Origin of the sequence: Flavobacterium sp. NKUCC04_CG (genome assembly GCF_019345525.1) — a bacterium.
Taxonomy (GTDB): Bacteria; Bacteroidota; Bacteroidia; order Flavobacteriales; family Flavobacteriaceae; genus Flavobacterium.
In genome coordinates this window covers 115,343-230,685 of record NZ_JAHKRA010000002.1, presented here as the reverse complement: position 1 = coordinate 230,685, position 115,343 = coordinate 115,343, and the positions used below count along the sequence as shown (strand labels likewise).

88 protein-coding genes and 1 tRNA gene (2 of these 89 running past the window's edge) are annotated in these 115,343 nt (G+C 35.6%); 42 read left to right on the top strand and 47 right to left on the bottom strand.

Going from position 1 to position 115,343, the window contains the following annotated elements:
* Together KO524_RS02565 and KO524_RS02560 are read left to right on the top strand one after the other, a co-directional pair.
* A protein-coding gene (locus KO524_RS02565; protein ID WP_219289392.1) for a tetratricopeptide repeat protein crosses the window boundary here: on the top strand, window positions 1-1,311 show its 3' portion. The gene continues 234 nt to the left of window position 1, outside the view; 1,311 of the gene's 1,545 nt are visible here — the last part of the coding sequence; the start codon falls outside the window, past its left edge; its stop codon occupies window positions 1,309-1,311.
* 96 nt (window positions 1,312-1,407) lie between these two features.
* Window positions 1,408-2,616 carry a hypothetical protein gene (locus KO524_RS02560; protein WP_219289389.1) on the top strand — a complete coding sequence of 403 codons (1,209 nt, stop codon included), beginning with the start codon at window positions 1,408-1,410 and terminating at the stop codon, window positions 2,614-2,616.
* 378 nt (window positions 2,617-2,994) lie between these two features.
* Here KO524_RS02560 and KO524_RS02555 read toward each other — a convergent pair whose 3' ends face one another.
* The 3 genes from KO524_RS02555 to KO524_RS02545 form a co-directional block, all read right to left on the bottom strand.
* On the bottom strand, window positions 2,995-5,640 hold the full coding sequence (locus KO524_RS02555; protein WP_219289386.1) for a carboxypeptidase-like regulatory domain-containing protein: 2,646 nt from the start codon (window positions 5,638-5,640) through the stop codon (window positions 2,995-2,997).
* Complete coding sequence (locus KO524_RS02550; RefSeq protein ID WP_219289383.1) at window positions 5,633-6,463, bottom strand: GLPGLI family protein; 831 nt, start codon at window positions 6,461-6,463, stop codon at window positions 5,633-5,635. Before KO524_RS02550 ends, KO524_RS02555 begins: the two co-directional genes overlap by 8 nt.
* A gap of 70 nt (window positions 6,464-6,533) precedes the next feature.
* Window positions 6,534-6,773 (bottom strand): hypothetical protein, encoded by a 240-nt coding sequence (locus KO524_RS02545; protein ID WP_219289380.1) that lies wholly within the window; start codon window positions 6,771-6,773, stop codon window positions 6,534-6,536.
* Window positions 6,774-7,330: 557 nt separating this feature from the next.
* Between KO524_RS02545 and KO524_RS02540 the strand changes: the two genes are divergently transcribed.
* A complete protein-coding gene (locus KO524_RS02540) occupies window positions 7,331-7,513 on the top strand; it encodes a hypothetical protein (RefSeq protein ID WP_219289377.1) in 183 nt (60 codons plus the stop codon).
* 718 nt (window positions 7,514-8,231) lie between these two features.
* Here the strand turns inward: KO524_RS02540 and KO524_RS02535 are convergent.
* Together KO524_RS02535 and KO524_RS02530 are read right to left on the bottom strand one after the other, a co-directional pair.
* The gene (locus tag KO524_RS02535; RefSeq protein ID WP_219289359.1) at window positions 8,232-8,804 is read right to left on the bottom strand and encodes a hypothetical protein; all 573 of its coding nucleotides are present in this window, start codon (window positions 8,802-8,804) and stop codon (window positions 8,232-8,234) included.
* A 2,023-nt stretch (window positions 8,805-10,827) separates the two neighbouring features.
* A tRNA-Ser gene (locus tag KO524_RS02530) sits at window positions 10,828-10,912 on the bottom strand.
* Between the two features lie 395 nt (window positions 10,913-11,307).
* On the opposite strand from KO524_RS02530, the gene KO524_RS02525 reads away from it, so the two are divergent.
* Window positions 11,308-12,087: an SDR family NAD(P)-dependent oxidoreductase gene (locus KO524_RS02525; protein WP_219289356.1), complete on the top strand. Its 780-nt coding sequence runs from the start codon at window positions 11,308-11,310 to the stop codon at window positions 12,085-12,087.
* Window positions 12,088-12,154: 67 nt separating this feature from the next.
* Here KO524_RS02525 and rplT read toward each other — a convergent pair whose 3' ends face one another.
* The 4 genes from rplT to thrS form a co-directional block, all read right to left on the bottom strand.
* Window positions 12,155-12,499 carry a 50S ribosomal protein L20 gene (gene rplT, locus KO524_RS02520; protein WP_219289353.1) on the bottom strand — a complete coding sequence of 115 codons (345 nt, stop codon included), beginning with the start codon at window positions 12,497-12,499 and terminating at the stop codon, window positions 12,155-12,157.
* Window positions 12,500-12,601: 102 nt separating this feature from the next.
* On the bottom strand, window positions 12,602-12,799 hold the full coding sequence (gene rpmI / locus KO524_RS02515; protein ID WP_219289350.1) for a 50S ribosomal protein L35: 198 nt from the start codon (window positions 12,797-12,799) through the stop codon (window positions 12,602-12,604).
* Window positions 12,800-12,860: 61 nt separating this feature from the next.
* Window positions 12,861-13,391, bottom strand: coding sequence for a translation initiation factor IF-3 (gene infC / locus KO524_RS02510; RefSeq protein ID WP_219289348.1), 531 nt, complete (start codon window positions 13,389-13,391; stop codon window positions 12,861-12,863).
* A gap of 70 nt (window positions 13,392-13,461) precedes the next feature.
* A complete protein-coding gene (thrS, locus tag KO524_RS02505) occupies window positions 13,462-15,408 on the bottom strand; it encodes a threonine--tRNA ligase (RefSeq protein ID WP_219289344.1) in 1,947 nt (648 codons plus the stop codon).
* Between the two features lie 221 nt (window positions 15,409-15,629).
* On the opposite strand from thrS, the gene KO524_RS02500 reads away from it, so the two are divergent.
* The 9 genes from KO524_RS02500 to KO524_RS02460 all read left to right on the top strand — a co-directional run bounded on the left by KO524_RS02500 (window position 15,630) and on the right by KO524_RS02460 (window position 26,158).
* A complete protein-coding gene (locus KO524_RS02500) occupies window positions 15,630-16,574 on the top strand; it encodes a FemAB family protein (protein ID WP_219289342.1) in 945 nt (314 codons plus the stop codon).
* The gene (locus tag KO524_RS02495) at window positions 16,574-17,671 is read left to right on the top strand and encodes a DegT/DnrJ/EryC1/StrS aminotransferase family protein (protein ID WP_219289641.1); all 1,098 of its coding nucleotides are present in this window, start codon (window positions 16,574-16,576) and stop codon (window positions 17,669-17,671) included. Before KO524_RS02500 ends, KO524_RS02495 begins: the two co-directional genes overlap by 1 nt.
* A 69-nt stretch (window positions 17,672-17,740) precedes the next feature.
* Window positions 17,741-18,946 carry an O-antigen translocase gene (locus tag KO524_RS02490; RefSeq protein WP_219289339.1) on the top strand — a complete coding sequence of 402 codons (1,206 nt, stop codon included), beginning with the start codon at window positions 17,741-17,743 and terminating at the stop codon, window positions 18,944-18,946.
* A gap of 86 nt (window positions 18,947-19,032) precedes the next feature.
* A complete protein-coding gene (locus KO524_RS02485) occupies window positions 19,033-19,431 on the top strand; it encodes an FdtA/QdtA family cupin domain-containing protein (protein ID WP_219289320.1) in 399 nt (132 codons plus the stop codon).
* Between the two features lie 155 nt (window positions 19,432-19,586).
* Window positions 19,587-20,690, top strand: a complete 1,104-nt coding sequence (locus KO524_RS02480) for a Glu/Leu/Phe/Val dehydrogenase (protein WP_219289319.1) — start codon at window positions 19,587-19,589, stop codon at window positions 20,688-20,690.
* A 194-nt stretch (window positions 20,691-20,884) separates the two neighbouring features.
* The gene (locus tag KO524_RS02475; protein WP_219289316.1) at window positions 20,885-21,850 is read left to right on the top strand and encodes a hypothetical protein; all 966 of its coding nucleotides are present in this window, start codon (window positions 20,885-20,887) and stop codon (window positions 21,848-21,850) included.
* 2 nt (window positions 21,851-21,852) lie between these two features.
* Complete coding sequence (locus tag KO524_RS02470) at window positions 21,853-23,715, top strand: zinc-dependent metalloprotease (RefSeq protein ID WP_219289312.1); 1,863 nt, start codon at window positions 21,853-21,855, stop codon at window positions 23,713-23,715.
* Window positions 23,716-23,910: 195 nt separating this feature from the next.
* Entirely contained in the window at window positions 23,911-24,840 is a 930-nt protein-coding gene (locus KO524_RS02465) for a glycosyltransferase family 2 protein (RefSeq protein ID WP_219289309.1), read from the top strand.
* Window positions 24,824-26,158 (top strand): hypothetical protein, encoded by a 1,335-nt coding sequence (locus KO524_RS02460; RefSeq protein WP_219289306.1) that lies wholly within the window; start codon window positions 24,824-24,826, stop codon window positions 26,156-26,158. The genes KO524_RS02465 and KO524_RS02460 overlap by 17 nt, the downstream gene beginning before the upstream one ends.
* Here the strand turns inward: KO524_RS02460 and KO524_RS02455 are convergent.
* The gene (locus KO524_RS02455; protein ID WP_219289303.1) at window positions 26,155-27,051 is read right to left on the bottom strand and encodes a glycosyltransferase; all 897 of its coding nucleotides are present in this window, start codon (window positions 27,049-27,051) and stop codon (window positions 26,155-26,157) included. The two genes, KO524_RS02460 and KO524_RS02455, sit on opposite strands and share 4 nt — an antisense overlap.
* Window positions 27,052-27,085: 34 nt before the next feature.
* Between KO524_RS02455 and KO524_RS02450 the strand changes: the two genes are divergently transcribed.
* Together KO524_RS02450 and KO524_RS02445 are read left to right on the top strand one after the other, a co-directional pair.
* The gene (locus KO524_RS02450; RefSeq protein ID WP_219289300.1) at window positions 27,086-28,180 is read left to right on the top strand and encodes a glycosyltransferase; all 1,095 of its coding nucleotides are present in this window, start codon (window positions 27,086-27,088) and stop codon (window positions 28,178-28,180) included.
* An 81-nt stretch (window positions 28,181-28,261) separates the two neighbouring features.
* Window positions 28,262-29,335 (top strand): glycosyltransferase, encoded by a 1,074-nt coding sequence (locus tag KO524_RS02445; RefSeq protein WP_219289297.1) that lies wholly within the window; start codon window positions 28,262-28,264, stop codon window positions 29,333-29,335.
* Here the strand turns inward: KO524_RS02445 and KO524_RS02440 are convergent.
* Window positions 29,318-30,208 (bottom strand): glycosyltransferase, encoded by an 891-nt coding sequence (locus KO524_RS02440; protein ID WP_219289294.1) that lies wholly within the window; start codon window positions 30,206-30,208, stop codon window positions 29,318-29,320. The two genes, KO524_RS02445 and KO524_RS02440, sit on opposite strands and share 18 nt — an antisense overlap.
* Before the next feature lie 5 nt (window positions 30,209-30,213).
* Window positions 30,214-30,897, bottom strand: coding sequence for a cell division ATP-binding protein FtsE (locus KO524_RS02435; RefSeq protein WP_219289291.1), 684 nt, complete (start codon window positions 30,895-30,897; stop codon window positions 30,214-30,216).
* A 519-nt stretch (window positions 30,898-31,416) separates the two neighbouring features.
* On the opposite strand from KO524_RS02435, the gene KO524_RS02430 reads away from it, so the two are divergent.
* The 7 genes from KO524_RS02430 to KO524_RS02400 all read left to right on the top strand — a co-directional run bounded on the left by KO524_RS02430 (window position 31,417) and on the right by KO524_RS02400 (window position 45,727).
* Window positions 31,417-34,437 carry a tetratricopeptide repeat protein gene (locus tag KO524_RS02430; protein WP_219289288.1) on the top strand — a complete coding sequence of 1,007 codons (3,021 nt, stop codon included), beginning with the start codon at window positions 31,417-31,419 and terminating at the stop codon, window positions 34,435-34,437.
* Between the two features lie 24 nt (window positions 34,438-34,461).
* Window positions 34,462-36,225, top strand: a complete 1,764-nt coding sequence (locus KO524_RS02425; protein WP_219289284.1) for a TonB-dependent receptor — start codon at window positions 34,462-34,464, stop codon at window positions 36,223-36,225.
* Window positions 36,226-36,885: 660 nt separating this feature from the next.
* Window positions 36,886-37,335 (top strand): GreA/GreB family elongation factor, encoded by a 450-nt coding sequence (locus KO524_RS02420; protein WP_219289281.1) that lies wholly within the window; start codon window positions 36,886-36,888, stop codon window positions 37,333-37,335.
* 549 nt (window positions 37,336-37,884) lie between these two features.
* Entirely contained in the window at window positions 37,885-39,825 is a 1,941-nt protein-coding gene (gyrB, locus tag KO524_RS02415; RefSeq protein ID WP_219289278.1) for a DNA topoisomerase (ATP-hydrolyzing) subunit B, read from the top strand.
* Between the two features lie 85 nt (window positions 39,826-39,910).
* Window positions 39,911-40,846: a malate dehydrogenase gene (locus tag KO524_RS02410; RefSeq protein WP_219289265.1), complete on the top strand. Its 936-nt coding sequence runs from the start codon at window positions 39,911-39,913 to the stop codon at window positions 40,844-40,846.
* Window positions 40,847-40,986: 140 nt separating this feature from the next.
* A complete protein-coding gene (gene secDF / locus KO524_RS02405) occupies window positions 40,987-43,962 on the top strand; it encodes a protein translocase subunit SecDF (protein ID WP_219289263.1) in 2,976 nt (991 codons plus the stop codon).
* Window positions 43,963-44,329: 367 nt separating this feature from the next.
* Window positions 44,330-45,727, top strand: coding sequence for a hemolysin family protein (locus KO524_RS02400; protein ID WP_219289245.1), 1,398 nt, complete (start codon window positions 44,330-44,332; stop codon window positions 45,725-45,727).
* A 305-nt stretch (window positions 45,728-46,032) separates the two neighbouring features.
* Here the strand turns inward: KO524_RS02400 and metK are convergent, their stop codons facing one another.
* A complete protein-coding gene (gene metK, locus KO524_RS02395; RefSeq protein ID WP_219289242.1) occupies window positions 46,033-47,316 on the bottom strand; it encodes a methionine adenosyltransferase in 1,284 nt (427 codons plus the stop codon).
* A 391-nt stretch (window positions 47,317-47,707) separates the two neighbouring features.
* Here metK and KO524_RS02390 point away from each other — a divergent pair, with 391 nt between their 5' ends.
* Window positions 47,708-48,346, top strand: coding sequence for a carbonic anhydrase family protein (locus tag KO524_RS02390; RefSeq protein WP_219289239.1), 639 nt, complete (start codon window positions 47,708-47,710; stop codon window positions 48,344-48,346).
* Between the two features lie 16 nt (window positions 48,347-48,362).
* A complete protein-coding gene (gene can / locus KO524_RS02385; protein ID WP_219289235.1) occupies window positions 48,363-49,010 on the top strand; it encodes a carbonate dehydratase in 648 nt (215 codons plus the stop codon).
* 2 nt (window positions 49,011-49,012) lie between these two features.
* Here the strand turns inward: can and KO524_RS02380 are convergent, their stop codons facing one another.
* On the bottom strand, window positions 49,013-50,197 hold the full coding sequence (locus KO524_RS02380; protein ID WP_219289232.1) for an LETM1-related biofilm-associated protein: 1,185 nt from the start codon (window positions 50,195-50,197) through the stop codon (window positions 49,013-49,015).
* A gap of 205 nt (window positions 50,198-50,402) precedes the next feature.
* On the opposite strand from KO524_RS02380, the gene KO524_RS02375 reads away from it, so the two are divergent.
* Entirely contained in the window at window positions 50,403-50,984 is a 582-nt protein-coding gene (locus tag KO524_RS02375; protein ID WP_219289229.1) for a DUF4142 domain-containing protein, read from the top strand.
* A gap of 82 nt (window positions 50,985-51,066) precedes the next feature.
* Here the strand turns inward: KO524_RS02375 and rimK are convergent, their stop codons facing one another.
* Complete coding sequence (gene rimK, locus KO524_RS02370) at window positions 51,067-52,431, bottom strand: 30S ribosomal protein S6--L-glutamate ligase (protein WP_219289226.1); 1,365 nt, start codon at window positions 52,429-52,431, stop codon at window positions 51,067-51,069.
* 74 nt (window positions 52,432-52,505) lie between these two features.
* Window positions 52,506-55,049, bottom strand: coding sequence for an ATP-dependent Clp protease ATP-binding subunit (locus tag KO524_RS02365; RefSeq protein WP_219289223.1), 2,544 nt, complete (start codon window positions 55,047-55,049; stop codon window positions 52,506-52,508).
* A gap of 256 nt (window positions 55,050-55,305) precedes the next feature.
* On the opposite strand from KO524_RS02365, the gene gyrA reads away from it, so the two are divergent.
* Window positions 55,306-57,855 (top strand): DNA gyrase subunit A, encoded by a 2,550-nt coding sequence (gene gyrA / locus KO524_RS02360; RefSeq protein WP_219289220.1) that lies wholly within the window; start codon window positions 55,306-55,308, stop codon window positions 57,853-57,855.
* A gap of 28 nt (window positions 57,856-57,883) precedes the next feature.
* Window positions 57,884-59,152, top strand: a complete 1,269-nt coding sequence (locus KO524_RS02355; RefSeq protein ID WP_219289217.1) for a lipopolysaccharide assembly protein LapB — start codon at window positions 57,884-57,886, stop codon at window positions 59,150-59,152.
* 242 nt (window positions 59,153-59,394) lie between these two features.
* On the opposite strand, the gene KO524_RS02350 is transcribed toward KO524_RS02355, so the two are convergent.
* The 17 genes from KO524_RS02350 to KO524_RS02270 all read right to left on the bottom strand — a co-directional run bounded on the left by KO524_RS02350 (window position 59,395) and on the right by KO524_RS02270 (window position 80,437).
* Complete coding sequence (locus KO524_RS02350; protein ID WP_219289639.1) at window positions 59,395-61,275, bottom strand: DUF349 domain-containing protein; 1,881 nt, start codon at window positions 61,273-61,275, stop codon at window positions 59,395-59,397.
* Window positions 61,276-61,406: 131 nt separating this feature from the next.
* The gene (locus KO524_RS02345; protein ID WP_219289214.1) at window positions 61,407-62,162 is read right to left on the bottom strand and encodes a shikimate dehydrogenase; all 756 of its coding nucleotides are present in this window, start codon (window positions 62,160-62,162) and stop codon (window positions 61,407-61,409) included.
* Between the two features lie 229 nt (window positions 62,163-62,391).
* Window positions 62,392-63,792 carry a tetratricopeptide repeat protein gene (locus tag KO524_RS02340; protein ID WP_219289211.1) on the bottom strand — a complete coding sequence of 467 codons (1,401 nt, stop codon included), beginning with the start codon at window positions 63,790-63,792 and terminating at the stop codon, window positions 62,392-62,394.
* A gap of 107 nt (window positions 63,793-63,899) precedes the next feature.
* On the bottom strand, window positions 63,900-65,093 hold the full coding sequence (locus KO524_RS02335) for an aspartate aminotransferase family protein (RefSeq protein ID WP_219289208.1): 1,194 nt from the start codon (window positions 65,091-65,093) through the stop codon (window positions 63,900-63,902).
* Between the two features lie 11 nt (window positions 65,094-65,104).
* Window positions 65,105-66,745, bottom strand: a complete 1,641-nt coding sequence (locus KO524_RS02330; protein WP_219289205.1) for an OstA-like protein — start codon at window positions 66,743-66,745, stop codon at window positions 65,105-65,107.
* Between the two features lie 104 nt (window positions 66,746-66,849).
* Window positions 66,850-68,121, bottom strand: coding sequence for an adenylosuccinate synthase (locus tag KO524_RS02325; protein ID WP_219289202.1), 1,272 nt, complete (start codon window positions 68,119-68,121; stop codon window positions 66,850-66,852).
* A 33-nt stretch (window positions 68,122-68,154) separates the two neighbouring features.
* Window positions 68,155-68,604 (bottom strand): Fur family transcriptional regulator, encoded by a 450-nt coding sequence (locus KO524_RS02320; protein ID WP_219289199.1) that lies wholly within the window; start codon window positions 68,602-68,604, stop codon window positions 68,155-68,157.
* A 110-nt stretch (window positions 68,605-68,714) separates the two neighbouring features.
* The gene (locus KO524_RS02315) at window positions 68,715-70,931 is read right to left on the bottom strand and encodes a bifunctional (p)ppGpp synthetase/guanosine-3',5'-bis(diphosphate) 3'-pyrophosphohydrolase (RefSeq protein ID WP_219289196.1); all 2,217 of its coding nucleotides are present in this window, start codon (window positions 70,929-70,931) and stop codon (window positions 68,715-68,717) included.
* Window positions 70,932-71,066: 135 nt separating this feature from the next.
* Entirely contained in the window at window positions 71,067-71,705 is a 639-nt protein-coding gene (locus KO524_RS02310) for an outer membrane beta-barrel protein (protein ID WP_219289193.1), read from the bottom strand.
* 178 nt (window positions 71,706-71,883) lie between these two features.
* Window positions 71,884-73,428 (bottom strand): serine hydrolase, encoded by a 1,545-nt coding sequence (locus KO524_RS02305; RefSeq protein ID WP_219289190.1) that lies wholly within the window; start codon window positions 73,426-73,428, stop codon window positions 71,884-71,886.
* A gap of 9 nt (window positions 73,429-73,437) precedes the next feature.
* Window positions 73,438-74,226 (bottom strand): RNA methyltransferase, encoded by a 789-nt coding sequence (locus KO524_RS02300; protein ID WP_219289187.1) that lies wholly within the window; start codon window positions 74,224-74,226, stop codon window positions 73,438-73,440.
* Window positions 74,227-74,235: 9 nt separating this feature from the next.
* Window positions 74,236-75,564: a DUF58 domain-containing protein gene (locus tag KO524_RS02295; protein WP_219289184.1), complete on the bottom strand. Its 1,329-nt coding sequence runs from the start codon at window positions 75,562-75,564 to the stop codon at window positions 74,236-74,238.
* 12 nt (window positions 75,565-75,576) lie between these two features.
* Window positions 75,577-76,566 (bottom strand): AAA family ATPase, encoded by a 990-nt coding sequence (locus KO524_RS02290; RefSeq protein WP_370629712.1) that lies wholly within the window; start codon window positions 76,564-76,566, stop codon window positions 75,577-75,579.
* An 18-nt stretch (window positions 76,567-76,584) separates the two neighbouring features.
* Window positions 76,585-77,781, bottom strand: a complete 1,197-nt coding sequence (locus KO524_RS02285) for a DUF4350 domain-containing protein (protein WP_219289178.1) — start codon at window positions 77,779-77,781, stop codon at window positions 76,585-76,587.
* Entirely contained in the window at window positions 77,774-78,532 is a 759-nt protein-coding gene (locus KO524_RS02280) for a DUF4129 domain-containing protein (protein WP_219289175.1), read from the bottom strand. The genes KO524_RS02285 and KO524_RS02280 overlap by 8 nt, the downstream gene beginning before the upstream one ends.
* Window positions 78,525-79,463, bottom strand: a complete 939-nt coding sequence (locus KO524_RS02275; RefSeq protein ID WP_219289172.1) for a hypothetical protein — start codon at window positions 79,461-79,463, stop codon at window positions 78,525-78,527. Before KO524_RS02275 ends, KO524_RS02280 begins: the two co-directional genes overlap by 8 nt.
* An 11-nt stretch (window positions 79,464-79,474) precedes the next feature.
* Entirely contained in the window at window positions 79,475-80,437 is a 963-nt protein-coding gene (locus tag KO524_RS02270) for a stage II sporulation protein M (RefSeq protein ID WP_219289171.1), read from the bottom strand.
* Window positions 80,438-80,458: 21 nt separating this feature from the next.
* On the opposite strand from KO524_RS02270, the gene KO524_RS02265 reads away from it, so the two are divergent.
* Together KO524_RS02265 and KO524_RS02260 are read left to right on the top strand one after the other, a co-directional pair.
* A complete protein-coding gene (locus KO524_RS02265) occupies window positions 80,459-81,199 on the top strand; it encodes an RDD family protein (protein WP_219289167.1) in 741 nt (246 codons plus the stop codon).
* Between the two features lie 18 nt (window positions 81,200-81,217).
* The gene (locus KO524_RS02260; RefSeq protein ID WP_219289164.1) at window positions 81,218-81,823 is read left to right on the top strand and encodes a trimeric intracellular cation channel family protein; all 606 of its coding nucleotides are present in this window, start codon (window positions 81,218-81,220) and stop codon (window positions 81,821-81,823) included.
* Here the strand turns inward: KO524_RS02260 and KO524_RS02255 are convergent.
* The 7 genes from KO524_RS02255 to KO524_RS02225 form a co-directional block, all read right to left on the bottom strand.
* Window positions 81,820-83,517 carry a sodium:solute symporter gene (locus tag KO524_RS02255; protein WP_219289148.1) on the bottom strand — a complete coding sequence of 566 codons (1,698 nt, stop codon included), beginning with the start codon at window positions 83,515-83,517 and terminating at the stop codon, window positions 81,820-81,822. The two genes, KO524_RS02260 and KO524_RS02255, sit on opposite strands and share 4 nt — an antisense overlap.
* A 228-nt stretch (window positions 83,518-83,745) precedes the next feature.
* Window positions 83,746-84,297 carry a mechanosensitive ion channel domain-containing protein gene (locus tag KO524_RS02250; protein ID WP_219289145.1) on the bottom strand — a complete coding sequence of 184 codons (552 nt, stop codon included), beginning with the start codon at window positions 84,295-84,297 and terminating at the stop codon, window positions 83,746-83,748.
* Window positions 84,298-84,300: 3 nt separating this feature from the next.
* Window positions 84,301-84,888 (bottom strand): Maf family nucleotide pyrophosphatase, encoded by a 588-nt coding sequence (locus tag KO524_RS02245; protein WP_219289142.1) that lies wholly within the window; start codon window positions 84,886-84,888, stop codon window positions 84,301-84,303.
* A complete protein-coding gene (locus KO524_RS02240; protein ID WP_219289139.1) occupies window positions 84,875-85,783 on the bottom strand; it encodes a hypothetical protein in 909 nt (302 codons plus the stop codon). The genes KO524_RS02245 and KO524_RS02240 overlap by 14 nt, the downstream gene beginning before the upstream one ends.
* A gap of 86 nt (window positions 85,784-85,869) precedes the next feature.
* The gene (locus tag KO524_RS02235) at window positions 85,870-86,397 is read right to left on the bottom strand and encodes an HAD family hydrolase (RefSeq protein ID WP_219289137.1); all 528 of its coding nucleotides are present in this window, start codon (window positions 86,395-86,397) and stop codon (window positions 85,870-85,872) included.
* Window positions 86,397-87,146, bottom strand: coding sequence for a Rossmann-like and DUF2520 domain-containing protein (locus tag KO524_RS02230; protein ID WP_219289133.1), 750 nt, complete (start codon window positions 87,144-87,146; stop codon window positions 86,397-86,399). The genes KO524_RS02235 and KO524_RS02230 overlap by 1 nt, the downstream gene beginning before the upstream one ends.
* A gap of 191 nt (window positions 87,147-87,337) precedes the next feature.
* A complete protein-coding gene (locus KO524_RS02225) occupies window positions 87,338-88,762 on the bottom strand; it encodes a hypothetical protein (RefSeq protein ID WP_219289130.1) in 1,425 nt (474 codons plus the stop codon).
* A gap of 167 nt (window positions 88,763-88,929) precedes the next feature.
* On the opposite strand from KO524_RS02225, the gene KO524_RS02220 reads away from it, so the two are divergent.
* Window positions 88,930-90,549, top strand: coding sequence for an ABC-F family ATP-binding cassette domain-containing protein (locus KO524_RS02220; RefSeq protein ID WP_219289127.1), 1,620 nt, complete (start codon window positions 88,930-88,932; stop codon window positions 90,547-90,549).
* 63 nt (window positions 90,550-90,612) lie between these two features.
* Here KO524_RS02220 and KO524_RS02215 read toward each other — a convergent pair whose 3' ends face one another.
* From KO524_RS02215 to tsaD, 5 genes are all read right to left on the bottom strand, one after another.
* Window positions 90,613-91,185 (bottom strand): hypothetical protein, encoded by a 573-nt coding sequence (locus tag KO524_RS02215; protein ID WP_219289123.1) that lies wholly within the window; start codon window positions 91,183-91,185, stop codon window positions 90,613-90,615.
* Complete coding sequence (locus KO524_RS02210) at window positions 91,182-92,372, bottom strand: class I SAM-dependent methyltransferase (protein ID WP_219289120.1); 1,191 nt, start codon at window positions 92,370-92,372, stop codon at window positions 91,182-91,184. Before KO524_RS02210 ends, KO524_RS02215 begins: the two co-directional genes overlap by 4 nt.
* A complete protein-coding gene (locus tag KO524_RS02205) occupies window positions 92,373-93,464 on the bottom strand; it encodes an AI-2E family transporter (protein ID WP_219289119.1) in 1,092 nt (363 codons plus the stop codon).
* A gap of 235 nt (window positions 93,465-93,699) precedes the next feature.
* Window positions 93,700-94,407 (bottom strand): 16S rRNA (uracil(1498)-N(3))-methyltransferase, encoded by a 708-nt coding sequence (locus KO524_RS02200; RefSeq protein WP_219289116.1) that lies wholly within the window; start codon window positions 94,405-94,407, stop codon window positions 93,700-93,702.
* 12 nt (window positions 94,408-94,419) lie between these two features.
* Window positions 94,420-95,442, bottom strand: a complete 1,023-nt coding sequence (tsaD, locus tag KO524_RS02195) for a tRNA (adenosine(37)-N6)-threonylcarbamoyltransferase complex transferase subunit TsaD (protein WP_219289113.1) — start codon at window positions 95,440-95,442, stop codon at window positions 94,420-94,422.
* A gap of 167 nt (window positions 95,443-95,609) precedes the next feature.
* On the opposite strand from tsaD, the gene KO524_RS02190 reads away from it, so the two are divergent.
* The 5 genes from KO524_RS02190 to KO524_RS02170 all read left to right on the top strand — a co-directional run bounded on the left by KO524_RS02190 (window position 95,610) and on the right by KO524_RS02170 (window position 103,412).
* Window positions 95,610-100,061, top strand: coding sequence for a translocation/assembly module TamB domain-containing protein (locus KO524_RS02190; protein ID WP_255555102.1), 4,452 nt, complete (start codon window positions 95,610-95,612; stop codon window positions 100,059-100,061).
* Between the two features lie 93 nt (window positions 100,062-100,154).
* Window positions 100,155-101,141, top strand: coding sequence for a 6-phosphofructokinase (pfkA, locus tag KO524_RS02185; protein WP_219289095.1), 987 nt, complete (start codon window positions 100,155-100,157; stop codon window positions 101,139-101,141).
* Between the two features lie 28 nt (window positions 101,142-101,169).
* The gene (gap, locus tag KO524_RS02180) at window positions 101,170-102,171 is read left to right on the top strand and encodes a type I glyceraldehyde-3-phosphate dehydrogenase (protein ID WP_219289091.1); all 1,002 of its coding nucleotides are present in this window, start codon (window positions 101,170-101,172) and stop codon (window positions 102,169-102,171) included.
* Window positions 102,172-102,180: 9 nt separating this feature from the next.
* Complete coding sequence (locus KO524_RS02175) at window positions 102,181-103,035, top strand: N-acetylglucosamine kinase (protein WP_219289088.1); 855 nt, start codon at window positions 102,181-102,183, stop codon at window positions 103,033-103,035.
* A 2-nt stretch (window positions 103,036-103,037) separates the two neighbouring features.
* Complete coding sequence (locus KO524_RS02170) at window positions 103,038-103,412, top strand: methylglyoxal synthase (protein WP_219289085.1); 375 nt, start codon at window positions 103,038-103,040, stop codon at window positions 103,410-103,412.
* Here KO524_RS02170 and KO524_RS02165 read toward each other — a convergent pair.
* Both KO524_RS02165 and KO524_RS02160 read right to left on the bottom strand, forming a co-directional pair.
* On the bottom strand, window positions 103,393-103,773 hold the full coding sequence (locus KO524_RS02165; protein ID WP_219289082.1) for a Rid family detoxifying hydrolase: 381 nt from the start codon (window positions 103,771-103,773) through the stop codon (window positions 103,393-103,395). The genes KO524_RS02170 and KO524_RS02165 overlap by 20 nt on opposite strands.
* Window positions 103,774-103,866: 93 nt before the next feature.
* A complete protein-coding gene (locus KO524_RS02160; protein ID WP_255555101.1) occupies window positions 103,867-106,548 on the bottom strand; it encodes a putative LPS assembly protein LptD in 2,682 nt (893 codons plus the stop codon).
* A gap of 118 nt (window positions 106,549-106,666) precedes the next feature.
* On the opposite strand from KO524_RS02160, the gene KO524_RS02155 reads away from it, so the two are divergent.
* From KO524_RS02155 to bshA, 7 genes are all read left to right on the top strand, one after another.
* Window positions 106,667-107,839: an N-acetylmuramoyl-L-alanine amidase gene (locus KO524_RS02155; RefSeq protein WP_219289079.1), complete on the top strand. Its 1,173-nt coding sequence runs from the start codon at window positions 106,667-106,669 to the stop codon at window positions 107,837-107,839.
* Window positions 107,840-107,892: 53 nt separating this feature from the next.
* Window positions 107,893-108,879: an MlaD family protein gene (locus KO524_RS02150; RefSeq protein ID WP_219289075.1), complete on the top strand. Its 987-nt coding sequence runs from the start codon at window positions 107,893-107,895 to the stop codon at window positions 108,877-108,879.
* An 85-nt stretch (window positions 108,880-108,964) separates the two neighbouring features.
* Window positions 108,965-110,287, top strand: coding sequence for a (Fe-S)-binding protein (locus KO524_RS02145; protein ID WP_219289072.1), 1,323 nt, complete (start codon window positions 108,965-108,967; stop codon window positions 110,285-110,287).
* A 52-nt stretch (window positions 110,288-110,339) separates the two neighbouring features.
* A complete protein-coding gene (locus tag KO524_RS02140) occupies window positions 110,340-111,131 on the top strand; it encodes a (Fe-S)-binding protein (protein ID WP_219289069.1) in 792 nt (263 codons plus the stop codon).
* A 2-nt stretch (window positions 111,132-111,133) separates the two neighbouring features.
* Window positions 111,134-111,616, top strand: coding sequence for an ABC transporter ATPase (locus tag KO524_RS02135; protein ID WP_219289066.1), 483 nt, complete (start codon window positions 111,134-111,136; stop codon window positions 111,614-111,616).
* 79 nt (window positions 111,617-111,695) lie between these two features.
* On the top strand, window positions 111,696-114,584 hold the full coding sequence (locus KO524_RS02130; RefSeq protein ID WP_219289063.1) for a glycoside hydrolase family 3 N-terminal domain-containing protein: 2,889 nt from the start codon (window positions 111,696-111,698) through the stop codon (window positions 114,582-114,584).
* 131 nt (window positions 114,585-114,715) lie between these two features.
* Window positions 114,716-115,343, top strand: partial view of an N-acetyl-alpha-D-glucosaminyl L-malate synthase BshA gene (bshA, locus tag KO524_RS02125; protein WP_219289060.1) — the 5' portion only. It continues 506 nt past the right edge of the window; the window shows 628 of its 1,134 coding nt (coding positions 1-628); its start codon is at window positions 114,716-114,718; its stop codon lies off the right edge, out of view.

The following is a 115,343-nucleotide window of genomic DNA, read 5'->3' as shown; positions in this document are numbered from 1 at the left end:
TCAGAAATTCCATACCAAGTTTTAGCAAAATTAAAATCCAGCATCCGAGTTAGTGGAATTTATAGTGACTTTTACCGTACTAGTACTTTTGTGAAAAAGATAAATATACCGACAACATTAAGTTGGGCAGAACTGGCAGCGGTATCAAATGAAGAAGGATACAAGCAATCCGTAAAAGATAAAGTGATTAATTTATATAACGTTGGTGCATTCTATACTCAAAATCCGACCATAACTAGTCTTAATTATTTTATCGATGATGAGTATAGAAAAACCATAGAGCAAGAAATCACTTCGACAGGAAAAACAAAGTCATCAAATCCTATAAACACATCTTCAAACACGGCAAGTACAGCACTTCTATTGACTACATCAGCAGGAGAATCTTCTGGGGCTACTTCAGAACTTGATCCACCATCGGAATATGTACCAGCCAGTAGTTATTATAATAGCCCAACTGAAACAGAAATTTATGTGCAGGCAGCAGCCACGGTACTGGGCGGTATATTAGATGAGGTCAATGCTAATTATGACAAGAAGATGGAAAGATGGGCGGCAGAATCAAAAGCAAACACTGAGGCCTTACGTAAAGGAACTAAAATAAAAAATGAAAAAGAATTTAGAGAAAAATATTTACCATTAATGGATATCGCAGTAAAGGGAGATGAAAAGGCTAAAATGACTTTATACTTCGCCAGTAAAAAGCTCGATTGTGAAGTATTGGTTCCAGATGGGGACTCTTGGTATGAAGCTGCCTTAAAACACAATAACTGCGACGCAATTTTAGCTCGTGCTACAAAATCATTTACCTATAGAATGGAAGACGTTCCCAAATTAGAACAGCTTGCATCATTGGGATGTATAGATGCTATGATGCATTTAGGGGATTTTTACGACCGCAAAAACGCCAAAATTTTCGGGTCGGTTTTTACTGGTGGAGAAAATGAACAAAAAGCTATCGAATGGTACACCAAGGCAGCAGAACACGGCAGCCCAAATGCGATGTATTGTTTGGGAATGATTTATAAATACGGTATCACTCAGAGCCCGAAAACAGAAAATATATACAAGCGAATGCGTATTAAATATTCTATTAAAAATGATGAAAATTTAGCTTTTCAATGGTTTACTAAAAGCTTAATACCCGATTATAATTCTTCAGATTTCGAAAAATTCGGCCGTCACTATTACAGTTGTTCAAAATTTGATACGGGTACCTATCTGGAATTGGCCAAGATCTACAATGCTGGTGAAGTGGTGGCAAAAGACAAAGCAAAAGCAAAAGAATTTAAGGAGAAGTTATCAAAGTAAAAATCAAAAAGAGCTAAAAGCTGGGCTTATCATGGCAAACCAAGTAGGCTTATTGTCCAAAAATAAATATTCACGCTTACTTAAATACTAGAAACTATGAAAGCAAAATTTATATTAACGGTTCTATTTCTTTTTTGCATGCTTAAGAGCAATGCCCAGACACCATCAATAAATGAAAGAAAAAGTACGATTGGCAGGAATGCCGACATAGAAACAATAGATAAAAAGTTAGTCAAAGCGCGTATTAAGGACTTGAAGCTTGAAAGAAGAACACTTAAAAAGGAGATAAAAACGGCTGCTCCTCTTGTAAAGGAAGTGAATAATAAAAAGATTGAATCGCTGAATAAGGAAATTAAACACTTAAGAAAAGACAAGCGATTTGAAGGTTATAACAATTATTATTCTAATCAAATTATAAAGAAAAATGACAGCATCACCACTTACTTTACGCTTATTCGAAACCATGATTTTACCAAAATAAAATTAGACTCGATCAACAAACTGATTGCTATAAAACAAGAGAAATTGTTGCTGTTGACTGTAGAAAGAGACGAAACTTTAGCTTCATTAGATAAATTTTCGTGGGTTTTACCAACTTGGAAGAAAGCGAATAGAAAAAAGTTTTTTCACGATATGTATAGCAATGATACAAACAGTCCTATTTTGTTAAATTCACTTGCTTTAAACACTAATAGTGATGCGACTTCCATTCAAAATGAAATCATTACGGATAATATGTGGGCAGTTAGATTAACTTTAGGGAGCGTCTTATCTATTGCATCTGGTCAAAATGATTCTAGCTTAACGCCAGAACAAGCGCAGCAACAAATTAAAAAAGAAACAGAAAAAGAAGCCTTAAGTAGGTTGATAAACGGTGGAGGAAATTTTTATTTGGAAGGCATATTTCCGCTTTTTACAACTAATCAGGATAATGGCGATCAAATTACCTCCTATACCTATGCCAATCTAAGAGGAGCTATGGATATCTCAAAAATCAGCCGTAATATTGATACATCAACAGGAAATGGAACTGTAGGAGTAAATTCTTATTTTGGAATCTCTTCAGATAATAGAAAGTTTAATTTTTTCTTTCAAGGAAATGTAAATTTCACCTTTGGAAGTACTCATTTTTATAATAATCTAGGACTTAATAATGAAAAAGCCTTTTTAAATGGGAAAATTATTGCGGGTATTACCATATTAAACCAATTTAGGTTTTTAGCGACTATAAATACTTTTGGAAGTGATGAAAAGCTAAGAAGTAATAACGTAGCGATTGGAATTCAAATACTCCCAGGCTTGTGATCCGACGTTAGGATTTAGGAGGGCGCGTTTGAGTTCATTGAGTTTCTGTCCGAATTCTCTGATGTAGCTTGTTTTAAGTGATTTATTAAAAGAAAAACATGCTTCTGTTCCACTCGCGTTACTAGAGGTGATAAAGCCATTTAGTAGCAGTAGCTTAACCTTTTTTTTAGTTTTCCCTATCATACTAATTCGTAAATCCTATCAGCGGTGTCCTAATATACAGACTTCAGGGGGTTGAGGAGAAGACAACAAGGGTAAAGGAAATACACTAGGGGAGGGAAGAATTAAATTAGGGACAATTGAGATTATAGTCCCAACGCTATTATCGTGACTTTTTTGTAATTGTTTTCCAGTAGATTCAAAGCTTACTCTGTCGGTTTAAAGGTTAAATTTCACTGCAACCATTGCTTGTTGTGGTCGTATATTGAAAGTGCTTTGGTAGAAATAGAAATCAGAAAACGATGAGTTTATATAATAGGCTTCATTTAATATATTGGAAATACGGACTTCCAAATCAATTTTTCTTTTGGTAATGCTGTATCGATACAGACAATCGAGATAAAAATTGTGGTTATTGGTGGATACAAAATCATTGTAGTAATGTTCTGTACTAAAACCTATATAGTGATTGGTGGTGGGATATAGGTGAAGCTTTAGAGCTTGAGACACTACCAGTGTATTTTGTTTTTGTATGATTTTGTTGGAATTAAAATGGGTTTCCACAGCGTAATCTACAGTAATGATATCGGAAAATCGGGTGTTGATTTTTAAATTGGGTTTCCAATTCTTATGTTTAGAAACCAGAACCACTTCATTGACTAATTGATCTGTTCGCAGTAATTTAAAATCGATGCCTAAGGACACGGTAGAATTTATATGTTTGAAATATTTAGATATTTTGGTATTTACACTGTGGTTGGTGGAGCTGTTATTTAATTCACTAGTGGTTAAAAAGTTGGTGCCGTTTTCTAGTATAAGATTGTGAAATAACAAGGGACTTTCAGTAAGCGTGAAAGTATAGGATGAACTAAAAAAAATGGATTTAAATGGGTTTCTATAATTTATTCGAGATATAATCGAATAATTGTCAGTTCGATAAATTGGAAAATCCATTTTTTGAAAACTTCGATAATTTTTCATTACAGTCCCGGGCAACAACGAGGCCGCAGTTTGAAATTCATTGTTGTAGCCGACGCTAGTATTCCATTGCCAATCTAAATTCCAGTCGTATTGAATTTGAAATTGTGGGTTTATTACTATTCCAGCAGCTTGAAGTGTTTTTTTATTAACTCGATCATTTACGGCTTCTTTTTGGTAATTGATCGGGAGTTTTACTCTTGTTTCCCATTTTTTAGACTTATGTGTGATGTCTGTCTGAAGGTAATATCTATGCGAATTAGAGAACTGTTTGTTTTGATTTTCCCAATCCCAGCTAAGCGATTCCGATTCATATAATTGGCTGTTTGTATAACGAGTTATTAAACTTAAACCGGCTCTGGTTTCTATAGTAAAGTTTTTAATTTTTTTAAGGTATTCGGTGTAATTATTCGTCTGTAACGTATTTCGAGTAATTTCTTGATTGGTTCGTATTTCATCTGTGCCATTTAATGGATGCATTAGTTGTTGGGAGGTCATGTAAAGGCTTTGTGGGGTATGTGTGAAATTGCTAAAAGAGTAGAAAGCCAAAAGCGATTGCCCAATTGGAATAATCCATTTAAATTGATTGCTTAGAGAAAAATTAGGGTTGCTTAAATTTTGATTGTTTTGTATGGCATTCATTTGTACTATACCATTTTGATTGTCCCAATGTAAATCAGTTTTAAAACTGTTCTTTAAAAAATTGTCTGCGGTATTTTTATGGTAAGTTAGATTTGTTTCTAAACTATTAGTGAAAATTTTATTATTCATAGCCTCCTCAATCAGCATATCACCCTGCGGTAAAAAATAGGTAGTCGTACTGCTTGCTAACTGTTTTTGGTAGTCATTTAAATAGGAAAGGTTAAATCGTATTTCAGATTGATTTTTGAGTTTTTTCAGTATGTTTCCAGTAAATAAATGGGTATTATTATCTAAATACCTTTTTTCGGAAATAGGAGGAATTGCTGGAGATACGAGTTGTACTAAATTATCGGGTTTTTCGGTATTGCTATTTATTTGTTCTTTTAAATCTTGAAGCGTTAGGGTTTTAAGTTGTCTTGCTAAATTATGACCCGTATTGTTAGCTTGATACGAAAAAAGGGATTGAAGGTTTTTTCTAAACAACATGGGAGTAATATTAGCTCCCCATAATAAGGGTTTTCCTCCCAGTTCAGCAATAGCAACTCCAGTAAGCGTAGTTTCTTTTTTCAGTCGGATATTAATTGATGCGCTATTACTATAAACTATATTGTCTAGAATTTTTATAGGTTGGTGGTTTTCTAAAATTTCAACACTCGTGACTACCTTGTGAGATAGGTTGTCATTGGCAAGATTATATTTGCCTTCGAGTAAATCCATTTCTTCGATATAGTACTTTTCTATAGGAGTTCCTTGATATAGTATTCTGCCATCTGTAAGTACTTCTATTCCGGGTAATTTAGCGATGACATCTCCAATGCTTCTGTCTTTTTGTTCTGAAAAGGATTCTACATTATAAATAAGGGTATTTTGGTCTCTTATAATCGGACGTTTATTTACTATAAGAAGTTCATCGAGTAGGGTAGATTCGTAAACTAAGCTTATTCGTATTTGTTGTGTTTTGTTATCTATTGGTTGAGAATATAAGGTATAGCCGAGTTTTCGAGCATTTATAAATAGATTACTGTAAGCAATATTGTCTAGTTGAATGGAGAAATCACCATGACTATCCGTGATTGCAAATCCTAGAATTTCCTTATGATGGTTTGTAATGGTGACATTTGTTCCGCTAAGGGGGGCTTTCTGGTCTTGTAAAACGACGGTCCCTTTAATATTTATTTGTGCAAGATTTATATTGGTACTTAATAGAAACAAAAAGCACAGATATAATGCTTTCGTTTTACTCATGACTTAATTCAATTGGATTGTTTCTGGTTTTGTTTCTTTCACGTCCCCTTCGATTGGTTATTTCATAAGCTTCGGGAGGCAATTGAATATTGGGATTCGCAAGCATTAAGGCGGGATTCTCTTTAATCTTATCTTGAAATTCGCGTAGTTCTTTATTGGATATTTTTTTATACTTTTTGTGGGAAGCTAAGTGATAATCGTAAGGTATAGGTAGTTTTTCTATAGAAACGGTTTCAAAGTGATAGTGTTTTTTAGTGTCATAGAGTTCTAATATCATCCCAGGAAGACCTTTAAATTTATAAGGTCCATCTGAAAAGGGAATCGACTCTGTGAAATAGGCGACATAATTGCGCCCTCTAAATGCGACGGTTGCTTCGATACAGCTATGTCCCAGTATGTCTTTGGAGGTGCTGTTTATTTTCCAGTTTAATGTTAGGGGTTCATCGGCTAGAATAAACTGGTGAGCTAGATAGTCATAGTAGGTCGTAGCTTCTTGCTTTTCTATTTTTTTTCCTATCCTATAGTTGAAACGTGTTTTGGGTATTTGTTGTCTAAGTCCAAGAAGACTCATGGGATTTTTTGAATTATTAATAGAATCTTTTAGATGCGTAGTTTCACTTCGAAAAACAGATTCTTTAGCTGAGAAATCAAGAAAAAAATATTCAGATTCGATTCTGTTGGAATCCGTTGAATCCGGTTGGTATTTTAGTTGGTATATCAATCTTTTATCGAGATTATTTGCGATTTGAGCTGTAGTGCTTAGAGTACATAGAAAAAAAACGAGTATAAAACCGTATTTTAGCTTGTTTGAATATAGTGTCATAATTTTTTTATTGTTAGATTAATAAATAGTAGCGTACGCAGCTGCGTACGCTAAATGGATAAAACTTCTTTTAACAGAAACCATCCCAGTCAAATAGGAAATCGGCTACTTGATCTAAAGTATATCCTTGATAACATACTTCCCAACTTCCACCACATGAATCATAAAAATCAAAACAGTGATATTTACTTGTTTTAAGACTTATGGATTCGTTTAATTTGGATACATCGCACTGATTATTAGTCGATGTATTGGCTTGAGCCAAAAAACCTATTAAGGCAAAAGCAACTGCAAACAAATTTTTTTTCATCTGTAAATAATTTAAAGGTTACTAATTACTCTTTTCAAAAATAAATATATTTTAGTTTTTACCAAATTAATTAAACAATAAATAATGTTAATTTGTTTTTTATAATTTATTATTTATGTATTATCGTTGCTTTTATTTGTGTGTTATGAGTATTTTGTTTAGACATAATGCGATTTATGGTTTATTTAATTTAGCTTGATTTGGAGGAAAAAAGGAAGTTTAAGGGTATACTGCTGTCGAATTTGTATGTAATTCTCAAAGAGGAGGAGAATAAAATAGGAAATACTCCTTTTGTGTAAGAGTAGGCCAAGGAAACGGGCTAATATTCATAAGTAAAATCACCTCAAACCGAGGGGGGGGGAAGTGCGGTCGCGGCTGATTTAGCCAATTAACGATATGGGCTATACAGCATTGATAAAACGAGATATATGACGATCATAGCACGAATAGTGAAGTAATGCGAGAACTGCTTTATCGTTACTCCTTCGGATATCCATTCCAATAGTGAATTATTTTTAAAAGGGAGCGTATTATACCCGTGACAAAAAACAACACAAATGAAATCATTCAAATTACTAGTTGTTTTTGTCGCTTTTGGTATTGTTTCTTGTGAATATGAATCCAGACAATTAGTGAATTATTATAAAAATGAAAATCATTCCGAAGGACTAAAGAGATGGTGGCGAAAAATTAACGGGGAAGACAATGATTATCCTGTTTACTATCATTTTTCAGATTAGATCACAACAACTCATACTTATAGCATTTATAATAACAGCTGTGGGCATGCAATAGTGATGTATTGGTATGATGATGAATCAAAGATTTAGTACCGAGCAGTTTTAAATCAAAGAATGTAGAATCTAGTTTTGATTTTGTACTAAACCCAACAAGGGAGACCTTTGTTATGCCCCCGCTAGCGTACGAATACAATACATATTCGATTGTGCTACCGCGCCAGTCTGCTTACGAGGCCTCTAGCAAATACAAGAATTTTTAATCAGGGTAGGCGTTTTTATCTTATGAAAGCTGCCTTTACGATTTTTTTTATGGCGACTAAAACAATCAGAATAAATAAAATAATTTATAATCATCCGTTGGCACCCACATTTTATTGGTGGGTATAAAGTGTCTTTTCGATTTTTAGAAAAGGTATATCTAGTGAGAAAGTGAGATGTTCGCTGCGTAGTTTAAAGTAAGTAGCTGTTTTGATGCCCTATACTAAGCTTTTAAAATATTTTAAGAGTTAAATAGTACATTTTTTTTATTAGTAATTTAAGCTAATCCAGCTTTTTTTTGTCTACTTTCTTTAATATTTCCTTCCGCTCTAATGAAAAATAATTAAAGATTTTATATCCAAATAGAAACTAAGAAGGCAATTTTTTATAGATTTATTCCACAATAGATAAAATAAATAAGCCCCGATAAATCAGGGCTTATTTTTCTTGTTTTCACTAGTTAGAGTCCTACATTTTCTCCTTGACTTAGAGCGCCTGGAATTTGACTCAATATTTCGTTATCCATTGTTATAATAACATAATCCATTCCTTTGTCCGAAAATTCCTTTAATACTTTAAAATAATCACCTATAACGTAATCTAATTTCTTTGAATAAACTAATACCGTGGTCATACTTTCATCGCCAAAGCTAAATTCTGTATTATCTTCAAGCTTTTTAAAGCGAATTTTAGAGTAATCATGTCCTTTTCTTAGATGTTTTTTCACATTCTCAACATCCAAATTATTCAAAGCTAGTCCACAAACTTTCTTATTCCATTTTCTTCTTCCGTCTAAAATTTCAGCACTTGTAGAAAGCTTACCCTCTACAAATGACAATACCGATTCATGAAAAACAGAGGCTAATTTAAAGATTGAGGTTTCATTTGAAATGTACACAATTTTATTACGATCTACTTCCCAAATAGTAACTAAATGATCAACATATTCTTTAGGGGTGTCTTTTATTTGCATTCCCTGTCCAAATAAAAAAACGGGAAATAGGCATATAATAATCTTCAAAATTTTATTCATAAAAAAAGTTAATAGTTATCTGTTACATAAGGATAATTCCCTTTACTATCGTATTGCAGAGGGTACTCTCCTGGTTTTAATATTACATTTTTTTCAACTTCCATATCTTCATAGTTAGTAAATTCAAAAACATCGGATTTACTAAGTACCTTAAAGAAGTTAATTTTTTGGGACATAGAAAATAACTTTTATGTTTTTATTGTCTATTTTATAAATTATAGCAATGTCCTCATTTGCTGATATTTTAAGTTTTATGGGAAATATAAACACTTTTTTGAGTATTGTTATTTAACTCTTCTTTATTTTTCATCACTACACTAAAAGAAAATAAACGATAAAAACACAAGTCCTGTTAAAAAATATATTGTTTTTTACAATATAAAATTTTAATTATTTAAGATTACTTCTTGCAATATAATAAAATATATAATACCAAATTAAAAACAAATATATATAGATAAACTTTATTCTGGATTGTTTTATTACAAATAGATCCATAAAAAATACGAAAATCTTAATACTTATAAATACAAAATAATTGAACTTCTTACTTTGATTGTTTTCCTCTGGCTTACGAATAACACAACGCTCAACTAGGCTACGCTACCGCGCAAGTCCACTCGAGCAGTCTATATTAAATACAAGAATTTTTAATCATGGTAGGTGTTTTTGTATTATGAGAGATGCCTTTATGATTTTTTTTATGGTGACTAAAACAATCAGAATAAATAAAATAATTTATAATCATCCGTTGGCACCCGCATTTATTGGTGGGTATAAGGTGTATTTTCTATATTTAGAAAAGGTATATCTAGTGAGAAAGTGAAGTGTTCGCTGCGTTGTTTAAAGTAAGTAGCTGTTTTAGCTGTAGTATTGAAAATCGGTAGCTATTGGAAAGGCTTGGCTCCGTTGAACTTGATTCCGGTAACGGTGAAATTAGTATAGTCAAACGAACCAGTTATTAGCTTAGCATGGCATTGAGAATATAAAGTATTATAAAAAATAACACTTATGATTACCAAAAAGGATTTCATACTTAAGGTTTTATGAATCAATATATAATGATTTTACAAGGGCACTTCTTTGAAATAATTACTTCAAAGCTATCAAATCACTACACTTAGCGCTTTTTAAACGGCGAGTGGCTTTTTATAAAATTTAGTTACTAAGTAAATTAGACTTCCGATTATAGGGAATGCTAATATCAGCAATAGATACAATACATAATTAAAACCTTGGATTTCTTTATTTCGTAAAAGATGAAAAATACTAAATGATAATAGAAATAAATATAAGGAGCTTATCATTAGTAAATCCCTAGGACCTACAACTCCAAGAAAAGCGATATTCATTATAGTTAAGATTATTCTAGCAAGTAACGATTAATTGTGTTAAAAAACAAACAAGAGTTTATTTAATTTTCGTGGAAGAGATGATTTAAAATATTCATTTAAAAAGAAGATGATTCATTTTACCTAGTCATGCTATAATAAAAGAAGTTTTTGAAGAATATAGGATAAGTTCAGTGGCACGGCCACAGCGAATTTGTATAAGACTTGAAAGAGGGGGGAAGATGGGATTACCTCCGCTTCGCTACGGTGTTCCCTTGTGAGGGAAGCGGTTCAGTGGCACGGCCACAGCGAATTTATATTGCATTTATGAGAGAAGGGTGTTTAGACAGGATTACCTCCGCTTCGCTGCGGTGTTCCCTTGTGAGGGGAGGCAGTTTATAAAAACGACACCGTTACTGCGTAACGTTGCTTTTCGTTTTCCACTTTTTGTGCTTACGAGCGAGCTCGACGCCAAAAAGATGTAAAACGAAAAAACCCGACCAAGGTCGGGTTTCATTTTTATGGCGGAGAAAGAGGGATTAATTCTTGAACCCTGAAGGGGAAGTGAGTTCAAAGAAAAACCACGGTCTTTGCCTTTGGTTTTTTTGTTTTCAGTACGCTTTTGAAAGTAAAACTTTCAACGCTTCCTTAAAACAAAAAAAACCGATAGTAAAACTATCGGTTTTTCTTTGCGGAGAAAGAGGGATTCGAACCCCCGGACCTGTTACAGTCAACAGTTTTCAAGACTGCCGCAATCGACCACTCTGCCATTTCTCCAGTGCAATTCATTACTGTATTGCGAGTGCAAATATAGAGCTTTTTATGGGCTTTGCAAATCTTAGATAGAAGTTTTTTGATGTTTTTTGGATGTTATTTACTAAGTTTTTAAGAATCAGTAGTCTAAAAAAATTTTTTTTTTAATGGGATTTGGAAAGGGTTTTTATTTTAAGGCCAGTATTAGAAGAGTTTTTCTGTTGTTGTAAGGAATGAACACCTTATGGTGTGATTTTTAATATCGATTGAGTAGACGAATTTGGGTTCAATTTGATATTGCCAACTTAAAAAAAATACAAAACAGAAGAAATATCATGATACCAATGAAATAGAACGTGTAAATTTATATTCTCTTTCTAGTGGTGCATGGTATTAACTGTAAACATAGATGTGAATATATGAAAAATTATAAAGAAAAGGTTATTTGGGTGATAGGGGCCTCTTCGGGTTTTGGAGAGGCAATGGCTTATCAATTCGCTAAACAGGGGGCAAATGTGATCTTATCGGCTCGAAGGGCTCAAGAGTTAAGCATGGTACAGTCTAAAATAAAAGACTCTCGTGTTTTGCTTTTGGATTTGTTAGAATCCTATAGTTTTGACGAAAAAGTAAAGGAGGCAATCAGCTTTTTTGGATGTATAGATATGGTTGTTCATTGTGGGGGTGTGGGGCAGAACGGCACCGCTCTCCAAACGTCGGAAGAGGTGGCGAGAACCGTTTTTGATACGAATTATTTTGGTGTAGTCGAATTGACAAGGCATTTGTTACCTCATTTTATAGAACGCCGTCAGGGGCATATTGTCGTGGTGTCGGGTGTATTGGCTAAGGTCGCTTTGCCGGGGCGCTCGTCGTATTGCGGCGCAAAAGCTGCGTTACACGGTTATTTCAATAGTTTAAGGGCTGAATTGGTCCGAATTCCAATAGATGTGACCATTTTGATTCCGAGTTTTCTACAGACGGCACTGACGAAAAAATCTTTAAATGAATACGGGCAAGCCTCAGGTAAAGAATCCGATGCAGCGGGTTGTAGGGTAGATAAAGCTGCGCTGCAGGCTGTTAAGGCAGTAGCCAAGCGGAAATATGAGCCTTATATAGGTAATTGGGATAAGGGAAAGCTGATGTTGCTGTTGAATCGGTGGTGTCCGAATTTGGTGTTTCGTTTGGTAAACAGGAATCAGTAAACGATAAAAAAAACCCGCACAAAGCGGGTTTCTATATTAAGTAAGATAAATCAGATTTGACAAACGTTTATTTTATTTTCGTGATGATAGCTGAAAAAGCTTCAGGGTGGTTCATAGCTAAATCGGCAAGAACTTTACGGTTCAATTCGATGTTGTTAGCTTTTACTTTCCCCATGAATTGTGAATAGCTTAAACCGTGAAGTCTAGCTCCAGCGTTTATACGCATAATCCACAATGCACGAAAGTTTCTCTTTTTTTGTTTTCTATCACGGTAAGCATAAACCATGGCTTTTTCAACCGCGTTTTTAGCTACTGTCCAAACGTTTTTACGTCTACCAAAGTATCCTTTGGCTTGCTTCAATATTCTTTTTCTTCGTGCTCTAGAAGCAACTGAATTTACTGATCTTGGCATATTTTAAAATGTATTTTTGTAGTGTGCGGTTCTTTCAAACACTTCTAAAGTTTTCTTTGCACCACTCCAGGGTTATTAAATGATGTTAACCGTAAACAACGATTAGATTAATCTCAATTGTTGTTTAATGCTTTTCATATCCGATTTGTGAACCAAACCAGAATGTGTTAAAGCTAATTTACGCTTTTTAGATTTTTTAGTCAAAATGTGACTTTTAAAAGCATGTTTTCTCTTAATCTTTCCAGAACCAGTCACTTGAAAGCGTTTCTTGGCACTAGATTTAGTTTTCATTTTAGGCATTTTGTTCCTAGGTATTTGTGTTTATCTTACTTAATTATTTTGAAAATCCCTTAGCGGAATTTTATTTTTTCTTTTTAGGAGCGATGAACATGGTCATTCTTTTTCCTTCCAGAACCGGCATGGATTCAACCTTACCAAATTCCTCCAAATCTTGTGCTAATCTCAGCAATAGAATTTGTCCTTGATCTTTATAGATGATTGAACGTCCTTTAAAGAATACAAATGCTTTTAGTTTAGATCCCTCTTTAAGGAATTTAACCGCATTTTTCTTCTTAAATTCATAATCATGTTCATCTGTCTGTGGTCCAAAACGAATTTCTTTTACCGTAATCTGTGTAGATTTGGCTTTAAGCATTTTGTCCCGTTTCTTTTGCTCATAAAGAAATTTTTTGTAATCTATAATCTTACAAACGGGAGGCGCTGCATTGGGTGAAATTTCAACCAAGTCCAATTCTTGTTGTTCAGCCATCTGTAATGCTTGAGACGTTTTGTAAACACCTAATTCAACATTATCTCCGACAAGTCGAACTTCAGGGACTCTAATTGCATTGTTAATACGATGCAAGTCTTTCTTTTCTACTCGGGGTTTCATCCCTCTATTATTTCTTATTGCTATGGCCTTATAATTTTAGTGCTTGTTTTTCAAGCTGGTTATACTTTATTTAAAACGGTTGAACAGAACGGTTTACTTCATCTTTTACAAGTTGAATAAATTCTTCTATTTTCATCGTCTGATTTGACTTTCCATCGTCTCCATGTCTACGCACGGAAACCGTTCCATTTCGCTCTTCTTCTTCTCCAACAATCAACATAAACGGGTACTTTTGAACTTCTGCCTCTCTGATCTTTCTACCAATCGTTTCGTTTCGGTGATCATTCAGGGCGCGAATTTCGTCATTTTCTAGCAAATCTAAAACTTTTTTCGCATATATTTCATATTTCTCACTCAAAGACAGTATGATAGCCTGATTTGGCATCAACCAAAGTGGGAAATTTCCTGCGGTATGCTCTAAAAGAATTGCGATAAAACGCTCCATCGATCCAAAAGGCGCTCTGTGAATCATCACCGGACGGTGCAACTCATTATCAGAACCTTTATAAGTCAGGTCAAAACGCTCTGGTAAATTGTAATCCACCTGAATGGTTCCCAATTGCCAGTTTCTTCCCAAGGCATCTTTGACCATAAAGTCTAATTTTGGACCATAAAACGCAGCTTCGCCCGTTTCAATCACATAATTTAAACCTTTGTCTTTTGCTGCATTGATAATCGCTTGTTCCGCTTTTTCCCAGTTTTCCAAAGAACCTATGTATTTATCTGGGGTGTTTAAATCCCGAACAGATACTTGAGCTGTAAAGTTTTCGAAGCCCAAAGAGCTGAAAACATATAAAACCAAGTCAATTACTTTTTTAAACTCCTCGTCCAATTGATCTGGTGTACAAAAGATATGTGCATCATCTTGGGTAAAACCTCGTACACGTGTTAAACCGTGTAGTTCTCCAGATTGTTCGTATCTATAAACGGTACCAAATTCAGCATATCTCTTTGGTAGGTCTTTATACGACCAAGGTTTGGTATTGTAAATCTCACAGTGGTGAGGACAGTTCATCGGTTTTAATAAAAACTCTTCTCCTTCTACAGGAGTATGTATCGGTTGGAAACTGTCTGCACCGTATTTGGCGTAATGGCCAGAGGTAACATACAATTCCTTTTGTCCGATATGTGGTGTTACTACTTGTTCGTAACCCGCTTTTTTCTGAGCCTTTCTTAAAAATTGTTCCAAACGATCGCGCAAAGCAGCTCCTTTAGGTAACCACAACGGTAAACCTTGACCTACTTTTTGAGAGAAAGCAAACAACTCCAATTCTTTGCCCAGTTTTCGGTGATCTCTTTTCTTAGCTTCTTCTAAAAGGGCTAGGTATTCCGTAAGGTCTTTTTGCTTAGGGAATGAAATACCGTAAACACGAGTTAACTGTTTGTTTTTTTCATCACCTCTCCAGTATGCTCCAGCAATGGAAAGTACTTTAAAAGCTTTGATGATTCCCGTGTTTGGAATATGACCTCCACGACATAAGTCGGTAAAAGTAGCATGGTCACAAAAGGTAATGGTACCGTCTGCTAAATTTTCTATCAATTCAACCTTATAGGGGTTTTCTTCTTTTTTATAAAAATCTAAAGCCTCTGCTTTAGTAGCAGAACGCATAGAGAATTCGTGTTTTCCTCGAGCGATTTCGAGTACTTTGTCTTCTATTTTTTTGAAATCGGCATCGGTTACTTTATTGTCTCCAAAATCTACATCATAGTAAAATCCGTTTTCAATGGCAGGTCCGATGGTCAATTTAATACCTGGATACAATTCTTGTAAGGCTTGTGCCATCACGTGAGAAGTAGAGTGCCAAAAGGCTTTTTTACCCTCAACATCATTCCAGCTAAATAAAACTAAACTACCATCGGTGGTCAGTGGTGTGGTCGTTTCGATGGTGGTACCATTGAAGTTTGCAGAAATGATATTTCTGGCTAAACCTTCGCTTATACTTAATGCAACATCAAAAGGAGTGCTTCCTGAAGAAAACTCCTTCACTGAACCGTCTGGTAATGTAATTTTTATCATAACTAACTTTAAAATAATATAAGGTGCAAATATACTGTTTTTACTCTATCTGTACAACTATATACAGCATCAAGATGGATGATTTGCAATCAAAATTACGTATTTTATCAGTTTGATAGAATTAAGTATTTGTTTTTCTAAACAGAAACTTAAAAAAATGGAAAATTTTGCCGCCAGTCTGTTTTTAAATTGTTATTTTACGCTCTAATTTTTTAAAAGCTTTGGATAATTTTTCTGTTGTAATTTATCAGGATTCCCGTGTTGAGGAATGGAATAGTTTTATTCAAAAGGCCGCAAATGCTACTTTTTTATTCGATAGAAATTTTATGGAGTATCATTGCGATCGGTTTGATGATTACTCGTTGATGATTTATAAAGAAAGCGAATTGTTGGCTGTTTTTCCAGCACATCGAATCGATGATCAAGTGTTTTCACATTCGGGACTTACTTATGGCGGATTGTGTTTGGGGAGGCATTCGGATGTTTTAAAACACCAAAGATGTTTGGAGGCTGCATTGCAGTTTTTTAGAAGCCAAGGTATAACCAAACTATCGGTAAAGGTTTTGCCAGAAATATACAGCGTAGAATTGGTGAATCAATTTAAGTATATCGCATTTCAATTGGGCGGTGTATTAAAGGGAAGTGAGATGAACATGAGTATTGATTACCGCAACTACAGTATTTCTAAAAGCAAGCTTAAGCACTTGCGCAAATACAGGGATTACGAAATTAAAATTGTGGAATCGGACGGTTTAGAGCCTTTTTGGCAATCTGTATTGGTGCCTTTGTTGGCTGAGCGATATCAGACCAAGCCGGTTCATTCTTTGGTAGAAATTTTAAAACTTCAAGCACGGTTTCCAGAAAAAATAAAGCAGTTTTCGGTTTATAGTGACGAAGAGTTAGTAGGAGGTATTACTGTTTTTGAATTTGACGAAGGAGTGAAATCACAGTATGGCGCTGCTACCACTTTGGGAAAGGAACAACGTGCTTTGGATCATTTGTTTGTTTATTTAATTAAGAAATATGAAGATGCCGGTATGAGATTTTTTGATATGGGTGTGGTAACTGATTCAACAGAATTGGGCTATAATCGGGGATTGTTACAGCAGAAGAAAGAGTTGGGGTGTACTACTTATTTACAAGATATAATTGAATTTGAGTTATGATGATACCGTTTTTGAACTTGCAAAAGATTAATCAGCCTTATGAAGTTGCTTTTTTAGAAAAAACAAAGCAGCTTTTTGACAAGGGATGGTTTGTATTGGGTGATGAAGTCATGAATTTTGAACACGATTTTGCGCGCTATTGTCGCGTTCCTTTTTGTGTGGGTGTTGGTAATGGTCTCGATGCATTAATGTTGATTTTCAGAGCTTATATCTTGCTTGGAAAATTGCATAAAGGCGATGAAGTGATTGTGCCAGCCAATACATATATAGCCAGTATATTGGCGGTGATGCACAACGATTTAGTGCCTATATTGGTAGAACCGGATTTAGACAGTTATAATTTGTCGTTGTCTTCTATAGAAGATAAAATCACAGATAAAACCAAAGCGATTTTGATGGTGCACCTTTATGGGCAAGTGTCAGAAGCTTCAGCTCTTGCTCGATTTGCAAAAGAGAATAACATATTATTGATTGAAGATGCTGCACAAGCACATGGTGCAGTTGATGAACAGCTGCATGCTGGGGCCATTGGAGATGCGGCTGGATTTAGTTTTTATCCCGGTAAAAACTTGGGAGCACTTGGCGATGCGGGAGCGGTGACTACCCATGACCCGCAATTGGCTGAAAAGATTCGAATTCTTCGGAATTACGGTTCTGAAATAAAATACCAGAATAAGGTTTTGGGGTTTAACTCGCGCTTAGATGAGATTCAGGCCGCTTTTTTAAATATTAAACTGCCTTATTTAAACGAAGACAATCACTTACGACAAATAATAGCACATCGATTTTTAACGGAAATCACGAATTTTAAAGTCATCTTGCCCAAAGTTGAAAATAGAGCGGCGCATGTGTTTCATTTGTTTGTGATTCGCGTATCTGATCGGAATGCTTTTCAGGCTTTTTTGTTGAAAAACGATATACAAACCCTGATTCATTATCCGATACCACCACATCATCAAAAAGCTTTGGCGGGATTTAGAAAAATGGAATTACCTATAACCGAGCTGATTCATCAAGAAGTGGTGAGTTTGCCGATGAGTCCGGTTTTGACCATGGAAGAAGTAACGCGAATTATTGAAGTAGTAAACAGCTATTGATTTTTGGAATTTATAAAAAAAATAATAGGGAATAGGCTTTTTCAAGTAAGCTTTTTAAATAACATAAGTATGCTGATACGCATGCTTACAGGTGTGGTTACGGCTAAATTAATCGCGATTTATATAGGTCCTGCAGGTATGGCTTTGATGGGGAATTTTAGAAATTTCTTGACTTCCTTGGAGTCTGTTTCTACCCTGGGTTTTCAAAACGGCATAGTCAAATATATAGCAGAATACCGAAACGATGAAAAAAAACAGTCGCAATTTGTGGCGGTATTGGTAGTGGTAATTGCGGTATTTGCGCTATTAATTAGTGTTCTTGCCTTGGTTTTTAGAACTGCCTTAAACAATTATATATTTGACGATAATTTTTCCTTTGCCTATTTGTTTACCGTTTTGGCCTTTATTTTTCCACTTCAAGCTTTTAATGTCGTTTTTATTTCGATTATCAATGGATTAGAGCGTTTTAAGCAATTGATGTTTATTCATATTTGCGGTAATCTCTTGGCTTTTACCGTGGGGGCTTTGTTGATGTATTATTGGACCTTAAATGGCGCTTTGCTGTCCTTGGTTGTTGGACCGGCTTTGGTGGGCTTATTATCTTTTTTTTCAATCCGAAAAGATTTGTTTGCCATGTTGAATTTGGGGCGAAAGTCCCTGGATTTTAAACTGCTAAGTCCCTTGTTTTCTTATTCGGTTATGGCTTTGTTTTCGGGTACTGTAGCGCCAGTGGTGTTTTTTTATATTCGAAATTATATTATGGATTTGCAAGGCATTACGGCTGCGGGCTATTGGGAAGCAGTTAACCGCATTTCGGGTTTTTATATGATGTTTATAACCACCTTAATCACCGTTTATTTTTTACCGAAGTTGTCTGCCACTAAAACCCGCTTAGAAATAAGGAGCGAAATCAAACCTTATATAAAATGGATATTGCCCATTTTTGGAGTTGGTTTATTGGTGGTTTATCAATGGCGGATTGTATTTATTCGCTTATTGTTGTCGGAATCTTTTGTGCCTATTTCAGAGATTTTATCTTGGCAGTTGTTAGGTGATTTTTTAAAAGCAGCTGCTTTGATATTGGGTATCTTGTTTTATGCCAAAAGAATAGTGGTTGCTTACCTGGTTACAGAAGGATTGTCGTTTCTAATCCTGTTTGTTTCTAGTATGTTTTTGATAAAGCAATTTGGAGTAGCGGGGGCAACCATGGCTCATGCATTCACTTACTTGCTTTATTTAGTTATATTGTTGTTTTATTTTAGAAAAAAAATATAGTTTACTCAAATCTGAATGTGTGTAAAATAATATCAAATTATTTATATAGTGCTTTGTATGAGAAATAACTAAAAATGAGAATGATTATGAAAATTAAAATTATAGATCTTCCTAAAATTGAAGATCCGCGTGGAAATCTTTCCGTCATTGAAAAAGATACGGTACCTTTTGCTATAAAAAGAGTTTATTATTTATATGATGTTCCATCTGGAGCAGAGCGAGGAGGACATGCCCATATTGTTCAATCTGCATTTTTAGTAGCTCTTTCCGGCAGTTTTGATGTAATTCTTAATGACGGTGTTGGTGAACAGGTTATTACATTAAATAGGCCTAATAAAGGTTTGTTGATTCCCGAAGGAGTATGGCGGGAATTAAAAAATTTTTCATCGGGTTCCGTTTGCTTAGTGGTTTCGTCAGGAGAATTTGACGAGACGGATTATATTCGCGATTTTGAGGATTTTGTAAAGACAAAATCGCTTTACTAAGCGATTTTTTGCTTTTTATAGAAAAGCAATACTAGGTCGTTTATTGATAATGAAATGATTATTAAAGCTGTTTTTATTGTAGAATTAGGAATTAAACCTTAAATTTGAAATAGAATTTTGAATAATCAAAAAAAAATTTAATTAAAACATTTGGTATGGCTACAGAATTAATTAAAGCAAAAGAACTTTACAAAATAGACCCTGTTTTTGGGCAATTGTCGTTCGATGATCACGAAGAAATTGTCTTTTGTTTCGATAAGGAGACCGGTTTAAAAGCGATTATCGGTGTTCATAATACGGTTTTGGGACCTGCTTTAGGAGGAACTAGAATTTGGAACTATGAAAACGAATGGGAAGCCTTAAACGATGTTTTGCGATTATCTCGCGGTATGACCTATAAGTCTGCTATTACAGGACTGAATTTAGGAGGTGGAAAGGCTGTAATCATCGGAGATTCTAAAAAGGACAAAACTCCTGAAATGATTAAAAAATTTGGAGAATACGTAAACTCGCTAGGGGGAAAATACATTACTGCCGAAGACGTAGGGTCAACCACTCAAGATATGGATATCATTCGCGATGTGACGCCTTATGTAACGGGAATTTCTGAATCTAGAGGTGGTTCTGGTAATCCATCGCCAGTAACGGCTTATGGGGTGTTTATGGGGCTAAAAGCCGCTGTAAAGCACCAATTTGGCTCCGATGCCCTTCAGGGAAAAAGAGTTCTAGTTCAGGGTATTGGACATGTAGGTGAAACCTTGGTTGATTATTTGACTAAAGAAGGAGCTATAGTTCAAATTACCGATATCAACGAACCGAAGTTAAAAGAGGTAAGCGATAAATACGGTGCTAAGATTTTTAGTGGCTCAGATTTATATAGTGCTGATGTAGATATCTATTCTCCTTGTGCCTTAGGAGCTACTATTAACGACGAGACCGTAAATAAAATAAAGGCTAAAGTCATTGCAGGTGCTGCAAACAACCAATTGGCAAACGATAAGGTACACGGTCAGATATTAAAAGAGCGCGGTATTTCGTATGCTCCAGACTTTTTGATTAACGCCGGAGGTATTATCAATGTTTATGGTGAAATTGTCGGTTACGGTAAGGAAGAAGCTATGAAGCGCACAGAAAATATTTATCATACTACTTTGGAAATATTTTTGAATGCGGAAAAGCACAACATAACCACCCAACAAGCGGCTATGAAAATGGCGCAAGATCGCATTGATGCGAAGAAAAAAGAGATCGCTAAGTAATAATAAAAACTTTTAAGTTTTATAGTTAACACCGTCAATTTGACGGTGTTTTTTTGTTATATATAGGGCTTTTTAGGTTTATTGTGTGTTAAATTTATTTTTTAAATTTATTAAACCATCGCTGTTTGTTAATTTTATGTTTTTTTTAAATCTTTTTTAATAAATTTAACTTTAATTTTTAAAACTTATATATTATGAAAAAAAGAAATTTATTAGGAATGTCGTTAGCCTTAATGGTTAGTTCTGTATCATTTGGTCAGATTGTTGGTCTCGCTCCCAATGTGTTTCCTGAAACGGGGAATGTCGGAATTGGGACTGATGCACCCGTTTCCAAATTAGATGTTGTAGGTACTATTAATGCGAGAAAAGGTGTTTTCACAAGAACCCCGACTTTTCTCAAACAAACTTATCAATCTTGGCAACAGCGAAATGACGCCAATGTTATATTGGCAGTTGGGAGTTCGATAGGTACTGGTGAAGGATATGTTAATACGCGTATGTTTAATTTTTTTGATTTCCCTAAATCGAATTTTGATCCTAAAGCAACGGTGTTTTTCGGAATAGAAGACCGTTTGGATAAAGCGCGTTATCGTTTTATAGCACAAGTAGAGGGAGAAACGCAGATGATTATATTAAATAAGAGTCAAGAAGAACTCGTAGCGGTATTTGAAGATGGCAATGATAATTTATATATGCACCTGCCTAAACCCAATTCCAGAATGATTATAGGAGGATTGGGAAGTTATTTGCCAGAACACAAGTTGGTTGTTCGAGGAAGCTCTAAAATTGAAGGTAATATATTGACAGATGCTAATGTTGGTATTGGTACGAGTAATTTTAATGACAATGGAACGAATTACAGACTATCAGTAAACGGAAAAATAAGAGCAACAGAAGTAAAGGTATATACCGGCTGGGCAGATTATGTTTTTAACGATTCCTATGCTTTGAAGCCGTTGGAAGAAGTAGCGCATTATATTGCAGAGCATGGACATCTTCCGAATGTTCCTTCGGGAGAAACTATCGAAAAAGAGGGGTTGAATTTAGGCGATATCGCAAGAATTCAACAAGAAAAAATCGAAGAGTTAACGCTGTATATCATTGATTTGAATAAAGAATTGAAAGCGTTGAAGCATGAAGTGCAATCTAAATTAAACTAGGTATGAAACAGAAATTACTAGTATTAGTATGCGTTTTTTTGTTAACTTTTCTAAGTGGATATGGGCAAACTCATTCCGTTTATAAAGAGTTACAGCATAGAAAATCATCGGTCGAAACACTAAATTTTACAGAACCATTCTTGCTTCCTTCAGATTCTAAAAAATTGGAAAATGATTTTAAGAAAGTACTTTTTGATGTAAATGATATTCAGTTGTTTGAATATAAAACTACCGACCTCTTTAACAAAGAAGTAAGAGGGGTTGTAAAGTTTAAAATTCCCTATGGAAAACAAGTATTTGATATAGAAGCCTTTGAATCTTCAGAAGGGCTGGAAGATCTTGTTGTTACCACTGGAAAAGGTTCTGAGGTAAAAGTTGATTTAAAGGTAAAGGTCTTTAAGGGGGTCTTGGCTAATGATGAAAAGAGTTTAGTTTCACTAACTTTTTTTAATGACGAAATTAGTGGATTTATTTCTTCTCCGTCTTTGGGGGATTATAATGTTGAAAAACTTTCTCAAAGTAACCTAATAGCCATTTACCCAACTGAAAATTTAAGTATAAAGAATAATTTTGTATGTGGTGTGGTTGATGATGAAAAAGAGCAAAATAAGGAAGTTTTTGTTCAGAGTAATTATGCTGCAGTACCAACTCTTAATAAGTGTGTTCGTTTATTTTTTGAAACGCGCTACGACATTTATGAGCAAAAGCATAGTGTTTTGGAAGTAATTAAGTTTGTAACGATACTTTATACACAAACAGAAACCATATATTATAATGAAGGTATACAGACTAAATTTTCGGGTTTAATAGTTTGGGATGTTCCTGATCCATATGGAATAAAGTATCAAGAAACGGAACCATTGTTGCCTAAATTCCGTTCATATAGAACTAGTTTTAATGGTGATTTAGGACAATTACTAACTTTTGAAACATCTGGTGGGCGTGCATATTTGGATAAACTTTGTAAATCAGGTGCTGTCGGAGTATCTGGTGTTCATAATTCAGTCGATAATATCTTTCCAAATTATAGTTGGAATGGGTCTGTGATTAGTCATGAATTTGGACATTCATTAGGATCGAATCATACCCATGGATGTTATTGGGGCCCCAATAGAAATACGGTCGTTGACGGATGTGGACAAACTGCTGATATTACGAAATACAACGAGAATTGTGGAAGTAGAGGGTATAATTTTATTAATTATGTACCTCCTTTACACGGTGGAACGATAATGAGCTACTGTCATCTGTTATCGAATGTTCAAATTTCTTTTAGCAATGGATTCGGTCCAGAACCCGGTGATTTAATTCGTTCTCGAGTAGCAAGAGCTTCGTGTTTACAAAGTTGCAATTATTGCCCAGAAGACTCTACAGTGATTCGTGAGGTAGGTGCTGGAACATATGAACGATTAAAAACGGTAAACAGTTTAATTGCTCAAAACATTATTCTTGGAAATGCGATATACACAGCGGGTAATGAAGTTGTGTTACAACCAGGATTCCACGCTAAAGAAGGCGCTTATTTTAATGCTTATATTGCCAATTGTGTTGGTGAGAATTATCTAATATCCACTACTGATTTAGCTGATAGTTCGAATAAACCACCAGTCGAGGAAGATAAAGCAACTAAAAAATTGACCATACATCCTAACCCTACTACTGGAACCTTTTATATTTCATATCCTTATAATGGTGTGAATACTTATTATGTCGAAATCTACGATATTAAAGGCAAAAAAGTTCTCGAACAAAAATTGACGAAAGAAAACAATAAAGTTTTCTTACAGCAATCGTATAAAGGAGTATATTCAATTCGTTTTTACGAGAATAATCAGGTTATCTTAGACAAGATTATTTTAAAATAATTTTTTTAAAATGCCGACTTACTAAGTCGGCATTTTTATAGCATATAGCTAATCCTTTTATTCTTTAGTGATTAACGATGTCCTTAAAACTTCTAAAACAATTATGTTTCTAATTTTTTATTTGTTTATTTTTGATGACTACTATACAAAGGAGATTAATGTTTGAGTGTTTATCTAAAAAAGGCAGGTTTTATTATGAATAGAAGAGTGGCGGTTTTGATACCTTGTTTTAATGAAGAAAAAACCATCGGAAAGGTAATTTGTGATTTTAAGAAGGCCGTTCCAGAGGCCAACATCTATGTATGTGATAATAATTCTAGCGACTTAACGGCTGCCATAGCAGAAAAATCAGGAGCCAAAGTTTTGTTTGAAGCACAGCAAGGTAAAGGACATGCGATGCTTAAACTTTTTAATTGTATAGAGGCTGATATTTATATTTTGGTAGATGGTGATGATACTTACCCAGCCGAAAGTGTAAGCCAAATGATTTCTTTATTGATTAAGACAAATGCCAATATGGTAGTGGGAGATCGATTAACTAACAATTCCTATAAGTCTCAAAACAAAAGAAAGTTTCATAATACCGGAAATTTATTGATGAATAAATTAATCAATACTTTTTTTAAATCAGACATAAAAGATATTCTAAGTGGATATAGGGTTTTTGATCTTGCTTTTGTTCAAAATTATGCCTCATTTGCAAAAGGTTTTGAAATTGAAACAGACCTTACCTTGTTTGCTTTAAATTATGAACTGACCGTTAAAGAAATTCCAATTGATTATCGAGATCGACCAGAAGGTAGTTTTTCGAAGTTAAATACTTTTACAGATGGATTTAAACTGATAATTACTTTTTTTAATTTATATAGGCTTTATAAACCTTTATCTTTTTTCACCTTATTGGCTTCTTTTCTCTTTTTGATAGCTTGTGTTTTAGGTAGTTTTCCCATCTATGAATATATAAAATTTCAATTTGTATATAAGGTTCCAACTGCAATTTTAGCTTTGGGAATGGTACTTATGGCGGCCCTGCTTTTTTGTTGTGGATTAATATTGGATTTAATTACGAATATTGATAGAAAAAACATGAAATTAAAAATGAAGCAATATGCGATTAAAATTTAAAAGTAACCTTTTTTTCTTAGTTGTCTTTTTATTGCTAACAAGCGTTTTTTATTCTAATTTTTTCGGACAGTTGGACGGTTCTTTTAAATATTTTCAGCGAGACTCGGAATCTTTAATTTTAGGGCGATTGGCTTTGTCTGAACGAGAAGGGGTTTTTTATCAGAGTGGATTGCCGGGCTGTTATGGAGATTATCTTACGGATCAATATAATATTTATCAAAATACGATAGAGGTAGATTCGAATTTTTTTAACACATACAATAGTCAGATTGGAGGACAGGGCATCTTTTTTTCGATATTAAGTAAAGTTTCTCCTTTTACAAACACTACAAATTTAATAGCTTTTTATATATTAACAGCGGCATTATTGGCTGCGGTTTTTAGCTTGTTTTTAGTTTGGGTCAAAAATAATTTTGGTTATTTTACAGCTATAGTAACCCTTTTATTGATGTTGTCGTCGTATTGGATTGTCATTTTTGGAAAAAACCTATGGTGGAGCCTTTGGTCGTTTTATATACCTTTTGTGTCTCTACTGTTCTTTTTAAATAGGGAAAAGTTTAAACAACGAATTTCAACTTGTTATAATGTGCAGATTTTTTGTGTATCCTTTATATTGATGTTTGTAAAATGTTTTTTTACGGGATATGAGTATATCACGACTACCCTAATTATGGGTGTAGTGCCTTATCTTTATTATGCTATAGTCGATCGATGGCCAATTATTGTTTTTGTAAAACGTGTGTTTGCGGCTTCACTAGGTTTGTGTACAGGTCTGGTAATGACTGTTTTTTTATTGATGTTTCAGCTAAATGGTAAGGAAAATCTGGAAGCAGAGAACGGTTGGGCCTATTTAAAAGCTACTTTTTTCAGAAGATCTTATAGTGATTCTTCTCGTTTTTCAGAACCGTATAAGGAATCGTTAGACAGTTCTTTTTGGGAAGTATTGAAAAAGTATTTGTCTGGAGATGCCTTTATATTTAAAACGGCGAATTATCATTTTGCAATAGACTTTAAAACCGTTATTTTAGTTTTAATAAGTTTTTCTATAATTTTTACTGGTTTGGCCTTGTTTCGTAAAATTAATAACAATCAAAAGAGTCGTGGTTTTGCATTGATGTATAGTTTGTGGTTCTCCATTTTGGCACCATTATCCTGGTTTCTGATTTTTAAAAGTCATTCGTACATTCATACACATATGAATTTTATAGTTTGGTATATGCCGTTTATGTTACTGGGATTTACCTGGATAGGTTATGTGATGTCTTGTCTATATAATAGTGTATGGATTAAATCAAAGCAGATTTCTGAGTTGGACTAACGCATAAAAAGCTGCAGGTGTAAACGGGTTTTTAAAATTAAGTATTTTGTAAAGAGACCGTATTCCTTTCTCTTAAAACTTTGACTCATTTCATAATGGATGCGCTGCAATAAGGCGTAATCTTCTTCTTTAGACTTATTAAGGCTATTGGATTTATTCAATATGTGGTAAGTAGATAGATTTATTTTTTTAGCAAAGGAATTCGACTTATTAAAATGAGTTCCAAGTGAATGTTCTAATTGCCGCTTTTTCACCCAAACTTGATCGCAAAAATAAATATTATATTGACGTGATGCTCTAATCCAATAATCTAAGTCTTCATAGGACAAGGTTTCATCATATCCGTTTAATTCTTCAAATATTTTTCGGTTGTAGAGCGCTGTAACGGAACACATACTCGTTCCGCCTGCTAAAATTTCGGTATATATATTACCCGACTTTCTTTCTTCTAAAACCTGTTCTTGTTCATTTACATCAAAGTAATACGATAGAAAAGCGCCATCTTTGTCAATATTTATAGCATTGCCATAAACAAATGCAGTACGGTCTATTGGGGTGTTTAAAATATGGTTTACTTGTGCGCTAACGGTGTTTTCTAATAAGACATCATCACAAGCCAAATCAATTAGAAATTGTCCGTTGGAAGCTTTTACAGCAGCATTAAAGCTCTTGGTGTTTCCCAAGTTACTACTATTCTTAATAAATAAGATATTTGAGTTTTTTATTAACCAATCTTCAATTACTTTTACAGAGTTATCAGTACTATAATCATCTACTATTATGATTTCTATATTTTCGTAGTTTTGAAATAAAACCGAATTGAGTGTTTCAACGACATACTCTTGATGATTGTAGCAAAGACAAATAACAGTAACCAAGGGTAGGTTTTGCATAAGAAAGGTATTTGGTCAAAAATATATAAAGTTAATGAAGTTACAAAATAAATATACGATTGCTCTAGTGGGGTTTCGCTTAAGTGGAGGTGGAGCCGAACGTGTGATGGCCAATCTTTCTGTATATTTTGACCAAATAGGGATTGAAGTGTATATTGTAACAGTTATCGATGAATTGGGATACGAATTTCGAGGAAAAGTGTTTTCAACAAGTGCTTCAAACTACGGTTATGGAATAACGGGAAGGTATAAAAGATTCTTGAAATTAAAACAATTTTTTAGTACCAATAAATTTGATTTTATTATTGATTTTCGATTTCGAACCAAAGGTATTCAAGAATGGGTTATTGCTAAATACATCTATAAAGCACCAACTGTTTTTACCATCCACAGTTCTAAGATACACGACTATATACCCACTCAAGATATTTTTTCCAAATGGATATATGGAAAGGCATATCAAATGGTTGCTATTACAGAGGAAATTAATCGAATGGTTACCGTTAATTCGCAACTAAGTAATGTGACTACGATTTATAATCCTGTAGATTTTGAATCTATTGATAGACTAAAAGTGGAAGCTATAGATTTGCAATTTGATTATATTATTGGTGTTGGACAATACGAAAACGGTGTTAAGCAATTCGATCATTTGATAGAAGCTTATTCAAAATCTAGCTTAAGACATCATCAGATTCACCTTGTTATTTGTGGGACTGGACGATTGATAGGGGAGCTAAAAGAGCAAGTAATTAGTTGTAAAATCGTTGATTTCGTTCATTTTATTGGGTTTCAAGATAATCCTTATAAATATATAAAGAATGCAAAATTTCTAACTTTAAGTAGTCAATTTGAAGGGTTACCCATGGTTCTGATTGAGAGTTTGGCTTGTGAAACTCCTGTTGTTTCCTACGATTGTTTATCCGGGCCTAAGGAGATTGTTATTCCTTATAAAAACGGCTTATTGGTTGAAGATCAAAACATTGATAAGTTGAAAGAAGCCTTAGATTTATTTATAGACAATGTGGACCTATACAACAGTTGTAAAGCCTATGCCAAGGAATCTATAGGTCAGTTTAGTTTGGAAATAGTAGGGCAAAAATGGGTTTCACTAATGAAAATGAGCTAAATTATGGAATGTTAGAGTTTTCTATAAGATAGGTCTTTGAGTCTATCCGCAAATTCACAAGGAATAAAAATAGAATGAAGCATGAAAATAGTTTATTTATCAACACAAATATCCAGTTCAGGTGGTGCCGCAAAGGTGACTGCTTCAAAAGTTAATTATTTTATTGAAAACTGGGGTTATGAAGTTTCGATAATTAGTAGTAATGATGAAATAGAAAAAACTTTTTTTGAATTTAATCCTCAGGTAAAGTTTTATTTTCTCAATCATAAAATGAAAAATCCTTTTTCCATTATTTCTTTTTACAAACAAGTCAATGTTCTTATTAAGATAATAAATCCGGATGTTATTCTAGTTAATGATAATGGGTTTAAAGCTTATTTCGCAAGTTTATTTATTAAGAAAAAAAACTTGTGGTTTGAAATACATGGTTCGCGAATATTTTTATTACAAGATAAAAGATCAACAATTGAGAATCGATTGATTTTAGGTGTGTCAAATCTATTGTATAAAAAATTTGATAAGATTATTTTGCTAAATGAAGAGAGTAAAACGGAATGGAATCACCGTGATATAGCAATAATTCCCAATTTTGTAGAACCGGTTTCTAAAATAGGTATCAATAAGATTCATTCTAATAGAATTATAGCTGTTGGCAGAATATCTGTTGAAAAAGGTTATGACCGTATGTTGACTGTTTTTGAAAAAGTGGTTGCAGATTTCCCAGATTGGAGTTTGCATATCTATGGCAAAATAGAAGATGTTGGTTTATATCATTCCCTCTTAGAGCGAAAAGTTCCGCAAGTTTTTTTTTATGGAGAAACACTATCGATAGAGGAAAAGATTATTGAATCGGAATTTTTGATTCATGCGGCCTATCATGAAGGTATGGGGATGGTTTTAGTAGAAGCTTTAAACTTAGGAAAGGTAGTTGTTGCTTTTGATGTGCCATTTGTGGTAAATGGGATTATTAAGGATAGCATTAATGGTTTTTTAGCAGAGGATAATAATCTACTACAATTCGAGGAAAAAATGAGATTGCTTATTGAGGACAAAGAATTGTTGAGCCGGATGGAAACGACAACAAAAAAGTCGATACCAACCTATCAATTAGAAGGTGTTGTCGGTCAATGGGAACGATTATTTAGAAGTTTGTAAACTGCAGAAGTACCCCAATTTGTAAAGGTCAAATAGGAGTACGGAAGGTTTTTCTGACAATAGATTTTTTAATAAAAAACCTTCTGTTTTTAAGAAAAGCCAAGTGGTAATTCTCTGTAAATAGAAAAAATTAATTAAATAAAATGTTTTCAATAAAGAAGTATCCCGTTTCACTATTACACCGCTTTTCCATAGTTTGTTTAAGTTTTCGATGGATATTTTAGTTTTATTTAAAAAGACCTGTGATAATTCTAGCTTGAGGTGATACACTGGGTTGTCCACATGAAAAACGTCGATTTGGTTTTTTTGTAAATCTTTATAAAAAACTAAATCTTCATAGCCATAATCTCGAATTTTGTTGTTAAAGCGAATATTATTTATGCTTTTTTTACTAAAACAAATATTGGAGCAAAGGGCATAACTGTAGGGATTTAGATTGCGGACCGATGCAGATATAGCTTCCCGCGATTTACCATATACCCAACGTAACATTTCGTTTTTTGGAATTCCATCTTGATGGTACTGCAGTCCTCCATTAATAAATGTTTTGTTTTGATTGACAAGTAGATCTAAGTAGTTTTTAATAAAATGAGGTTGCGCTGGTAGGGTATCGCTATCCAGCATAATAATACTATCGAATTGCGCTTTATTGATTAAAAAATTACGAGAAAGACTTCTGCCAATATTGATAGGTTGTATAAAATAATGACAATGTTCTAGTTGTTCTATGGATTCGTTTTTGTAATGATTGTTAGAATTATCGTCGGAACACAGAATCTCAAATTCCACTCCCAAAGAAACACATTCAATCTGTAATCTTTTAACTAGGGTATATAAACTGTAATTGTATGAAACTATTAAAATAGACAGCATATACTTTAAACCGTTCTTTGAACTACTTCAAATAGCTTACCGTCTTCGCATTTTATAGTTTTGGCTGGATATTTCAACAACAAGGCATAATCATGGGTAGCCATAATGATGGTACGTCCGTTTTTATTAATCTTTTGTAAGACTTCCATGACTTCAACACTGGTTTGAGGATCGAGGTTTCCCGTCGGTTCATCAGCTAAAATCAAATCGGGGTCGTTGAGTAATGCTCTGGCAATGGCGATGCGTTGTTGTTCACCTCCAGATATTTGATGCGGCATTTTTCGCGCATGAGATAACATACCCACTCGGTCCAATACCTCTTCAATTTGGCGGTGCATAGCCTCTTTCTCTGCCCAACCCGTTGCTTTTAAAACAAATAATAAGTTGTCGTAAACATTTCTATCGGGAAGCAGCTTAAAGTCTTGAAATACAATTCCCAATTTTCTTCTTAAAAAAGGAATATCGCTTTCACGTAATTTTTCCAAATCGTAATTAACTACGGTTCCGCTACCTTCTTTCAGTTTTAAATCGGCATAAATCGTTTTCATAAAACTACTTTTCCCAGCTCCTGTTTTTCCAATGAGGTATAGGAATTCGCCTTTTTGTACTTCCAAGTTAATTTGAGATAGTACGGCATATTCATCCTGATATATCGTGGCGTTTTGAAGTGATAAAACTGATGTAGACATAGGTTTGTTAATTAGTGTGGTAAATGTAGGGAGTTAAATCGTCTAAATCAAGGCTTGAAATAAAAAAACCGTGCTTGTTTTTGATTGACCTTAAAATTAGAGGTGCTCTTATGTAAGTTTATGTGTTTTTATTAACAATTTAATTCATTTACAGTTTATTACAGTCTTTTTTATAATTTTTTAACAGCTTGTAATTCGATTGCTATAGGATCTGGTTCGCTTGTTTATAAAGCTGTAATATATCTTTTTCCACTGAATAGATAACTGTGATTTTTGATCAAAAATCGGGTTTAATGTACTATCTAAATTATTTCAGTGTGGATAGTGAGTTATACTTTTTGTTAGAAAGCAGTGTAGAAATGGCTTGATGTGTTTTAGTAATGATAATTGTCGAATTTGCAAATTCGCGTATAGACAAATCAGCCTATATTTATACTTTAATAATCCTATAATATATTGGTATAAGCCATCGTTAATAGACTAAAATATGATATATTTGAATTTTAAAATAAAATAAAAATGCGAAAAATAAATAGGTTATTCTATTGGTCATTATCTCTGGGAAGTGTTGTGGCTAGTGCACAACAAAGTGCCGTTTATACCGGTGAACTTTCTGAATTTAATCATGCCGTAGCATTATTTAAAGAAGAGCAGTATTTAGCGGCCCAAATCTTGTTTGACAAGATTAAGCTGGCACAAAATAATCAAGAGAATGAGCTGGAAGCGGAATGTGCCTATTATATAGCTAATTGTGCTATTAGATTGGAACAACCCGGAGCTGAAGAAAAAATTGATTTATTTGTAAAGAACTATCCAACGAGTTCAAAGCAAAATCAAGCCTATGTAGAAGTGACTAAGTTTTATTTTGACCAAGGCGATTTTGCAAAATCGTTACGCTTTGCTCAGAAAGTAAAAGAAGATGCTATGAGTGAGCGCGATTTGGATCGTTTTTATTTTCAAAAAGCATACGGTAACTTCTCCGTTAAAAATAAAAAAGAGGCTCAAAAATATTTTACCAAGGTTAAAGAAAGCAAAGAATACGGCGAACAAGCGGTGTATTACTTGGGTTATATAGCTTATGATTCCGACAATTACGAAGATGCCAATCAGTTGTTTGAACAAGTGGAAAGCAAAGAGAAATACAAGGAGAAAATGGGGTATTTCCAAGCGGATATGAGTTTTAAATCCGGAAATTTTCAAAAGGCAATTGACCAAGGGTCGGCTCAAATGAGTAAGGCTACCGATGAAGAGAAATCGGAATTGTCTAAGATTATTGGAGAAAGCTATTTTAACTTGGGTCAATTTGATAAGGCGCTACCTTATTTGTTGGAATACAAAGGTAAAAAGGGAAGATGGAGTAATACCGATTTTTATCAATTGGGTTATGCCTATTATAAATCGAAGGATTATGATAAGTCCATAGAACAATTTAATAAAATTATCGGAGGAAATGATGGAGTAGCTCAAAATGCTTATTATCATTTGGGGGAAAGTTATTTGCATACCGACAAAAAACCACAAGCGCTAAATGCCTTTAAGAATGCTTCTGAAATGAGTTTTGATACCAAAATTCAGCAAGATGCTTATTTAAATTATGCTAAATTGAGTTATGAAATCGGAAATCCTTATCAAAGTGTACCTGGGGTTATAACAGCATTTTTAGCTAAATATCCCGCTTCGCCATATAAGGAGGAATTGGAGTCCTTGTTGATCGATTCCTATATCACTTCCAAAAACTATAAAGAAGCCTTGACGCTTTTGGAAAACAATAAAAGTATCCAAAACAAATTGGCTTACCAGAAAGTTACTTTTTACCGAGGTTTAGAGTTCTATTCGGAAAGTAAATACGACGAGGCCCTTTCGTTATTTAATAAGTCCCTTGCAGAAAAACAGGATGCTAAGTTTACTGCACGAGCACACTATTGGAAAGGCGAAACGGAATTTAACAGCCAGCAATTTGCAAAAGCTTTGGAATCGTACGGGGCTTTTTTATCGATTGCAGAAGCGACTAAAACGCCGGAATATCAAAATATAGAATACAGTAAGGCATATGCTTCTTTTAAGCTTAAGCAATATGAAGCAGCTGCTGCTGCATTTCAAAAATACGTCAATACAACTAAGGCAGATGCCTCTAGAAAAAATGATGCCTACGTAAGATTGGGTGATTGTAATTTTGTATTGGGTAAATATTGGCCAGCGATGGAGGCTTATAATAAAGTTATCGAAAGCAATACTGCCGATGTGGAATATGCTACTTTTCAAAAAGCGATGTCTTACGGTTTTGTCGATAGAAACGACCGTAAAATTGACGATTTGAATGCGTTTATTAAAAAATATCCCAAATCAAATTATGCAGATGATGCCTTGTTTGAGATTGGAAACACCTATATCACAACCAACCAAGCGCAAAAAGGCGTACAGGCATTGGATCAATTGATTAAGAGTTATCCGACCAGTACTTTTGTATCGCGAGCCATCCTTAGACAAGGATTGGTGTATTACAACAGTAATGAGAACGACAAGGCTTTGGTAAAATTCAAAAAAGTAGTATCGGACTATCCCAATACTGCAGAAGCTACAGAAGCCGTTTCCAACGCGCGATTGATTTATGTCGATAATGGACGCGTGGATGAATATGCAGCTTGGGTTAAGGATTTGGATTTTATAGAGGTTTCCAATTCGGATTTGGACAACGATACTTATGAAGCTGCTGAAAAACAGTATTTGCAAAACAACACGGCACAAGCCACCAAAGGCTTTGCTTCTTATTTGGCTAATTTCTCCAATGGAGCACATGCTTTAAAAGCGAATTTTTACTTGGGTGAAATATTTTATGCAGCCAAAGACATAACGACATCCATACCTCATTTTGAGTTTGTAGCATCCAAAGCGCGTAATGCATTTACAGAACCGGCCTTAGCTCGTTTAGGAGAAATTTATTTATCGCAAAAAGAGAATACGAAAGCTGTAGAGGTATTAAAGAAATTAGAGACCCAGTCGGATTATCAGCAAAATATACTCTTTGCTCAGTCAAATTTAATGAAGGTTTACTACGATCAAAAAAACGACGCTCAGGCGGTGGTTTATGCAGAAAAAGTATTGAGTAATCCGAAAGTAGATGCTAAGGTGAAAAGTGATGCGCAAATCATCGTGGCTCGTGCGGCATTTAATGCAAAAGATGAAGTTAAGGCGAAAGCAGCCTATATCAAAGTGGCTGAAATTGCCAAAGGAGAATTGGCGGCAGAAGCACTTTATTACGATGCTTATTTTAAAAATAAAGAAGGAAAATTTGAGTCGTCCAATGCCGCAGTGCAGAAGTTGGCGAAGGATTATTCAGGATACAAATATTTTGGAGCTAAGGGCTTGGTATTAATGGCTAAGAATTTTTACGCCTTAAAAGACAGTTATCAGGCGACGTATATATTGGAAAGCGTAGTTAAAAACTTTAGCGATTTCCCAGAGGTAGTTGCCGAAGCGCAAAATGAACTGAGTACGATTAAAAGAGAAGAGTCTAAGCGAAATTCTTCTGTTTCAAAATAATTCTTCACAACAAAAAATTGAACGATGAACAAATCATATTTATATAGTTTTTCTGCCTTAACCATACTTTTGTCTGGTGCGGTAGTGGCACAGGAAAAAAACAAAAAGGACGAAAATATAGGAACGGAAGTAGTTAATGTGGTACGTCCGTATGAGGCAACGATTTCCGATGCCTTTAAGGTTCGTGAAACACCAAATTTAAACGACGAAGACAACAGTCAGAAGAAAAAAATTAATTATTCTATAAATTCCTTTCCCGTAGCATCGACCTTTGTACCGGAAAAGGGGAAAGCGGCAGCCGTTGAAAAAGACGCGCGTATAGCGGCTTTTAATAACTATGTGTTGTTTGGAATAGGTAATTATTTAAATTTAAGAGGCGAGCTGTTTTTGACTCATAAAATCAGTGAAACCGATTATGTGGCAGGACTTGTAAAACACTTTTCCTCTCAAGGAGGAATTAAGGATCAGATTTTAGACGATTCTTTTGCAAAATCAGCGGTAGAATTAACCTATGGAAGTAAGAAAGAAAAATTCAACTGGAATATTGATGCGGGAGTGCGCAATCAAGTTGCCAATTGGTATGGACTTCCTATTAAAGAAGTTGATTTTAGCCCGATTAACACGGTAAATATCGATGAAGAACAGCAATATAGAACGGTTTATTTAGGAGGTAAGGTGGAGTTTAATAACAGTCCATTGGCTGCTATAGATGTGCAATACAAACGTTTTTGGGATGCCTTTGACGCTAAGGAGAATCGATTTTTTATTAAACCTAGAATTGAAACGGCCGTAGGTGAGCAAGAGGTAACGGTAAATTTAGTGGTGGATTATGTGGCTACTGATTATGAAATGTTTCAAAATCAATACAAAGAGAATAATCAACAATTGAATTTGGGAGTAGAACCGAGTATTTCCTTTCAAAATGAAGCCTATTCCTTACAATTGGGAGCGGGACTGTATTTTAATGATTCCAAGGTAAAAGGAGAAACTGACAATGCGTTTTACGTTTATCCACAGGTTAAGGCTTCGGTAAATTTGGTTGATAATATCTTGATTGCCTATACGGGAGCTGAGGGAGGATTAAAACAAAATTCTTATGCTGATTTTGTTGATCAAAACCCATTTATAAATCCTGGTAATGCCATATTGCCAACAAATGAGCAATACAATCTTTATGTGGGGTTAAAGGGTAAACTAGACAATACCATATCCTATAATATACGTGCTTCTTATAAGAGTGAAGACGATAAAGCTTTTTTTAGAAGCAGCGAGTACCAAGGCGGAATTGGGGCATTGGGTTATAATTACGGAAATTCATTCGATTTGATTTATAGCAATCTAAAAAGTTTGGGTTTTTATGGGGAATTGCGATTTGATTTCGAGAAGAATGTAAGTATGGGAATCAATGGGACTTTTAACCATTATACGACTGATTTACAAGAAGCGTGGAATATGCCAACTGCAAAAGTAGGAGCGGACATACAAATCGAAATCACTGATAAATGGTTTGCCGGTACGGAAGTTTATTTTGTAGGAGAGCGTAAAGATGTATTTGTCAACGGAGGTATAGTTGATCAAACAACCGCGGGTTCGGCTTCTAACCCTATTGTAAAAACTTTAGAGAGTTATGTAGATTGGAATTTAAAATTGGGATATAGACCTTCTAAAAATTGGACTGTATTTTTAAATGGAAACAATTTACTCAACAAAAATTATGAGAATTGGAACAATTTTAAGGTCCAAGGAATACAAATTATGGGAGGAGCTATGTACAAGTTTGATTTGTAAGTAACATAATATTTTTAATTAAGGGGTCGATATCTATCGATAACTAAAAAACATTATTAAAGCAGTAAAGGTGCGAAAGCCTTTTACTGCTTTTTTTTTTGGTCTATATTTTCCGGTTATACTTCGACTTGAGGAGTCTTTTTCTACAGCGTGTTACTGCTTCTTTTTTACGGCTATTACTATGGTGCTTTTTGTCAATAAAATCGGCTTAGGGTAATGTAAAAGGTGTCGGAGCGGCAATTATATCGCTTGCTCTAAAGTTTTTGAAGTATGTAAAAAAGCAAAGTCTTGTGGATCCTTTTTTTATTTTTAATAAAAACCGTGTTATTTAATTTTTTTTTCTAATAAATCAGCGAAATATTTAAAATAATTCGCGATATTAAATTTTAACAAAAAAAAGTCTCTTAATGCGATTTTATTAAATTTTTTATATCTTTCAATAAATTTTTTTTCAATTAGGACTTTAGCCGATTATGAGTAGTTTTGTAATAAAAAGCAAGCCTAAAATAAGGACGATGTAATCGTTGTTTTAGGTGTTTGTTGAAAACGACTATAAACGCTGTGCTTTAGTAGGACTTGTAGAATTATAATTCAGCAACAAAAAGCAACATAAAAATAAAAAATAGGTTCGTCAATCGAGTCTTGTTAAAATCAAACAAAATGAATATTAAAGAGAAACTCCTCCAAACGCATCTTGAAATCATCACCGATAAGATCGATGCCTTTCAAGAAATGATTTCCCAAATGTCATTAGATGCTCAGAATGATGCTAAAAGTTCTGCAGGTGACAAACACGAAACCGGTTTGTCAATGATGCATTTGGAGCAAGAGAAATTAAGTCAAAAGGTTAAGGAAGCTATTGAAACTAGGGAGGCTATCTCTAAAATTGATGGTTCGCGGTCTTCTGATACAGTTGGATTGGGTAGTTTTTTAAGAATCAATTCCATCTATCTTTTTATCTCTGCAGCGTTGCCTAAATTGGTTATAGATGATATGTCTATATTGTGTATTTCAACAGATGCTCCTTTGGCACAAGCCTTAATGGGCAAGAGGTTAAATGATACCATCGTTTTTAACGGCTCAGATTTTTTAATCAACCATTTGGAATAAATAGCCTGTTCTCTGCTGTTTTTAGTTAAACGGGATAAGTGTATAATCACGTTCTAATTCCCGCGCTAAAACCAAATAGTGGAGGCCGGTATTTTGAATCGAAAAAGGGCAAATCACCACTTTTTGTAAAAGTTAAAGTATCTGTAAATTTTAGCATTTATGTAATCAAATTATAATTCACATTTGGAGTGTTTTGTGTTTTTAGGTTAATAATTGCGAAGCGGTTGAATCTGCTAAACTTAGCCGTTGGTTTTGAAGTACTTTTGTTTTTAAATAATTGTATTTCAGAGGTTTGTTTTGAGCTGGGTTCGTCTGGTTGTGTTGTGCAAATATTTTAAATAAGAATTAAAATTTGAAAGTGTCTAGTTCTCTTAGAAGACTAGGCGCTTTTGCTTATATCCACTTTGATGTAGTCGCAAATTAGTTTGTGAAAATGAAAAACAATTCCGATTAATGTTTAAATTTAGCGCGTGATTTTGGTGATAAAATGCTGAAAATAGTGTATATTTGCTCGTTACACATAAAAATACGATTTTTAGAATATTGATTATGAGCGAAGAAATAAATAAGAATAGTTATTCTGCAGACAGTATTCAAGCACTGGAAGGAATGGAGCACGTAAGAATGCGCCCATCCATGTATATTGGTGATGTTGGACCGCGTGGATTACACCATTTGGTTTATGAAGTTGTAGATAACTCAATTGATGAGGCTTTGGCCGGACATTGTGATTTAATCCATGTTATTATTAACGAAGATAATTCCGTAACCGTTGAAGATAACGGTCGTGGTATTCCCGTTGATATGCACAAAAAAGAGGGTGTTTCCGCTTTAGAGGTGGTTATGACTAAGATTGGTGCAGGTGGAAAGTTTGACAAAGATTCTTATAAGGTTTCGGGAGGACTTCACGGTGTGGGGGTTTCCTGTGTAAATGCGCTATCGGAACATTTACAAGCAACGGTTTTTAGAAATGGTAATATATACGAACAAGAATATTCCAAGGGTAAACCTTTATATCCTGTTAAACAAGTAGGTGAGTCTGATAAAAACGGTACCATGGTTACGTTTAGACCAGACAGTACTATCTTTACTCAAACCTTAGAATTCTCTTATGATACGCTTGCGGGTCGTTTAAGAGAATTGTCGTTCTTGAACAAAGGTTTGACTATTACTTTGTTGGATAAAAGAGAAACGGATAAAGAAGGAAACTTTGTAGGAGAAACCTTTCATTCTAAAGAGGGATTAAAAGAATTTATTCGATTTTTAGATGGGAATCGTGTGCCTATTATTGGTGATGTCATCAGTATGGAAACCGATAAAGGAGATGTACCTGTGGAAGTAGCGTTGATTTACAACGATACCTATTCAGAAAATATTTTTTCTTATGTAAATAATATCAATACACACGAAGGAGGTACGCATTTGCAAGGTTTCCGTAGTGGATTGACTAGAACTTTAAAGAAATATGCCGATGCTTCGGGATTGCTTGATAAGTTGAAATTTGAAATTACCGGTGATGACTTTAGAGAGGGATTAACGGCTATTATTTCAGTAAAGGTTATGGAGCCTCAGTTTGAGGGGCAAACCAAAACCAAATTGGGTAACCGTGAGGTAGTATCTCCGGTGAGTCAAGCTGTAGCAGAAATGTTAGAGAATTATTTGGAAGAAAATCCAAACGATGCTAAAATTATTGTGCAAAAAGTTATTCTAGCTGCACAAGCGCGTCATGCTGCTAAAAAGGCAAGAGAGATGGTTCAGCGTAAAACCGTAATGACCGGTGGCGGTTTGCCAGGGAAATTGTCGGATTGTTCGGAGCAGGATCCAACTAAATGTGAGGTATTCTTAGTCGAGGGAGACTCGGCGGGTGGAACTGCTAAACAAGGACGTGATCGTAATTTCCAAGCGATTTTGCCTTTAAGAGGTAAGATTTTGAACGTAGAAAAAGCGATGATTCACAAGGTTTTTGAAAACGAAGAGATAAAAAATATATTTACAGCTCTTGGAGTTACTATTGGTACAGAAGAAGATAGTAAAGCCTTGAACTTAGAAAAATTGCGTTATCACAAAGTAGTGATTATGTGTGATGCCGATGTGGATGGTAGCCACATCGCCACTTTGATTTTGACTTTCTTCTTTAGATATATGAGAAGTTTGATCGAAAATGGGCACGTTTATATTGCTACACCGCCTTTGTATTTGGTTAAAAAAGGCCAGCGTAAAGAATATGCTTGGACAGATACGGAGCGTAATGAGATTTCGGAAAAAATGGGATCTGGATTTGCTATCCAAAGATATAAAGGTCTTGGGGAGATGAATGCAGAGCAGTTATGGGACACTACCATGAATCCAGAACACCGAACCATGAGAAAGGTAACTATAGATAGTTTAACAGAAGCAGACCGTGTATTTTCGATGTTAATGGGAGACGAGGTTCCGCCTCGACGAGAGTTCATCGAGAAGAATGCGATGTACGCTAAAATTGATGCATAAAAAAAAGGCCAATCTCTATAAGATTGGCCTTTTTTAATTTTAATTCACTATCTTGGACAGTAGATTAAAACCAAAAATAATATTTATGAAAGTAACAATAATTGGAGCTGGAAATGTAGGTGCATCATGTGCCGATATCATTTCGTACAGAGAAATTGCTAGCGAAGTAGTTTTGTTGGATAGAAAACCAGGTTTGGCAGAAGGAAAAGCAATGGATATCATGCAGTGTGCTGCAACGACGGGTTTTAGTACTCGTGTGATTGGAGTAACGGATGATTATTCAAAAACAGCAAACAGCGATGTAGTTGTTATTACATCTGGAGTTCCGCGTAAACCGGGTATGACCCGTGAAGAATTAATAGGTATCAATGCAGATATTGTAAAAAGCGTTTCAGAAAACCTGCTTAAACATTCGCCTAAGGCTGTTTTAGTTGTGGTTTCTAATCCTATGGATACCATGACTTATTTGGCTTTAAAAGCCACGAAATTACCTGCAAACAAGGTAATCGGTATGGGTGGAGCTTTAGATAGTTCACGATTTAAGTATTTCTTGTCGAAAGCATTGGATAAACCGATTGGTGATGTACAGGGAATGGTTATTGGAGGACATGGTGATACCACCATGATTCCGTTGACCAGATTAGCCTCTTACGTGGGTAATCCGGTGAGTGATTTTCTGTCTGACGACATTTTGAATGCTGTAGCTGCAGATACTATGGTAGGGGGAGCAACACTAACTGGTTTGTTAGGTACTTCTGCTTGGTATGCACCAGGAGCGTCTGTTGCTTTTTTGGTTGACAGTATTTTGCATGATCGCAAGCGCATGATTCCGTGTTCTGTTTGGTTAGAGGGCGAGTATGGACAAAGTGATATTTGTCTTGGAGTTCCTTGTATCATTGGGAAAAATGGAATAGAAGAGATTGTAGAATTGCAACTAAATAAGCCCGAACAGGATAAGTTTGATAAAAGTGCTGAAGCAATTAGAACGATGAATTTGGATTTAAGAAATATTTTAGAATAATAATAACTTTATTTTAGATAAAAAACTGCCCTAAAGGGTGGTTTTTTTTTGGATATTAATGAGAAATAAATTGCTTATCCATTGTGTATATCATATATTTGCTCGTTTTTAAAAATTAGAAATAATTAATTTTAGTAATAATGCAGAATAAAGGACTCGTTAAATTTTTTGCAATAATATTTGCATTGGTAAGTATTTACCAACTTTCATTCACATTTGTTACTGGTCATTTTGAGAAAAAAGCAAAGAATTTTGCTGGAGGAGATTCAGAAAAGGAAATGCAATATCTCGATTCAATCGGTAACGATAAGGTCTTCTTAGGACATACTTTTAATGAAGTGAGAGCCAAACAAATCAATAAAGGTCTCGATTTAGAAGGGGGTATCAATGTGACACTTCAAATCTCTATCAAAGACATCTTGAAAGGATTGGCAAATCATTCAAAAAATGCTGTGTTTAATAAAGCTTTAACCGAAGCTGATTTAAATAGAGAAGGTAACCAAACTTATTTAAATGCTTTTTACACCGCTTTTGACAAAGAGTCTAAAGGTGCGGTAAAATTGTCTTCACCAGAGATCTTTGCCAATCGTAATTTAGCTGAAATTACAATTGACATGACCGATAGTCAAGTAAAATCAGTACTAGACAGAAAGGTTAAAGAATCTATTGAAAGTGCATATAGAGTTTTTAGAGAACGTATAGACAAATTTGGTGTTGCTCAACCAAACATTCAGATGATGGGAGAGACAGGAAGAATCTTAGTAGAGCTTCCGGGTGCTAAAGATGTGGATAGAATCAAGAATCTATTGCAAAGTACTGCCCAATTAGAATTTTGGGAAACCTATAAGGTTGATGAAATGGGTAGCTTCTTAATGGCGGCTAACGAAGTTTTAAAAACAACAGAAAAATCAAAAGTCGAAACTCCGGCTGTAGTGAAAGATTCTACAAAAACGGAAGGTTCGGACATCGATAAATTGTTAACTGGAGTTTCTAAGGATTCTACAGCTAAAAAAGAAGTAAATCCATTATTGGATTATATGGTAATGGGAAGTCAAGCTGGAAGCCCGATTTTAGGTTTTTTCCAGACTAAAGACACCGTTAAAATTAATGCGTATTTAAAGCGTTCGGATATCCGTTCTCTTTTAACTGCTGACCAACGTTATGCTCGTTTTGCTTGGGGAAAACCAAGCAGAAAAACTCCGGATTTAGTAGAGCTTTATGCACTTAAAACTAATAGAGACGGTATTCCTCCATTGAGTGGAAGTGTGATTACTTCTGCTAAAGATGAATTTGACCAATTTGGACGTCCATCGGTTTCTATGCAAATGAGCCCTAAAGGAGCAAAAGCATGGGAAGCATTAACTGGTAAAGCTTTTACAGAGCAATCGAATATTGCTATTGTATTGGATAATCAAGTGTATTCTGCGCCAGGAGTAACTACTGGGGCTATTTCTGGAGGAAGTTCTGTTATTACAGGTGACTTTAGTGTTTCAGATACTAAAGATTTAGCGAATATCTTAAGAGCGGGTAAATTACCGGCTTCTGCAGATATCGTTCAATCTGAAATTGTTGGGCCATCTTTAGGTCAAGCAGCTATTGATGCAGGTATGATGTCGTCTATTTTCGGATTGTTGATGGTGACGATGTGGATGGTATTCTATTATGGTAAAGCCGGATGGTATGCTAACCTTGCTTTGATTTTAAACTTATTGTTTTTATTTGGAATTCTTTCTAGTTTAGGTGCTGTATTGACTTTGCCTGGTATTGCAGGTATTGTTTTAACAATGGGTACTGCGGTAGATGCGAATATCATTATATTTGAAAGAGCTAAAGAGGGACTGCGTCAAGGCAAGTCGTTGGTAGAGTCTATTAAAGAATCTTATAGCTGGACTGGTGCGATGCGTTCTATTATTGATGCCAACGTAACCCACATACTTACAGGTCTTATCTTATTTGTATTTGGATCAGGACCGATTAAAGGTTTTGCTACTACTTTGTTAATCGGTATTGTAACTTCTTTGTTTACATCTATTTTCATCGCGAGAATGTTTATGGATAAAGATGCTGAAAAAGGTAGAAAATTAAATTTCTGTACGTCAATTACTAAAAATTGGTTTACCAATTTCCATTTTGATTTCTTGGGAATTAAAAAATATACTTACGGTATTTCTGCTGTAATTGTTATAGTGAGTTTTGCTTCATTCTTTATCAATGGTTTTGATCAAGGTACCGACTTCGTAGGAGGTAGAACATTCCAAGTGAAATTTGAAAAACCAGTAGAGGCCAGTCAGGTTTCTGAAGAGTTGGGGGAAGTTTTTGGTGTAAACGTAGAAGCTAAAGTTTTTGGAAACAAAAGCCAGTTGAAAATTACTACCAAATATAGAGTAGAAGATGAAGGTGCTCAAGTAGATCAAGAAGTAAATGAAAAACTTTACAACGGATTGAAAAAGTATTTCAATGGAATAACTTATGAAGAGTTTGTCAATGCAACAGAAGGAAAATCGGTTGGTATTATTCAAGCATCTAAAATAGGTCCAAGCATGGCTAAGGATGTGAAAACAAACGCTTATTGGGCTGTAATTGGTTCGATGGTAGTTGTGTTCTTATACCTATTGATTTCATTCCGTAAATGGCAGTATTCTTTGGGTGCTATTGTTTCTGTAGCTCACGATATAATATTTGTATTGGGTATGTACTCTTTACTTTACAAATTCATGCCATTCCATATGGAAATTGACCAGCATTTTATCGCTGCAATTCTTACTGTAATTGGATATTCGATGAACGATACGGTAATTGTATTTGATAGGGTAAGGGAGTTTATCGGTGGAAAAACAAAAGGTGATTTTAACCAAATTGTAAACGACTCCGTAAACACTACTTTATCTAGAACAATCAATACCTCTTTAACATTGATCATGGTATTATTTATCATGTTTATCTTTGGAGGAGATTCTATTAGAGGATTTATCTTCGCCATGTTGGTAGGTATTATTGTAGGTACATATTCTTCATTATTCTTAGCAACTCCAGTATTAGTAGATACTATGCCTAAGAAAGATAAAGAAGAAATTGAAAGATTACATAGAGAAAGTTTAGAAGAGGTACAAGCTTAGTACTAAATGATAATTAAAAAAGGGCATCTAATTCAGTTTAGATGCCCTTTTTGTTTTAAACTGTGTTAAATCATTGTATATATCAATCGCTTTTTTTAATTTAGTAAAAGTAGCGTGGGTGAGTAACATCAGTTGTAGTGCAAATGGTAGTAGGTAGTAATCAGTAAGGATGTTTTTTAGCGCTGTTTGTATCGTATTGATTCAAAAAAAATATTAATGTTCAGTTCGTGTAAATGAGAGCAAAAATTTAGTACTTTTACTTAAATTTATTGATGCTCAGAATTGAATATAAATTCATATTTTAGTATAATAAATTTGCAGACTTATAAAAACGTAAAAGCGAAGTCTGTTCCTTTAAATTCATAAAATGGACACATACCCCCAGATTATGACATTGTTCCTTGTAGCGGGCAATGTCACCGAAGAGATTTCAGCAGCTAAGTTACTGTTGACGCTTTTTCTAGTATTTTTAAATGGTTTTTTCGTAGCAGCAGAGTTTGCTATTGTTAAAGTTCGTTCTTCACAGATTCAAGCGAATCAAGACATCAATGCCAGAGTTGCAGAAGTAGCCAAAGGCATAGTCGATAACCTCGATGCTTATTTAGCAGCTACACAGTTGGGAATTACCTTAGCATCTCTAGGTTTAGGATGGGTAGGAGAAAGCTCTCTTACACCTGTAATTATGAGTGCTTTCGGACTGTTCGGACTAGAAGGGGAGGAATGGGCAGAAATTGCTAGAAGTGTTTCATTTCCAATAGCTTTCCTTATTATTACCATATTGCATATTGTCTTTGGTGAGTTAGCACCGAAGTCTATTGCTATTCATTTTCCAGCCAAAACAACTTTTGCATTGGCTTGGCCTTTAAAGATATTTTATTTCGTTTTTAGACCGGTAATTTGGTTGATGAATGGTTTGGCAAATGCTATTTTGAGAATGATTGGTATTAAACCCATCCACGGTAGTGATATACACTCTGAGGAGGAATTAAAAATGATTATCACTCAAAGTCAAGAGGGTGGAGCTATCGAAGAAACAGAACGCCTTTTGATTCAAAATGTTTTTGATTTTGATGATCGACGCGTATTAAATATACAGACTTTGCGTAAAAATGTTTCAGCAATAGAAATTAAAACTTCTGTAAAAGAGGCTATTGATTACGCTATCAATGAAGGATATTCGCGTTACCCGGTTTACGAGGATTCCTTGGACAACATCAAGGGTATTGTTTATACAAAGGATTTAATTAAAAAATTGTTGAGTACACCAGAAGATACCGAAATAGCATCTTTATTGCGTCAACCTATTTTTATCTCTGAGGGCGCTTTGATTAAAAACGTTTTAAAGCAGTTTCAGAAAAAACACATTCAAATGGCTGTGGTTACGAATGAGGTTGGAGAATTTTCCGGTATCATCAGTATGGAAGACATTTTGGAAGAGTTAGTTGGAGAAATTCAAGATGAATACGACAATGAAGAACCTATTGTTACTCGTGTTTCGGAAGGGGTTTATAATGTAAATGCACACTATAATCTTTCTGATATTAACCGTATGTTGCCTTATAAGTTTGAAGAAGGAGAACATTATGATACCCTTGCCGGATTGATAGCACAGGTTTATTATGATACGGAATTAAAGGAAAACGATTCGATTGACTTAGAGTGCTATAGTGGAACCATTTTAAAAATGTACCGTAACTCGGTTGAAAAAGTACAATTGTCGCTGCATTTAGACTTGGAAAACACGGATGTGGTAGAAGAGGAGTAGTTTTTACCTTTCGCGATAGCTAAGGTTTCTTTTCCTATAAGCTTCGTACTTATAGGTTGAAGTTTCTTTTAAAGCGCAAAAAAAATATCAATATAATTAATAGTAAAAATGGGCTATCTTTAAAAAAGAGCGTCCATTTTTTTTATAATCTATTATTTGGACAACTGAGGCTTGTAAGTTGTAGGGAATTTGGTTTGTGGCAACGGGACGCCCTTTGGGTAAATCCTTTGGTTTAAGAAAAAATAGATTATAAAAAAAGAGTCAACCCGAACAGGTTGACTCTTTTTTTTTACCCTTTGATTTACTTATAAACCAAAAGCTTTTTTAATATCATCTACACGGTCTAATTTCTCCCAGGTAAACAATTCTACTTCCAATTCTTTTATCTCCCCGCTTGGGCTTTTAAAAGTTTTGGTTACCGTCTGTGGTTTTCTTCCCATATGACCGTAAGCAGCAGTTTCGCTATATATAGGGTTTCTTAGTTTTAAGTTCTTTTCAATAAAGTAAGGGCGTAAGTCAAAAAGTTCTGAAATTTTCTCCGCTATAGCACCGTCGTTTATGGCTAGTTTTGAAGTTCCATACGTACTGATGTAGATTCCCATAGGACGAGCAACGCCAATAGCATAAGACACTTGAACGAGTACTTCGTCTGCTACACCAGCAGCAACTAAGTTTTTTGCAATATGTCTTGTGGCATAAGCAGCACTACGGTCTACTTTACTTGGGTCTTTTCCAGAAAAAGCACCACCGCCGTGAGCTCCTTTACCACCATAAGTGTCCACAATAATTTTTCTACCAGTTAAACCAGTATCTCCGTGAGGACCTCCGATAACGAAAACACCTGTTGGATTGATTAAATATTCCACATCTTTAAACAAATGCAAATATTGTGGGTGTTTGGCAAGTAATCTAGGAATTAAAATATTTTTCAGGTCAGATTCAATGCGTTGTTGCATGATTGATTCTGCTTGTATTTTAGCTTCCTTACTGTCGTTTTCCGGCTTGATAAAGTCGTCGTGTTGCGTTGAAATAACGATGGTAACTACTCGAGAAGGCGTATTGTCGTCATTGTATTCCAGAGTTACCTGACTTTTAGCATCGGGTCTTAAATAGGCGATATCCGTAGCTTCTCTTCGCACAGCAGCTAGTTCTTGTAAAATTTTATGTGATAAATCAAGTGCTAAAGGCATTAAGTCTTCCGTTTCGTTAGTGGCATAACCAAACATCATACCTTGGTCTCCAGCGCCTTGTTCTTCTTTAGAGGCGCGATCTACGCCTTGATTGATATCGTCAGACTGTTCGTGTATAGCCGATAGGATTCCACAAGAATTCGCATCAAACATATATTCGCTTTTGGTATAACCAATTTTCTTGATTACCTCTCTAGCGATGTTTTGAACGTCTAAATATACTTTTGATTTAACTTCTCCAGCCAAAATTACCTGTCCTGTCGTAACTAATGTTTCACAGGCTACCTTGGATTCAGGGTCAAAAGCTAAAAAGTTGTCGATTAAAGCGTCAGAAATTTGATCTGCGATTTTGTCAGGATGTCCTTCACTAACAGATTCTGACGTAAAGTAATAAGCCATAACGTTTAATTTTTTTAAAATTAATAGAGAAAAATGGCTAAAGTAGATTTTCTGCTTTAGCATTTTTTTACCGAGGTTGCAATCAGTTCAAATTTTTCCTCCCAATGTGATGCAAATTTAGTAAACAAATTTTGATTTTAGAGCTAGTTGCTGCGAATTTATGGTATCGTTAACGCTTGGGGGGAAGTCGAAGTGATTTGACGTTCGAGATTCATGGCCTATTACAATTTTCTGTAGACTCACCACCAATCCAAGTATCCACCAATCCACAAAACGACATAGAACCACCAATTAAAATCATTAAAAAGTGCTTCTAAGCTTTTTTTTTATAAATTTGCCCTCACAAATATGGTGTAGTTAGATTTGTTTTAACTCTCCAAATTCCTTGAATATGCGATTACACAGTTCTAAAGACCAAGCCTCATTAACTCCGGCATTGGCATTGAGTTTTTTAAAAGAAGGCAATCAACGTTTTGTAGAAAATTTAAAGGCGCATAGCAATTTGTTAGAACAAGTCAACGAGACGAAGGCAAACCAATTTCCATTCGCCATTATTTTAAGTTGTATCGATAGTAGGACATCTGCTGAATTGATTTTTGATCAAGGATTGGGAGATATATTTAGTACTAGAATTGCGGGTAATGTTTTAAATGACGACATCATTGGTTCTATGGAGTTTGCGTGTAAATTGGCCGGATCTAAGTTGATCGTGGTCTTGGGACATTCAAATTGTGGGGCCATTAAAGGTGCCTGTCACGGTACTGAGTTGGGGCATTTAACGGCTTTATTATCCAAAGTTCAAACATCAATAGATACCGTGATTCACGACCATCCCACTGCGGATTTAAAGGATCAATCAACCATCGATCAAGTTTCGTTTGAAAATGTTATATTTACCTTAGACCATATATTAGAACGCAGTACGGTTCTAAAAGAGATGTTTGAACAAGGTGAGATAGGCTTGGTGGGTGCTTTTTATAAAGTAGAAACAGGTGAAGTGGACTTTGTTAAGGAGCTTTTTACATTATAATTTAAAATAAGAGATTTTGGAACATACCGATTTATATAAGAAGATTTTAGAAAATAATAGGGAATGGGTAGAACAAAAATTAGCCATCAATCCCAACTATTTTAAGAGATTATCAGAAAAGCAAACCCCGCCTATATTGTGGATCGGCTGTTCAGATAGTAGGGTGCCAGCAAATGAGATTATTGGTGCCGAACCCGGAGATGTTTTTGTACATAGAAATATTGCCAATATGGTTATCCACTCCGATATGAATATGTTGAGTGTTTTGGATTATGCTGTAAATATATTAAAAGTAAAAAATATTATTGTTTGTGGTCATTATGGTTGTGGTGGTGTACAAGCGGCTATGAAAAATGATTCTGTAGGTATCATTGATAATTGGATCAGACATATTAAAACGGTTTACCGCTTACACAATAGAGAATTGGATGCTATTGTTGATGAAACGGAACGTTTCAATCGCTTTGTGGAGTTAAACGTTAAAGAACAAGTGTTTGATTTAGGGAAAACCTCTATAGTTCAGGCAGCTTGGAAAAGCGGACAAGAACTCAGTATACACGGATGGGCATACGGTTTAAATTCAGGTTATGTGACCGATTTAGAAGTAAATCTAACCAGTAATCACGATTTGGATGAAGTGTATCAATTGAAATTCAATAATTAAATTTATAGGTTTTCATTAAAGGATGAGGGCAACAATTGCGGTATGAATTTCAATATGATAGGCAATACCAAACTACCGCCCGGTAGTAAAAATATGGTCAAAGACGGAATGGTTTTACAGACTTCTAATAACTGCTTTTTGACCATTTTTTTCTCTTGAGTATTTAATTCTCTTTTAGTGGATTCCAATAATAAATTCATCAAATGACCGTTTTTATAGATTTCTTTAATCAGTCTTTTTTTGTTTCTTATTAAAATCAGTTCAACATTGCTACTGGTCGTTTGAACGAGGTTGTTAAAGAGATTAGATGATTTAAAGAAGTAATAATTGAATTGGTGTTTTTCTAAAAAGGCATAAAAGTGTTTTTGACTTTTGATGAAATAAGTGGATTTTAATTTAAGATGATATAAGTCCAAAAAGTCTAATTGCAACTCTTTGATTACTTTGGCATCGTTGTCCCAGCTGTTTATAGTTATAAAATCTGCTAGGAATTTTTTATCCATTTCTCCAAAATGCATGATTTTTTCTACGCTCAAATTGGCCTTTTCTGCATGGGGCGTTTTTGTAGTAGTTAATGTTTTCTGTAAATATTTGATTAATAAAACATCATTTTCATTTTTATTGACTTTCTGACTCTTTATCTCCAAGACAATATTGATCAATAGTTCAATAAAGTTATTCGAAAATGTTTTGGGATTTTCTCGACTGATTAAATACCGGTCGAAAGCCAATAAGTCGGCTAATAACAAGATATTGTTTAATATAAATCCATGGTTTTTTACTGGCGAAAAGAGATGTACGCTCCATCGGTATTTAAAAACCTTCTCCAGACGGTCGTAATTATTTTGGCGCCCAAAAACACGCTCTATATATCCTTTTTTATAGGGTGTTAACAACTGATAGAAGTCGAGAACTTCTTCGATAAACTTGTGGTGGTTGTATATCTTTCTACGGTAATAATAAACTTTTTCCAGCATTTGCAACATACAAATTTTCGAAAGCTCCTCTTGTGTTAGAGCGAGGTTAAGTGCTGAGTTTCCAAAGATGTCCGTGTCGATATAGCCGTATGAAAAGCCTATCTCACGCGCTTTGCGGTAAACCTTTTCTAAGTTGGAATCTCGAAATATATGATAGTCGTGATTCTTTTCAAAATACTTCTTAATCCAGCCAGATGTTGAAGGATTCATAGTTTTGGGGAATTTAATAAAGCTCTAATGTATTGTTTTAAATTGATTTTTCAGCATGTTCTGATATTAAATTATCCCTATATCTTAGGATATAAATTTGTATTATTTTTTAAGTAAATGCTGTTTAATTTGGAAAAAAATCTAGAAACTAGCGTTTTTAAGTAGTATTTTGCTATTTTTATAAGAGAACATTAAACGATATCTTATGAAAAATAGCATAGTAAAGTTGTTTTTGAGTTTGGTTATAGTGGGTTTGCTGGGATTATTATCTTGTAAGAGGGAGCTTATCGTTGAGACAGAAACAAGCCTTTCTTCTGAAAATTCAAACAAGCCTCATATAGTGGATTCCGAATACAAGGAAGATATGGCTGAGATTTTGGTTGATGCCGCTGAATTTAATTTGTTTCAAATGAAAATCAGCAAGCTTGCACAACAAAAAGGCACCTCTATAGAAGTGAGGGAGTTAGCTAGGGATATAGTAGAACAACACGCACTAACGGAACAGCAAGTAAGTGATTTGGCTGTAGTACATGAAGTAATGTTGCCGGGAGTTTTTTCTGCGGAGAAAAACGAAGAGTTGAATAAACTTATTAAAACGGATTCAAAAGCTTTTGATCGTCAATATATCCATACGGTCATCGAAGATAATACCGATGCTATAGATGCGTTGTCATCGGTTTGCAAGGAGACTATTGACCCAGATATAAAGGAATGGGCGGATGAGAAATTAGTAATGCTTAAAACGCATTTGGCAGAGGCTAATCGAATATGGAAGGTGTTGCCATAACAATTTTACAATCTAGCCGTAAAAACCTCAATAGTGAGAAAAGCAAAGGGCTGTCGGATAACGGCAGCCCTTTGTTTTTATATTACCATTTGAAATTTTTCTCGATGGCTTTAATCATTTCGCCAGCGATATCTTTGTTGGTAGCGCCTTCAATACCTTCTAAACCTGGAGAAGAGTTAACTTCTAGAAGAAGAGGCCCTTTTGAGGAACGGATAATATCTACTCCAGCGACCTTTAAGTTCATTGCTTTGGCAGCTTTGATGGCTATTTTTTTCTCTTCAGCGGTTACCTTGATAATAGAAGCTGTTCCACCTAAGTGGATATTAGCTCTAAATTCACCCGGTAAGGCTTCTCTTTGAATGGCAGCAACGACTTTCCCGTCAATTACAAAGCAGCGAATATCTTTACCATTGGCTTCTTTAATAAATTCCTGCACCAAAATATTGGCATTTAAACTTTTAAACGCATTGATAACACTTTCTGCCGCTTTTTTGGTTTCAGCTAATACGACACCTTTACCCTGAGTTCCTTCTAATAATTTTACAATTAGCGGTGAGCCACCTACCATTTTAATCAAATCGTTGGTGTCTAATGGAGAGTTTGCAAAACCGGTTGTAGGAATGTCTACGCCATTGTTTAGCAGTAATTGTAAAGAGTATAATTTGTCTCGCGATTGGGTAATGGCTGCGGCATTGTTTAAACTGAATACTTTTAAAGACTCAAAATGACGTGTTAAGGCACAACCGTAATAAGTCATACTCGGTCTAATACGAGGGATAACAGCATCAAAATTATTCAAAACCCTTCCGCCTCGATAATGAATTTCAGGCTGATTGGCATCGAGTTTCATATAACAATACTTTAAATTTAGGAAATGCATTTCATGCCCACGAGCTTCACCGGCTTCCATAATTCGTTTGTTGCTATATAAATCGGGATTACTGGCAAGTAAACCAATGCGTAATCCTTTTTTTTCTGTAACGTTGGTATAGTAGTATTCTTTTATTTTTTCTGTAGTAGGTTGACCTAATAGAAAGTGTTTTTCTGGATCGACCAATACACGTCCACTCATGGCTTCGCGCCCGAGTAACATGCGGTATCCCATCGAGTCTCTATTGGTTAAAGTAAGTTCGATTTCCCATTTAGTACCTCCTAAATCGAGTTCTGTTTGGATAACAAAGCGCGATTCGCGGTAACCACTAGAGCTTTTTACAATCCGTCTATCAATCATTTTGGCCTCGCAATGTAAGGCCGTTTTGACATTATTCTGAATCGGATTAACATCGAATTTCACCCAACTTTCACCGTTTTTGTCAAACGGCGTTATATTAACTGCATGTAGGGCAGAGGTTTTAGCTCCGGAATCTACACGAGCTTTAATAATGGGAATTCCGAGAGAAGGAAGGGTACACCACTCCTCACTACTTACAATAACTTTGTTTAACATTTGTCTGTATTTGTAAAACTAAATTAGTACTATTATTTAGAATAGCTAATATAAAATCTGGAAAAAAAAGCCTACTAATTAGTAGGCTTTTCAACGTGATTTATCTCTATTTTCAAAGATTCTTTGTCCTCGGATAAAATCATTTTTATTTGATCTCCGGCATGAATTTTTGAATTAATTATCTCTTCTGCTAAAGGGTCTTCTACGTATTTTTGAATCGCTCTTTTTAGCGGTCTCGCTCCAAATTGACGGTCAAATCCCTTATCGGCAATAAAGTCTTTTGCTTCTATATTTAGCTCTAAAGTGTATCCCAATTCGGCTACTCTGTCGTATAGTTTTTTTATTTCTATATCGATAATAGCGTGAATATGTTCTTTTTCTAAAGTGTTAAATACAACGATATCGTCAATTCTGTTGATAAACTCTGGTGCAAAAGCTTTTTTCAAAGCGTTTTCTATAATCGATTTTGAGTTTTCGGCGCTTTGATCCATTTTAGCTTGAGTTCCAAAACCAACACCCTGTCCAAAATCTTTTAGTTGACGTGCTCCTACGTTCGAGGTCATGATGATGATGGTATTTCTAAAATCTACCTTTCGACCTAAACTATCGGTTAAATGGCCGTCGTCTAATACCTGTAGCATCATATTAAAAACGTCTGGATGGGCTTTTTCAATCTCATCCAACAAAATCACGCAATACGGTTTTCTTCGAACCTTTTCGGTCAATTGTCCACCTTCTTCATAGCCAACATAGCCTGGAGGCGCTCCAACCAAACGAGAAATGGCAAATTTCTCCATATATTCACTCATATCAATGCGCAACAAAGCATCTTCGGAATCAAACATTTCCTTGGCAATTACTTTGGCCAATTGCGTTTTCCCCACTCCTGTTTGTCCCAAAAATATAAACGAACCTATGGGTTTATTAGGGTCTTTTAAGCCTGCTCGATTACGTTGAATTGCTTTGGATATTTTGGCAACGGCTTCGTCTTGTCCGATTACTTTTCCCTTAATCAATTCAGGTAATAAAGCCAGTTTTTTGCTTTCAGTTTGTTCGATTCGACTTAGGGGAATACCCGTAATCATCGATACTACATCGGCTACGTTTTCTTCGGTAACCAAAATCCGATTGGTTTTGGTTTCTTCTTCCCATTTTTCTTGGGCAATAGCCAAATCCTTCTCTATGCGTTTTTCGTCATCGCGCAAGCGTGCGGCTTCCTCGTACTTTTGTTTTTTAACCACATCGTTTTTTTCTTCACGCACCAATTCGAGGTTTTTCTCCAGTTCAATGATTTCTGCTGGAACGTCTATATTGGTTATATGTACTCGTGAACCTACTTCGTCCATAGCATCGATAGCTTTGTCCGGTAAAAAACGATCAGACATATATCGGCTGGTCAATTTTACACAGGCCTCAATAGCTTCAGGTGTATAGATTACATTGTGGTGGTCTTCATATTTTCCTTTGATGTTGTTTAGTATAGTAATCGTTTCTTCTATAGTAGTTGGTTCTACTATGATTTTTTGAAAACGACGTTCTAAGGCACCATCTTTTTCTATATGTTGTCTAAACTCGTCTAGGGTAGTGGCACCAATACATTGGATTTCGCCTCTAGCAAGAGCGGGTTTAAACATATTGGATGCATCCAGAGAACCGGTGGCACCACCGGCACCGACAATAGTGTGAATTTCATCGATAAATAGAATGATATCCGTATTTTTTTCCAATTCATTCATCACCGCTTTCATACGTTCTTCAAATTGACCGCGGTATTTGGTTCCGGCAACCAAACTGGCCAAATCCAAAGTGACTACGCGTTTATTAAAGAGTATTCTCGAAACTTTTTTCTGTATAATTCGTAGGGCAAGTCCTTCTGCTATAGCAGATTTTCCAACTCCTGGTTCACCTATAAGCAAGGGGTTATTCTTTTTTCGGCGGCTCAAAATCTGAGAAACGCGTTCTATTTCTTTTTCTCTACCGACAACGGGATCCAATTTTCCGGCCTCAGCCATCTCTGTTAAATCTCTCCCAAAATTGTCTAAAACAGGTGTTTTGGATTTTTTTGTCGTTTTTGAGGTAGGATTATTAAAGGTGCTGTCAGTTGAACTGTCATCTTGTCCTGACTCGTCGAAGGTTTCGGCTTTAGGATAAGACGTACTGCTACTACCTTCTTCATTAGAAAGTATAGATGTAAACTCTTCTTTTGCGATTTCATAGTCCACTTTTAACTTGTTTAAGAGTTTGGTTGTGGGGTCGTCGTTATTTTTTAAGATACACAGCAACAAATGGCCAGTGCTAATGGTTTCATTTTTAAAGACTTTCGCTTCTAAAAAGGTGATGCGCAATGCGCGTTCTGCTTGGCGAGTCAGATGCAAGTTTTTCTTGTCTGACTGCAAGTCTTTATTGGGGTTGATGGGGTTTAAAACTTCTACTTTATTTCGTAAAAAATCTAAATCAATATCTAGGTTATTTAAAATTGTAATAGCTTCTCCCTGACCATCTCTCAAGATACCTAATAATAGGTGCTCCGTACCGATAAAGTCGTGACCTAAACGTAAGGCTTCTTCTTTACTATAGGTAATCACGTCTTTAACTCTTGGTGAAAAATTATCGTCCATGTATATTAATCTTTAAATAGGGTGAATGATTGGTTGACAAGGTAAATGCAAAAAGTGTACCTATCTCGAAAGTGACTTATGCTAAGAGACGAAAAAAAAATGAAAAATAAAAATATACGCCCTTATTATTTTAAAATAAAACAGCGATTCAAATCTTTGGTTCGTGATGAAATATATGAATAAAAATAGCATAAAAACAGCTAAAATTCGTATATTAGCACGTTTTAATATTTGACAATTTTTAATTTATATACTTATGTCTGAAGGAGAAAAGTTAATTCCCATTAACATTGAAGACGAAATGAAATCAGCTTACATTGATTATTCAATGTCGGTTATTGTATCAAGAGCGCTTCCTGATGTTAGAGATGGCTTAAAACCTGTTCATCGAAGAGTATTGTTTGGAATGTATGAACTAGGAGTAATGTCCAATAGAGCTCATAAGAAATCCGCGAGAATTGTAGGGGAAGTACTAGGTAAGTATCACCCTCACGGAGATACTTCTGTTTATGATGCGATGGTTCGTATGGCTCAAGATTGGAGTTTACGTTATTTATTAGTTGATGGTCAAGGTAACTTTGGATCAGTTGATGGTGATAGTCCTGCAGCAATGAGGTACACCGAAGCTAGAATGAAAAAGATATCAGAAGAAATTCTAGCGGATATCGACAAAGAAACGGTAGATTTTCAATTAAACTTTGATGATACTTTAGAAGAACCCAAAGTAATGCCTACTAAAGTACCTACTTTATTGATCAACGGTGCTTCGGGTATCGCGGTTGGTATGGCTACCAATATGGCTCCACACAACTTGTCGGAAGTTATTGATGGTACTTTGGCTTATATCGATAATACGGATATCGAAATCGAGGAATTGATGAATCATATCAAAGCACCCGATTTCCCTACAGGAGGTACAATTTACGGATATGAAGGTGTTCGTGAAGCTTTTAAAACAGGTCGAGGACGTGTAATGATGCGTGCAAAAGCTAGTTTTGAGGAAGTAGATGGACGCGAATGCATTATTGTTACCGAGATTCCATATCAGGTGAACAAGGCGGAAATGATTAAAAAAACTGCGGAAGCGGTTAATGATAAAAAAATCGAAGGTATCGCTACGATTCGTGATGAATCGGACAGAAACGGTATGCGTATCGTTTATGTACTTAAAAGAGATGCCGTTCCGAATATCGTTTTAAATACCCTATATAAATACACACAACTGCAATCGTCTTTCAGTGTCAATAATATTGCATTGGTAAATGGACGTCCACAGATGTTGAATTTAAAAGAATTGATTCATTATTTCGTAGAGCACCGTTTTGAAGTGGTGACTCGTAGAGCGGAATATGAATTGAGAAAAGCAGAAGAACGCGCTCATATTTTAGAAGGATTAATTATCGCTTCTGACAATATTGACGAGGTTATTGCTTTGATTCGTTCTTCTTCCAATACCGACGAAGCTCGTGCTAAATTAATCGAGAGATTTAGTTTGTCAGAGATTCAAGCTCGTGCTATTGTAGAAATGCGTTTACGTCAATTGACAGGACTGGAGCAAGATAAGCTACGTGCTGAATATGACGAAATCATGAAATTAATTACTCATTTAAGAGAATTATTGGCTAGTAAAGAGCTGAGAATGAATTTGATTAAAGAGGAATTGGCGGAAATAAAAACAAAATATGGCGATGCTCGTCGTTCTGTGATTGAATATGCTGGTGGTGATGTAAGTATCGAAGATTTAATAGCCGATGAACAAGTGGTGATTACCATTTCTCATGCGGGATATATCAAGAGAACGTCTCTTTCAGAATACAAAACACAAAATAGAGGTGGGGTTGGACAAAAATCTGCGGGTACTAGAGATTTAGATTTCTTAGAGCATATGTATGTAGCGACCAATCACCAGTATATGTTGTTCTTTACACAAAAAGGGAAATGTTTCTGGATGCGTGTTTACGAAATACCGGAAGGTACCAAAACCAGTAAGGGACGTGCCATTCAAAACTTGATAAATATTGAGAACGACGATAAGGTGAAAGCTTTTATTTGTACTCAAGATTTAAAAGATGAGGAATATATCAACAGTCACTATGTGATTATGGCCACAAAACAGGGTCAAGTGAAGAAAACGCCTTTAGAACAATATTCTCGTCCGCGATTAAATGGAATTAATGCCATTACGATTAAAGAAGATGACGAATTGTTAGAAGCAAAGCTTACAGACGGGAAAAGCAAGGTTTTAATTGCTGTGAAGTCTGGAAAAATGGTTCGTTTTGACGAAGAAAAAACACGCCCAATGGGCCGTACAGCTTCTGGGGTTCGTGGAATTACTTTGGCACATGATAAAGACGAAGTAATTGGTATGGTTTCTGTTAGTGATTTGGATAGTGAGATTTTAGTGGTTTCTGAAAATGGGTACGGAAAACGTTCTGCTCTTGAAGAATATCGTGAAACGAATCGCGGTGGGAAAGGAGTAAAAACGATGAATATAACCGATAAAACCGGTTTGTTAGTATCGATTAATTCAGTGACTGATCAGGATGATTTGATGATTATTAATAAATCTGGATTGACCATTAGAATGCGAATTTCCGATTTGAGAATTATGGGTAGAGCCACTCAAGGAGTTCGATTGATCAATATCAAGGGAAGCGATTCTATTGCTGCTGTAGCCAAAGTAATGCCGGAAGATGATTTAGAAATCCTCGAAGGAGAAGAAGGTGCAGTTGTAGTCGATGCAATCGATGAAGATGCGGATCAAGAAAACGACACAGATATAATTGAAGAAGACCTAGAACAATAAAACAAACCAAATTAAAAATAGAATAATTATGAATAGAAGATATGCTTACGCACTTTCTGCTCTTATGATTTCTGGGCTAGCAATGGCTCAAAAAAGCGAATTAAAAGATGCAGAACGCGCTATTAAAAAAGGCGATGTTCAAGAAACCCAGGCTGCATTATCAAAAGTGGAGGCCTTGTTATCCAATGCAAATGATGCTCAAAAAGCACAGTACTATTTCCTAAAGGGGAATTTGGCTTATGAGCAAGCTAAGAAAAAAGTGGATTTAGATAAAAATATTGATGAAGTAGTAGCTTCTTATAACCAAGTTATTAATCTTGAAAAAGCATCTAAATCGGTTAAATATACCAAACAAGCTCAAGAAGAGTTAAAAGCTGTTGGGCAAATTGTAGTTAACAAAGCGATTGAAGACAATAATGCAAAACGCTATACCGAAGCAACCAAGCGTTTTAACAAAGCTTATGAGTTAAATCCGACAGATACCATTTATCTTTATTACGCAGCTTCTACGGCGGTAAATTCAAAGGATTATGACGGTGCCATAAGCAATTATAAAAAATTAATGGATTTAGGGTTTACAGGACAAGAGTCGTACTATACAGCTGTTGAAAAAACAACAGGTGAAGTTCAGAGTTTTGGAAAGGATTCTAAAATGAGAGATTTAATGATTAAGCAAGGGACTCATAAAGAACCTAAGTTTGTTAAGGAAGGTTCTAAGAGACCAGAAATCGTTAAAAATATGGCCTTGATTTACCATCAAGAAGGAAAATATGAGGAAGCAGAAAAAGCCTTGATTGAGGCTCGTAAAGCGGATCCTAGTGATATGAACCTATTGTTGACTCAAATGGATATGTATTTGAAGTCAAACAACATGGGTAAATATGAAGAATTAGCTAAAGAAGCTTTGGCTAAAAATCCTAATGATGATGTGTTGTTGTATAATTTAGGGGTAACCAGTTACCAAGCTAAAAAATATACTGAGGCACAGCAATATTATGAAAAAGCGATTGCTATTAATCCAAAGTCTGAAAATGCATATTTAAACTTAGCAATTCTTAAGTTGATGCCGGATGAAGGTTTGACAAATAAGATGAATGCCTTGGGTATGTCTGCTCAAGACAATAAGAAATACGACGAGTTAAAGAAGGAAAAGGAAAGAATTTACAAAAGTGCCATTCCTGATTTAAAAAAGGTATTAAGCATCAATCCTAATAATGAAGAAGCCATAGGTACTTTAAAAGGTATTTATAAAGCTTTGGAAATGAAAAATGAATTGAAAGCTTTAGAATCAAAGTAATTTTGAAAGTATATTAAAAAAACCGTCATTTATGACGGTTTTTTTTGCTTTTTATTTTCTCAGCCTAACTCATAGCATGGTATAAGTCGGCACAGTCTAGCTAGTAATTGTAATGTAAGAGAATCACCGATTTTGTTTTAGAATCGATAGGATAAGGCTTTTGAGAGTAATTATAGCATAAAAAAAGACTGTCTCGATTTGGAGACAGTCTTTCTTTTTTTTATAGGTTTTTAAATCGCGGATTACAGTTCCTTAATGCGTTTTAATTTTTCTGCCCACATCTTGTATTCTTCTTTGTTCTTTTCAATGTTTTTATACACTTCTTTGACAAATGGATTATCGGGTTTGGCATTGGAGATAAATTGGATGTTGTTTTCCAATTGAAATATTTCCGATTTTAACTCTTCCATTTTTCTTTGAATAAAAACAGTTTCATTTTGAATCTTTCTTTGGTCATTTGATTCTGCCAATTGATCTAGTCGGTTGTTAAACTTAACGGATTCCGTCTCCTTTTTACTCAAGCTTAATTTATCGAATAAAACATCTAGTATTTTATTGAATTTTCCTTCAATAAAACGTTTGCTTTGTGCAACACGTCCGATGTTTTTCCAATTGTTGATATGGAGTTTAATCTCTTCTAAATCAGTTTTATGGTCACCAGAAAGTTGGAATTCCTTTAAAAGGTCTAAATATTCTTTCTTTTTACTGTATGAGGCAGCTTCTTCATCATTTTCTTGATTTCTTGCTAAGTGCAATTTGTCGAAATAATGATTACAAGCGTCCTTAAACTCTTTCCACAAACTATCGGAATATTTTTTAGGTACATGTCCCGTTTTTTTCCATTCGTCTTGTATGCGCTTCATTTGAGGCGTAGTGGCTTCAAAATCTTCACTATCTTTTAATGCATGAGCATTTTCAATAAGTGCCAATTTCTTGGTAAGATTTTGCTGTTGATCGTGTTTAAGATCTTTGTAAAAGGTGTTTTTGTTGATATTGAAGTTACGGGTAGCTAATTTAAATAGGTACCAAGTCTCTTCATTCTTCTCTGCGGGAACTTTTCCTATAGCGAAAAAGCGAGCGCGAAGTGCTTCAATTTTTTTGATTTGATTTTGCCAGGCATTATGGCTGGTCATTTCTTCGCGAGAGATTTGATCCATTTCGGTGATGATCTCTACTTTCTTTAATAGGTTATCCGTTTCTGCTTCACGAAGTTTTTCGAATAATTGTTCCCTTTTGTCGTGCATTTGTTTGGTCAGGTCACTAAATTGTTCCCATATTTCCTCTCTAATTTCACGGTCAACTGGACCAATTTCCTCTTTCCAAATTCGGTGAAGGGTCTGTAGTTCTCTAAAAGCTTTAATGATATCGTCCTCTTGCAATAGTTCTTCTACGCGAGCGATGATTTTTTGCTTTTGTTCGAGATTGTGTTTGAAATCCATATCACGTGATTCACGATCCAAATGCAATTGGTCGTAAAAACGTTCTACATGAAAATGGTAATTGTTCCAAACATGATTGTATTTGTCGCGAGGTATTGGTCCTGCGTGGTTCCATTTTTCTCTTAAAGCCGTTAATTTTTTAACCGCATCATTTCTGTTGTCTGCATCATCTATAAGGGTTTTTAGCTCTTCGATTATGGCAATACGGTTGTCTAAATTTTGATTTAAGTTCTTTTGAAGTTGTTTGTAGTAAGCATTTTTTCTATCGCGATATTCGTTAAATAAAGTCTCAAAAAAGTTCTTTAATGGAAATTCATATTCAAATTCCGTTTCGGATTCTGGATTTTGCTCCATAAAGGCTTCTTTTTTCTCTTCGATAAAATCGTTGTATTTCGATAAAAAAGCTTTTCTCAATTCTTCCGCATGGTCTTTAATAGCCGTGATTTTCTCCAATGAAATCAGCTTTTGCAGCTCATCGGTTAAGGCTTCCATACTTAAAGAGTCATAATCTAACTTTGGAATATGGTTGGATTCATTGGCAGTATTGTCTTCACTTTCTTCCGCATTGGAAAGTAAAATGGAGTTTACAGCTTGTTGTTGATCGGTTGGTACAATTTCAGGAGATGAAACTTCATTAAGTCCGTCTGCATCCCTGTGCAGGTTATCATTCTTTTCTTCTAACATCATTTAAATGCTTAATGTTTAACATTATTTTCGGAAAGATACAAAACACTAGCGAGCTTGAAAAAGAAAAGTTGTAAAAAAATGGAATTAATCTTATATATACCAAATCTTTTGGCTAAAAATGAATTTTCTTAGCTAAGTGCTAATTTATTCCATATTTTCCATGATTTTTCAGCTTGTAATTCCAACATTTCCAATCCGTTTTTAATTTGCGCCCCCCGATTTTGTGCTTCAGTAAGAAAAGCACTGACTTCCGGATTGTAAGTTAAATCATATGCCAAGTGTTTATCGGTAAATAAACTGTAATCCAAGTCTGGTTTTTGATCGACTAGAGGATAGGTTCCCAAAGGAGTAGTATTGACCACCAACAAGTGCGAATGGAAAATAGCTGGTGTCAGTTGTTCATAACTTAACACCCCTTCTTCTGGGTTCCGAGATACAAATTGGGTTTCGATTTTTAGTTCCTGTAAGGCGTAATAAATCGCTTTACTCGCTCCTCCTGTTCCTAGAATTAACGCTTTGTCCGGTTTGTTCTTTAATAGGGGTTTTAAAGATTTAAAAAATCCGTAATAATCGGTGTTGTATCCCTTTAATTTACCTTTCTTAGAAATCTTAATGGTGTTGACAGCACCTATTTTAAGCGCTTTAGTGGATACTTCATCCAAATAGGGTATAATGGATTCCTTATACGGAATGGTGACGTTAAGTCCTTTTAAATTGGGGTTATCGGCAAGGATTCGAGTGAATTCTGAAATGTCGTTTAGATCAAAGTTTTCATAAGTGCTTTGTGTGTCGCCTTTTTGACTAAAGCGCTTTGTAAAATACTGTCTTGAAAAGGAATATGCTATGTTTTTCCCTATTAATCCGTATTGATTTCTCTTGCCCATCGTTAACCTAATTTACGTTTTATGCATTTGCTTTTGAAAGGACAAGATTACTAAAAAACCGTTAATTTACACCAATTAAACCGTTTTTTTTTGTGGATTCTTTTATTCGCTATTTTAGTGCTGTTTGCTGTTGAAGGCGAGTCTGTTTTTGCCGCAGTCATCCTTAATCATTACAGTAATTTTTGGTTTTGAATTTTAAGTAAAAAAGCTGTCCCGAAGGACAGCTTTTTTATTTGTAAAACGGATATTTTTCAATGGTATTTTGTACGATTGGATTTTCCCAAACGGATGGAAACAATTCTTCGATTATTGATTTTTTTTCAAAGTCCTTCTGCAAACCTATGGTCAAGTGGAAGCTTCCCTTTTCAATATCATTTAAGGTAAAATAAATTACGGACAAACGGTAAGCTACTTCGGGATCGTCTGGATGCGTTTCTGAAATTTCTAACAATTTGGATATCGCCGTTTCATATTTGCCCAATAAGTAGAGTACATCGGCCCAACTCGTCCAATCTGATAGTTGATTGCTGCCGAGTTCGATGGCTTTTTGATAACCGATTTCCGCTTCGGAAAAATGCAATAAACTCTTGTTTAAAGCAGCATATCGAATCCAATATTTTTCGTTTTGATCATCGATATTGATTGCTTTCTCCAAATGATGTAATGCCTTTTCGTATTTCTCTTCCTTGATAAAGAAATCGGTCAATGAAATCCATCCCTTATCTAAAAGCGGATCCTCATGAACGGTTTTCTTATAATAGTGCAAGGCCATTTCGCTATTGCCCAGTTCTTCATGACAATTGCCTATTCTCATTAACACATAGGAAGAGGGATTGTCCAATTCCAAGGTAATCATGTAATTGTCTATGGCCTCTTGATGTTTTTTTAATTTTTCCAAGGCTTTTCCTTTTTCGAGATAGGCTCCTAGGAAATGCTCGTCAATTAAAGTGGCATAGTCAAAAGCCCTTACGGCTTCTTCATATCTCTTTAAGGTAAAGTATTGACGGCCCAATTGATGCCATGCGATATCGCTATAGGGATCATTTTCTATAAACTCGTTTAAAAAGTCAACTGCCTTTTCATTTTCCGCTAAGAAGTCAAAACAATAAACCACATTGTATAAGGCCGATTGATCTTCTTCATCGTTTTCTAAACAATGTATAAAACTTTCTTTGGCCAATTCGATTTCGTCTATAAACAGGTATTCCATACCCAAAAGGGAATAGACATCGGAGAAGTCCTCCGTTAAATCAAGAGCGATTTTTAAAAATTCAATAGCGCTTTCATGTTGCCCTTTTTTAGAGTAAATGTTGGCTCGTTGTATGTAAATTTCTTCGTTAGTCGGCTCTATAGCGTGCAATTCGTTTAACAAACGATCGGCTGTTTCTAATTTGTCTTGAAAGATTAGTAATTCTACTTGTACTAATTTTAATCCTGTAGAATTAGGATGTTGTTCTAACGCGAGTTTTAAAGCTCTCTTTGCCAGATTCATTTTTCCCGAATCGAGATAATGAAGAATGATATTTTCAAATTCTTCAGAATCAAAAAACAAAACTTTGTTTGTTTTTAGCATCGATTCAAAACGGGAAAGGGATAAATTATATTCTTCTTCTTCGTTGCTTAAATACATAATAAACGCTTTTATGTTATCCTCAGTCTAAATATATGAAAAAAAGCTGGGATTAATTTTGAAATCATAGTTAAATTTGACTATGATTTCTTTTTTTGAAACGGTTTTTACAAACCTATTTCCTGTTGAATTTCGTCTAAAACCTTTAAGATTATTTGACAACCTTCATGAATTTCTTCGTTTGAAATCGTTAGCGGTGGGGTTATTCGAATCGCTTTGCCATCAAACAAAAGCCAAAACAAAATTAAACCTTTATCTTGGCATCTCATAATAACTTGATTTGTAATGTCATCGCTTGCTGTCATTGGAGCGAGCATCAATCCACGTCCGCGAATTTCTAAAATCAACGGATGCACCAATAAAGAGCGAAACAATTTCTCTTTTTCCAGTGTTTGTGGTATCAAATCGGTTTCTACCAATTCTTGTAAGGTTGCTAAACTAGCAGCAGCAATCACAGGATGTCCACCAAAAGTAGTGATATGACCAAATTTAGGATTGTCAAAAAGTAAATCCATATGTTTTTCATTGGCTGTAAAAGCGCCAACTGGCATACCGCCCCCCATACCTTTTCCAAGAACCAATACATCGGGAACTACATTATAGTTTTGAAAGCCAAAAAGCGTGCCAGTTCGTCCAAAACCCGGTTGTATTTCGTCTAAGATCATCAGAGCACCAACTTCGTCACAACGTTTTCTCACCTTTTGTAAAAAATCGTCCTTAGGCTCTATAAAACCAGCACCACCTTGAATGGATTCTAAAATGATTCCAGCTGTTTTAGTCGTGATTTTTTGTAGGTCTTCTTCCTTGTTAAACGTGATAAAATCCACATCGGGTAATAGGGGTCTAAAAGCGCGCTTGCGGTCTTCACAGCCCATCACACTCATCGAACCCATAGTGTTGCCGTGGTAGGCGTTTAAACACGAAATGAGCTGGCTTCTGCCTGTTACGCGTTTGGCCAGTTTTAAAGCGCCTTCTGTTGCTTCTGTACCCGAATTGACCAAATACGTTTTGTTTAGCTGTGCAGGTAGATTTTCGGCTAATAATTTACAGAAAGCTACGGCCGGGTCTTGGATATATTCTCCGTAGACCATAACGTGGGTGTATTTATCTAATTGATCCTTTATAGCTTGATGTACACGTTGGGGTTGATGTCCTAGAGTACATGCGGAAACGCCTGCTACGAAGTCTAAATATTTTTTGTTATTGGTGTCGTATATATAAGATCCTTTAGCGTGTGAAACTTCCATGGCTAATGGATTTGGAGATGTTTGTGCTTGATATTTGAAAAAATCCTTTCTCATGATCGGAGGTGTTATTTTTTTGTTTTACTTTTTACTTTTTGCTGTTTTCCTATGCTTTCCGCCTGAATCTCCATGGGAGTTTCTGCTTGTTGTTGTTGAATTTTACTTTCTTTCTGTATTTGAACATCAAGAGCGAGTTCCGATTCGGGGAAAATTTGGTCTAAAGACCGAATTTGCTCATCACCACGCCAATTAAAATCTCGGAGTTTACGAGCATTTTCAGGTAGTTCGGTCTCGGGATATATTTCGCTTTTGGGTTCTACAAATAGGGTAGCGGTTTGTATTTTATTGTCTTCGAGTTCTAAATTAATCGAACTGCAAACCCCTTTGTTGATTCCGATAAACTCGTCGTCATCGTTATACATATAATAAATGATTTCGGCATTTTTCACCAAATCTATTTGATACATTTTGTTGTCCCTAAATTTACCATAGAGGTTTTGTCCCTTGACTTGATTAAAGCCGCTTCCCAGGGTGTCCTGTTGTATGACAAAGGCATTATTTAAAACCTTTAAGGAGTCCAATTGTTCTGTAATCGGGTTGTTGATTAAATGAATCAGTTGCCCCGTGAGTTGACTATTTCCGTTCCAGACCACCGGTTTGCCAATCATTTGGGTTAAACCCTGTTTTTGACTGTAGTGTATGGAATCACTTTTTCCACTCATATCCGTTTTATAAAGACGGGCGTCGTTAAAACCACGAATGATTCTAGCTTCGGGTTTTCCAGTAACCAAAATTCGCTTGGCATGAATATAAACCGAATCGTTTTCAGTTACCGTGGTGATCAATGCTTTTTTGGTAACAAACATCGAATCTTGCGCTCTGTAAACTTCGGCATAATGACCACGAATAATCATTTTATTGATGGTATCCGTTATTTTGACGTTGTTGGTGGCAGAGGAGAAGTCGTTTTTTTTATCGTAATACATCGAATCGCCTTCAATACGGCGGTTGTCGTAAATAATATGCGATTTTTTGATGAGCTTGCCGATGTCTTTTTTTACATCATAAAAACCGTTTTCTGTATAGATATAATTGTCTTTATTGGTAATAGTAGAAGGTCCAAAAACATAAGAATGCTGGGGCACCTCATAAAAGTCTAAATGGTTTGACTTCACAACAGTGCCTTGGTCGGTTGTAATGGTAACCGCATTAAAGAACTGAAACTTTTTTTCGTTGACTAAGTATTTACCAGCCTTACTGGTCAATATATTTCCTTCATTGGTTATTTTTCCAAATGAATTGTAATAAACAATGTTTTGATTGCGATCAAAGTGAATGGTGTCGGTTTCCAGCATGGAATTGGGTGATCGCATGACCACTTGTCCATTGGCATAGGCAAATCCGTTCATACCGTTATATTCGGCATAGCGGCTGTTCATATGTATGGTATCTCCTTGGTTCATGATAACATTTCCAAAGAGTTTGATGTAGTTTTCTTTTTCGAAATAATAGGCCTTATTGCAATTGATTAAGACGCCATCGTGTTCGGCTTCAATATTTCCGGTTAGTAAAACGGCATCGGGAATTTCTGCTTGATTGATGTCGCTGTAATCAGCGTGTTTAATGATGATACTTTTTTTGTTTTGTGCCGCTGCCGCGAAGGTGAAAAGAAGAAAAGAATATAGAAAAAATAAAGGTATTGTTTTCAAATCTAGAATTTTTGTTCAAATTTAAAGAAAAAAAGTTCAGAAAAATTTAATTGGGAATTATTTATAAACAAAAAACACTTTCCGAAGAAAGTGTTTTGAGTTAATTATTTTAGAATCGTTTGTTTTCTATCTGGACCAACAGAAACAATTCTGATTGGAACGCCAACTTCACTTTCTATAAATTCGATATATTCTTTAAATTCAGCAGGAAATTGATCATACTCAGTCAATTGAGTTAAATCTGCTTTCCAGCCTTTTTTCTCCACATAAATAGGAGTTACATTTTCCGGTTCAATATTGTAAGGTAAATGTTTGATTACGTTTCCTTGGTATTGGTAAGCCGTACAAATTTGTAGGGTTTCAAAACCGGAAAGTACATCGCCTTTCATCATGTATAGTTCTGTAACACCATTAACTTGAACAGCGTATTTTAAAACGACTAAATCCAGCCAACCACAACGTCTAGCACGACCGGTAACGGATCCGAATTCTTTTCCAATACTTGCCATCTTTGCGCCGGTTTCGTCTGTTAATTCCGTAGGAAAAGGACCGCTACCAACACGAGTAGTATAGGCTTTAAAAATTCCAAAAACCTTTTGAACTTTATTTGGAGGAACTCCCAATCCAGTACAAGCACCTGCAGCAGTAGTGTTTGAAGAAGTCACAAACGGATAGGTTCCAAAATCGATATCCAACATAGAGCCTTGAGCGCCTTCTGCCAAAATGGATTTCCCCTCTTTAATCGCGTTGTTGATATACTCCTCACTATCGATAAAAGTAAGTTTTTTCAATTGCTCTATAGCAGTAAAAAACTCTTCCTCTAATTCCGCTAGATTGTATTGTAAATCCACATCGTGAAAAGTGATCATCGATTTGTGCTTTTCTGCTAAAGCCGTATAACGCTCTTTAAAATCAACCAATTCGATATCACCTACGCGAAGCCCGTTTCTACCGGTTTTGTCCATATAAGTTGGGCCAATTCCTTTTAAAGTAGAACCAATTTTCGCTTTCCCTTTAGAAGCTTCTGAAGCGGCGTCTAATAAACGGTGTGTTGGTAAAATTAAATGTGCTTTTCTCGAAATTAACAATCGAGAATAGATGTCGATATTGAATTTCTCCAAATCGGCAATTTCTTTGATGAAAACCACGGGGTCAATAACGACTCCATTTCCAATAATATTGATGGATTTCTTATGAAAAATCCCTGACGGAATTGTTCTTAGTACGTGTTTGATTCCGTCAAATTCTAAGGTATGTCCTGCATTAGGTCCCCCTTGAAAGCGAGCAATGATGTCGTATTTAGAAGTAAGAACGTCAACAATTTTTCCTTTTCCTTCATCGCCCCATTGCAGGCCAAGTAGTAAATCTACTGTCATTATTATGTGTGTTGTTTAGATTAGTGGTCGGGACTATTTTTCTGTAGGTTTATTTCGAGTTCCATAGAAATAAAGGGAATGCGAATTGATTTCAAGATCAAAAATTTCTTCAATGGTCTTTTTAATCGTTTGAATACGCGGATCACAGAACTCAATGACTTCCCCAGTGTCGGTTAAGATAATATGGTCGTGTTGTTTGTCAAAATATGATTTCTCATAATGCGCTTGGTTTTGGCCAAACTGATGACGGCGTACCAAACCACATTCCAATAAAAGCTCAATCGTATTGTACAGAGTTGCTCTACTAACCCGGTAGTTCTTGTTTTTCATCTTTATATATAAAGACTCGATGTCGAAATGTTCTTCACTATCGTATATCTCTTGTAAAATAGCGTAGCGTTCCGGTGTTTTTCGATGCCCTCTCTCTTCTAAATACTTTGTAAAAACAGTTTTTACAATTTCTTGACTTTTACTTGTTTCCATTGGAATATTAAATATCAATTGCAAAGATAAGGCTATTTTTTTTGTTATGAAATTTAATAGTGTTACCTTTTTTATAATTATTTGAATTAAACTAATTCACTCTATTAATGCTAGTTGGAATAAATCCGAGTGACTTTGTCAACGCCTTCTATTTTTTTAATGTTGACCATTAATTTTTTGAGCAAAGCATTATTGGGTACTGTTATGGTGATCTGACCATTAAAAATCCCGGCATTTTCGCTTAGTGAAATGCTTTTGATGTTGATGGTCATGTTGTTTGAAATGACTCTTGTAATCTCACCGGTCAAACCAATAGAATCCAGTCCCGTAATCTTAATCGTCGCCTCAAAATTTTCCTTAGAAGAGTCAATCCATTGGGCATTGATAATGCGGTAAGCATAATTGGATTGCAAACTAATAGCATTTGGACAATCTTTACGATGCACTTTTATTCCTTCATTTATAGTAACAAAACCAAATACATCATCGCCTTGAATAGGATTACAACAACTCGCTAGTTTGTAATCTAATTTTTCATTATCCTTTCCGAAGACAATCAAATCCAACTGAGATGTATCTTTACTATGGATTACTTCAGCGTGATTGCTCGGTTGTCGTTTCATCGTTTTCTTAAAGAAATTGATTAACGTATTATTCTTTAATGCGGCAAAATCTTTTAGATGTTGGTTTTCAATCATACCAACGCCTACGCGATAGAAAAGATCTAAACTGGTTTTTAACTTAAAATAATTAACCATTTCGTTGATGGTTTTCTCGTCTAAAGTGATTTTAAGATGGCGCAGTTTTCTCAATAAAATTTCTTTACCGTCTTCTGCTATTTTTTTGGTGTTCTCATTAAGAACGTTTCTAATTTTATTTTTGGCACGCGAGGTAGTTACATAATCAAGCCAGTGTATGCTCGGTTTTTGATGTTCCGAAGTCATGATTTCAACTTGATCACCGCTGTTTAATATGTGATTTAAAGGAACTAATCGGCCGTTGACACGTGTTCCACGGGTATGAATCCCGATCTCAGAATGTATGCTAAACGCAAAGTCCAAGGCGGTAGCTCCTTTTGGAAGCGATTTGATTTCCCCTTTTGGTGTAAAAATATAAATCTCTTTGGAATAGAGGTTTAGTTTAAAATCTTCAACAAAATCGACTGCATTACTCTCTGCGTTCTCCAAGGCTTCTTTTAACTGGTTAAGCCAAATGTCTAAACTGTTTTCTTCCGTTACTCCTTGTTTGTATTTATAGTGTGCGGCATAGCCTTTTTCGGCTATTTCGTCCATGCGTTCACTGCGAATCTGTATTTCAACCCAACGTCCCTTAGGACCCATTACTGTTATGTGTAGGGCTTCATAACCCGTGGATTTGGGCGAAGAAATCCAATCTCTTAATCGACTAGGGCTCGGGCGGTAATGATCGGTAACTATAGAATATATTTTCCAAGCCAAGAATTTTTCTTCATTGGGTTTGGATTTGTAAATGATACGTAAGGCAAATTTATCGTACACCTCGTCAAAAGTGACGTTTTGAACTTTCATTTTTCGACGAATCGAATAAATGGACTTAGGACGACCTTTCATCGTGTATTCAATTTGCTCTTTGTCTAGAGATTCTTTTAAGACAGAAGAAATGGAATCCATATAAGCTTCTTGTTCTTCTTTGGTGTCTTGAATACGGCTAACGATGTCTTGATATACGGCAGGTTCGGTGTATTTTAAACCCAAATCCTCTAATTTGGTTTTGATGTTAAACAAGCCCAAACGATGGGCTAGTGGGGCATAGATATACAAGGTCTCCGAAGCTATTTTGGCCTGTTTGTATTCGGCCATGCTTTCCATGGTTTGCATATTGTGTAAACGGTCGGCGATTTTGATTAAAATAACGCGTACGTCGTCGTTAAGCGTCAAAAGCATCTTGCGATAATTTTCCGCTTGCATCGAGATATGGGAGTCGGGTTCCAATAAGGCCATTTTAGTTAATCCTTCAACTATCTTAGCTACTTTTGGGTTAAACCATTCTTCTATTTGTTCGACCGTAATATCTGTATCTTCTACCACATCATGCATTAAGGCCGCGGCAATTGAAGTAGCGCCTAAACCAATTTCTGAAGCCACAATTTTTGCTACAGCAATAGGGTGGAAGATATAGGCTTCCCCAGATTTTCTTCGCTGGTTTTTGTGAGCCTCAACAGCCACATCAAAAGCTTTACGAATCATTTTTTTATCATCGTCAGTTAAGGTTTGATAACTTATTCTTAGCAATTCCTTATACTCTTGAGCGATGGCTTTATTTTCTTTTTCTATTTCTATTTCGGTCATATGTGTTGCGGTTGATCATTCTAAATTTAAGCGAAATTTTTTGATATTGCAAATTTTTAAAGAGCTATTGTATGGCCTATTTAACAACAAAAAACTCCTCTAAAAGAGGAGTTAATAGGTTTATTGAACGCGATTTTAGAACATATAAAACACACCTGCAGCTACTTGCATATTACTACCCGGTCCGTCGTTTAAGTTTTTCTTACCCATAACCTCTACGTTTAATCCAAATCGACTAATTCTACGGTCACGCATATATCTGTAATCTCTTAAAAAAGCTAAATCAGCCAACCAAAAGTTGATACCTCCACCATAGTTAAAAGTTGCATTACTGGTTCCATCAAGTTGTAAATAACCAGCACCTGTGGCTATATAGGGGTCAACTATAGGTATGTTAAACAAACCTCCTAAGCTGTACTTAAAATTAGCGTCAACAGCAATAACATCCAAATCTTTGTTTGCTATTTGTCCGTTTACCATATGACCTTCCTCAATTTTATTCATAGCAACAGCCAATTCTGCACTTAAATGATTAACGATATTGGTTTCAATCGCTACTCTTGACGGAAATGAAAGCATATTCCAGTTTTCCGTATTCGTTGGATCGTCCTTATCAAAGCCGAAATCCATAATGTTCATTTGTAAAGATACCTTCCATTTATAATCGTTTATAAAACGCTTTTCCTTTGTAGTCTGAGCTTGACTCGAAACACCAAATGTGAAAATTAAGGCAGCAATGGTTAATTTTAATGTAGAAAACGTTTTTTGCTTCATGTAAGTAGTTTTAAAACAATTCATATTCATTGGTTTAGTTATAGTTGTTGAAAAGGCATAATGGTTTTTAATAGATTGTTAAAAAAAACTAAAAACACCCAAATTTAGCTTAAAAAATTAATTCAGCAAATTAATACAGCTTTTTTTGAATATTTTTTATTTGTTTTCCATTTCCTTTTTAAATACTCGGTGTAAAATGCAAATCTTGAAAATCATAACTAAAATCCGTTAGAGGCGAAATGGGTTCCATTTCAAAGAATTCTATACGGCCGTCCTTGACATTCCATTTTATAAATGCATCGGCATCAAGAGATTCGTTATACCATTTTACTACAAAGGTTTGATCTTGATAGAAGTGTATTTCACCACTAAGTTCTGGAGAACGTTTGGATTCAAACACCCACTTTGATTTCTTTTTATAAATGCTCACCTCACCAAACCAAGCATCTTTATAATTACCTATTAGTTGGTTTAATGCTATAACGGAGGTTGCGGCTTTTTTATTGTTTTCTACTGTAGTCCAGATTTTATTGACAATTTCCTTTGCTTCAATATTATTTTGTTGAACGCGATTTTGGTATTCAACAACAAAATCTTGGTAAGGTAATTTTAGATAGTAATTTTTAATCGTATTGGTAATCGACTGAAAAGCGGCTCCAGATTGTTGGTTGGTCAATACAATTATTCCGAGTTTTTGTTGCGGTAAAAGCGTGATTTGTGTAACAATACCTTCTAAACCACCGGTGTGAGAAACTTGAAGTGTTCCCGCTACATCAGTGAGTTGCCAACCCAAACCGTAAGCATTAAAAAGCGAATAATATGGTGCCGTAGTCCTGTTTGGAATCCAGGTTTGTGGTGTCCACATTTCGTGCTGTACCGTTTTACTGAACAGTGTTCGGTCACCTATTTGGCCTTCATTAAGTTGTACTTGAACCCATTTGGACAGCTCATTAATGTTTGAATAAATACCTCCAGCTGCATCCATTATGGTGTTGGTGTATCGCGGCACTACTGTCAATTTTCCGTTAATGGGTACGTGGGGGACTATGGCATTAGTCTTGTTTTTTAAACGGTTCCAGTTTCCAGCACTAGCAGTCATTCCAATCGGGTTCATAATGTTTTGTTCAACAAATTCAGCCCAACTCTGATGACTGATTCTCTCGATAACAATTCCCGCAATGATGTACAATAAATTATCGTAATCATATTGTGAACGAAATCCAGATACGGGTTTTAAGTGTTGAATGTTCGCTACTATATCTTGAGGAGTGAAATCATGTCCGTCGGGCCAAATCATCAAATCGCCAGCTCCTAAACCAAGTCCACTTCTGTGGGTCAATAAATCGCGGATTGTAAATTCATCCGTAACATATTTATTATACATTTTAAACTCGGGTATGTATTGGATAACCTTATCGTCCCAATCGAGTTTTTTTTGGTCTACCAATATAGCCAAAGCAGCTGCTGTAAAAGCCTTGCTGTTCGATGCAATTCCAAACATGGTATTTTCGTCCACGGCTTCTTTAGAAGCAATCGATCGAAGTCCATATCCTTGTGAATGTATGATTTGACCATCTTTTACTACGGCTACAGCAATTCCCGGCACATCAAAAGCGGCCATGGCTTTGCGCGTAACTTCGTCTATTTGTTGGTGGAGTTCGGGAACTTGACACCAAGCTTGTAGACTGATAAAACTAACGATTAAAAATAAGGTTTTTTTCATAGGGTAAATTTAAAATCCGCGTTGTCGTTTTGCTTCAAAAATCAATATGGAAGCAGCAACAGATACATTCATAGAGTCGATTTCTCCACTCATCGGTATAATGATGTTTTGCGTACTGGCCAAACGCCATTCATCAGTTAGTCCACTAGCTTCGGTTCCAACAACAAAGGCCGCAGCTTCTTGATAATTTAGGCTGTGGTAGGCAGTAGAATCTTGTAAAGTTGCACAGTAAATAGCAATGTTTTGCGACTTCAAATAGTTGATTGCCTCTGCTGTACTTGCCATGGCAATCTGCGTGGTAAAAACCGCTCCGACACTAGATCGAATGATGTTGGGATTGTATAAGTCACTTTTGGGATTGGCAATAATGACCGCATCCACATTTGCCGCATCGGCAGTGCGAAGTAAGGCACCAATATTACCCGGTTTTTCAGGTGCTTCTGCTACTAAAATAAGGGGAGCTGCGCTCAGTTTTAAATCGGATAATTGAAGCGATTTAGTCTTTGCAATAGCGAGTAGGCCTTCTGTGGTATCTCGATAGGCTAATTTCTGGTAAACGTCCTTAGAAATTTCGATGATTTCGCTGCCGCGTCCAATTCCGTGTAAGGCTTTTTCTTGTTCTATATATTCAGGGCAGTACAGTAAGGTTTGCAAAGCATAATGGCCTTTTTGAGCCAATTGTATTTCTCTTTGTCCCTCGATGATAAAGGTACCCGTTTGCTTTCGATTTTTTGATTTTTCTTGCAGTTGAATCAAAGTTTTGATATAAGCATTTTGCGGGCTGTCGATTTTCTTCATTTTGATGTTTTATATAATTCCTCTTGCCTTGATGTCTAGATAGGCATTAATGGTATCCATAGATAATTGTTCTGGCGGTGTTAATACACTGTAAATGCCGTATTTTCTTAATTCGTTTACAATCAAACGCTTTTCATAATGGAATTTTTCTGCAATAACTTGGTCATATATATCCTGTATATTATGGGCTTTTTGTTGAATTAGTGTTGTTAATTCGGTGTTTTCGAAAAAGACGACCAAGACCAAATGGTTTTTTGCCAAACCTCTTAAATAGGGCAATTGTCGATGTAATCCGTCTAAGGTTTCAAAATTAGTAAAAAGGATTAAAAGACTTCTACGACTTATGTTTCTTTTTACATCGGCATAGAGTTTACTGTAGTCGCTTTCGTGATAATCGGTATCTATGCGATAGAGTTGCTCCATAACCAACTGCATTTGGATGCTTTTGGATTCGGCAACAATTCGGTTTTCAATTTTTTTAGAAAAGGTTAGCAGTCCAACTTTATCTTTCTTTTTAAGTATAATATGAGATAGGGCTAAAGAGGCATTGATCGCATAGTCTAATAAGCTCAATCCATCAAATGGCATTTTCATGACCCGACCTTTATCGATAATCAGGTAGATGTTTTGGGCAATTTCGTCTTGATATTGATTGACCATCAATTGGCTTTTTTTTGCTGTAGCTTTCCAATTGATTGTTCTTATGTCGTCGCCACTAACATATTCTTTGATTTGCTCAAATTCTGTAGTATTTCCAATTTTCCTGGTTTTTTTTGAACCATAAGGCAATTTATATTTAGAAAAAGCTAACATATCGTACTTTTTCATATGTATAAAAGACGGGTAGGCCGGTAGGGTTTGATTGCCGTCAAATCGGTATCTCTTTGAAAGTAGCCCCAAACGCGTACTCACATAGATGTTTAAATTGCCAAAGGTATATTCACCGCGTTCGGTCGGTCGTAATTGATAAGCAATCGCAGCCTCTTCTAAGGGTGCCACTATACGGTTTATTTCAAAATCCCTAAGTTGAAATTGAAACGGAATCTCATCGATCAGCTGAACGTTTGCTATCCAACTATAATGGTTTTTTAGCGTGATATGGATGGTATTGCTATCGCCATTGGAAAGTTTTTCAGGATTTTTCCGTTGGGCAGTGATTCCGTTCTTTTTAAAGAAAAGCAAACTGTAATCGACTAATACAAAGCTTGCAAAAAGGCCAAATGCTCCCCAAATCCAAAAGTACAATACCGGAAATATAAATGCCAATATAAACAAACCGACAAAGGATATCAGAAATTTATAAAAGCGCAGCTGTATATATAATGACTTAAAAAGCATGGTGCTACCGATTTATCGAGGAATATCGATGGTTTCTAATATTTGTTTGACAATGTCTTGTGGGGTTAATCCTTCCATTTCTCGTTCCGGAGAAACGATGACACGGTGTTGAATAACGGGTATTGCGGCCTCTTTGATATCTTCTGGAGTTACAAAGTCGCGACCGGCAATGGCTGCAAAGCCCTTAGCTGCATTTAAAATAGCCAAGGAAGCTCTAGGAGAGGCTCCGAGGTATAACAACGGGTTTTCCCGAGTGTTTCCAACTATTTTTGCAATATAATGTAACAGATCTTCTTCAACGATAATTTGTTTAACCAATTGCTGAAAACGGATGATTTCCTCGGGTTGTAGTATTTTCGATATTTGATCCTCCTTACGCTGATTTTCGATTTGGTGTTCGCGTTTTAGAATGAGAATCTCTTCGTCTAAGTTGGGATATTCAATGTTGATTTTAAATAAAAAACGGTCCAATTGCGCTTCGGGTAATCGGTAGGTACCCTCTTGCTCAATAGGGTTTTGGGTAGCAATAACCAAGAATGGTTTTTCCATCACATAGGTTTTTCCATCAATAGTTATTTGACGTTCTTCCATCACTTCAAATAAGGCGGCTTGCGTTTTTGCTGGTGCCCTATTGATCTCATCAATTAAGATAAGATTGGCGAAAATTGGCCCTTTTTTAAATTCGAATTCCGAGCTTTTTACATCAAAAACTGAGGTGCCCAATATGTCCGACGGCATTAAATCTGGAGTAAACTGTATTCTACTAAAATCCATATCTATGGTTTTAGCCAATAATTTTGCCGTTAACGTCTTGGCTACTCCCGGAACTCCTTCGAGTAATATATGTCCGTTAGCCAAGATGGCAACAAGTAATTTATCGATCATCTTATCTTGACCAACGATGACTTTTTTGATTTCTTGTCGAACAGCATCGACTCTTTGATGCAATTCGGAGAGATCTAATCTCGATTCAAAATGTATGTTTTCGGAAGTGTTTTCTATATCCATTTGAAAGTGGTTTTAATTCAATATTTCTTCAGTTAAGCGATGTAAATCAATTGCGCTTTGTTGTGTTGTAGCTCCGGGATTGGCTTGGTGGCTTTTAATCGAAGCAACCCAAGTCCTGATTGCATCGGGGTCTTTGGAAGTCATCTTTTGCAAACCCGCTATAAAAGTCTCGTTTAAGTTGTGCGTATCCAATAAATATGTTTGCCGAATTTTTGTCAGTGCGTATAAAATAATTTTATCTGCCAAGTCACTATAATCTTCAGCCATTAGGTACAAGCTCGCTATACTCTTAGTGAATTCTACCGTGGTGTTGGTTAGTGGTCTGATAATCGGTATTTGGCGCTGTTTTCGTTTTGCGGTAAACAAGGCAAAAGTTAGCAATCCCAACAAAATAAAATACCAAGCCCATTTTAAAGCTGGATTAGACAATATAAACCGTAAAGGAGAGGAAGATATCAATTCATCTTCTTGATTGGTTTTTTTATTGACCTTCCAATAGGTGGTTTGTTTAGGCAAATAAGACAGTATGTTTTCAACATACAAATGGTTATTACTTTCCAATAAGGAGTAATTGGTAAAAGCCTTGGATTGTGTGTTAAAATAGAAAAAACCTTTACCAAAGGGAACTTTGATAAAATTGGCGGCATCAGGAAATTGGGTGGAATGTTGATAGCCCAAAATACTTGTGTTTACGGTATCTATACTGGAAAAGTAGCTTTGAGAGTAGGCCTTGTCTAAATTGAACTTCTGACGCGATAGGTTTTGGTTAGTGGTCCATACAACCGTTTTGTCTGATTGCTCATAGGTGTATTCCATTAAGTTTAAGGTATCGGTTAAGCTTTGTGGAAGGTTTGGGCCTATTGCAAAAACAGTGTTTCCTTGAGCTACAAAATCCAAAACTACTGGCGTATCTGGATAGTGAATACTCGAATAATTATCGATCAATAAAACGGTTTTTAAAGCCGTAGTATCCTTAGAAAGTGAATCGGTTATAAATTCGTAAACCCCTTGGCTAAAGCGCTGTAGTTGGCGGTCCTTAAGCAAGGAGTCCATCTCGTGATTTAAGATAAATAAACCAAAGGGGATTTTATCTTCGATTAGAAAGGTAGGTGCCCAGTTTATCGGTTTGGGTTTGTTATAGTCGACAAATAGGATCAAAGCTATAGCCAATATAAAAAACAACAGGTATTTTTTAAAAGTTCTATTCATTTTCCCACGGTTTTAAAAAATCGGTAAATGCCTGTTGTGCTTTTTGAAAAGCAGCCGGATCTACTTCAAACTCTCCATACCAAATATTGTTATAGAGGTAGGATAAGTATCGGAAGGATTCTCGGGTTTGTTCGTTTTTAATTTCCGCCAAATAGTCGGAATTGGTTTTTTCCAAGTCCCATTGAATAATTTCTTTTTTAGACAGCAGCTGCAACAGTGCTAAATAGTAATATCGAATGGCTAATCGGGGATTGTTATTGGCGATAGCCGATGCAATTAGCGCTTTAAAGTCGGTATGTTCTAAGTTTTTTTCAACGTTAAAATGGTCTATTTTAAAGGTTTTTTTGGACTTTTTAAAAAACCAAAGAGCATCTTTTTTGACAAAGGCACGGATGATATAAAAGGTCAATATCAACAACAGTACAACTGAGATATAATTCAGCGACTTATTCCAAATTTGTCTCGGTTTTTCATCTATTTGTACGTTTAAAAATTCGGATAACCAATTGAGGAAGCGGTTTTTTAAGCGCGACCAAAAACTATTTTTTTCCGTAGCTGACGAATAATTAAATTCGGATAAATTAGTGTAGCTATCCTTAAATTGAGGTCGAAACTTTAGGTTTTCTATCGCTTGATTTTGATCGACCATTTTTTCGACTATAATCGTCTTTTTAGCGCTTACAACAAGGCTGTCCGCATGTAATAGATGCGAGCCGAAAAATAAAAATAGGCCAATTAGGGTTTTATTCATTATTTTGACCAAGTTGTTCAATGTCAAATCGAGATTGATTGTTTTCCATAACTTCGCGCTCGCTATAGTAGATAAGTCCTTGATTAATCAGTATAAGATTGTTTAATACAAAACCCACAATCATACTGATAATGATGGTAATCATATAGAGTATAGAATATTCGGCACTCTGCGTATAGTCGACTTTAGTTTCCAAAGAGGTGAAAAGTTGAAACACCATCATCATTTGCGGTATTGCTGTAAATACTGTAGTTATAATTTGGAGTACCAAATACATGATAAACGTACTTCCTATTATGGGCCAAAAGTTTTTCTTCAACATTTTTATTGCCATGCCATAAGATTTAAAAAAAGAGGTTTCCTTGATTAAATAGTCGTTATATGAAAGCATGATTACACTGAGAATAGATGGAAACAATAAAAACAATATCGGAATACCGATGATGATGAATACCAATAAAATACTAAACCCAAAAGCAAACATACTCAGAGGGAATATAATAAAAAACAAACCGAGTAAATAAAGTAAAATTCGTCCAAAATTTTGCTTTAGGTCGGCTATTATCATTTCCGTAGTTATTGTTTTACCAGGGTGTTTCTCCATATTCTTCAAGTATAAGGTAGGATAAGAGTAAGAAATGGCTGAAAAAACCATAGATAATAAAAACAATAATAAAGCAAAAAAGAAAATCAAAAAGGGATTTTCCCCCATATAATTGATAAAATAGTCCGAATCAAAACCGTAAGCTTGCTGTTTGATGATGTCAAAATAAAATTGAAATACAAAATAAAAGCAAATCATCATTAAGACCAAGAAACCACCATTGATTAAAAAGTAGTTTTTAATATAATTTTTACCTTCAACTTTAAAAAAATCAAAAGTATCGTTGATATAACTGCTAAAAGTTCTTTTTTTAAATAATTGAAACATGGTAGTCGAATTTAATTATGGATTTTCCTATATACTTTTTTGGGATAAATCACAAAGTAATAAAAAATTAGAATAAAAGTGCCGAATATTATGAAATAATTCAATATATCTGGCATTTGCTGTGCATAACGCGTTACGAAACCTTCAATAAAACCCGCTAATATGGTAAAGGGAACTGTAGCTATATAAATTTTAAAACCGTTTTTAAAACCGTTTTTAAAGGAATCGATGCGCGAAAATGTTTTGGGAAATAAGATACTGGCACCCAATATAAAACCGGCAAATGCTTCGATAACCATAGAGAAAATCTCCATGGCTCCGTGCAGCCATATCCCTTTAAAACTCTCAGTAAACTCACCTTGTTGAACGAAGAAATATTGGAATGACCCCAACATTATGGCATTGTGAAATAGATAAACCAAGGTGCCTAAGCCTCCGAAAATACCATATACAAACAACCGGAGTCCCACCGATAAATTATTAAATGTAATTCCTATAAAGCTACCCCAATTACTGCCCGATTGATATATGGCCATGGCGTCGCCATCTTTAATGTTATTTAAGGTTGTATTCACATAAGAATCTCCGAGAATTAAGCGTACAAAAGATTCATCGTAATGGGAAGAAATGGCACCTATACCCACCAGTACAAAAAATAAAAGTGCACTAAATATTAGGTAATTTTTGTATTGATATACAATCAAAGGAACTTCAAATTTATAAAAATGAACGAGTTGATTGCTCTCTACTCGTTTTGTTTTATAAATATTTTGATATGTTTGTACTGCCAAATAATTTAAATAAGCCGTAGTTTTGCTTTTTGGATAGTAAGTTTGAGAATACGACAAATCGTTCATCAGTTGGATGTACATATTTGCCAAATAGTCCGGACCTTTTTTGATTTTACCAAAAATAGCTTGCTCGTATTCAAACCATTTTTCCTTATTCTGTTTAATAAATATTACCTCTCTCATGGGAGAGCTAAAGTAAGAAATATGAATCAATTAACCATTACCACCACGCAAAATGTTGCTATTAGTTTCGATAATGCCTCTATAGGTGATCGCATATTGGCCTTTGTTATCGATATGGTAATTAAAATTTTATATGTAATTGCAATCGTTTTTTTGTTAGAGCTCTTTCGCGGAGATCGGTTGTTACGCGGTATGGACAATTGGAGTCAAGTAGCTATGTATCTTTTAATTTTCTCACCTGTAGTTTTCTATACCTTGTTTTTTGAGATATTTATGCAAGGACGAACCCCTGGTAAGTTGGTAACAAAGATTAAAGTAATTAAAATAGATGGTTATCAAGCTCAAGTCGGTGACTACCTCATTCGCTGGGTTTTTCGATTGATTGATTTACTACTTAGTTCAGGGGTAATTGGTATATTGGCGATTATACTAACTGATAAAAACCAACGATTGGGAGATATGGTTGCGGGTACTGCCGTTATTTCAACCAAACAAAAGATTACTTTTTCTCAAACTATTTTTCAGGAGCTTCCTGTGGAATATATTCCAACCTATCCGCAAGTGATTGCCCTTTCCGATGAAGATATTCGCATCATTAAAGAAGCGCTAAGAAACGTCCGATTAAACAACGATAAAATATTGCTGGAACAATTAACTCAAAAGGTTGAAAGGGTGATAGGGGTAGCGAATAAATCCGAAACACAACTTAAATTTATCGATACCGTATTGGCAGATTATAACCATTTTACGAGTATGATGTAACACAATTATTTCTTTTTCATGTTTGAATTTTTAGATTTGTTAGGTACCATGGCTTTCGCGGTGTCAGGCGCTCTTGTGGCGATGGAAAAGCGTTTGGATTTATTTGGTATATTGTCTTTGTCGTTTGTAACAGCTATAGGAGGTGGTACTTTGAGAGATGTGGTTATCGGTATTAGTCCGGTGAGTTGGTTAACCGATTTAAACTATTTTTTCACCATTATCGCCGGTACTATCTTGGCCATTATCTTTCGAAAAAAGTTTGCTTTTTTACGGATGTCGCTCTTGCTTTTTGATACGATTGGATTAGCTATTTTTACCTTAATCGGTATAGAAAAAGGTATGGGAGTGGGATTACATCCTATTATATGTATTACTTTAGGAACCATTACAGCTTGTTTTGGTGGTGTAATTAGAGATATATTGGGTAACGATATTCCCGTTATTTTTAGAAAGGAAATCTATGCTACAGTATGTATCGTTGGTGGATTGGTGTATTATGCCTTGTTTTATTTACATGTAGCAAAAGACGTCAATTACTTAGTGACCTCGGGAGCCATAGTAGCAATTAGGATTTTGGCAGTAGTCAAAAAGTGGTCCTTACCACAAGTAAAAATGCCTGCTTAAGTGAGCAGTTGTTTTTTGCGTTTGGGAAAAATCAATTGAACGATAAGAGATAATAGCACTACGGTGCTTGCTCCTATAAAATTGAGCCATAAAAAACTAACAACATCTAGATAGTACAAGTAAAAAATGAGTAGTTGTGTCAAAATTGCTCCCCAAAATACCGCATTAGCTTTTACTGATTTTACAAATATAGCGACTAAAAAGATTCCCAATACGGTACCGTAAAAAACCGAACCAACTATATTAACGAGCTGTATTAGGTTTTCAAACAGATTGACTATACAGGCCGTTAGTATGGCTACTATTCCCCATAATACCGTAAAAATTCTAGTAACCTTTAAATAGTGTTTTTCTGTTTTTTTGACCTTAATGTTTCGCTTGTATAGATCGATAGCTGTGGTTGCTGCAAGAGCGTTTAATTCTGAAGCAGATGCAGCCATAGCTGCACAGAGTATTACTGCTAACAGTAATCCAATCAATCCTTTGGGAAGGTAATTGATGATGAAATAAATAAAAACGTAGTCTTTGTCGTTGATTTCTGCTTTGGGGTTTGCTTTGAGAATTACGGCTTTAGCTTGCTCGCGAAGTTCTTTTTCTTTACCGGATAGCGATACCATTTTCTCTTGTAAAATGGGATTGTTGTAATCTTGATAGAGTTGCCCCGTATATAAGATGCTGACCTCTTTTTTATCTTCTAAAACCTCGTGTAATTCTTTTTCAATGACGTGGTATTCTTTTTGATAAATAGAAGCATTAACGGCTTTGGTATTAGTTGGGTTAAAATGTAAGGGCGCATTGTGAAATTGAAAAAAAACAAAAACCAGAACGCCGGTTAACAGTATAAAAAACTGCATGGGCACCTTTAGTAATCCATTAATCAATAATCCCTTTTGACTTTCACTTACAGATTTGGCAGTGATATAACGGCCCACTTGAGTTTGATCGGTACCGAAATAGGCCAACATCAAGAAAAAACCACCCGTTATACCATTCCAAAAAGTGTAACGAACACTTGGGTCGAGCGAGAAATCGACAATTTTCATCTTGTCATTGGCTGCAGCAATACCCAAGGCATCTACCAAACTTAAGTCGTCAGGAAAGCTATTTATGATGATAAAGAAGGTGATTATTAATCCAGTAAGAATTACAAACACTTGTTGTTTTTGGGTTAATATGATTGCTTTTGAACCACCAGTTACGGTATATATAAGTACCAAACCGCCAATGATAACGATTAGCGCTTTTAAATCCCAACCCAAAATGGACGATAATATAATTGCGGGGGCATAAATCGTAAGACCGATAACGATACCCCTTTGAATTAAAAACAATACGGCAGCCAAGGAGCGAATGCGAACATCGAAGCGGCGTTCTAAAAACTCATAAGCCGTAAATACATTGTATTTGTAATATAGCGGTATAAAAAAGATGCAAATGACAATCATGGCCAAGGGCAAACCAAAGTAAAACTGAATAAAACTCATTCCGTCGTGATAGGCTTGTCCGGGAATCGATAAAAAAGTAATGGCACTAGCTTGAGTAGCCATAACGGATAAAGCCACAGCCCAACCCGGTGTTTCCTTATTGGCTAAAATATATTCGTTGACATTTTTACTGCTTTTGGTTTTAATGGTGCCGTATAAGACTATAAAAAGCAGGGTAAAACTTAAGACTATCCAATCAATTGTTTGCATAATCTAGGAGTACAATTGCATTAAAAAATAAAAAAATAAAATATAGAAAAAGTTCATAACCAATACTATGGTGTACTTTTTTTTCCAAAGCATACCGTTTTTTTTAGTAAATAATGTATGGTAAATGTTTTTCATTTCTATAGTTTTAATACTACACGCTAAATATGGATTTAAAGGAGAAGCGAAATGGATTCATTGTTATATTATCCTCAATATTTATGCCAATTGTTAAATAGTAATTTCATCTGTCTGAGCATTTGCTTTACCTTTTAAGTAATCTTTTTTGTTGATGATTACGATACCCTTTTGTAATAATAAATTGTTTGGATAAGATATCAGTTCACCTTCACGAGTAATTAGAAGGGTATGAAAGGTTTTGATGTCTTCTATTTCCGCTTCTACAGGGAAATCTTTATCCTGGATTCGAATCGCATCTCCAATTTTAAACGGAAAGGAGAAAAACAAGATAACGCCGGCGGTGATATTGCTTAAAATAGACCATTGTGCAAACATGGCAACACCGATAATGGCAAAGGTAGAGGAGAGTACCACGAATATGTTTTCGGGTTTTACTCCCCATATTGCAAATAGAATTAAAAGCCAGATTGTCGAAGTTAAGGTGTCAAAATATCGATTGATAAGTTTTTTCCTCTTCAGTGCATTTTGAGACACTTCAGAGACACGATTGATGATGACTTTCGTAATGAATTTAGCGAGGAAGTACAATAAGATCAATATAATTGTACTGATAATCTGGGGGTAATATTCTTTTAAGGCCATAGTTTAAGATACAAATAAAATGAGTTGTTGATATAGTTTTTCCATGGGTAAACCGACTACATTAGTATAAGATCCTTCTATTTTCTCTATACCAATAAGTCCAATCCACTCTTGTATACCGTAAGCTCCCGCTTTGTCATAAGGTTGGTAGTTTGCAACATAAAATTGAATTTCTTCCAGCGTTAATGCTTTAAAGCTAACGGCTGTTATATCATTGAAAACGACTGTTTTCTCAGCAGTTCTCAAACAGACCGAACTGATAACTTCATGGGTTTTTCCCGACAAACTACTTAAAATTGCAACGGCTTCTTCTTCGTTATTGGGTTTTCCCAAGGCTTGGTTTTGATGCCATACGATAGTATCACTGGCTATTAACAAATCAGTTGCTTTTAGAGCTCCTGCCGCTAATGCTTTCTGTAAAGCGATGTGATCGGTAATTTCACTAGCTAGAAAATCATCGGGATAGCTTTCGTCAGCATTCGTAGGTTTGGTTTCAAACACCAATCCCAATTGTTGAAGGTACTCCTTTCTTCTGGGAGAATTTGAAGCGAGAATGATATTTTTAGACGCGAGTAATTCAGGAAGTAACATAGGTCGATAGGTTATAGGTAAGTAAAGCAATACTAAAAACACTGGTCCAAATTGCAATTTGGATTACAAGGTGAATGATGGTGATGTTTCTACGTGTTTTGGCTTGCCATAGTTCGAATGCGATATACAACAAAGGTGCCGTCATCAACAATAAAATATATAGAAATAAACTCGAATGTGCCGTGAGATACATCAAGGTATAAGTAAGCAGCAGTAGTGCGGTGAGTGCAGCTAAAACGGCTGTTGATTTTGCAGCAATTTTACTGCCGTATTTTACAGCTAAAGTTCTTTTTTGGCCCATATAATCCGACGGTCTAAATAAGATATCTTGAATGCCGGACTGAATTAAAAAAAGCAAAAACAACAAAATAGAAAAATCGGCTAGAAAATTAAAATTTAAAAGAACTAAACCATAGTTGTATTCGTTTATTTGAGGTACTAAGTCAAAAAGAGCCAATCCAAAGATGGGAAAAATTAATAAAAAGGCATAAAGTATATTAGACCAAATAAAAGATTTTCGCCATTGCGTAATAAAGCTGTATAACAATACGGCTTGTAATATAAAAAAGGCTAAAAAAGACGGTTTACCAAAGTGGTTTGACAGATAAAAACCGATAGCTACACCAATAACGGTTAAACCAAAATAGAGATAGTAACCATTAAGGTTTTTAAACGACCCATTCAGATGGGGTTTCTCTTCTTGAACGGTCAATAGGTACAAGACCCATCCTCCCAAAACAATTAAAATCAAAGAAGCGATAAACAGCAGAAAATTACCAGTGTTTAAAACAGTTAAAATAGCAGCCTGTTGTTTGAAATACACCAAATGAAAAAGCAACAAGACACAACAGACTTGAATAACGGATTGTAACTGTTTTTTTCTGAGCAGTTTCATATAGTAATGTTGTTTTTTATATTAATGCAGTTTGGTTGTACATGGTTTTCAATCGAAAGTGGATTCGTTGATCGAAGGGCTCTGGTTTAATCTAATTTGGCATTAAAGTGTTCCATCCATTTTCCTTGAACTTTCATCACTTGCTCAATGACATCTCTTACAGCGCCTTTTCCCCCATTGATATGCGATATGTATTTGGCGATTTTTTTGATTTCAGGAACCGCATCTTGTGGTGCTGTTGGTAAACCTACTAATTGCATCACGTGAAAGTCGGGAATATCGTCACCCATATACAATACATTTTCTGGTTTAATCTGGTAAAGACTTGTGAATTCTTCAAAGGTTTCCACTTTGTTGGGAACTCCGAGATAAATATCGGTTAATCCCAAATTTCTCAATCGAATACGGGCACCTTCATTTTTTCCACCAGAAATTACGCAAACTGTATAGCCATTTTCCAATGCCGCTTTCATAGCATAACCATCTCTAATGTGCATACTTCTCAATAAATTACCATCGGGTGCAATTTGTATAGTTCCGTCGGTTAATACCCCATCCATATCAAATATGAAAGTGGTGATATCGTTCATGATTTCTTTGTAATTTTTAGACATTATTTTAATTGTATTGATTGTGTTATCATTTGGTATATTTCTTTTAAATTGGAATCTACAAGAAAATCCAAGTGTTTTTTGATGGTCTTTTTATCCTTGCGAACCGCTGGACCTGTTTGTGCTTTTTGAGGACTTAAAGTTTGTATCTTTTCAGCAGTTTCTAAAATTAATGGCTTTAAAATATCAAAGGGAACCTGATTTTCTTTGCAAATTTCGGAACCTAAAACATACATATGATTGACAAAGTTGGAAACAAATACCGCAGCTACATGTATGGATTTTCGTTGCTCTGAATTGATATTAAAGACCTTTTCAGAGAATTTTAAAGCAAGTTTTTCCAAAAGGGCAAAATCAGTGTCATTGCTTGCTTCTAGGCAAAAGGGAATCTTGGAAAAATCTACCGCTTTTTCTAGGGAAAAAGTCTGTAACATATAGAATACTCCTGCACGAGCGGTACCCTTAATGGCGTTGATCGACGATCCTCCAGAAGTGTGTGCAATCAATTGATTGGGCAGCTTAATCGCTGCTGAAACCTCTTCTATGGCATCATCTGAAACGGCTAATAGCACCAAATCAACGGCAACCAATTCGTCAATTTCATTAATGATTTTGTCCTTGGGTAAATAGGCAGGTAAATTTTTAGTACTACGAGCATAAACTTGTTGTAACAAGACACCTTCTTGATCTAATAGATGCAAAATTAAATGATGGGCTACTTTTCCAGAGCCAATAATTGAAACAGTTATCATGTTGCTAATTTAAGACTTTTTTGGTGCGATTCAAGTCTAAAGTATATTCTGATAAAAATTTAAAATAAAAAAAAATTTGTATTGAAATTTTTCTAAAAAAACCAATGGGAAATCATAGTATAGACAACGCTCCCCTTGGACGTTTATCGGTTTTTAATCAGATGTAGGCACTTTCAAGCGCTAAAAAATGATTATTTGGATTGATTAAGTGTTTTAATTTTTTTTGATAGGGTTGTGTCAAACAAATTGACAAAGGCATTATTAATAGTGCCATCTGCATTTAATAAGATACAACGGTGCACTTTGGTGATGATCCATTTGTCTTTTATTTCCTGAAAGTTTAAGGCTCGAAGTTCCTTAATTTGCGGAAAATGGTATTGGTTCATGATGCGAAGCCATTCTTCTTGACTGGTGTCTAGATTAATCGAAAAGATTTCTATTTCAGGGTTTGCTGCAAGTAGTTCCGCTGCTTTTTTATGGGCTGCTTCAAAATGACCTAAAGAATTTTTTGTCCAAACAAATATTAAACTTGGTTTTTTAATGATTTTGTTGATAGAAACCGATTCTCCCGTGGTATTAATCAATCCAATTTCCGGTAAACGTTTTTCTTTTTTGAGGTTGCGGATAGCCGTTTGTATTTGGATGATTTCGTTGTGTTGGCTTTTGTCCGTTGATAATTCAAAATACCGAGCTAAAAACTTTTCGTCCTGATTGATGTTTTGGTCATCGAGTAAATACAAAAAGGCGATATTGTTTAAAACCGCATTTTTGATTTTTTGATTTTTTATCAAGGTGTCCACCACATTGAGCTTGGCTAAGTTTTTATCCAAACTGTTTGTTCTAACAAATTCAATTTCGTTTTCATCGACTACCGAATTCAGCATAACGGAAAGGTAGCGTGTAAAAGAAGAGAAATCACTTAATTTTTCGTTGTTAAAGTCGACTTTACTTCTAAAGTGGTAGTAATCTGGAGGAAGTTGTTTTCTGACATCTTTCTTTTCGCGAATTAAATGTGCCATAGGATAAATCTCTTTCTTGGAAAAGTAATGTAAGTCCAACATGGTTTTGGCATATAAGTCAAAATCCTTATCCCAACCTATTTCTGTCTTTTTACGCAGATAATAGGCTATTCGGGCTGCATGTGCTGAATCGTTTTTTCGAACGAAGTCTTTGACATCGTCATCGAATTGGGAATACATACGTTGTCTATCGAGTAGATTTTTAGTATTTAAATCCATCAAGAAATTATTCTTTTGGTCCCCACGACCAGAATAGATAATGGAATGGTCAAAATCGCGTGTATTGAGACGCAGGTTTAAGCTGTCGTTTTTGTCAAAATAAACATATTGATACTCTGGATTGTGTTTGTAGATATACATTCCCGGTGCTAAAGAATCAAATTTTTTAAAAAAACGGTTGTTTTTGTCTAGATATAAAGTGTCTAGAACTACATTGTCTTTGCAAAATAATACATAGTTTTCTTGAGGGCTAATGATTTCTCCTTGAAAATAGGCACTATAGTCTTTTTCATCAAAACTTTGTTTGCAAGAGCAAAATAGAGTTAGCAAAGAAAGTGATGTTAAAATAAAGGATGTATTTTTTATACAAGAACTCATTAACGGTTTGTTTAATCTGTTGGTTTTAAGCAAAAATAAACTTTACAGCTCAGCTCTGGTGTTAACGCGTAGTTAAATGTCAAAGTACAGTAGTGTTTTTAAGGATGCTGTTATCTAGTATATTTTTAGTAAATTTGCAAACAATAAAAAAAATCTAATTAATAGACATGTTAACAGTTTCAAATCTTTCAGTACAATTCGGTAAGCGAATTTTATTTGACGACGTAAATGCAACCTTTACCCAAGGCAATTGCTACGGGATTATTGGTGCCAATGGGGCGGGTAAGTCTACATTCTTAAAAATTATTGCAGGTGAATTTGATCCTACTTCAGGTAGAGTGATTCTGGAACCTGGAAAAAGAATGTCGGTACTGAATCAGAACCACAATATGTTTGATGAACACACTGTTCTTGAAACTGTAATGATGGGTAATAAAACCCTTTATGCTGTTAAAAAGGAAATGGATGAGTTGTATTTGGACTATTCAGACGAAAATGCTGATCGTATAGGAGAATTACAAGTGAGTTTTGAAGAGATGAACGGTTGGAATGCCGAATCGAATGCAGCAACTTTATTATCCAACTTAGGTATATCAGAGTCTTTTCATTATTCCTTAATGGGAGAAATGGATGGAAAATTAAAAGTAAGGGTTTTATTGGCTCAGGCTTTATTTGGAAATCCGGATGTATTGATTATGGATGAGCCTACCAACGACTTGGATTTTGAAACCATTGCTTGGTTAGAGAATTTCTTAGCCAATTATGACAATACCGTTTTAGTAGTATCGCATGACCGTCACTTTTTAGATGCGGTTTGTACCCATATATCCGATATTGATTTTGGTAAAATCAACCATTATTCAGGAACCTATACCTTCTGGTACGAGTCCAGTCAGTTAGCTGCTAGACAACGTGCACAGCAAAACAAAAAAGCGGAAGAGAAAAAGGCGGAGTTGGAAGAATTTATTCGTCGTTTTAGTGCGAACGTAGCCAAGTCTAAACAGGCTACTTCTCGTAAAAAAATGATCGATAAATTAAAATTGGACGATATCAAACCTTCAAGTAGAAGATATCCTGCCATTATTTTTGATCAGGAACGTGAAGCTGGAGACCAAATATTAAACATTGAAGGTTTAGGAGCATCTCTTGATGGAGAAGTACTTTTCAAAGATGTTGATTTTAATGTAGCCAAAGGGGATAAGGTGATTATCTTTTCAAAGGATTCTCGTGCGAGTACCGCTTTCTACGAAATTTTAAATGAAAAACGCAAAGCCGATGCCGGTAAATTTGATTGGGGAATCACAACCATTCAATCTTATTTGCCGTTGGATAATCACGATTACTTCGAAAACGATGATACCTTAGTAGATTGGTTGCGCCAATGGGCAAAAACTGAAGAAGAACGCGATGAAGTTTATGTGCGCGGGTTCTTAGGAAAGATGATTTTCTCTGGAGAAGAAGCTTTAAAAACCGGACGAGTATTGTCTGGAGGAGAAAAGGTTCGTTGTATGATTTCTAGAATGATGATGCTTAGGGCTAATGTATTGATGTTGGATGAACCTACGAATCACTTGGATTTGGAGTCGATTACAGCCTTTAATAACTCTTTAAAGAACTTTAAAGGAACCGTGTTGTTTACCACTCACGATCATGAATTTTCCCAAACCGTTGGTACTAGAATATTGGAGTTAACGCCCAACGGAGCTATCGATCGTTATATGACATTTGATGATTATTTAGATGATCCGAAAATACAGGAATTAAGAAAGAAAATGTACAATTTATAATAAACAAAAAAAGCGCCTCTTAATAGAAGCGCTTTTTTTTGCATTTAGGATAAGCTCTTATTTTTATTCAATACAAGGGATGTTATTTATAAAATAATTACTCGGATAATAGCTTTTATCTACAACCTTAGATTCAATTTTATCGAGGAGTTCGTATGTAGCGGTAGTGGTGGCATAACGTATACGCATGACAGTAGCAGTGGATTCCTTTAAACGTTCTAAATCTTCTTTTTGAATTAGAAAATAAGTGCTTAGGATGCGTATGTTAGCATTTTGTTCGGAATCAAAAGACAAGTTATTACAGTAATCGATATTGGCATGTCTAAAGTTTATGATATTTCCGTTTGATAATTGTACGCTGACCATTGATTTTTGGTCCACACAAGTCGTACTGATAAATTGTGTGTCTTTTTGTAAATATTGCAATTGCAAATAAGTCAAATCATCCGACTTAAGCAACGATATATATACCGATTCTAAAGATTGTGGATAAATTCTTTCAACGATTAAGTAGTCTTTTGTTTTCTTTAAATCCGTACTGTCGTTTTTGACAATATAGTCAATTTCGCAGTTCTTGGTTTGCGCTACAGTAAAAAGCGTTGACAACAGACCGAGAATCAGGATGACATATTTCATAGTAAATTTATTTTTTCGCAAATTAATATTATTTTTTCATTGTTACAGTCGGTAGTTAAGAAAACATATTGATTTCCACCGTCTTTTATTTTCCATTTTTTCCGCAATTCACTGACGCTTATAGGGAAATTTCTAATCGTTATGTTGACTTTTTGATTTTGTAAATACGTTTTCATCGTTTGTTTATTAAACGGATAATTCGCTACGATTTTAAAAACGCGACCGGGAAAGTCAATTAAGCTGGCAGACGTATATAATTGTGAGTGCAGTTGCAGCTTATCTAAGGCATATTGCTCTGCAATACGATTGAATTGCCCTGTTTTCATTAAAGCACTATTGGGTTCGTATAAAAACTCTTTGGGTGTGGAATAATTGCTGTAGGCCGATGATTCAGCATCAAGAGTAGATTTGAATACATCCGTTTCTGTGTTTTTTATATTGACCGCAACAACTTGGATACTTCCTGTATATCCTTTTTCTAGTAGCCATAACAGTTCTTTGACCTCATTGTCTAAGGCTACAACATGAATCTCTTTTACGTGTTTTAATTCATTTAAACCAGCTGCTAAATCCAAAAGGGGCGCTGTTTTAATAAAGACTTTGGTACTGTATTCAAAATAGGTGTCTAACAATTCAGGCACATTGGGTTCACAATCTTTTAAAAAGAATACCTTTTCCTTGGCCTGATTTCTACGAGCTGGATCAATGTAAATACAATCCCACTGTTGATTTAAATCCTGAAGTATCTGCAATCCGTCACCGGAAATACAGTTGATATTGGTCGCTTTGAGCGCTTGGTAATTGTGTTGAACGAGTTCAGATAATGTTGGCTGCCATTCGCAATGAGTAACGGTTTTAAAGTGCTTTGAGAAATAAAAGGCATCAATACCTAAGCCGCCTGTTAAATCAATGAGGCTGTCTCCCGATAAAAGGGAAGCTTTATAGGCGGCACATTTCTCAGAAGAAGTTTGTTCGATGGATAAACTTAGAGGATATAAAATCCCCGAAGTTTGAAACCAAGTAGGTAACTTCTCTTGAGCTTTGCGCTTAGATTGTATTTGTGTTAAAATCTCATTCCAAGGAATCTGGGGAAAGGGATTTTTTTGAAAGGCCAATTGGGCCGTTTCTATTTTTAAGGACTGATTTATAAATTCCTGTACATCGGAATGCAAGAGTTCGGTTTTCAATTAAATATCTTTAGTTAATAGCTGAACGAATTTAATATGTGGAAAAAATTCTTTTCCAATTACTTTTAAACAAGTGTACATTGGAATAGCAAGTATCATTCCAAAAACCCCTGTAAGCATACCGCTTGCAAGTATAACAATAAAAATTTCTAACGGATGCGACTTGATGCTATTGGAAAAAATAATCGGTTGATTGATGTTGTTATCGATAAATTGTACTACAAAAAAACCAATCATAACTGCTAGGGCTTTTGGTAAAACAACGCTGTTGAAGTCTTCGCTAATATAGCTTAACATGGTTAAAATAACCCCTAATACATTGGCGATTAAAGGGCCTATATAGGGAATGATGTTTAAAATGGCACATAAAAATGCAATCATTAGAGCTCCTTTTACCCCAAAAATCAACAATACGATCAGGGTCAAAATAAAAACAATAAAGAGTTGCAACAATAGGCCGACGAAATATCGTGAAAGCAAATGATTTATTTTTTCTAAAGAGGTTAAGATCTTTTCTTCTTGTTTTTCCGGTAGTATTTTTTTGAAGTGATACTGAAAAATAGCTTGATCTTTTAGTAAGAAAAACGTTATAAAAAAAGTAGAAGCAATACCTATTCCCAAACCGCTGATGGTGCTGATAATCGAATTAAAAATGTTGGGAATAAAATCGAAGTTTAGTTTAGAACTCAAATCCGAAAGATTTAACAGCTTTTCTAAACTTAAATCTCTTACAGCCAAAAAACCATCTATCTGCTGTAATAGGTGCGTGATATCTTCTTGTAATCGAGCGGTGTTTAAAACCGATAGGTTTTGAGCTTGGGTTGTAAATAATGGAACAAACATAAAGACAAAGCCCAACATCATTAAGATAAACAGTACCATGGTCACCACCACAGCGATAATTTTTTTAAAGTGCAGTTTTTTGACGAAAAAACGAATGATTGGTGAACCGACTAATGCTAAAATAAGGGCACAAACAAAATAGATAAATATCGATTTGATTTGGAATAACAAGTATGCTGCCGCTGCAATGGCAATTAAGGTGATAACAGCTTTAACAATACCGCGCGAAATCTCTTTTGCTGTGGACATAGACTTTTTATTCAAATGTAAGAAAACTCTAGGGTTTTTTAAAGCCTTCTATTTTATTATAAAAATTATTGCTAATTATATTTTTTAAATATAATAGCGAGTTTGTAGCTCAGCTACGGGTAAAAAACAATCCGATGCCAAAATTATACAACAGCGACGGCCCAGTATCAGTAGTGTGTTAAATTTTTTGAAGATAGCGTTTTAGATATAAAGACTGTTTTGCAATGCTTAAGTATTAAAATTCGTTGGTAAACACAAAACTATGACAAGCGACTAGTGCCGCTGTTTCCGTTCTTAATCGGGTATTGCCCAAAGATACTGCTTGATAGTTGTTTTTTAAAGCCGTTTCAATTTCGGATTTAGAAAAATCGCCTTCTGGACCGATTAATAGGGTATATTTTTCATTTTTAGTAATTACATTTTTTAAGAGCGTCTTTTTACTGTCTTCACAATGGGCTATATATAACGAACCTTCGCGCTCTTTTTTTAAAAAATCTTTTAAAGAAATGGGTTCGTTTAAAAGGGGTAAATGAAATTGTAAAGATTGTTTCATAGCCGATTGAATAATCTTCTCAAAACGTTCTGTTTTAATGATTTTACGCTCGGAATGATCACAGATGATAGGAGTGATTTCTTGAATTCCCATTTCTGTTGCCTTTTCTAAAAACCATTCAAAACGTTCGTTCATTTTTGTGGGTGCCACTGCCAAGTGAATATGGTGGTTTGGCTTGGGGTGTTCTGTGACAGATAAAACTTTTGTCAGGCATTTTTTTTCAGACTCTAAGGTAATTTGCAATTCAAATAAAAAACCTAATCCATTGGTAACGTGAAGTATGTCGCCTGTTTTTTTACGTAAAACTTTAATGATGTGTTTGCTTTCTTCTTTGTCGAAAAAGAAATCATTTTGTTCGGCTTGTATATCGGGAGCGTAAAATAATTGCATATTTGTCTGTGTTTAAAATTCAATTCGCGCCTTAGATACTACAGAGGCATCGCTAAAATAGTGTTCCTTATAACGATAATATCCAACAATACCAATCATAGCAGCATTGTCGGTAGTGTATTCAAATTTGGGAACATAGGTTTTCCACTGGTATTTGTGTTCTGCGTCTTTTAAGGCTTTTCTGATTCCTGAATTTGCAGAAACGCCACCGCCAATAGCGATTTGACGAATTCCGGTTTCTTCTACGGCCAACTTTAGTTTGTCCATCAATATATTGATAATGGTTTCCTGAATTGAAGCACAAATATCGTTTTTATTTTCCTCGATAAAGTTGGGGTTTTCGGCTAGGTTTTTTTGGACAAAATACAATATCTGGGTTTTTAAACCGCTAAAACTAAAGTTAAGCCCCGGAACTTTCGGTTTGGTGAATCGAAAAGCTTTTGGATTACCCAATTGCGCATATTTATCAATCAACGGGCCTCCTGGATAAGGAAAACCTAAGGTTTTTGCGCTTTTGTCAAAAGCTTCACCTACGGCATCATCCGTGGTTTCTCCGATGATTTTTAAATCAAAAAAACCGTTGACTTGTACAATTTGAGTGTGTCCTCCAGAAATAGTTAGGGCCAAAAAGGGGAAAGTGGGTTTGTCAAATCCCTCTTCTTCTATAAAATGTGCTAAAATATGAGCATGCATATGGTTGACCGCTACTAAAGGAATGTTTAACGCCATCGACAACGACTTGGCAAAAGAACTCCCCACTAATAAAGATCCCATTAAACCAGGACCTTGTGTAAAAGCTATAGCTGTAAGTTGTTCTTTCGTAATTTGCGCTTTTTTTAGCGCAATATCTACAACTGGTACTATATTTTGTTGATGCGCTCGTGAAGCCAATTCGGGAACTACGCCGCCGTATTCTTCGTGTATTTGTTGTTGTGCAACTACGTTGGAAAGCACAGTGGCGTCTCTCATTACAGCAGCTGCAGTGTCGTCACACGAACTTTCTATGGCGAGAATATATATGGGATTTTCAGACATTTTAATATCAAAATTTGTAAGTTAATAAAAACAGAATAAGTTACTTTTATCCAAGAAATTATTACATTTGTTAACTTTAGTATATCTAGTACAGTTAGTTTTTAAAAAGCAAATTTAAAACAATAAACAACATCAAAAAATTTTATAAAACACTATTTCGCGTAGTCTTGGGATTAATTTTCCTGTTGTTATTTCTTGGAATAGCATTGACCCTGCCTTTTGTTCAAACGAAGTTAGCTCGAGTAGTTACCAATAAGTTGAACGAGAGTATGGGTACGGAAATCTATGTGGATAAAGTAGCTATAACCATTTTTGGTGGTGTCACCCTTCAAGGTGTTAATGTGTTGGATAATCACGATAAGACCTTTATCAATATCAACCATTTTAATACCAATATACTAGACTTAAATCTCCTGCTGAAAGGAAAGTTGTATTTTGGTAAGGCTTCGATGGACGGTTTGTATTTTAATATACACACGTATAAAGGGGAGACTAAGACCAATTTCGATTTGTTTATCGAAGCCTTTGACGACGGTCAGCCAGGTGATGGTAGTTTTCGTTTAAGCGCTCAAGAATTAAAAATTCGAAACAGTCATTTCGTGATTTCTGATGATAATCATGAACATCCCGTATCCTTGGATCTTAAAGAATTGAATGCCAGTATTTCCAAATTTCTAATTAAAGGTCCCGAAATCTATGCGGACATTAAAAGTCTGCAATTGGTGGAAAGTCACGGCTTAAGCGTGCGAGACTTAAAGGCTGAGTTCGCCTATACTCAGTCCAATATTAGCTTAGAGAAATTGGTACTGCGTACCAAAGAATCCGTTTTAGCGGGTAATATCCAACTGGATTTTCAAGGTGACGATATGAAATATTTTGTGGATCGTGTAAAACTGGATGTACAGATTGACAAAGCTTCTATTGCAACTAACGATATTAATTTGTTTTATCCAGAGTTTGGTGCTGGTCAGAAATTTTTTCTAAAAACACAGTTGAAGGGCGTCATGAACGACTTTACTTTAACCGATTTAAAGTTGATAGACGACCATTATTCCGAAGTGATAGGTTATTTTAGATTTCAAAATATATTTGGTAATAGCGGTCCTTTTAGAATGGACACCCAATTGGATCGTTTGAGTTCCACTTATTACGACTTAAAAGAATTAATGCCTAATGTTTTAGGAAAATTACTTCCTGTTGAATTGACGCGATTGGGCAGTATCAATTTATCGGGTACTATAGGTTTAACCAAAAAGACCTTGGATACAGATATTGATCTGATTTCATCTGCCGGACGCGTAACAGCCAAAGTAGGGATGACCAATATCGATAAGATAGAAGATGCGACTTATGTCGGTAAGGTGGCCTTGGTTGAATTTAATTTAGGAGAGATTTTAGCCAATCCTTCATTTGGAAAAACCAATTTAGACATAGAATTGGACGGTAGGGGTTTCTCAGAAAAATATTTGAATACGAGTTTGGTTGGAAAAGTAACATCTTTTGCTTTTCAGGGATATAACTACCAGCATATTGAAGTGGATGGTACCATGAGAATGCCTTATTTTAAAGGTTATTTAAATAGTAATGATCCCAATTTAAAACTGGCTTTTGACGGTTTAATTGATTTGAGTTCAAAAGTTAAGAATTACGATTTTACCGCAAAAATTGACTATGCCGATTTGCATAAATTGCATTTTGTAAAGGATACTTTGGCTATTTTTAAGGGGGATCTTTCTTTTAAGGCAACAGGAAATACCTTAGATGATTTGGCTGGAGCATTTCACATTGAAAATGCCATGTACCAAAATAAGCGAGATCAGTATTTATTTGAAGATTTTACGGTCAACTCCAGTTTTAGTTCCGACGGAGTGCGAACCATATCTTTGAGTTCGCAAGATGCGATTGAAGGACAGATTTCGGGTAGATTTGAAATCGAACAAATGGGGAAAATTATTGAGAATGCCTTAGGTAGTTTATACACCAACTATTCGTCATTTAAGGTAAAACCCAATCAGTATTTTGATTTCGACTTCACTATAAACAGTCATTTGATAGAGATATTTTTACCGAAATTGACGGTTAAGGAAAACAGCAGAATTAGGGGGAATATCAATGCAGACGAGGGAGATTTTAAACTGAAGTTTTCGTCTTCAGGAGTAGCTATAGACAATGTCGCAGCAACGAATATTCAATTGAATGTCAATAATCAAAACCCGCTTTATAATGCGTTTGTTTCCATTGATAGTGTCAAGACCAAAGGTTATTCCATATCCGACTTTAATCTGATTAACGTTACTCAAAACGATACCTTGTTTTTCCGTACTGAATTTAAGGGAGGGAAACACGGGAAGGATTACTTTAATTTAAACTTATACCATACCATCAATCCAGAAAACCAATCGGTAGTTGGGTTTAAAAAATCGGAATTAAACTTTAAAGATTATTTGTGGTATTTGAATGAAAGCGATGATGAGGAGAATAAAATCGTTTTTAACAAAAAACTAACCGATTTCAAGGTCGATAAAATGTCGCTTACTCATGACGGCCAGTTGGTGGAACTTAGCGGTGTTTTACGCGATTCGACTTATAAGGATTTAAAACTATCTTTTAACGGGGTTGATTTAAACAAAATTACACCTGAGCTCAATAATATGGCCTTTGGTGGAAACATTAATGGTTCTGTGAATTTTGAACAGAAAGGTACTATTTTCCATCCTTCGTCTGATATTACTATAGATGGATTAATGATCAATAAGGTGGCGCTGGGCAATATGATTTTTATGATTGATGGAGATGAGAAACTTCAAAATTTCAAGGTTAATTCCAGTATTGTTAAGGATCACCAAGAAACGTTTTTCCTTAATGGCGATATCAATATAGTGGGGAAAAACAGCTTGTTAAATTTAAATGCAGGTTTTAATAAATTTGATATTAAAACCATTGGTCCCTTATTGAGTTCTATTGTTTCCGATGTTAGAGGAAACGCATCGGGTAGGATCAGTATTTTAGGTACACATCTCAAACCCGAAATCGACGGCCGTTTGTATTTAGACGAGGCGGGTATGAAATCAAAATTTACTGGAGTGGATTATAACTTTGAGCATAATTCCGCTCTTGATCTTACCCAAGAACAGTTTATTTTAAGGAATGTGAAGTTAATCGATTCCAAATACAAAACCTCGGGAATTTTAAAAGGAGCTATCAAGCACAAAAAATTTGACGAATGGAATCTCGACCTGCATTTATCGTCTGATAATTTGTTGGGACTAGACACGCCTTATGCCGAGGGAAGTGTGTATTATGGAACGGCATACATCAATGGAACAGCCTCTATTACGGGACCGGTAAATTTATTGTCCATCATGATTAAGGCGACCTCCAATAAGGGAACATCGATAAAGATTCCACTCAATGAAGCACAAGGGGTAGGAGATAATTCATTTATCCACTTTTTATCCCCTCAGGAAAAGGCAAATAGGCTTAAGGGATTGGATCAAGATGTACATAAGTACAGCGGTATAGAGTTGGATTTTGAATTTGTAGTGACGCCGGATGCGGAGATTGAAATAATTTTGGATCGAGAATCGGGACACGCGATGAAGGGACGGGGTGCTGGATTTATAACGATGGAAATCAATACCTTGGGTAAATTCAATATGTGGGGTGATTTCCAAGCCTATGAAGGAGAATATAACTTTAAATACGGAGGTATAATCGATAAGCGATTTGAAGTGAAAAAATTTGGAACCATTCGATGGGATGGTGATCCGATGAATGCGGCATTAGATTTACAAGCAATCTATCACACAGAAGCCAATCCAAGTGTTATTATTGATAATGCAATTTTAAATAGAAAAGTTCCGACAGAGGTTTCTATATTATTAAATGGAAGTTTAAGCAGTCCGGAAGTAGATTTTGAAATCAATTTCCCCAATGTGAGTTCTGTGGTGAAATCTGAAATCGATTATAAATTGAGTGATAAAGATACTCGAGAGAGACAGGCTATGGCTTTATTGGCTACCGGTAGCTTCTTTTCATCAGACAATGCGTCTTCATTGGCTTATGGTAGTTTATTTGAAAGAGCGAGTAGTATTTTTGATGATCTGTTTTCAGATTCAGACGACAAATTCAAGGTGGGATTGAACTATGCACAGGCGGATCGTAATCCTTATGCACAGAGCGAAGGGCGTGTTGGAGTAACTTTTTCAACCAAAGTCAACGAGCGAATTTCCGTTAACGGGAAACTAGGGGTGCCGGTTGGAGGAGCTGAAGAGTCGGTGATTGTTGGTGATGTGGAGGTGTTGTTGCGATTAAATGACGACGGTACTTTGAATGCACGGGTATTTAATCGCGAAAATGATATTAATTATATAGGTGAAGGGATTGGATATACGCAAGGTGTTGGATTGTCTTATGAAGTGGATTTCGATACCTTTAGAGCTCTTATACGCAGGATTTTAAATAGGGCAGCTGAGACGGAAGAAATAAAGAAAAAAGACGGGAAAAATGCAGGTGATGAATTACCGGATTCCGATTATAGCTCTGAGTTTATTCGTTTTTATGAAAACCGTCGTCAGAGCACTCCGAGTGCAGAACCGCAAGACATTGATTCTGAATAATAGCCATTAAATTTTAAAAAATCCAGTATGAACTACTGGATTTTTTTATGGTTTTTAGATTTATATTGATTAAATTTACTTAAAACTCACAGCATGGAAAAGGAGATTAAAAAAATAGCTGTATTGACTTCTGGAGGCGATGCTCCGGGGATGAATGCAGCGATTCGAGCAGTTGTTCGTACTTGTGCTTTTTATGATATAGCCTGTGTTGGTGTATATAGGGGATTTCAAGGAATGGTAGAAGGTGATTTTAAATCTTTGGGGCCTCGTGATGTTAATTATATCATCAACAAAGGGGGAACCATATTAAAATCGGCTCGTTCAGAAGGATTTAGAACGGAAGAAGGAAGAAAAGAAGCGTATAGGCATTTAACGGAACACGGGATTAACGCCTTAATTATTATTGGTGGTGACGGTAGTTTTACTGGAGGACTTCAATTTAATAAGGAGTTTGGTTTTCCTGTAATTGGCATACCGGGTACTATAGACAATGATATTTACGGTACCAGTCATACTATTGGTTTTGACACGGCTTTAAATACCGTGGTCGAAGCAGTAGATAAGATTAGAGATACGGCAAGTTCGCATAAGCGGTTGTTTTTTATTGAAGTCATGGGACGTGATGCTGGGCACATAGCACTTAATGCCGGTATTGGTTCTGGCGCAGAGGAAATCATTATTCCGGAAGAGAATATGGGTATGGACCGGCTGTTAGAATCCTTAAAAAAGAGTAAGGCATCGGGTAAATCGTCTAGTATTGTCATCGTAGCGGAAGGTGAAAAACTGGGTAAAAACGTTTTTGAACTCGGCGATTATGTAGAAAAAAACCTACCGGAATACGATGTTAGAGTATCGGTATTGGGGCATATGCAGCGAGGCGGAGCACCGTCGTGTTTTGATCGTGTTTTAGCTAGTAGATTAGGTGTAAAAGCAGTGGATTATATACTTGAAGGTAAATCGAATTATATGGTTGGTTTACTTAACGACCAAGTGGCATTGACACCTCTGAGTAAAGCGGTAAAAGGAGATACGGGTGTCGATCAAGAATTGCTACGGGTGTCTGATATTATATCGATTTAAACTTTAAATAAACAATAAAGAAAAACGTATGAAATTAAAAATAGGAATAAATGGTTTTGGCCGTATTGGTCGTTTGGTATTGAGAGAGTCTATACTGAGAAATGATGTAGAAGTAGTAGCTATAAACGATTTGATGGATGTAGAGCAATTGGCTTATCTGTTAAAATACGATTCGGTACACGGAAATTTTAAAGCCACTGTTGGTGTTGAAAACGGGCATTTGGTTGTCAATGGAAAGTCCATACGCGTAACGGCCGAAAAAGATCCAGCTCTATTGAAGTGGGATGAAGTTTTAGTGGATGTAGTAACCGATTGTACAGGGGTTTTTACCACCTTAGAGAAGGCTCAGGTGCATTTAGATGCTGGAGCTAAAAAAGTGGTTATTTCGTCTCCTTCTGCCGATGCTCCTATGTTTGTAATGGGGGTTAATGATCAATTGTTGACTGCAGCAGATACTATAATCTCTAATGCTTCCTGTACAACGAACTGTTTGGCTCCATTAGCTAAAATCCTCAACGATAATTTTGGTATAGAAGAAGGACTAATGACTACTATACATGCCGCAACAGCGTCTCAATTAACAGTAGACGGCCCTTCGAAAAAAGATTATCGTGCAGGACGTTCAGCCTTAAATAATATTATACCTGCCAGTACTGGTGCTGCTAAAGCGGTAGCTAAAGTTATTCCGGAATTAAAGGGAAAACTTACTGGATTGTCTATGCGGGTTCCCGTTGCCGATGTTTCTGTAGTGGATTTGACTGTAAAATTAAAAAAGGAAACCTCTTATACAGAGATTATGGCGGTATTTAAGAAAGCGTCAGAAACCACTTATAAAGGATTGGTAGGTTTTACAGAAGACGATGTAGTTTCTCAAGATTTTGTGTCCGATGAACGTATCTGTATCATTGATGCCAAAGCGGGAATTGCTTTAAACAGTACTTTCTATAAAATAATTGCATGGTATGACAACGAATATGGCTATGCTGCAAAATTAATTGATTTAGCAGTACGCGCACATAACGTAAAATAAACCATAAAGATGAAGATTATTGTAGATAGCGGGTCAACTAAAGCAGATTGGATTTTTTTTGATGATAACGGCAAATGGATGTTATCCGTTTCGAGTTTAGGACTTAATCCAGAGGTTTTGACAGTAGATGAATTTGCTAGCCGTGTCATGCTGTTGCCCGATGTTAAAAAATATAAGGAAGAAGTTAAGCAATTTTATTTTTATGGATCGGGTTGTGGGTCAACACGCGCCAAGCAAATTGTTTACGATTTCTTTGAAAATTATTTTGTCAACGCTACATATGTAGAGGTTAGAGAAGATACCTATGCGGCTGTATATGCAACAACAAGTATTGGGTCGCAAGCCATAGTATGTATTAATGGCACCGGTTCTAATTGCAGTTATTTTGATGGTAGTCAAGTGCATCAAGCCGTTGAATCTTTGGGATATTTGGCAATGGACGACTGTAGTGGTAGTGCCTTTGGGCGACTGATGATTCGCGGATATTACTTAAAGATGATGCCGGAAGATTTGCGTAAAGCCATAGCGCTTAAATACGATTTACATCCAGATGTTGTCAAGGATCATTTTTATAAAAAGGAAAACCCCAACGCCTATTTAGCTTCGTTTCTACCTTTTTTAATACAACATAAAGACCATCCTTATTTTCAGGCAATGATCGTGGATCAAATTCAATTTTTTGTCGATTATTATATCAAGCAGTTTACAGAAGCTGCTAGGGTTCCTATACATTTTATAGGTTCCATAGGCTATTTTCTACAAGAGGAATTTTCAATGGTATTAAAACAAAATAATTTGGAACTGGGTAAAATCTATCAAAAACCTATGGATGGCCTAATTGAGTTTCACCAACAAAAGATTTAAAAATGGAAATAGCAATAATAGCTCACGACGGTAAAAAGCCGCAAATGATTGAATTCGTAATGCGTAACAAGGCTTTTTTAAGCTCTGATTCTTTGAGTTTGATAGCAACGGGTACTACCGGCACTTTAATGGAACAGGAGGGGTTTAAAGTATTGAAGATGCTTTCGGGACCTTTGGGAGGAGATGCTCAAATTGCAGCTAGAGTCGCAGAGGGGAAAACTAAAATGGTGCTTTTCTTTAAAGACCCCTTGGGAAAACACCCTCATGAGCCGGATATCAACATGCTCTTGAGGGTGACAGATGTTCACAATATACCTTTGGCAACAAATCTAGCTACCGCTCAGTTATTGTTGGATGCTATTTCGAGCAAATCATAGAGATTTCTATGTTTACGTTACGAGGTAATTTTTCTACTTGAACACACTCTCTTGCTGGAGCGGTTGCCGTGTTGAAATACGAACCATAAACTTCGTTGATTCGAGAAAAGTCGTCCATATTACGGATAAATATAGTTGCTTTAACAGCATTTTCGAAAGTCATTTTAGCCTCGGTTAAAATGGCTTTTAAGTTTTCCATCACTTGCTTAGTTTCTGCCTCTATACTTGATGAAATAAGCTCTTGAGTAGCTTGGTTAAATGGGATTTGCCCTGAAATAAAGAGAAAATCACCTATGCTCACAGCATGATTATAAGGGCCTATAGGCGATGGTGCGTTTTCGGAATTAATTATCTTTTTCATAATGCTATTTTTTATACAGTTGTTTTTAAAGCTTTAAATTATAGTTCGTCCAAAAAAAGGAATAGCTAAAATCAATTGCGCTTAGTGATTTTTTTAGTTTCTATATCGTTTGTCCGGTACGCTTTTCTTCTCCCATTTCAAGTCGCTTAACATAGACGATTTGATACCGATAAAAAAGCCCCAACTCGTATAGTCGCCAAGAGGTACCCAGCTAAAATTCATTCTCCAGCTCATCAAATCCCTTTCGAAACGCAATTGAGTAAAAGTTACCCCTTGTTGTACAAAGTCGTAACCCGTCGAAAAACCAAATTTCCATCTTGGTGTGATTTCAATATTACCGGACACCATCACAGAGTTGTTGGTGATTTCACTTTCTCTTCTAGAATTTCCATAAGTTAGGGAGTAAGCAAAAACCAAATCCCAAGGCAATTTGGTGTTGTAAAAGCCTGTAAAAGGACGGTCGGCAGCATCTTCATCTTCATCGAATAAGGTTTGACGATTATCGCCTAAATCGGTAGATCGCCCGAATAAATCATCGGCTCGGCCTCCGTTGAGTACGTTTTGTTTGTCGCTTTTTTCTTCATTTCCAAAAATGGCGTCTGTACTGGCAAATGACCAATTGACCGTCATGTTTGCACTGGTCATTCTGAATAAACTTCCGCCGTTATCGATATTGAACATATCTATTTTTCGACCGTTATTGTCTATGGCATATGGATCTAAAGTAGTACCAAAATTAATATTCATTTTGTCTTTAAACAAATTGGTACTGGCGCTAATTTGTAGTGGAGCCCACGCTAAAGAATCGGCAGAAATATTGTAAGATGTACTAAAGTTTAAGCTGTTTAAAAGCATTAATTTTTTAGGCTCTCCCGTTTCGCTTTCATCATCTTTTATTTTAGCTTCAAAGGAGTTTCCTAAACTTAAATTCATGATATTGGAAAAGCTTTTTCCAGGAGCACCGAAGATACCCTGTTGAAATCGCGTATATTCCGCCATGGTTGTACCTGTTGCATCAATGGCATAAGTGTCGTAATACTGCTCGAAACTCGGAGAATAGGTATAGCCAATCTTTGGAGTCACCAAGTGGCGTATGGCTTGTAATTTAGAGTCCTTGCTAAAATTAAAGGTACCGTAAATGGTCGTACCAATGGATGCATTTAGGTTATATGTACGAAAGCTATCAAAGCCATTCACCCTACGGTCTATTACTTTGTTTTCACCTAAATCATATTGTTTTTCAATGGTATTCATATACCAAACTTCATTATAACTGGCTCCTGTGCTAACACTAAGGTGTTTTAAAACTTTAAAGTTGGTAGAAATCGGGATACTGTGTTGAAAACCGGTGTTTAGATCGTTAAACATTTCACTTTTAAAGAATTTATCTTCTGTCGTATTGACCCGGTTTTCACCTCTTAAATTATATGATAAATTGATGTTTTTTATAAATCCTTTTTTAGCACTTCCCTCTTTTGCAAATGGATAAACACGGTCCACACTCAATTGTAAAGTTGGTAAAGACATATTGATGATCGACTCAACACCTGTTGTTTGAGAGTGGGTTGCACCAAGAGTCATATTGACCTGTGGTACACTTTCAAATGTTTTGGAATAGGTAATCGATGAATTCATCTGGTTATTAAGCCGAGAACCTATATTGTTGTTGTTAAGCGATTGTGTAAAATATTGACCACTACCCAAGTTGACCGAGGCAGAAAATCGCGAAGATGGATTTGATTTTTGATCCTGGGAATGCGACCATTGAATGTTGTATTGTGTCGATCGTTGGTAATCGGGTAATCCCAGTTCACTGAAAATTTGATTTTCATAGCGAATGTTTACACGTCCGTTGTATTTGTATCGTTGGGCATAGGAACTCTCCCCGCGTAAGGCATAACTACCGTTGGTGTAATAATCTCCCAATACATTTAAATCGACCTTGTCGCTAATAGCAAAATAATACCCCCCATTTTGAATGTAATACCCTTGTAAATTTGTGTCTCCAAAGGTTGGAATTATAAAGCCGGATTCAGCTTTTTTAGACATGGGGAAAAAGGCAAAAGGCAAACCAATTGGAGTCGGTACGTCTGCAATAACCATATTGGTTACTCCAGTTACTACTTTTTTATTCGGGACAAATTTGATTTTACGTGTTTTAAAATAGTATTCCGGATTTTCAATGTCTTTTGCCGTAGTAAAACGCACATTTTGCATAAAATAAACGGAATCATTTTCCTTTTTGGAAATTTCCGCCTTTATTCTAAACTCACTTTGCGAAGTTCGCGAATTCCATACCATAGCTTTGCGACTTTTGGTGTTGTAGCGAATGGAATCGGGTTCAATCACGTCTTCACCCTGTTTGAAAATCGGATTTTGACTGTAATTTCCGAGACTATCTTTTAAGCGACCGGCATAAATTTCGCCTTTTGCGAAATCATAAACAATCTTTCCTGCCTTTAATTCGAAGTCCAAGTAGTTTAATTCTGCTTCATTGTAAAGCGTGAGCTGCTTCTTCTTTTGGTCTAGTTTTTCGTAATCTTTGGCCTTTCTATAGACGATTCCCTCCAACATAGGTGCTTTTTTGGGTAGGGAGTCTTGTTTTTTTGAAACTATAGAGTCGGTTGGGATAGGTGCGGTGGTGGTGGTGTTAGTGGGTTGTTTATCAACCTTTAAGCTTTGTTTTTTTGGTTTTAAATCTTGCGAATAAACAGCCGTGTTTATCGCGCCGATAAAAAATGATAAGAAAACGATATGAATTATCTTTGTATGCAAGGCTATAAGTGCTATTTTTGTAAATTATGGACCGCTTTTTGAAGTGTCAAACTTACATATATTTTTTTTTAAAACTTAGAATTTTATTAAATTTAAACTCAATTATAAATTTATGTTTATGAATTTAAGCAAATCGAAATTTCTCTTAATCGGAATTTTTTTATTCACATCAATTTTTACTTACGCACAGTCCAATTCAAAGTTTAAAGTCGTACTCGATGCTGGTCACGGGGGCAAGGATTTTGGAACGAGTCATAACGGTAATGTCGAAAAACGCATCGTTTTGTCCGTAGTGTTAAAAGTAGGTGAGATTCTAGAGAGACAACCCGATATTGATGTTATTTATACTCGTAAGACCGATGTTTTTGTCGAAGTTAAAGAACGCTCGGTTATTGCTAATAAAGAAAATGGAAATGTGTTTATCTCAGTACACTGTAATGGTGTAAATAGTAGTGATGCTAGTGGTACGGAAACCTATGTTATGGGTCTAAGTAAAAACAAGTCCAATTTAGAAGTGGCTAAAAAGGAAAATGCTGCCATCACCTTGGAAGACGACTATAAAAACAAATATGCTGGCTTCGATCCCAATTCGCCTGAGTCTCTAATCGGATTAACGCTAATGCAAGAGGACTATGTAGGGCAGAGTATCGATTTGGCCAGTAAAGTTCAAGACGGTTTTACAAACGATTTGAAAAGAAAAAGCAGGGGAGTTAAGCAGGGTCCATTTTGGGTATTGCACGGGGCATTTATGCCGAGTATCCTTATTGAGTTAGGATTCGTTTCTCATAAAGACGAAGGAGAGTATTTAAACTCGGAACGTGGCCAAATGGAATTAGCTGAATCTATAGCTAAGGGTATTATCAATTATAAAAAAGATTTTTATTCCGCTTCTAAAGGAGCTGTTGTTTCCACAGTAAAGGATTCTAAGCAAGATAAAAAAGATACTATAAAGGAAATTGAACCTAAAGTAGCAGCTAAAAATGAAGCAGCCAAACCAGAAAAGCAGGAGAAACAAGAGAAAGAAGTAGTCACTGCAAAAGACGTGGTATTTAGAATTCAGATTTCTGCCAGTTCTAAAGTATTGGAATTAAAACCATCAAACTTTAATGGATTGTCGTCAATTACAATGTTGAAGGAGGGTAATTTAAATAAATATTATTATTCGGAGACTACCGACTATAAGACTGCACAAAAAGCGCTAGGAGAAGCTAAAAATAAAGGTTATACCTCTTCCTTTATAGTAGCTTTTAAAAAAGGTAAAAAAGTATCTGTACAAGAAGCCTTAAAATAAATAGAAGGCTTTTAGATAAAAAAGTTTATTTTTGCTCATTAAAATACACCATTTTGAAAATATCAAGAGAAATTAAGACAGCTATATTGGTTTTATCGGCCATTATCTTATTTATTTGGGGTTACAGTTTTTTAAAAGGTAAAAGCCTTTTTGACAATAGTGTAAAATATTATGTTTTATATGAAAATGTTGAGGGGTTAACCACCTCTTCAAATGTCACTCTAAATGGACTCGTTGTCGGTAAAGTAAGTAAAATTACCATACAGGAGAATACAGGAAAATTAGTTGTTGAAATCTCAATGACCAACCCTTTTGATGTTTCCAAATCGAGTATAGCTTATATCTATTCCCCTGGTTTATTAGGTGGAAAACAAATTGCACTCGCACCCAATTTTGAAGATAAAGAGATAGCAAAGTCAGGCGATTACCTTAATGGAGAAATTCGCAAAGATTTTACCGATCAAATAGGGGAACAATTAGACCCAATTCAGAAAAAATTGCAAGCGGTATTGGATAATGCCGATAAGATGTTGGTATCGGTAAATGCTATTTTAGACGAAAAAGCACAACAGGATATTAAAAAAACTTTGGCAGATTTGAGCACTACCTTAGCCAATGTAAATGCGATTACTAAAAATTTAGATGGATTGGTCGTAAACAATACGGTCAAACTGAACACTACCATGACTAATTTGTCGCATGCAAGCGATAATTTCTCTAAAATATCCGATTCGGTTGCTGATTTGAATATTAGCGGAACTTTTGCTAAATTAGAGTCGGCGTCAAATAGTTTGGATATGGTTATGAGCGGTATTGAAAATGGGGAAGGTTCTGTCGGTAAATTGCTTAAAGATGAAAAGTTGTACAGCAATTTAAATCAAGCATCTAAAGAGCTGGAAGAATTACTTAGAGATTTAAAATTAAATCCAAAGCGCTATGTACATTTTTCGTTATTTGGTAAAAAGGCATCAACTTTTACTCCAACTGAAGCAGCGGCAGAAGAACCAGCTCAAACCACAACAACGATAAAGGCCAATTAAGTTCACACAACTCGATTCCTAACAAAAATAAACAAAATAAACAAAACGAATTAACCACTCAATTGATAATAAATTAACTACAGATATGCAGTACCTTAGTAATGTTTTATTTTTAATTTTATTAATAGTAGGATTTGCCTTTTTTATAAAAAACGTAAAAAAGCTTATTCGAAATATTAAGTTGGGACAGCAAGTCAATCGCACCGACCGTCCAGCCGACCGCTTGAAAAATATGGCGATGGTAGCTTTGGGGCAATCCAAAATGGTGAAGCGCCCTATAGCGGCTATTCTTCACATATTTGTATATGTAGGTTTTGTGGTTATTAACATTGAGATGATAGAAATTATTATCGACGGTTTGTTTGGAACCCATAGAGTTTTATCCTTTTTAGGAGGGTTTTACGATATATTAATTGGAACTTTTGAAATATTAGCCTTTTTGGTGATTTTTGCTGTAGTTGTATTTTGGATTCGTAGAAATGTAATCAAACTAAAGCGATTAAATCAAAAGGAATTGGATGGATTTCCTAAGAAAGATGCCAATACGATTATTTATTTCGAAACCGTATTGATGTGTTTTTTCTTACTTATGAATGCAGCAGATTTTTATTTGCAAAATTTGGGATATACGCACTATACTACAGTGGGATCCTTTCCTGTTTCTCAGTATATAGCACCTATCTTTAACGGTATGAATCCAGCTGCAGTTGCTCTAGTGGAACGTGCTGCTTGGTGGGGACACATTATCGGTGTGTTGGCTTTTATGAATTACTTGTACTTTTCAAAGCACTTACACATCATTCTTGCTTTTCCAAACACCTATTTTGCGAATCTAAACCCGTTGGGGGAATTTGATAATTTGGCATCCGTGACTCAGGAAGTGAAATTGATGATGGATCCCAATGCAGATCCTTTTGCGGCACCGGCTGAAAATGCAACGCCGGCTAAATTTGGTGCATCCGATGTTCAAGATTTAAACTGGGTTCAATTGTTGAATGCCTATTCTTGTACTGAATGTGGTCGTTGTACCTCTTCTTGTCCAGCCAATCAAACCGGTAAGAAACTTTCGCCTCGTAAAATCATGATGGACACCAGAGACCGTTTGGAAGAAGTGAGTAAAAATATAGATACAAACAAGGGCGTTTTTGTCGATGACGGAAAGAGTTTGTTAAACGATTATATCACTACAGAAGAATTGTGGGCTTGTACTTCTTGTAATGCCTGTGTTGAAGAATGTCCGATCAACATCAGTCCGTTATCTATAATCATGGATATGCGACGTTATTTGGTGATGGAGCAAAGTGCTGCACCAAAAGAATTAAATGCGATGATGACCAATATTGAAAATAATGGTGCGCCTTGGCAATACAACCAGATGGACCGTTTAAACTGGAAAGACGAAAACTAATAAAAAATTTGATTGACTGTTTTTCAGCAATCTTTAAACATAACTATTTACTATGTCAGAAAATTTAGTAGTGCCAACTATGGCTGAAATGATGGCAAAAGGAGAACAACCTGAAGTTTTATTTTGGGTAGGATGCTCTGGAAGTTTCGATGATCGTGCAAAAAAAATTACTAAAGCATTTGTAAAAATATTAAATAAGGCTAAAGTACCCTTTGCTGTTTTAGGGACGGAAGAAAGCTGTACTGGGGATCCAGCAAAGCGTGCGGGAAATGAATTTTTGTTTCAAATGCAAGCGATGATGAATATCGAAGTACTCAATGCTTATGAAGTAAAAAAAATAGTTACGGCTTGTCCACATTGTTTTAATACTATAAAAAATGAGTACCCTGAATTGGGTGGTAAATACGAAGTGGTTCACCATACGGAGTTTTTAAAAGGACTGTTAGACGATGGACGATTAACCATAGAGGGCGGTGTTTTTAAAGGAAAGCGAATTACTTTTCACGATCCTTGTTATTTAGGAAGAGCCAATCAAATTTATGAGGCGCCGAGAGAATTAATTCAAAAATTGGACGCTGAATTGGTGGAAATGAAGCGCTCTAGAGCTAATGGACTATGCTGTGGTGCAGGAGGTTCGCAAATGTTTAAAGAGCCCGAAAAAGGCACTAAAGACGTTAACGTTGAACGAACGGAGGACGCTCTGGCTTTAGAACCAGAGATTATTGCAGCGGGATGTCCATTTTGTAATACCATGTTGACCGACGGAATTAAATTTAAAGAAAAAGAACATCAAGTTAAGGTGTTAGACGTAGCGGAATTAATCGCTACAGCACAAGATTTATAATTATGTACGTACCATTTGAAGAAATGCCTGAGCATTCGAGAATTTGGATTTACCAATCCAATCGAAAATTCTACGATGAAGAGGTTCAAGATATAGAGAAAGATTTGTTGGAGTTTACTAGCCAATGGGCAGCACATGCAACACCCCTTCAAGCTTCGTTTATTGTTAAATACAATCGATTTATCATACTCGTAGTCGATCAAGATGTGCATCCTGCTTCGGGCTGTTCGATCGATGCTTCTGTAAGAATTATTCAACAATTTGAACAGCAGTACAACGTAGATTTGATGGATAAAATGAACGTGACCTATAAGTCAGGTGATTTTATCGCATACAAAACTTTAATTGACTTTAAGAAAATGGTTAAGGAAAAAGCCGTTTCTGAGCATACTATTGTTTTTAATAATCTAGTCAACGACCTAGGGGAGTTTCACGACTTTTGGGAAGTTCCTGCAGCAGAGAGTTGGCATAGTAGGTTTTTTTAAGCAAAACAGCAATACCTTATTTAATAAAATCATCATCCAATAGCTTTGAGTGATGATTTTATTGTTTCAATCCAATAATATGAGAAAATTAAGCATCCTATTTTTGTTGCTATCAACAGCCCTTTTTGCACAGCCACATAATAAGAAAGCACAAAAGGTTTGGGTCGATAGTGTATATAATGCTATGACATTTGAACAACGTGTTGGGCAACTTTTTATGGTTGCTGCCTATTCAAATAAGGATAATGCACATCTGAAAAGTTTAGAAAAATTGGTGGTAGAACAACAAGTTGGTGGCTTGATTTTTTTTCAAGGTGGACCGGTTCGACAGGCTAAAATGACCAATAGTTTGCAAAAATTAGCCAAAACACCCCTGTTAATTGGAATTGATGGCGAATGGGGATTGAGTATGCGATTGGATTCGACTCCTCGTATGCCGTGGAACATGACTTTGGGTGCGGTCCAAGATATGGCTTTGATTAAAAAAGTAGGGATTAGTTTGGCAGAACAATCCAATCGAATGGGTTTGCATTTTAATTTTGGACCTGTTGTAGATATCAATACCAATCCAAAAAATCCTATTATTGGAGTTCGATCTTATGGTGAAACCCGTGATGTGGTTACTGATAGAGCTGTTGCCTTTATGGAAGGATATCAAAGTAAAAACGTTTTCGCTACAGCAAAACACTTTCCAGGACATGGAGACACTTCTACCGATTCGCATTATGCCTTACCGTTGATGGATTTGGGTAAAGACCGATTAAACAAGGTAGAATTATATCCGTATAAAAAACTAATTGATCACGGTTTAGCAAGCGTGATGGTGGCGCATTTAAGTCTACCAGTGATCGAACCCGACCCTAAATTACCAACTTCCTTGTCTTATAATGTAGTTACAAAACTCTTAAAGGAAGACCTCGGTTTTGAGGGACTTATTTTTACTGATGCGCTCAATATGAAGGCAGCATCGAATTATTTAAAACCAGGAGAAATTGATTTGGCGGCTTTTTTAGCGGGTAACGACGTTTTGCTGTTTGCAGAGAATGTACCCACTGCATTAATTAAATTTAAAGAAGCTTTTGATGCCAATATCGTTACAGAGGAGCGTTTGGCGCACTCGGTGAAAAAAATATTGAGTTTTAAATATAAAGCGGGTTTAACGGATTATAAACCAGTACAAATCGGAAATTTAATACTTGATTTAAATAGCTATCAATTCGATGATTTAAATGCGCAATTGTACGAAGAGGCGATGACTTTGGTTAAGAATGATAAACACGCTTTGCCCATTGCTCATTTAGAAAAAGAAAAAATTGCTTATTTTAAATTAGGTGATGACAACGGCGATGATTTTCTTAAACAACTCAATCAATTTGCAGAAGTAACGGCAATAGATACGACAGCTGAAAATTTTAGTCTCCAGAATCTAAAATTATATACACGCGTAATTATTGGTTATCACAAAGCCGATAATCCTTGGAGAAAACACGATTTTTCTTTTGATGAATTGAATTGGATTAATAAAATAGCGGCTCAAAATAAAACAATTCTAGTTTCTTTTGCCAAGCCGTATGCCTTGTCTGCGGTTACGAATTTTGAGCCTATAGAAGCTGTTGTTCAAGCCTATCAAAACAATAAATTTGCACAAGAGGCTGCTGCTCAACTTATATTTGGAACTATCGCTGCCAAGGGTAAGTTGCCGGTAAGTATCAATAGTAATTTTACAGAAGGAACAGGCCATAAGACCAAAGTACTTTCGCGATTGGGCTTTTCGACTCCTACTAAGGAGGGGATGGATCCTGTTAGACTTCAAAAAATAGATCAAATAGCTCAGAAGGCAATTGATGATCGATTAACGCCAGGTATCCAGATTGTTGTGGCACGACACGGCAAAGTAGTTTATCAAAAATCTTTCGGATATCATACTTTTGACAAACAGCAAGCCGTACTAAACACGGATGTGTACGATTTGGCTTCTTTGACGAAAATTTTGGGAACTTTACCGTTATTGATGAAGGATTATGACGCGGGAAAAATAACGATGAAATCCAAATTGGGAACGTTGATTCCCGAATTTGACCGTTCGGATAAAGAGGATATTACCTTACAGGAAGTCTTGACACATCAAGCGCGACTTCAGGCGTGGGTTCCTTTTTATAAGAGTACTTTAGACGAGCAAAATAAACCTTCCAAGCTTTTTTATTCCAATCATTATTCAGAGGAATTTCCAGACCAGGTATCGGAAAATTTATTTATCAAAAAAGGGTATAACAAGTTGATTTTAAAAGCTATTGCAGAGAGTAAGTTGCTTCCTAAAAAACAGTATAAATACAGTGATTTGGGGTTTATAGCATTAAAAGAATATTTGGAACGCTCTAGTAAGCTAAGTTTAGATCAATTGGCAGAAAGTACACTTTACAGTAAATTGGGCGCGACTACGATGACATATAATCCATTGAGAAAAAGGGATATGAGTACGATTCCACCAACCGAAATAGATAATTATTTCCGATATACTACAGTGCAGGGATATGTACACGATATGACGGCTGCTATGGAAGGCGGTGTTGCTGGGCATGCCGGTTTGTTTGCCAATGCTTTGGATGTGGCTAAAATGATGCAGATGTATTTACAAAAGGGTAGTTACGGTGAAGATGTTTTCTTTTCCGAACGCACTTTTAACGATTTTAATAACTGTTGGTTTTGTAAAGATGGAAATCGAAGAGGAGTTGGATTTGACAAGCCTCAAAAAGCGGGTACAGCGGGACCTACTTGTGGGTGTGCATCTATGACTAGTTTTGGGCATACGGGCTTTACCGGTACCATGACTTGGGCCGATCCAGAAAGCGATTTGATTTATGTGTTTTTGTCTAATCGTACCTATCCAGACAGCAACGATAACAAATTGTCGAAGGCAAATGTACGTGAGGATATTCAAGAAGCTATATATAAATCGATAATTGACTAAGGTCGTACTAAGTATTTTTAAGTTAAATTACTGAAGCTCAGTAGTCAAAAGTTAATGTTTTAAAATATCTAAAAAACCCTGCTGGCATTTTTATTTATATTATTTTAGGGGTCGATAAGGAAATATAATTTATGAAAATAGGAATAGTATGTTATCCCACTTTTGGGGGTAGTGGAGTAGTAGCTACAGAATTGGGATTAGAATTAGCTAATCGCGGTCATGAAGTTCATTTTATAACGTATAGTCAACCGGTTCGCTTAGCGCTTTTAAATAGCAATATTTTTTATCACGAAGTCAACGTTCCCGAATACCCTTTGTTTCATTATCAACCCTATGAATTGGCTTTGTCTAGCAAATTGGTCGATATGGTAAAACTGTATGGAATTGAAGTCTTGCATGTACATTATGCTATACCTCATGCCTATGCGGGTTATATGGCCAAACAAATGTTGTTGGAGCAAGGGATATCCTTACCCATGATAACGACCTTACACGGTACAGATATTACATTAGTCGGTAATCACCCTTTTTATAAAACAGCTGTAAGCTTTAGTATTAATCATTCTGACTTTGTGACTTCGGTTTCTGAAAACTTAAAAAAGTCAACCTACGAATTATTCGATATTCAAAAGGAAATTCAAGTGATTCCCAATTTTATAGAACAAAAACATTACGAACAATTTGACGATTTGGAATGTAAACGTTCGGCTATGGCTGTGCCGGAAGAGCGCATCATAACACATATTAGTAATTTTAGAA

Excerpts from the sequence above, each read along its gene's own strand:
- KO524_RS02445 (WP_219289297.1), top strand. The coding sequence starts at position 28,262 with ATGAAAATAGTTTATTTATCAACACAAATATCCAGTTCAGGTGGTGCC.
- KO524_RS02465 (WP_219289309.1), top strand. The coding sequence starts at position 23,911 with ATGAATAGAAGAGTGGCGGTTTTGATACCTTGTTTTAATGAAGAAAAA.
- KO524_RS02140 (WP_219289069.1), top strand. The coding sequence starts at position 110,340 with ATGTCAGAAAATTTAGTAGTGCCAACTATGGCTGAAATGATGGCAAAA.
- KO524_RS02525 (WP_219289356.1), top strand. The coding sequence starts at position 11,308 with ATGAAAAATTATAAAGAAAAGGTTATTTGGGTGATAGGGGCCTCTTCG.
- KO524_RS02225 (WP_219289130.1), bottom strand. The coding sequence starts at position 88,762 with ATGAGTTCTTGTATAAAAAATACATCCTTTATTTTAACATCACTTTCT.
- rplT (WP_219289353.1), bottom strand. The coding sequence starts at position 12,499 with ATGCCAAGATCAGTAAATTCAGTTGCTTCTAGAGCACGAAGAAAAAGA.
- KO524_RS02235 (WP_219289137.1), bottom strand. The coding sequence starts at position 86,397 with ATGTCTAAAAATTACAAAGAAATCATGAACGATATCACCACTTTCATA.
- KO524_RS02390 (WP_219289239.1), top strand. The coding sequence starts at position 47,708 with ATGCGATTACACAGTTCTAAAGACCAAGCCTCATTAACTCCGGCATTG.
- KO524_RS02535 (WP_219289359.1), bottom strand. The coding sequence starts at position 8,804 with ATGAATAAAATTTTGAAGATTATTATATGCCTATTTCCCGTTTTTTTA.
- gyrB (WP_219289278.1), top strand. The coding sequence starts at position 37,885 with ATGAGCGAAGAAATAAATAAGAATAGTTATTCTGCAGACAGTATTCAA.
- KO524_RS02135 (WP_219289066.1), top strand. The coding sequence starts at position 111,134 with ATGTACGTACCATTTGAAGAAATGCCTGAGCATTCGAGAATTTGGATT.
- KO524_RS02355 (WP_219289217.1), top strand. The coding sequence starts at position 57,884 with ATGAATAGAAGATATGCTTACGCACTTTCTGCTCTTATGATTTCTGGG.
- KO524_RS02475 (WP_219289316.1), top strand. The coding sequence starts at position 20,885 with ATGAAAAAAAGAAATTTATTAGGAATGTCGTTAGCCTTAATGGTTAGT.
- KO524_RS02230 (WP_219289133.1), bottom strand. The coding sequence starts at position 87,146 with ATGATAACTGTTTCAATTATTGGCTCTGGAAAAGTAGCCCATCATTTA.
- KO524_RS02285 (WP_219289178.1), bottom strand. The coding sequence starts at position 77,781 with ATGAATAGAACTTTTAAAAAATACCTGTTGTTTTTTATATTGGCTATA.
- KO524_RS02480 (WP_219289319.1), top strand. The coding sequence starts at position 19,587 with ATGGCTACAGAATTAATTAAAGCAAAAGAACTTTACAAAATAGACCCT.
- KO524_RS02410 (WP_219289265.1), top strand. The coding sequence starts at position 39,911 with ATGAAAGTAACAATAATTGGAGCTGGAAATGTAGGTGCATCATGTGCC.
- KO524_RS02200 (WP_219289116.1), bottom strand. The coding sequence starts at position 94,407 with ATGCAATTATTTTACGCTCCCGATATACAAGCCGAACAAAATGATTTC.
- KO524_RS02155 (WP_219289079.1), top strand. The coding sequence starts at position 106,667 with ATGAATTTAAGCAAATCGAAATTTCTCTTAATCGGAATTTTTTTATTC.
- KO524_RS02460 (WP_219289306.1), top strand. The coding sequence starts at position 24,824 with ATGCGATTAAAATTTAAAAGTAACCTTTTTTTCTTAGTTGTCTTTTTA.
- KO524_RS02435 (WP_219289291.1), bottom strand. The coding sequence starts at position 30,897 with ATGTCTACATCAGTTTTATCACTTCAAAACGCCACGATATATCAGGAT.
- KO524_RS02335 (WP_219289208.1), bottom strand. The coding sequence starts at position 65,093 with ATGAGAAAGGATTTTTTCAAATATCAAGCACAAACATCTCCAAATCCA.
- KO524_RS02300 (WP_219289187.1), bottom strand. The coding sequence starts at position 74,226 with ATGAAGAAAATCGACAGCCCGCAAAATGCTTATATCAAAACTTTGATT.
- KO524_RS02130 (WP_219289063.1), top strand. The coding sequence starts at position 111,696 with ATGAGAAAATTAAGCATCCTATTTTTGTTGCTATCAACAGCCCTTTTT.
- KO524_RS02545 (WP_219289380.1), bottom strand. The coding sequence starts at position 6,773 with ATGAAAAAAAATTTGTTTGCAGTTGCTTTTGCCTTAATAGGTTTTTTG.
- KO524_RS02245 (WP_219289142.1), bottom strand. The coding sequence starts at position 84,888 with ATGTTACTTCCTGAATTACTCGCGTCTAAAAATATCATTCTCGCTTCA.
- KO524_RS02295 (WP_219289184.1), bottom strand. The coding sequence starts at position 75,564 with ATGCTTTTTAAGTCATTATATATACAGCTGCGCTTTTATAAATTTCTG.
- KO524_RS02420 (WP_219289281.1), top strand. The coding sequence starts at position 36,886 with ATGAATATTAAAGAGAAACTCCTCCAAACGCATCTTGAAATCATCACC.
- KO524_RS02145 (WP_219289072.1), top strand. The coding sequence starts at position 108,965 with ATGCAGTACCTTAGTAATGTTTTATTTTTAATTTTATTAATAGTAGGA.
- pfkA (WP_219289095.1), top strand. The coding sequence starts at position 100,155 with ATGGAAAAGGAGATTAAAAAAATAGCTGTATTGACTTCTGGAGGCGAT.
- KO524_RS02270 (WP_219289171.1), bottom strand. The coding sequence starts at position 80,437 with ATGAGAGAGGTAATATTTATTAAACAGAATAAGGAAAAATGGTTTGAA.
- KO524_RS02440 (WP_219289294.1), bottom strand. The coding sequence starts at position 30,208 with ATGCTGTCTATTTTAATAGTTTCATACAATTACAGTTTATATACCCTA.
- KO524_RS02455 (WP_219289303.1), bottom strand. The coding sequence starts at position 27,051 with ATGCAAAACCTACCCTTGGTTACTGTTATTTGTCTTTGCTACAATCAT.
- KO524_RS02485 (WP_219289320.1), top strand. The coding sequence starts at position 19,033 with ATGAAAATTAAAATTATAGATCTTCCTAAAATTGAAGATCCGCGTGGA.
- KO524_RS02220 (WP_219289127.1), top strand. The coding sequence starts at position 88,930 with ATGTTAACAGTTTCAAATCTTTCAGTACAATTCGGTAAGCGAATTTTA.
- KO524_RS02165 (WP_219289082.1), bottom strand. The coding sequence starts at position 103,773 with ATGAAAAAGATAATTAATTCCGAAAACGCACCATCGCCTATAGGCCCT.
- KO524_RS02425 (WP_219289284.1), top strand. The coding sequence starts at position 34,462 with ATGAACAAATCATATTTATATAGTTTTTCTGCCTTAACCATACTTTTG.
- KO524_RS02315 (WP_219289196.1), bottom strand. The coding sequence starts at position 70,931 with ATGACCGAAATAGAAATAGAAAAAGAAAATAAAGCCATCGCTCAAGAG.
- rimK (WP_219289226.1), bottom strand. The coding sequence starts at position 52,431 with ATGTTAAACAAAGTTATTGTAAGTAGTGAGGAGTGGTGTACCCTTCCT.
- KO524_RS02175 (WP_219289088.1), top strand. The coding sequence starts at position 102,181 with ATGAAGATTATTGTAGATAGCGGGTCAACTAAAGCAGATTGGATTTTT.
- KO524_RS02205 (WP_219289119.1), bottom strand. The coding sequence starts at position 93,464 with ATGTCCACAGCAAAAGAGATTTCGCGCGGTATTGTTAAAGCTGTTATC.
- gyrA (WP_219289220.1), top strand. The coding sequence starts at position 55,306 with ATGTCTGAAGGAGAAAAGTTAATTCCCATTAACATTGAAGACGAAATG.
- KO524_RS02555 (WP_219289386.1), bottom strand. The coding sequence starts at position 5,640 with ATGAGTAAAACGAAAGCATTATATCTGTGCTTTTTGTTTCTATTAAGT.
- KO524_RS02490 (WP_219289339.1), top strand. The coding sequence starts at position 17,741 with ATGCTGATACGCATGCTTACAGGTGTGGTTACGGCTAAATTAATCGCG.
- metK (WP_219289242.1), bottom strand. The coding sequence starts at position 47,316 with ATGGCTTATTACTTTACGTCAGAATCTGTTAGTGAAGGACATCCTGAC.
- KO524_RS02470 (WP_219289312.1), top strand. The coding sequence starts at position 21,853 with ATGAAACAGAAATTACTAGTATTAGTATGCGTTTTTTTGTTAACTTTT.
- KO524_RS02320 (WP_219289199.1), bottom strand. The coding sequence starts at position 68,604 with ATGGAAACAAGTAAAAGTCAAGAAATTGTAAAAACTGTTTTTACAAAG.
- KO524_RS02260 (WP_219289164.1), top strand. The coding sequence starts at position 81,218 with ATGTTTGAATTTTTAGATTTGTTAGGTACCATGGCTTTCGCGGTGTCA.
- KO524_RS02280 (WP_219289175.1), bottom strand. The coding sequence starts at position 78,532 with ATGAATAAAACCCTAATTGGCCTATTTTTATTTTTCGGCTCGCATCTA.
- KO524_RS02365 (WP_219289223.1), bottom strand. The coding sequence starts at position 55,049 with ATGGACGATAATTTTTCACCAAGAGTTAAAGACGTGATTACCTATAGT.
- KO524_RS02325 (WP_219289202.1), bottom strand. The coding sequence starts at position 68,121 with ATGACAGTAGATTTACTACTTGGCCTGCAATGGGGCGATGAAGGAAAA.
- KO524_RS02375 (WP_219289229.1), top strand. The coding sequence starts at position 50,403 with ATGAAAAATAGCATAGTAAAGTTGTTTTTGAGTTTGGTTATAGTGGGT.
- KO524_RS02240 (WP_219289139.1), bottom strand. The coding sequence starts at position 85,783 with ATGAAACTGCTCAGAAAAAAACAGTTACAATCCGTTATTCAAGTCTGT.
- KO524_RS02450 (WP_219289300.1), top strand. The coding sequence starts at position 27,086 with ATGAAGTTACAAAATAAATATACGATTGCTCTAGTGGGGTTTCGCTTA.
- KO524_RS02550 (WP_219289383.1), bottom strand. The coding sequence starts at position 6,463 with ATGACACTATATTCAAACAAGCTAAAATACGGTTTTATACTCGTTTTT.
- KO524_RS02265 (WP_219289167.1), top strand. The coding sequence starts at position 80,459 with ATGAATCAATTAACCATTACCACCACGCAAAATGTTGCTATTAGTTTC.
- KO524_RS02540 (WP_219289377.1), top strand. The coding sequence starts at position 7,331 with ATGAAATCATTCAAATTACTAGTTGTTTTTGTCGCTTTTGGTATTGTT.
- rpmI (WP_219289350.1), bottom strand. The coding sequence starts at position 12,799 with ATGCCTAAAATGAAAACTAAATCTAGTGCCAAGAAACGCTTTCAAGTG.
- tsaD (WP_219289113.1), bottom strand. The coding sequence starts at position 95,442 with ATGTCTGAAAATCCCATATATATTCTCGCCATAGAAAGTTCGTGTGAC.
- KO524_RS02350 (WP_219289639.1), bottom strand. The coding sequence starts at position 61,275 with ATGTTAGAAGAAAAGAATGATAACCTGCACAGGGATGCAGACGGACTT.
- KO524_RS02275 (WP_219289172.1), bottom strand. The coding sequence starts at position 79,463 with ATGTTTCAATTATTTAAAAAAAGAACTTTTAGCAGTTATATCAACGAT.
- KO524_RS02430 (WP_219289288.1), top strand. The coding sequence starts at position 31,417 with ATGCGAAAAATAAATAGGTTATTCTATTGGTCATTATCTCTGGGAAGT.
- KO524_RS02400 (WP_219289245.1), top strand. The coding sequence starts at position 44,330 with ATGGACACATACCCCCAGATTATGACATTGTTCCTTGTAGCGGGCAAT.
- KO524_RS02250 (WP_219289145.1), bottom strand. The coding sequence starts at position 84,297 with ATGGCCTTAAAAGAATATTACCCCCAGATTATCAGTACAATTATATTG.
- KO524_RS02340 (WP_219289211.1), bottom strand. The coding sequence starts at position 63,792 with ATGTATTTAAGCAACGAAGAAGAAGAATATAATTTATCCCTTTCCCGT.
- KO524_RS02215 (WP_219289123.1), bottom strand. The coding sequence starts at position 91,185 with ATGAAATATGTCATCCTGATTCTCGGTCTGTTGTCAACGCTTTTTACT.
- KO524_RS02255 (WP_219289148.1), bottom strand. The coding sequence starts at position 83,517 with ATGCAAACAATTGATTGGATAGTCTTAAGTTTTACCCTGCTTTTTATA.
- KO524_RS02495 (WP_219289641.1), top strand. The coding sequence starts at position 16,574 with ATGATACCGTTTTTGAACTTGCAAAAGATTAATCAGCCTTATGAAGTT.
- KO524_RS02380 (WP_219289232.1), bottom strand. The coding sequence starts at position 50,197 with ATGAATCCTTCAACATCTGGCTGGATTAAGAAGTATTTTGAAAAGAAT.
- KO524_RS02560 (WP_219289389.1), top strand. The coding sequence starts at position 1,408 with ATGAAAGCAAAATTTATATTAACGGTTCTATTTCTTTTTTGCATGCTT.
- thrS (WP_219289344.1), bottom strand. The coding sequence starts at position 15,408 with ATGATAAAAATTACATTACCAGACGGTTCAGTGAAGGAGTTTTCTTCA.
- infC (WP_219289348.1), bottom strand. The coding sequence starts at position 13,391 with ATGAAACCCCGAGTAGAAAAGAAAGACTTGCATCGTATTAACAATGCA.
- KO524_RS02310 (WP_219289193.1), bottom strand. The coding sequence starts at position 71,705 with ATGAAGCAAAAAACGTTTTCTACATTAAAATTAACCATTGCTGCCTTA.
- gap (WP_219289091.1), top strand. The coding sequence starts at position 101,170 with ATGAAATTAAAAATAGGAATAAATGGTTTTGGCCGTATTGGTCGTTTG.
- KO524_RS02345 (WP_219289214.1), bottom strand. The coding sequence starts at position 62,162 with ATGGGCAAGAGAAATCAATACGGATTAATAGGGAAAAACATAGCATAT.
- KO524_RS02305 (WP_219289190.1), bottom strand. The coding sequence starts at position 73,428 with ATGAAAAAAACCTTATTTTTAATCGTTAGTTTTATCAGTCTACAAGCT.
- KO524_RS02170 (WP_219289085.1), top strand. The coding sequence starts at position 103,038 with ATGGAAATAGCAATAATAGCTCACGACGGTAAAAAGCCGCAAATGATT.
- secDF (WP_219289263.1), top strand. The coding sequence starts at position 40,987 with ATGCAGAATAAAGGACTCGTTAAATTTTTTGCAATAATATTTGCATTG.